Source organism: Arthrobacter cupressi (assembly GCF_900099975.1).
GTDB lineage: Bacteria > Actinomycetota > Actinomycetes > Actinomycetales > Micrococcaceae > Arthrobacter > Arthrobacter cupressi.
In genome coordinates this window covers 335,279-420,968 of sequence record NZ_FNEI01000002.1, presented here as the reverse complement: position 1 = coordinate 420,968, position 85,690 = coordinate 335,279, and the positions used below count along the sequence as shown (strand labels likewise).

At 66.5% G+C, this 85,690-nt stretch carries 67 protein-coding genes and 1 pseudogene (1 of these 68 only partly in view); 24 read left to right on the top strand and 44 right to left on the bottom strand.

The window, feature by feature from the left end; all coding sequences use genetic code 11:
* On the bottom strand, positions 1-281 hold a 281-nt coding region (locus tag BLP88_RS04280), incomplete at its 3' end, for an NmrA family NAD(P)-binding protein (RefSeq protein WP_175453483.1).
* Between the two features lie 732 nt (positions 282-1,013).
* Here BLP88_RS04280 and BLP88_RS04275 point away from each other — a divergent pair.
* A complete protein-coding gene (locus BLP88_RS04275) occupies positions 1,014-1,220 on the top strand; it encodes a hypothetical protein (RefSeq protein ID WP_074587149.1) in 207 nt (68 codons plus the stop codon).
* Between the two features lie 429 nt (positions 1,221-1,649).
* On the opposite strand, the gene BLP88_RS04270 is transcribed toward BLP88_RS04275, so the two are convergent.
* Together BLP88_RS04270 and BLP88_RS04260 are read right to left on the bottom strand one after the other, a co-directional pair.
* Entirely contained in the window at positions 1,650-3,044 is a 1,395-nt protein-coding gene (locus BLP88_RS04270) for an FAD-binding oxidoreductase (protein WP_074587148.1), read from the bottom strand.
* Between the two features lie 989 nt (positions 3,045-4,033).
* Entirely contained in the window at positions 4,034-5,029 is a 996-nt protein-coding gene (locus BLP88_RS04260; RefSeq protein ID WP_217635132.1) for an oxidoreductase, read from the bottom strand.
* Positions 5,030-5,337: 308 nt separating this feature from the next.
* On the opposite strand from BLP88_RS04260, the gene BLP88_RS04255 reads away from it, so the two are divergent.
* Together BLP88_RS04255 and BLP88_RS04250 are read left to right on the top strand one after the other, a co-directional pair.
* Positions 5,338-6,555, top strand: a complete 1,218-nt coding sequence (locus BLP88_RS04255; protein WP_084110781.1) for a metal-dependent hydrolase family protein — start codon at positions 5,338-5,340, stop codon at positions 6,553-6,555.
* 86 nt (positions 6,556-6,641) lie between these two features.
* The gene (locus tag BLP88_RS04250) at positions 6,642-7,997 is read left to right on the top strand and encodes an MFS transporter (protein WP_217635131.1); all 1,356 of its coding nucleotides are present in this window, start codon (positions 6,642-6,644) and stop codon (positions 7,995-7,997) included.
* A 470-nt stretch (positions 7,998-8,467) separates the two neighbouring features.
* Here the strand turns inward: BLP88_RS04250 and pntB are convergent, their stop codons facing one another.
* From pntB to BLP88_RS04230, 4 genes are all read right to left on the bottom strand, one after another.
* Positions 8,468-9,940: a Re/Si-specific NAD(P)(+) transhydrogenase subunit beta gene (pntB, locus tag BLP88_RS04245; protein ID WP_175453482.1), complete on the bottom strand. Its 1,473-nt coding sequence runs from the start codon at positions 9,938-9,940 to the stop codon at positions 8,468-8,470.
* Positions 9,937-11,499, bottom strand: a complete 1,563-nt coding sequence (locus BLP88_RS04240; RefSeq protein ID WP_074587145.1) for a Re/Si-specific NAD(P)(+) transhydrogenase subunit alpha — start codon at positions 11,497-11,499, stop codon at positions 9,937-9,939. Before BLP88_RS04240 ends, pntB begins: the two co-directional genes overlap by 4 nt.
* Positions 11,500-12,306: 807 nt before the next feature.
* Positions 12,307-13,896: an ATP-dependent DNA ligase gene (locus BLP88_RS04235; RefSeq protein WP_074587143.1), complete on the bottom strand. Its 1,590-nt coding sequence runs from the start codon at positions 13,894-13,896 to the stop codon at positions 12,307-12,309.
* Between the two features lie 62 nt (positions 13,897-13,958).
* Positions 13,959-14,492 carry a MarR family transcriptional regulator gene (locus tag BLP88_RS04230; RefSeq protein WP_074587142.1) on the bottom strand — a complete coding sequence of 178 codons (534 nt, stop codon included), beginning with the start codon at positions 14,490-14,492 and terminating at the stop codon, positions 13,959-13,961.
* 106 nt (positions 14,493-14,598) lie between these two features.
* Here BLP88_RS04230 and BLP88_RS04225 point away from each other — a divergent pair, with 106 nt between their 5' ends.
* Positions 14,599-15,840, top strand: coding sequence for an FAD-dependent oxidoreductase (locus tag BLP88_RS04225; protein WP_074587141.1), 1,242 nt, complete (start codon positions 14,599-14,601; stop codon positions 15,838-15,840).
* Between the two features lie 76 nt (positions 15,841-15,916).
* Complete coding sequence (locus BLP88_RS04220) at positions 15,917-16,855, top strand: 5'-3' exonuclease (RefSeq protein WP_074587139.1); 939 nt, start codon at positions 15,917-15,919, stop codon at positions 16,853-16,855.
* 16 nt (positions 16,856-16,871) lie between these two features.
* On the opposite strand, the gene BLP88_RS04215 is transcribed toward BLP88_RS04220, so the two are convergent.
* Genes BLP88_RS04215 through BLP88_RS04200 form a run of 4 tightly spaced genes read right to left on the bottom strand, consistent with a single transcriptional unit; the run spans position 16,872 to position 21,894 of the window.
* Positions 16,872-18,524 (bottom strand): ATP-binding cassette domain-containing protein, encoded by a 1,653-nt coding sequence (locus BLP88_RS04215; protein WP_084110777.1) that lies wholly within the window; start codon positions 18,522-18,524, stop codon positions 16,872-16,874.
* A complete protein-coding gene (locus tag BLP88_RS04210) occupies positions 18,517-19,335 on the bottom strand; it encodes an ABC transporter permease (RefSeq protein WP_245679758.1) in 819 nt (272 codons plus the stop codon). Before BLP88_RS04210 ends, BLP88_RS04215 begins: the two co-directional genes overlap by 8 nt.
* A gap of 19 nt (positions 19,336-19,354) precedes the next feature.
* The gene (locus tag BLP88_RS04205; protein ID WP_074587136.1) at positions 19,355-20,296 is read right to left on the bottom strand and encodes an ABC transporter permease; all 942 of its coding nucleotides are present in this window, start codon (positions 20,294-20,296) and stop codon (positions 19,355-19,357) included.
* Positions 20,297-20,337: 41 nt separating this feature from the next.
* Positions 20,338-21,894 (bottom strand): ABC transporter substrate-binding protein, encoded by a 1,557-nt coding sequence (locus BLP88_RS04200; protein WP_074587135.1) that lies wholly within the window; start codon positions 21,892-21,894, stop codon positions 20,338-20,340.
* A 250-nt stretch (positions 21,895-22,144) separates the two neighbouring features.
* Here BLP88_RS04200 and BLP88_RS04195 point away from each other — a divergent pair, with 250 nt between their 5' ends.
* Both BLP88_RS04195 and BLP88_RS04190 read left to right on the top strand, forming a co-directional pair.
* Positions 22,145-23,620 (top strand): NCS1 family nucleobase:cation symporter-1, encoded by a 1,476-nt coding sequence (locus BLP88_RS04195; protein WP_084110775.1) that lies wholly within the window; start codon positions 22,145-22,147, stop codon positions 23,618-23,620.
* Between the two features lie 706 nt (positions 23,621-24,326).
* Positions 24,327-24,875 (top strand): hypothetical protein, encoded by a 549-nt coding sequence (locus tag BLP88_RS04190; RefSeq protein WP_074587131.1) that lies wholly within the window; start codon positions 24,327-24,329, stop codon positions 24,873-24,875.
* Positions 24,876-24,891: 16 nt separating this feature from the next.
* Here the strand turns inward: BLP88_RS04190 and BLP88_RS04185 are convergent, their stop codons facing one another.
* From BLP88_RS04185 to BLP88_RS04150, 8 genes are all read right to left on the bottom strand, one after another.
* A complete protein-coding gene (locus tag BLP88_RS04185; protein WP_074587129.1) occupies positions 24,892-26,586 on the bottom strand; it encodes a SulP family inorganic anion transporter in 1,695 nt (564 codons plus the stop codon).
* Positions 26,587-26,728: 142 nt separating this feature from the next.
* Complete coding sequence (locus BLP88_RS04180; RefSeq protein WP_074587128.1) at positions 26,729-27,871, bottom strand: ABC transporter substrate-binding protein; 1,143 nt, start codon at positions 27,869-27,871, stop codon at positions 26,729-26,731.
* 342 nt (positions 27,872-28,213) lie between these two features.
* Positions 28,214-29,509 carry an alpha-L-fucosidase gene (locus tag BLP88_RS04175; RefSeq protein WP_074587126.1) on the bottom strand — a complete coding sequence of 432 codons (1,296 nt, stop codon included), beginning with the start codon at positions 29,507-29,509 and terminating at the stop codon, positions 28,214-28,216.
* 136 nt (positions 29,510-29,645) lie between these two features.
* The gene (locus BLP88_RS04170) at positions 29,646-31,046 is read right to left on the bottom strand and encodes a sulfate adenylyltransferase subunit 1 (protein WP_074587125.1); all 1,401 of its coding nucleotides are present in this window, start codon (positions 31,044-31,046) and stop codon (positions 29,646-29,648) included.
* Positions 31,046-32,110 (bottom strand): sulfate adenylyltransferase subunit CysD, encoded by a 1,065-nt coding sequence (gene cysD, locus BLP88_RS04165; protein ID WP_245679756.1) that lies wholly within the window; start codon positions 32,108-32,110, stop codon positions 31,046-31,048. Before cysD ends, BLP88_RS04170 begins: the two co-directional genes overlap by 1 nt.
* The gene (locus BLP88_RS04160) at positions 32,107-32,874 is read right to left on the bottom strand and encodes a phosphoadenylyl-sulfate reductase (protein ID WP_084110773.1); all 768 of its coding nucleotides are present in this window, start codon (positions 32,872-32,874) and stop codon (positions 32,107-32,109) included. Before BLP88_RS04160 ends, cysD begins: the two co-directional genes overlap by 4 nt.
* Positions 32,871-34,616 (bottom strand): nitrite/sulfite reductase, encoded by a 1,746-nt coding sequence (locus tag BLP88_RS04155; RefSeq protein WP_074587123.1) that lies wholly within the window; start codon positions 34,614-34,616, stop codon positions 32,871-32,873. The genes BLP88_RS04160 and BLP88_RS04155 overlap by 4 nt, the downstream gene beginning before the upstream one ends.
* Positions 34,617-34,761: 145 nt before the next feature.
* A complete protein-coding gene (locus tag BLP88_RS04150) occupies positions 34,762-35,466 on the bottom strand; it encodes a sirohydrochlorin chelatase (RefSeq protein WP_074587121.1) in 705 nt (234 codons plus the stop codon).
* Positions 35,467-35,538: 72 nt separating this feature from the next.
* Between BLP88_RS04150 and BLP88_RS04145 the strand changes: the two genes are divergently transcribed.
* Together BLP88_RS04145 and BLP88_RS04140 are read left to right on the top strand one after the other, a co-directional pair.
* Positions 35,539-36,225: a trimeric intracellular cation channel family protein gene (locus BLP88_RS04145; RefSeq protein ID WP_074587119.1), complete on the top strand. Its 687-nt coding sequence runs from the start codon at positions 35,539-35,541 to the stop codon at positions 36,223-36,225.
* Between the two features lie 18 nt (positions 36,226-36,243).
* A complete protein-coding gene (locus tag BLP88_RS04140; protein WP_074587117.1) occupies positions 36,244-36,666 on the top strand; it encodes a hypothetical protein in 423 nt (140 codons plus the stop codon).
* Positions 36,667-36,789: 123 nt separating this feature from the next.
* Here BLP88_RS04140 and BLP88_RS19260 read toward each other — a convergent pair whose 3' ends face one another.
* The 5 genes and pseudogenes from BLP88_RS19260 to BLP88_RS04120 all read right to left on the bottom strand — a co-directional run bounded on the left by BLP88_RS19260 (position 36,790) and on the right by BLP88_RS04120 (position 41,318).
* Positions 36,790-37,224, bottom strand: coding sequence for an endonuclease domain-containing protein (locus tag BLP88_RS19260; RefSeq protein WP_306459191.1), 435 nt, complete (start codon positions 37,222-37,224; stop codon positions 36,790-36,792).
* Positions 37,225-37,485: 261 nt separating this feature from the next.
* Positions 37,486-37,620 (bottom strand): annotated as a pseudogene (locus BLP88_RS19255) (type IV toxin-antitoxin system AbiEi family antitoxin domain-containing protein); the annotation flags it as partial.
* Between the two features lie 453 nt (positions 37,621-38,073).
* Positions 38,074-39,177, bottom strand: a complete 1,104-nt coding sequence (locus BLP88_RS04130; RefSeq protein WP_074587223.1) for a polyprenyl synthetase family protein — start codon at positions 39,175-39,177, stop codon at positions 38,074-38,076.
* Between the two features lie 10 nt (positions 39,178-39,187).
* Entirely contained in the window at positions 39,188-40,531 is a 1,344-nt protein-coding gene (locus BLP88_RS04125) for a geranylgeranyl reductase family protein (RefSeq protein WP_139163291.1), read from the bottom strand.
* Between the two features lie 25 nt (positions 40,532-40,556).
* Positions 40,557-41,318 carry a demethylmenaquinone methyltransferase gene (locus BLP88_RS04120; RefSeq protein ID WP_074587113.1) on the bottom strand — a complete coding sequence of 254 codons (762 nt, stop codon included), beginning with the start codon at positions 41,316-41,318 and terminating at the stop codon, positions 40,557-40,559.
* Positions 41,319-41,362: 44 nt separating this feature from the next.
* Here BLP88_RS04120 and BLP88_RS04115 point away from each other — a divergent pair, with 44 nt between their 5' ends.
* The 4 genes from BLP88_RS04115 to BLP88_RS04100 all read left to right on the top strand — a co-directional run bounded on the left by BLP88_RS04115 (position 41,363) and on the right by BLP88_RS04100 (position 45,393).
* A complete protein-coding gene (locus BLP88_RS04115) occupies positions 41,363-42,688 on the top strand; it encodes an isochorismate synthase (RefSeq protein ID WP_074587111.1) in 1,326 nt (441 codons plus the stop codon).
* A 201-nt stretch (positions 42,689-42,889) separates the two neighbouring features.
* On the top strand, positions 42,890-43,696 hold the full coding sequence (locus BLP88_RS04110) for an ABC transporter substrate-binding protein (protein WP_074587110.1): 807 nt from the start codon (positions 42,890-42,892) through the stop codon (positions 43,694-43,696).
* Positions 43,697-43,784: 88 nt separating this feature from the next.
* Entirely contained in the window at positions 43,785-44,576 is a 792-nt protein-coding gene (locus BLP88_RS04105; RefSeq protein WP_074587108.1) for an amino acid ABC transporter permease, read from the top strand.
* A gap of 10 nt (positions 44,577-44,586) precedes the next feature.
* On the top strand, positions 44,587-45,393 hold the full coding sequence (locus tag BLP88_RS04100) for an amino acid ABC transporter ATP-binding protein (protein ID WP_074587107.1): 807 nt from the start codon (positions 44,587-44,589) through the stop codon (positions 45,391-45,393).
* Between the two features lie 80 nt (positions 45,394-45,473).
* On the opposite strand, the gene BLP88_RS04095 is transcribed toward BLP88_RS04100, so the two are convergent.
* A complete protein-coding gene (locus tag BLP88_RS04095) occupies positions 45,474-47,714 on the bottom strand; it encodes an immunoglobulin-like domain-containing protein (RefSeq protein WP_074587105.1) in 2,241 nt (746 codons plus the stop codon).
* A gap of 27 nt (positions 47,715-47,741) precedes the next feature.
* The gene (locus BLP88_RS04090; protein WP_084110771.1) at positions 47,742-50,279 is read right to left on the bottom strand and encodes an alpha-L-arabinofuranosidase C-terminal domain-containing protein; all 2,538 of its coding nucleotides are present in this window, start codon (positions 50,277-50,279) and stop codon (positions 47,742-47,744) included.
* A 305-nt stretch (positions 50,280-50,584) separates the two neighbouring features.
* On the opposite strand from BLP88_RS04090, the gene BLP88_RS04085 reads away from it, so the two are divergent.
* From BLP88_RS04085 to mmsB, 8 genes are all read left to right on the top strand, one after another.
* On the top strand, positions 50,585-51,571 hold the full coding sequence (locus BLP88_RS04085; protein ID WP_245679755.1) for an ABC transporter substrate-binding protein: 987 nt from the start codon (positions 50,585-50,587) through the stop codon (positions 51,569-51,571).
* Positions 51,572-51,661: 90 nt separating this feature from the next.
* Positions 51,662-53,185 (top strand): sugar ABC transporter ATP-binding protein, encoded by a 1,524-nt coding sequence (locus BLP88_RS04080; RefSeq protein WP_074587099.1) that lies wholly within the window; start codon positions 51,662-51,664, stop codon positions 53,183-53,185.
* On the top strand, positions 53,182-54,261 hold the full coding sequence (locus tag BLP88_RS04075) for an ABC transporter permease (RefSeq protein WP_084110769.1): 1,080 nt from the start codon (positions 53,182-53,184) through the stop codon (positions 54,259-54,261). Before BLP88_RS04080 ends, BLP88_RS04075 begins: the two co-directional genes overlap by 4 nt.
* Complete coding sequence (gene yjfF, locus BLP88_RS04070) at positions 54,261-55,277, top strand: galactofuranose ABC transporter, permease protein YjfF (RefSeq protein ID WP_074587097.1); 1,017 nt, start codon at positions 54,261-54,263, stop codon at positions 55,275-55,277. The genes BLP88_RS04075 and yjfF overlap by 1 nt, the downstream gene beginning before the upstream one ends.
* Positions 55,278-55,342: 65 nt before the next feature.
* Positions 55,343-56,788, top strand: coding sequence for a family 43 glycosylhydrolase (locus tag BLP88_RS04065; RefSeq protein ID WP_074587095.1), 1,446 nt, complete (start codon positions 55,343-55,345; stop codon positions 56,786-56,788).
* Positions 56,789-57,061: 273 nt separating this feature from the next.
* Positions 57,062-58,186, top strand: a complete 1,125-nt coding sequence (gene chvE, locus BLP88_RS04060; RefSeq protein ID WP_074587094.1) for a multiple monosaccharide ABC transporter substrate-binding protein — start codon at positions 57,062-57,064, stop codon at positions 58,184-58,186.
* 30 nt (positions 58,187-58,216) lie between these two features.
* Positions 58,217-59,761 carry a multiple monosaccharide ABC transporter ATP-binding protein gene (gene mmsA / locus BLP88_RS04055; protein ID WP_074587092.1) on the top strand — a complete coding sequence of 515 codons (1,545 nt, stop codon included), beginning with the start codon at positions 58,217-58,219 and terminating at the stop codon, positions 59,759-59,761.
* A gap of 5 nt (positions 59,762-59,766) precedes the next feature.
* The gene (mmsB, locus tag BLP88_RS04050; protein ID WP_074587091.1) at positions 59,767-61,059 is read left to right on the top strand and encodes a multiple monosaccharide ABC transporter permease; all 1,293 of its coding nucleotides are present in this window, start codon (positions 59,767-59,769) and stop codon (positions 61,057-61,059) included.
* An 89-nt stretch (positions 61,060-61,148) separates the two neighbouring features.
* On the opposite strand, the gene BLP88_RS04045 is transcribed toward mmsB, so the two are convergent.
* The 10 genes from BLP88_RS04045 to BLP88_RS04000 form a co-directional block, all read right to left on the bottom strand.
* A complete protein-coding gene (locus BLP88_RS04045; protein ID WP_074587089.1) occupies positions 61,149-62,129 on the bottom strand; it encodes a LacI family DNA-binding transcriptional regulator in 981 nt (326 codons plus the stop codon).
* Positions 62,130-62,197: 68 nt separating this feature from the next.
* Positions 62,198-63,112, bottom strand: a complete 915-nt coding sequence (locus BLP88_RS04040; protein WP_084110767.1) for an aldose 1-epimerase family protein — start codon at positions 63,110-63,112, stop codon at positions 62,198-62,200.
* Positions 63,109-64,629 (bottom strand): L-arabinose isomerase, encoded by a 1,521-nt coding sequence (gene araA, locus BLP88_RS04035; RefSeq protein ID WP_074587088.1) that lies wholly within the window; start codon positions 64,627-64,629, stop codon positions 63,109-63,111. Before araA ends, BLP88_RS04040 begins: the two co-directional genes overlap by 4 nt.
* Before the next feature lie 33 nt (positions 64,630-64,662).
* The gene (locus BLP88_RS04030) at positions 64,663-65,355 is read right to left on the bottom strand and encodes an L-ribulose-5-phosphate 4-epimerase (protein WP_074587087.1); all 693 of its coding nucleotides are present in this window, start codon (positions 65,353-65,355) and stop codon (positions 64,663-64,665) included.
* A complete protein-coding gene (gene araB, locus BLP88_RS04025; RefSeq protein ID WP_074587085.1) occupies positions 65,352-67,067 on the bottom strand; it encodes a ribulokinase in 1,716 nt (571 codons plus the stop codon). Before araB ends, BLP88_RS04030 begins: the two co-directional genes overlap by 4 nt.
* 102 nt (positions 67,068-67,169) lie before the next feature.
* Positions 67,170-68,177, bottom strand: coding sequence for a LacI family DNA-binding transcriptional regulator (locus BLP88_RS04020; RefSeq protein WP_074587084.1), 1,008 nt, complete (start codon positions 68,175-68,177; stop codon positions 67,170-67,172).
* A 212-nt stretch (positions 68,178-68,389) separates the two neighbouring features.
* Positions 68,390-69,220 (bottom strand): hypothetical protein, encoded by an 831-nt coding sequence (locus BLP88_RS04015; protein WP_245679754.1) that lies wholly within the window; start codon positions 69,218-69,220, stop codon positions 68,390-68,392.
* A 308-nt stretch (positions 69,221-69,528) separates the two neighbouring features.
* Positions 69,529-71,238 carry a 2-succinyl-5-enolpyruvyl-6-hydroxy-3-cyclohexene-1-carboxylic-acid synthase gene (menD, locus tag BLP88_RS04010; protein ID WP_074587081.1) on the bottom strand — a complete coding sequence of 570 codons (1,710 nt, stop codon included), beginning with the start codon at positions 71,236-71,238 and terminating at the stop codon, positions 69,529-69,531.
* Positions 71,239-71,348: 110 nt separating this feature from the next.
* On the bottom strand, positions 71,349-73,454 hold the full coding sequence (locus BLP88_RS04005) for a PhoX family protein (RefSeq protein WP_074587080.1): 2,106 nt from the start codon (positions 73,452-73,454) through the stop codon (positions 71,349-71,351).
* Between the two features lie 72 nt (positions 73,455-73,526).
* A complete protein-coding gene (locus BLP88_RS04000) occupies positions 73,527-74,573 on the bottom strand; it encodes an o-succinylbenzoate synthase (protein ID WP_074587078.1) in 1,047 nt (348 codons plus the stop codon).
* Between the two features lie 95 nt (positions 74,574-74,668).
* Between BLP88_RS04000 and BLP88_RS19085 the strand changes: the two genes are divergently transcribed.
* Together BLP88_RS19085 and BLP88_RS03990 are read left to right on the top strand one after the other, a co-directional pair.
* A complete protein-coding gene (locus tag BLP88_RS19085; RefSeq protein WP_074587077.1) occupies positions 74,669-75,385 on the top strand; it encodes a DUF2510 domain-containing protein in 717 nt (238 codons plus the stop codon).
* Between the two features lie 80 nt (positions 75,386-75,465).
* Positions 75,466-76,524 carry a LacI family DNA-binding transcriptional regulator gene (locus BLP88_RS03990; RefSeq protein ID WP_074587076.1) on the top strand — a complete coding sequence of 353 codons (1,059 nt, stop codon included), beginning with the start codon at positions 75,466-75,468 and terminating at the stop codon, positions 76,522-76,524.
* Between the two features lie 69 nt (positions 76,525-76,593).
* Here BLP88_RS03990 and BLP88_RS03985 read toward each other — a convergent pair whose 3' ends face one another.
* Genes BLP88_RS03985 through BLP88_RS03970 form a run of 4 tightly spaced genes read right to left on the bottom strand, consistent with a single transcriptional unit; the run spans position 76,594 to position 81,282 of the window.
* Positions 76,594-77,979 (bottom strand): glycoside hydrolase family 32 protein, encoded by a 1,386-nt coding sequence (locus tag BLP88_RS03985; protein WP_074587074.1) that lies wholly within the window; start codon positions 77,977-77,979, stop codon positions 76,594-76,596.
* A gap of 32 nt (positions 77,980-78,011) precedes the next feature.
* On the bottom strand, positions 78,012-78,893 hold the full coding sequence (locus BLP88_RS03980; protein ID WP_074587073.1) for a carbohydrate ABC transporter permease: 882 nt from the start codon (positions 78,891-78,893) through the stop codon (positions 78,012-78,014).
* Positions 78,894-78,901: 8 nt separating this feature from the next.
* Entirely contained in the window at positions 78,902-79,867 is a 966-nt protein-coding gene (locus tag BLP88_RS03975) for a carbohydrate ABC transporter permease (RefSeq protein ID WP_084110765.1), read from the bottom strand.
* The gene (locus BLP88_RS03970; RefSeq protein ID WP_074587071.1) at positions 79,864-81,282 is read right to left on the bottom strand and encodes an ABC transporter substrate-binding protein; all 1,419 of its coding nucleotides are present in this window, start codon (positions 81,280-81,282) and stop codon (positions 79,864-79,866) included. The genes BLP88_RS03975 and BLP88_RS03970 overlap by 4 nt, the downstream gene beginning before the upstream one ends.
* 154 nt (positions 81,283-81,436) lie before the next feature.
* Here BLP88_RS03970 and BLP88_RS03965 point away from each other — a divergent pair, with 154 nt between their 5' ends.
* The gene (locus tag BLP88_RS03965) at positions 81,437-82,405 is read left to right on the top strand and encodes a phosphatase PAP2 family protein (RefSeq protein WP_084110763.1); all 969 of its coding nucleotides are present in this window, start codon (positions 81,437-81,439) and stop codon (positions 82,403-82,405) included.
* Positions 82,406-82,416: 11 nt separating this feature from the next.
* Here the strand turns inward: BLP88_RS03965 and BLP88_RS18680 are convergent, their stop codons facing one another.
* The 4 genes from BLP88_RS18680 to BLP88_RS03950 all read right to left on the bottom strand — a co-directional run.
* Positions 82,417-82,608: a hypothetical protein gene (locus BLP88_RS18680; RefSeq protein WP_139163290.1), complete on the bottom strand. Its 192-nt coding sequence runs from the start codon at positions 82,606-82,608 to the stop codon at positions 82,417-82,419.
* 77 nt (positions 82,609-82,685) lie between these two features.
* Entirely contained in the window at positions 82,686-83,906 is a 1,221-nt protein-coding gene (locus tag BLP88_RS03960) for an MFS transporter (protein ID WP_074587069.1), read from the bottom strand.
* Entirely contained in the window at positions 83,903-85,048 is a 1,146-nt protein-coding gene (locus BLP88_RS03955; RefSeq protein WP_074587068.1) for a GGDEF domain-containing protein, read from the bottom strand. Before BLP88_RS03955 ends, BLP88_RS03960 begins: the two co-directional genes overlap by 4 nt.
* A gap of 20 nt (positions 85,049-85,068) precedes the next feature.
* Positions 85,069-85,690: the 3' end of a MinD/ParA family ATP-binding protein gene (locus tag BLP88_RS03950; RefSeq protein ID WP_373366886.1), read on the bottom strand. 734 nt of this gene lie beyond the right edge of the window; 622 of the gene's 1,356 nt are visible here — the last part of the coding sequence; its start codon lies off the right edge, out of view — the gene reads right to left on this strand; its stop codon occupies positions 85,069-85,071.

Below are 85,690 nucleotides of genomic sequence, written 5' to 3'. Positions count from 1 at the left end.
CCTGCCGCCCCGTACACCACGTGGCGTATGCCCGCTTCAGCTGCAGTCTCCGCCACGTTGCTGCCTTGCCGGACTTCGGCGTCGATTCCACTGGTCATGGGATTCTGGACGTTGAAAAGTGCGTATGCCCCTTCGAACGGAATCCGAAGAGAGGCGGGATCCTCGGTGTTCGCCTGATGAACCTCAGCGCCGAGCGCGCGCAGGGCCTGTGAAGCGTTGCTGGACGGATTTCGGGTCAGGGCGCGCACCTGCCACCCGTCTTTGAGGAGGTGACGGACCACGGCCGATCCCTGCCGGCCGGTCGCACCGACCACTGCCACCACACCCGGAGTGCCCCTGCCCGAGGAGAAAACCATAGCTTAGTATCCCATTTGGGCCGGAAATTGGACCTGGCACGTAAGGAACGGCCCACGCCCCGTCCGGACGGATGAGAGCTCCGGTCACGAGAGTTTCTCGAGAACTGTCCGCCGCTCGGACCATGAAGGCATGAAGGAGGTGAAGTCGCTTTGAAGACGCCACAGATCATGGGCACCGCCCTTCCTGAGCGGGAGTCCCGCGGCGGGCTTGCGCATCACAGCTTGCCATTGCGCTTGGACTCCATTTGCCGGAATTTCCTCGTAAGGACAAAGAGTTGCCGCACCCCATCTATGCGGGGTGCGGCGGTTGATTGGTCGTCTTTGGCGGGGAGAAAGGCGGGGGTGGGCACTGTCCACACTTTGCCTGTCGGACTGGGCCGTACATCGGCCGGACTGGCCCGGAACGCCGATGTTTTCGGGGGAGTGGCGGAATCTAGGGGCTCGGAACCCGGTTCGGGTCCCACCTCGGGCACAGTGTTTCCGCAGGTCAGGGGCCGGTTGGCTCCTGGGTGTGGACAAAATGTTCACGAAAGGGCCCCTTCGGGGGCCCTTTTTCGTTTCCGGGGGTGCAGTTGAGTCAACAACAAGCCGACCTGCTCACCGTTTGGTGCTCACCGGACCGCCCCCGCCGCGGTACCGCTTGCGTACCATGAATCCATGGCAAAGAAGGTCCGTGCCCCGGAAGACCCCGATCGCCGGCTGGATAAGCTCGCGGCCGAGGGACACGCGTCCAAGTCCGCGCCGCAGTTGCAGGGCGCCGAAATGGTTTTGCAGCGGGATGCCCGTCGCTGGGAAATCAGTGAAGGGTTGGACTTCGTGATGAGTCACGACGCTGAGCTGCTCACCGGGCTCGAAGACGCGTGACCGCGTACTTGGACTCGAGAATGCCGCTCCTGATACTCGCTGTCCTTCTGCCCGTATCTTGAACTGCCGGCATTAGGTCTTCGCGGTGGGCGTTCTGGTCTCAGAGGGGCGTTACGGTACCTGCCACGGCATGATGTTTGGCGCGCCGTGTTCGACTTCGCCCTTACCGATGAGGAGGTGGCGCGGATCGCGGAGCTGGAGCGGCGAGTCGCAGTTCTTCGAGCACTCACCCCCAGATGGTTCACCAGCTCGGCGGCTACCGGGTCAACTGTCCACCCGGGGACGAGTGCTGCAGGGCAACTGAAGCGCAGTACTCGTCACATCGCCGTGGCGGAGGGTCGCCGGCAGCCCGGAGGGTCTGTCCTGCCACCGCAATGCGACTCAAAGCTAAGGCTCTATCCCCATGACCAACATCAGCAACGAACGCCTTCAGTCGGGTTTGATGTTCTGGTTGAGGGTGAAGAAGTTCGTCGGGTCGTACTTGCGTTTGAGTGCCTTGAGTCGGTCGTACTTAGCGGCACCGTAGGCCTGCCTGACCCGATCCTCGCCCTCTTCCATGAGGAAGTTGACGTAGACGCTAGTGTGGTGGGGCGCAAGGGCGGACCAGTAGTTGCGGGCCCATTCGCGCTCACCGTCGAAGCCCTCGGCGGTCTTGCTGTTGCCGTTGATGTTGAAGGTGAACCCGGCCTGGCGGCCATTGAACGCGGTGGCACGGTTGTCGATCCGTTCCACCGCTCCTCCCATCTGCCACAGGCCGATGCTGGTAATCGGCGAGGTGATACGTCTGCCGTGCTCGACCGTGATGTCGATGACGTCGTCGTTAAGCGCTGCGACGTCACAGGACCGGACATAGTAAGACCAGCCGTTGGGAAATGACGGGTCGAACATCTTCTGATGCTCCACGAACGGTTTCGGCCGGCAAAGATCGAGCACAGGCGAGCCGAATTCCTTGAGCGGCCGCAGGGCTCGTTCACCCTCCTCGACTGGTCCCGCGTAGCAGGCGGCGATCGCGACGACGTGCTTTCCGACCAGGTCGGGCGGGACGATCGGCAGTGCCGGCGCCCTTCTCAGTACGGCAATCGTCATGAGCTCGTCGGGGCAGTCCGCGATCCAGCCGCGATAAAACCCCAGTACTTCCGGGGCATCTTCCATCGGCCAGAAGACCGGACCTGCCATAACGTAGGGGCCCACAGGATTAAGACGGAACTCGAACTCAGTGACGATGCCGAAGTTCCCGCCACCGCCTCGCACGCCCCAGAAGGGGTCGGCGTTCCGATCCTCGCTGGCCCGGACCAGCTCGCCTTCGGCGGTGATCACGTCCACGGACAGAAGCTGATCAATCGTGAGTCCGTACTTGCGCATGACCCACCCGAGGCCGCCGCCCAGCGTGAGGCCCGCCACTCCTGTGTGGGTGACGATTCCCGAAGGAACAGCGAGACCGAACTCCTGCGTCTCGCGATCGAGCTCGCCAAGCAGTACGCCGGCCTGAACACGGGCCGTTCGAGCCTCCGGGTCCACTCGGATCCCCTTCATCAGCCCGAGATCGATGAGCATGCCGTCGTCGCACACTGACAGCCCAGGAAAGCTATGACCGCCTCCACGCACGGTGACCAGTAGATCCTGCGAACGGGCGAGCCGGAGGGCAGCACGTACATCTGCGGCGCCGGTGCAGCGGGCTATGAGAGCGGGGTGGCGGTCAATCGATCCGTTCCACACCTTGCGATGCTTGTCGTAACCAACATCTTCCGGCCGAACGAGTTCACCCCGAAAGGATGTCTGTAGTTCATAGACAGCGCCTTCGTCGATCTCCGTGCCCTTAGCCATAGACTCACGGACCTTTCTCCTCCGAGCAGATTCCCACCGTTCGAACGAACTGGCAAGAGGGCGGGAACCGGGGATTAGTAGTCTTTTCGGCGCGAGATGACGGGCAGTGAGTTTGGCGGGGAGGCGAGCATCGGAACTGATTACATCCTCACCGACGACAAACCGTCTTACTCGACCACGGCCCAAGACACCGTGGGACTGCGCCTGCTCACAGTCGGCGACCACACAGTCCCCGTGGACTGCCAGGCCCAGTCGAATCTCCGACAAAGGGCTTGAACAATCTGCACACTAGAAATGTGACTAGGTCGCGGCAAACTCAGCTGCGCTCTACGTTGGGCATTGACCGGCCCACGGCCTGATCGTGATAAGGCTCCTGCCGTTGCCTGCGCGATTTTCCATTGTCTTGTTCACCACAGCTGGAGACCAGCAACCAGATCCTGGCTCTGTAGCGGAGGCCAGTCCTCAAGGTGCCGATATGTTTGGCCTTATTGGCCCAGTTCGCGGCAGATTCAAGCCCGGTCAGCGGGGTAGCGTGTTGCTGGTTGCGGTTTTGTGTTTGCATACCTCTTCATGGTGGCTTTCAACGGCTGCTGCATGATCTTTGACGAAGTTACTTGCAGTCTTTGAATGCGAATTCTCCCTGTCCGGCGTTGCTGGTTCCTCGGTCATTACTTCCTGACGTGGCCGGAGCAGAAACTACGAGACTTGAAGCCCGCCTGCGGAATCTGAGCGCGGGAGGACGGAATCGCTCGGGACGCTGCCGCGCACCGCGGAAGGGAGCGGCTTGCTAACCCCACCTCGCTATGGATGTGTCCGATCCGATTCGTTGGCCGGGACGGGCAGTATTGGCGCCGATGACGTCGGGTCGAGGCGACCGTCGTTGGTCTCTGAAACGATCCTTCCGTTGTGTTTGCGGCCCTTCAACAAGTCACGCCGTCGGGGCCTCGAGTCGTCGTCGTTCTTGTCCGGCTCCATCGCAGGGCATGCCGTTACAGCGCTCGGTGATATTGCCGCGGCCAGTAGGCCTTGGAATGGTCCCCGAGGAGGCGGAGCGCAAAGTACGGGTCGCGAAGGAGGGCCCGGCCCACAATCACCGCGTCAACGTTGGACCGTTCGAGAACAGTGCCCACGAGTTCCGGATCCGATAACTGCCCTACGGGTGCTGCCGGAATTCCGCTCTCTGCCCGCAACGTCTGGGCGAACTCCACATTCAGGGCTTGCCTTTTGGGCGGCTGCGCGTCGGCAGCCAGCGCTCCCGACGTCACGTCCAGGAGATCGATGCCTGTCCCGGCCAGGCCTCTGGCGAAATCTCTCGCTTCATCCAGGGTTATGCCGCCGTCGATCCAGTCAGTGGCCGTTATCCGGACGAAGACAGGCTTGTGCTGCGGAAAGTTGTCCCGGACGGCCTGGGAGACCCGGAGTGGAAGCCGCATCCGATTTTCCAAGGAGCCGCCGTAGTCGTCCAGGCGGTGATTGGAGAGGGGCGAGAGGAACTGATGGAGCAGATATCCATGCGCCGCATGGATTTCGACGACGTCATAGCCCGCCTCGTGCGCATTCGAGGCTGCGTGCGCAAAGTCGTCAACGAACTCGTCGATCTCTCCCACAGTCATCTCAGCAGGTACAGTGAGGTTCCCAAACGGCTTGGGGGATGGAGCCATCGGAATCCAGCCCCCTTCATCCAAGGCAACGGGACTGTTCTGGCCTTCGCCGAGCCACGGCACTTTATGGGAACTCTTCCGGCCCGCGCTTTGCAGTTGGACGGCGGCAACGGCGCCGGCGCCCCGAATGTCTGCCGCCAGCCTGGAGCGCGCCTGCACTTGCTGCCCGTTCCAGAGCCCTAAGTCGTTGGCCGTCGTCCGGTGACGTGGACCAATGGCTGTGGATTCAACTATGACGGTTCCCGAGCCCCCAATGGCCCGGGAAACGTAGTAGACCGTGTGCCAGCTCGTTGGGACCCCATCGGGCCGGCAGAATACTGGCACATTGGCGACATCCAGATCCTGTTGGGAATTTCAAGGCCGCGAAGTGTCAGCGGCTGTCCCACTTTTCCACGATCCACCTAGGCGACCGCCGCATCCCGTGTGTTCCGGAGGATCTCCGGTGAGTGGTGCAGGGCGGCGAGCAGGCCGCTGGCCAGGCAGGTGCGCTCCAGCATGCCAGCCACGCTGATCCACTCATTCCTCGCGTGGTCGGGCTGCTCGAGAAAGCACTTACCAACGCCAACTAGTTCCTTCGCGGGGCGGCACATACTGGGGGCCGCCCCGCGAGGGACCACAGGAAGGAAACACCCGTGACCTCTCAAGGAAGCCTGACAATACGGAATGCCCTGGTCTTCGATGGTGAATCACCCGAACTGCTTGAGGGCTCCATCAGCATCCGGGATGGCCGGATCACCGCCATCGGGCGGGAGGTGGAAGAGACTGGTGCCGTGCTTGACGCCGGCGGCCGAACCGTGATTCCAGGACTTATCGATGCGCATTTCCATGCTTACGCACTCAGCCTGACTTCCGCCAGGAACGAGACGGGGCCGCTGAGCGATTCCGCACTTGCCGGGGCAAGGCGCCTCGCGGCTGCCCTGCTCCGGGGGTTCACTGCCGTCCGTGACGTGGCGGGCGGTGACGTTGGCCTTGCCAGCGCCATCGAGGAGGGCCTGTACCCCGGTCCGCGCTACTTTTTCACGGGACCGGCGTTAAGCCAGACTGGCGGCCACGGCGATATCCGGGCCGCGAACGACGGAGCATGCTTCCATGGCGGCCACATGTGCGAAGTGGTGGACGGCGCCGACGCGCTTCTGCGGGCTGTGCGTCACCGCTTCCGGACCGGTGCCTCTGCGATAAAGATCATGACCTCCGGAAGGGTCGTCTCACCGGTCGATCCGATTCGGGTTCCGCAGTACAGTGCGGAGGAAATCCGGATCGTAACGGACGAGGCGTCCCGTCGGGGCAGTTACGCGACGGCTCACGCATACTCGCCCGAGGCCATTCGCCATTCAGTACTTAACGGGGTTCGCTGCATCGAGCACGGCAATCTGCTCGATGCAGAAACTGCGCGGTTAATGGCTGACAACGACGTCTATTTGGTTCCCACCTTGGTGACCTACGAGGCGATGGAACGGCGTGGAGGGGAAGTCGGCCTCACCGTAGTGGGAGCGGCCAAGAACAGGGAAGTATTGGAAGCAGGGAGGAACGCTGTGGCGCTCGCCCGGGACGCCGGGGTCCGGATTGGGTTCGGAACAGACCTGATGGGTGAACTCGAGGATGAGCAACTGGCGGGACTACGACTGCAGTGCGAAGTGCTTGGCGTTTACGGCGCCCTTCGGTCGGCAACATCAACCAACGCCGCCTTGCTCCTGCGCGATGACCTGGGAAGGATTACGGAAGGGTCGAAGTCGTTCAGCGACCCGTTATCTCAACTTTTCACCCGTCGCCACCCGTCTCGGCGCCCGAGCCTCGAAGTGATCAAAGGCCATGCCGCTGTCTTCTTTGAACCCGTGATCCGTCGGCGGTAGCAACCCGAAGGCATCGATTTCATCTCTACGATCGTCAAAAAGAGTATATGTCGTTCTATTTACTGTCGTAAGGAAGTCGTGACATCATGGGCGTGATCCACGCCACATACCGCATCGTGAGAACAGAGGAATCCATGGAGCAGTTAATGCCAACGGCAACAAGAACCGAGGCCGCGCCGGCATGGAAGGGGCGCACGGTTCTCCTTCTTTGCTTTGTCACTATCGTCTTCGACGGCTACGACCTCGTCATTTACGGGTCCACAGTTCCCTCCATCCTGAAGTATCAGGAATGGGGGCTCACAACGGCACAGGCGGGGGTTATCGGCAGCCTCGCGCTCATCGGCATGCTCCTCGGGACGATGTCGGTCGGCGTGCTTACTGACAGGCTTGGCCGGCGCCGGATCATGCTGGCGAGCATTACGGTGTTTTCGATCTGTATGCTGGCCAGCGCTTTTTCACCGTCTGCAGAAGCGTTCGGCGCACTGCGGTTTCTTACCGGGCTCGGCCTGGGCGGCGTTGTCCCCACATGTATCGCTCTGACTGTTGAATACGCCCGCAAAGAGCGGCGGCAAATTGCCAACGCGTTGATGTTCAGTGGCTATTCGGTCGGCGGCGTCGGGGCTTCGCTTCTGGCAATCAACCTCCTGCCGCATATCGAATTCCGCTGGCTCTACGCGATCGGTTCCCTGCCGCTGGTAACCCTTCTGCCGGTGGGCTGGAAGCTGCTGCCCGAATCGGTGGCCTACCTCGCCCGCACCGGCCGCACGGCCGAAGCGGTGGAGACGGCAGGCCGCTACGGCTTGGTCTATTCGGATATCGTTTCCTCCCAGGAGCCGTCAGAAGGCCCGACTCAAAAGTCCAGCCTCCGGACAATCTTCACCCGTACGTTCTTGCTGTCGACCATCCTGTTTGCGCTGGCGAACTTCTGTGGCCTGCTTCTGGTCTACGGCCTGAACACCTGGCTGCCTCAGATCATGCGTCAGGCCGGCTTCAACCTGGGGGACTCCCTGACGTTCCTCCTCGTACTCAACGCCGGAGCCATTGTTGGTTCCGTGAGCGCTTCGGTCATCGCCGACCGGGTCGGCATCAAGAAGGTTGTCACGGCCTCTTTCGTGGTCGCCTTTGCCGCGATCCTGATGCTGACGTTCCAGCTGCCGCTTGCCATGCTCCTGGTGATCGTCGCTTTTGCCGGTCTTGGCTCGGTGGGAACCCAGATCCTCGTCGGAGGCTACTGCGCCACGCACTACCCGCAGTCCCTTAGCGCGACCGCCCTCAGCTGGTCGTTGGGGGTCGGGAGGGTCGGTGCGATCTGCGGTCCGGTTATCGGCGGAGCAGTCGCCAGCCTGGCACTCGGGTGGCAGCTGAACTTCTACATGTTCGCCGTCTTTGCGGTCATCGGCGCCGTGGTCGTGTTCGCGGTCCCGCGCAGGCTACGGCCCTGACTCAGACTTAGCGTCCCCGGAGCGGTTGGGGGAACTGCCGCGTTGTGAAATGACAGCGTTCGACGAATCCAGGTATGAGCAGGGACATGGAAGACGTCATGACGTCTTCCATGTCCCTGCCCGGAAGTTTTCGCCCACGCCTTTTTGACCTGATCCCCTCCAAAGAGGCCGAGCTACTAGGCAGACGTAGAGACCTGTTCCGCCTCCCACTCCTACACTGCGCGCCTAATCCTTCGGATGTTGATACTCCAACAATTCGTGATTGCAGTGCAGTAAGAACTCGTGTCTGTAGTGAAGGCCTATCCAAGGTGATGCACAGAAGTCGTCGATGCCGAAGGCTCGCGCATAGGCTTCCTCTTTGCCCACGATCTCATTTGGCATACGCGGAGGAAGCGCCGTCGGAACCAGGCCAGGGAATGCTATTCGATTTCTGCGCATGGTCTCTCCTCATTCTTGGAAGGTGCGTTCGGTCAGAAGGCACGGAGGATGTCTTCGACCCTCTGTTTGGCGTCGCCGAAGAGCATTTGGGAGTTTTCCCGGAAGAAGAGGGGGTTTTGGACGCCCGCGTAGCCCGCGGCCATGGAGCGTTTGAAGACGACGACGTTTTCGGCCTCCCAGACGCGGAGGACAGGCATTCCGGCGATGGGGCTGCCTGGGTCTTCTGCTGCGGCCGGGTTGACGGTGTCGTTGGCTCCGATAACGAGGACGACGGTGGTTTCGTTGAGGTCGTCGTTGATTTCGTCCATTTCCAAGACAATGTCGTAGGGGACTTTGGCTTCGGCGAGGAGGACGTTCATGTGTCCGGGCAGGCGGCCAGCTACCGGGTGGATGCCGAATTTGACGTCGACGCCGCGCTCACGGAGTTGATGTGCAAGTTCCGCGACAGGATATTGGGCCTGGGCCACGGCCATGCCGTACCCGGGGGTGATGACGACGCTGGAAGCATTGCTGAGTAGCTCTGCGGTTGCCTGGGCAGAGATCTCACGGTGCTCGCCGTAGTCTGTGTCTGCGGTTTTGGGGGCTTCGATGCCGAAGCCGCCGGCGATCACGGAGAGGAAGGACCGGTTCATGGCCTTGCACATGATGTAGGACAGGTAGGCGCCGGAGGAGCCAACCAGGGCACCCGTGATGATCAGCAGATCGTTGTTGAGCAGGAATCCTGCGGCTGCTGCCGCCCAGCCCGAGTAACTGTTGAGCATGGAGACGACGACGGGCATGTCGCCGCCGCCAATGGAGGCGACAAGGTGCCAGCCAAGCCCCAGGGCGAGGAGGGTGACAACGATCAGCAGCCACAGTTGGGTGTCGTTGACGTACCAGATGGTCAGGGCGACGAAGGCGGCAAGGGAGCCGAGGTTGATGACGTTCTTGCCCGGCAGGGTCAGCGGTGACGACTTCATCCGGGCGGAGAGCTTCAGGTACGCGACGATAGAGCCGGTGAAGGTGACGGCTCCGATGAAGACCCCGATGAACACTTCCGCGTGGTGGATGCCTTGGAGGGCTTCGGGCAGTTCGGGAGCTTCCAGGTGTCCGTTCCAGCCGACCAGCACTGCGGCCAAGCCAACGAAGCTGTGCAGCAGGGCGATGAGTTCGGGCATTCCGGTCATTTGGACTGCCCGGGCCCGCCACAGGCCGATAGCCGCGCCTACCAGGACCGCGATAAGGAGCAGGACGAGGCCCATGAGGCCGTGGCCTGAGCCCCAGGCATCCTGAAGGGTTAGCCAAATGGTGGCTGCCAGGGCAATGATCATTCCGGAAATGCCGTAGATGACCCCTGCGCGTGCTTTTTCGTGCCGGCTAAGACCGGCAAGGCTGAGGATGAACATCAGGCCCGCAACGATGTACGCTGCTCCGGCCACGGATTCTGCGGTCAACAGACCCGCGGCGGTGTCGGTCACTGTGGTGCTCCTCGTGAGAATTCCTGTTGCTTCGTAGATGGTGCTCATCCCTGCGCCTTATTTCCCTTGGAGAACATCGCGAGCATGCGCCGGGTGACTGCGAAGCCGCCGAAGATGTTGATGCTGGCAAGCAGGACGGCGACAGCGGAGAGGGCCTGCACAATGGGGTTTTCCGAGGTGATTTGCAGCAACGCGCCGACGACGATGATCCCGGAAATTGCATTGGTGACGGACATCAGGGGAGTGTGCAGGGCGTGGTGGACCTTGCCGATGACGTAGAACCCGACGACGACGGAGAGCAGCAGGACGGTAAAGTGCTGCGGCAGGGGAGCCGGTGCCACCGCGCTGATCCAGAAGAGGAGCGCAATTCCTGCAGCGATAAGACCGGCTTTGCCGGCGGGGCTCAGTCCCGTCTTCGCTGCTTCGCCGGCAGGGCTCTCCTCTGCGCGTGTGGCGTCCGCTTGGGCGGCGGGTGCTGCGGAGACTTGGACGGGGGGCGGCGGCCAGGTTTTTTCGCCGTCACGCACCACGGTCACGGAGCGCTGAACCACGTCGTCGAAGTCGATGGTGAGCTGGCCGTCTTTGTCCTTGGTGAGGAGTTTGAGGAGGTTCAGGAGATTGGTCCCGTACAGCTGGGATGCCTGGGCCGGAAGTCGGGCGGGGAGATCCGTGTAGCCGAGGATGACGACACCGTTCTCCGTAACGATGCGTTCCCCTGCCACGGAGCCTTCCACATTGCCGCCCTGCCCGGCCGCCATATCCACGATCACGCTGCCGGGTTTCATTGCGGCTACGTCGTCGGCCGTGAGGAGTTTCGGTGCGGGACGGCCCGGGATCAGGGCCGTGGTGATGACGATGTCAACGTCACGGGCCTGCTCGGTGTAGATTTCCGCCGCTCGCCGGTTATACGCTTCCGACGTTGCTTTCGCGTACCCGTCGGAGGACTTCATTTCCTCCTCCACCTCAACCTTGAGGTAGGTCCCGCCGATGGACTTCACCTGATCCGCAACCTCCGGCCGCGGATCGGTTGCCCGCACGATTGCGCCGAGGCTGCTCGCTGCTCCGATCGCCGCCAGGCCGGCGACGCCCGCACCAGCGACGAGGACTTTCGCCGGCGGCACCTTGCCCGCCGCGGTGACTTGTCCGGTGAAGAACCTGCCGAACTCGTGCGCTGCTTCGATGACAGCCCGGTAACCCGCGATATTTGCCATTGAGCTAAGGACGTCCATTGACTGCGCCCGGGAGATGCGTGGTACGGCATCCAAGGCAAGAGCGGTGATGGGTCGGGCTGCCAAGGCCTCTACCAGCTCTGGCCGCAACCCGGGGCTCAACATGCTGATGAGGGTGGCGCCATCTGCGAGGCGGTTGATTTCGTTCTCGGTGGGCGGATTGATCCTGAGCACCACGTCGCTGCCCCACGCGTCTTCGGCACCTACGATCGAAGCGCCCGCCGCAGCATATTCTTCGTTCCGGAAGGACGCAGATTCACCGGCGCCTTTTTCGACTACAACGTCGTAGCCCAAACCCAGCAATTGCTTCACAGTGGCAGGCGTTGCCGCCACCCTCGTTTCGCGACCTAGCTCGGCCACAATGCCTATACGCGTCACTATTTTCTCTCTCTAGGATGTGGTGCCTGGGAAATACTGCATCTGTTGTGTCCGCTCGATCCGCAACCGATCCGGTGCATCTGCGGTGCGGTTGAACAGGGACTGCTGCCTTGCTTCACCCAGACCGCTGGTCGAGTAGCGCTGACGGATATGGTTGCTGGAGTAGTCCCTAAGCGGTGCGCGCGATGAGTTGGACATGCTCCGCCCTCGTTGCGGACGTTCAGGGCCGGGGCAGATGACCGTGTAACAGACGGCGGTCGCCCTGCTCATGGCCCTGACACTTTGCGGTGCCGTCGAAATGTTGATGTCGCCAGGATGGCGGGAAAACGTGGTTCCTCCGAGTTTTCCGAGCGTCTCGGCCTCCGCCAGGCTGAAGGAGATCAATGCCCGGCCGTTCGAGATGGTGCGCGCGTCGGTGCATCTGGCTTACTCCTCATCGAGTCAACAATCGATCCTCCAGCGGACCCCGACCCATCATAGAATTGATATATCAATGATTGCAATAAGATATATCTGTAGTCGTTATCGCTTCCCGTGCCGTCCCACTGATCCTCCTGGCGGAGCATTTCTCTTTGATCCTTGTGAGGACATTCCGGACCGCCGGGGCCGCAAGGGCGATCCGTCATGCGGGATATGCCGGACTTGCAGATGGGCAGTGAACCCCTGACCGACAAACAATCTGCTGGACCCGATGGGAACGCCGCCACTGCCCAACCCCGCCTTAGGCGTCGTGGCCGGTTCGCTCGGACTTCCGGCGGTGGGGGCCGACCAGGTCATTGCGACTTCAGAACTGCTGAGCCATCGATATTACGAGAGTGGGGCGTCTCTTCCCGAATCTGATTCCGCCGACCGGGGCGATACCTCTCTGCCCCGTGGGGTGTGGAGCAGTGCGCGCAACGTCTGGATGGTGTCGGCCTCCGCGGCCGTCTTGTCGTCACGATAGCGCCTGACCCGCGCGAACCGAAGGGCGATTCCACCGGGATAGCGCGGAGAGTGCTGGACGCCGTCGATGGCGATCTCGACGACGGTGACCGGCTGCGTCCAGACTGTTCCTGCCGTACGCCGCACCTCCAGCTCCTGGAACCTTTTAGTCTGCCATTGCAGCAGCGAGTCGGTGAGGCCCTTGAAAGTCTTGCCCACCATCACGTAGCCGCCGGGTTCACCGAACTCGCCGTCTGGGTCCAGGGCTCCGAGGTGCAGGTTCGACAGCAGTCCGGTGCGCCGTCCTGACCCCCATTCGCAGGCGAGCACCACCAAGTCGTAAGTGAGCACCGGCTTCACCTTGATCCAGTTCGAACCCCGGCGCCCGGCGGCGTAGGTCGAGCCCACTGCCTTCACCACCACACCCTCATGGCCCGCGGCAAGCGCATCGTGCGACACTTTCTCGGCGACAGCCGCATCCCCGGTGATTTTCCCCGGGATGCGGTGACCAGGGGCGATGCGCTCGAGCACGCCGATGCGTGTGGACAGCGGCTCGTCGAGCAGGTCGCGCCCGTCGATGTGCAGCACGTCGAAAAACCACGGATGCAGCAGTGTGGTGCGCGCCGCGTCGGCCCCGAACCGGGACATGGTCTCCTGGAACGGCCGTGGACCGCCGTCCTCGTCCAGGGCCAGAGTCTCGCCGTCGAGGATCACATCGCGCACGGGCAGTCCGCGCACCACCTCCACCACCTCAGGCAGCCGATGGGTCACGTCGGCCAGGGTACGGGTGAAGATACGTACGTCGTCGTTGGCGCGGTGAACCTGGATTCGAGCGCCGTCGAGCTTGTATTCCACCGACGCTTCCCCCGTGGCCTCCAGCGCTTCGCTGGCACTGGCCGCGGTTGCGGCGAGCATGGGCTGCACGGGACGTCCTACGACGAGGCCGACGGCGCTAAGCTGGGCTGGGGTGCCCGTGATCGCCAGGAGGGCCGTCCCGCCGAGATCGCCGGAGAGCATTGCTGCGCGGCGTACGGCCTCGATCGGCCGGCCGGCGGCGCGGGCGATCGCATCCGTCAGTACGCCTTCGAGTGCACCCGTACGAAGTTCTCCGACCAGCACGCCGGCGATGAAGGCCTGCTCCCGCTCGGTGGCTTCCGCCATCAGAGTCCGAAGGGTGGCGGCGCGGTCAACGGTCGAGCCAGCGCCTGCGGCTGCAAGCAGCCGGTCCAACGCAGCGTCGAGGTCGGCAATGGTGAGGTGCGGAGCGGGAGCGGACTCTACCTTGGCTGCCCGCATACCGCTCCAGCCGATCCCGACTCGGCCTTGCCGAGGCTTAGCGGCGAGCAAGCCGACCGCCGTCGGGATGTCTTCGGGGTCGAGCCGGCGCAGCAGACCTGCCAATTCGTTGACCTTCGCGAGCCGGGAGCGCGTGGTCGCAACGGCTTCCGAGGTCCTCACGATCTCGTCGAGCAGCATGGCTTCAGTCTGTCACGGCCGCTGCGTACATGGCTGAAGCGCGGCCCTAAGCAGGGAACGGCTCAAGCGGAGCCCGGCGACGGCGCGCGGTCGCCGTCGTCGTCCTTGTCGCCAGGGGACCCGGCACCCAGCCGCCCCGCCGCGTCCTGCTGGATCCTCGCGGCTTTGGACGAATAGTCCGCGATGACACGCAGTTCTTCGTCGCTGTACCCCTCCAGGAGGCCGGCCAGTCTGCCCATGAAGTCGACAAAGTGGGGCATTGCGGCTTTGGCCTGGTCTCCGACGAGCTCGATCAGGACTTTCCGTTTGTCGCCTTCGTGCCGGACCCGGCGCGCTACACCTTTGCTCTCAAGGCGTTGCATCAATCCCGTGACCGAGGCCGGAGCCAGCCCGGATTGTTCGCAGAATTCCCCGGCCGTCATCGGTCCGAAGCGCAGCAGGATGTCGATCGCTTTCCCCTCCGTGGCGGACAGTCCGCGCAGCTCCGACAGCTTTGTGTGGAACATGACGGCCGCCGTCGAAAGCTCCCGACCTGAGGCGAGGACCGCCTCAAGCAATTCCTGGCGCTGCGTGCCGACGTTCGGTTGATTCTCCACGCTCCGAGGCTAGCAAACTATTTCGTCGCACCGAAAGGATTGACGGCACCCGGCGCCGTGCCTATATTTCTTTTAACCGAACGAAATAAATTCGAGGGAGCCCGCCGTGCTGAACTGTCTTGTCATCGGATCCGGAATCGCCGGACTCGCCACCGCCATCTCATTGCAGAAAGCCGGTCACCAAGCCACCGTGTTCGAGGCCTACGGTGCGCCCTCGGACGGCGTCGGTGGCTTCCTGACCGTGGCCGTGAATGGCTTCGCTGCCCTGGAAACCCTCGGGCTTAAGGATGCAGCCGCCGGGCTGGGCTTCAGCACCCCGAGGATGTCCATGTACCTGGGCAGTACGGGGAAACACCTCATCGACTTTGACTACGGCGGATCCCTCCCTGACCGCACCACAGCGCGCACCATGACGCGTTCCGAGCTGTATGGCATGTTCCGCAAGGCAGCCGCCCAGCGCGGGATCGGCGTCGAGTACGGCAAGCGGCTCGCTTCGGTCAAGGAAACATCCGACGGCGTCACGGCCGTTTTCGCGGACGGCACCACCGTGCGTGGAGATTTGGTGGTCGGCGCCGACGGCCTCCACTCGGCCGTGCGGCCGCTGATCGATCCCACGTCCCCGGCTCCCCGCAACATCCCCCTGCTCAACACCGGCGGGATCGTCGAAGCCGGACTGCTCCCGGCAGGGCTCCTCGACGTCGAGCCGGGGCGCATGAAGATGGTCTTCGGCAAGCGCTGCTTCTATTGCTACATGCAGGATCCGGACGGCAGGATCTGGTGGTTTGCCAACCCGCTCCAGCGTTCATCGGAGGATCCGGCCGCCCTGGACCATGCCGCCCGCAAGGCCTGGCTGACCCACCTCGTGGCCGGGGACCGTACTCCGATGGCCGAAATCATCGCCGCTACTGAAGGGATTATCCGGCCCTACACCACCTCCGACTTTCCGAGCATTCCCAGCTGGCATCGAGGCGCCCTGGTCCTGGTGGGAGATGCTGCCCACGCTGCATCGCCGTCGTCCGGCCAAGGTGCTTCCATGGCCATCGAAGACGCCGTCGCGCTCGGGCGATCGCTTCGGGACATCTCCACTGAAGACATCCCTACCGCATTGTCCCGGTATGAAAACGAACGCCGGAGCCGGGCGGAACTGGTGGTCGAATGGGGTCGCAGGAACGCCGCCCCGAAAGTCCGCGGCCAATTCAAGCGGGTCTTCGAAGACTTTGTATTGAGGGCCGTCTTCCGCTCACTCGCCAGGAAGGCCGACGACAATTTCGACTGGGTCTATCGCCACCACATCGATTGGGATGCGCCGGTAGTCCCTAGCGGGTCCGCTGCGGGCGGGGACCGGTGACTTGCCGCTGTCGGCGATGCTGCATCGGGTGGGGGAAAGCCTTGGGTCCGGCACTGCTTGGGTGTAAGGATCGCTTATGCCTGATCGTTTGATGCTCCTTGATACCGCGTCGCTGTACTTTCGCGCCTTCTTTGGCGTGCCCGATTCGATCCGCAGCCACGACGGCACGCCGGTGAATGCTGTCCGCGGCTTGGCGGAAATGATCGCGCGGCTCGTCACGGAGTACGGCGCGACGCATCTGGTGGCGTGTTGGGACGAGGATTGGCGTCCTGGGTGGCGGGTGGATCTCATCCCCTCGTACAAGTCGCACAGGATCGCCGAGGACGTGGCGGGTGCCCCGGACGTAGAGGTGGTGCCGGAGGCGCTTGTGCGGCAGGTTCCCATGATCCGCCGGGTGCTCGGCCTGGCGGGCATCGCAGTTGTCGGGGCTGCCGGGCATGAGGCCGACGACGTCATCGGCACCTACGCCAGTCAGGCCGACCTTCCGGTCGACGTCGTGACGGGGGACCGCGATCTGTTCCAGGTGGTCGATGATTCGCGCGGTGTCCGCGTCATTTACACGGCGAAGGGCATGCGGAACCTTGAGGTGGTGACCGATGCCGTGGTCGTTGGCAAGTATCGTGTGCTGCCGGAACAGTACGCCGACTTCGCGGCGCTGCGGGGAGACGCCTCCGACGGGCTACCGGGCGTCGCCGGAATCGGCGAAAAGACAGCGGCGTCACTGCTTTTGGCGTACGGCACGCTGGACGGGTTGCTCGCGGCCGCGGCGGACCCCGGCAGCGGGCTGTCCGCGCCGGTGCGTGCGAAACTCGCTGCCTCCGCCGACTACCTGACTGTTGCGCCCGCCGTCGTGAATGTTGTGCGCGACCTCGCGCTGCCCACGCTCGACGACGCCGGAGCGCGGCTGCACCCCGTCACCGGAAATGCACGCACTGAACTCGAGAGCCTCGCGAGCGACTGGAACCTCGGCGGACCGGTGCGGCGATTGCTCGATGCCCTCGACCTCCGCCCGTGAGGGCAGCGTGGAAGCTTCATGCCGTTGCAGGCGCTCCCTCGAGAATTCCCTCTTCCGTTGTACTGCCGGAACCGCGCGGGACGGTCCGCGTCAACGGCTGGACTGCCGCCACCAACTGTTTGCTGTGTTCATGCCGCGGCTCGGCAAAGAAATCCGCCACTGCGGCGAGCTCAACGACCTGACCCCGGTAGAAGACAGCCACGCGGTGGCTCATGTAGCGGATCACGTTCATGTCGTGGGAGATCATGATCAGCGACAATCCCCGGCTCCGGTGCAGCCTGAGCAGCAGGTCGAGGATCTTGCGCTGGGTGATGGCATCCAGCGCCGACGTTGCTTCGTCGCAGATAAGGACAGCCGGTTCAAGCAAGAGGGCACGCGCGATGGTCAGCCTCTGCAGCTGGCCTCCGGAGCATTGCCCAGGGCGGCGGTCCAAAATGGAGGGGTCGAGCTCAACCTCTCTCACCGCCCGGTCCACGCGGTCGGTGCGTTCCTCATCAGTCATGGCTGACCGCGGAAGCGGTGCTTCAAGGCTCCTGCGCAATATCATGCGGGGGTCGAACACGTCGTAGGGCTCTTGGAACACCAGTTGCACATTGGCGCCTTGAGCCGTGGTGATCTTTCCCGAGTCCGGCGTGCCGAGTCCCACCAGGAGCCGTGCCAATGTACTTTTACCCGAACCTGATTGCCCCAGCACGCCCAGGATTTCGCCCTGCCGCAGTGACAGGCTGACATCCTTGAGGGCCTCCGTTGTTTTGCGGAATCCGGACGGGAACGCTTTGGTGACGCCTGCGAGGTCCAGGATCGTCGCGCCGGCAGCTTCTTCCCCTGGCGACGGGCGGGGAGCCGGCCCGGCGGCCCGGGGATCCATGGTGTCGGCCCGGGGATCCAAGGCCGAAGCCTGCAGGAGTTCCCAGGTGCTGCAGTGGGTCTGGGGGGAGACCAGGACGGTCCGGGTATCTCCCTCTTCCAGGATCCGGCCGTCCTTCATGAGGATCACGCGGTCGGCAAACGCGGACACCGTGGCCAGGTCATGGGTGATGCAGAGGACACCCAGGCCGTGGTTTCTCCGCTGCTGGTCCAGCAGCTCCAGAACCTGGCGTTCAAGTACCTTGTCCAGCGCCGAGGTGGGTTCGTCGGCCAGGAGCAGTTCGGGCTTTCCGGCCATCGCGACGGCCATCATCGCGCGCTGTGCCATTCCTCCGGACAACTGATGGGGGTAGGCCCGGGCCACGTTCCTGGGCTGGTCGAATCCCGCATCCGCGAGGAGCCGGAGGACCTCGGCGCCGGCGTCCCGTCCCCGCAGACCGCGATGCAGCTTGAGGGGCTCACGGATGTGGCGCTCCACGGTCATCCGCGGGTTGAACATGCGTTTGGGCTGCTGGTGCAGCATGCCGATGCGTCCGCCGCGTACGCGGTTCAGGTCCGCCTCGCTGAGACCGCGCAGCTCGGTGCCGCCCAACCGGATGGACCCGGACTGGATGGCAACGTTCGCGGGAAGCAGCCCGGCGATGGACAGGGAAGTTATGGTCTTGCCGCTGCCGGAGGCGCCCACCAGGGCGACGAATTCGCCCGGTTCCACCCGCAGATTAACGTCGTGAAGGATGCCGGGGGATCCGGCGGCATCCCGCAGTCCTGCATTCAAGCCCTCGATTACCAGTCCGTTACGCATTGACGGGCACCGCCGCGGGCGTCAGGACCTGGGCCGGGGTCATCTTGGAGGTCCGTGAAAGGTGCTGGCCCAGGAGTGTCACGCAAAGCGCAACAGCAAAGATCACCAGGCCGGGCGCCAGGATGGTCAGCGGAGCCCGCGCCGCGTAGGGCTGGGCAGCTGCGAGCATGGAGCCCCAGTCGGACTGCGGTGGCTGGACCCCCAGGCCCAGGTAGGACAAAGCGCCCACGTTGATGAGGAAATGGCCAAAACGCAGCGTGGCCTGCCCAAGGAGCGGGCCCGCCAGGTGTGGAATTATGTGCTTCATCACGATGAACGACGGCGGACAGCGCAGCACGTGCGCCGCTTCAACGAATCCGCGGGCTGAGACGTCCATGGCCAGTGAACGTGCCAGCCGGGCAAACGGGGTCCAGCCGGTCACCGTCAGGGCCAGGAGCAGCGAGTGGTAGCCGGTCCCCAGCACTGCCACCAGAAACAGGGCCACCACCATTTCCGGCATGGCGAGCAGCACATCGTTGGTGCGCGTGAGGAACTCGTCCAGCCAGCCCCGCCGCCTGGCGCTGAGCACGCCGATGGCTGTCCCCGCGAGGGCGGTGAGCACCGTGGCAAGGGCCGCAAGCGTCAGGGAGAACTGGCCGCCGTCGAGCAGTCTGCTGAGGGTGTCCCTGCCCAGATGGTCCGTTCCCAAAAGGTGGGCACCGCCGGGCGGGGCGAGCCTGATGGCGAGGTTCTGCTCAGCCGGCGGGTACGGTGCCAGCCAGGGGGACAGGACCACGCCAAGGACGATCACGGCAAGGATGGAGCAAGCCACCCAAAGGTGAAGGGGGAGTCTACGCAACAGTGGACCTCATTCGGGGGTTGAGGAACGTGTGCACGAGGTCGGCGGTGGTGGTGAGCAGCACGGCCAGCGCCACCACAACCACCACCGCTCCCTGTGCCACGGGAATATCGCTGTTAACCACGCCGTCGAACAACAATCGACCCATGCCGGGAATGGAGAACATGACTTCGACGATCACCGAGCCGCCCAGCAGGCCGGCGAACCAGATCGCAACGGACGTGGTGAGGGGAAGCAGGCCGTTGGGAATGACGTGCCGCGCCACGGTCGCGGCCCGGGACATCCCGCGGCTGCGGGCTGCTGCCACGTGGTCGGAAGCCAGAGACTGGAGTATCCCTTCCCGGACGGCGGAAGTGAAGAAGCTGGTGGGGCGCAGCGCCAGGACTGCCACCGGGAGGACGGCGGAGGAGGGGCCGCTCCAGCCGGCCGAAGGAAGCACTGCCAACTGCAGGGAGAAGACCAGTACCAGCATCGGGGCCAGCCAGTATTCCGGGATGGCAATGAACGCCTGGGTGACGGCGCTGATGGTCCGGTCCAGCACGCGGCCTTCGTTCAATGCGGCAGCAACCCCCAGCAGCAGCGACACCGCGGCGGCCACAGCCAGGGTCAGGATGACGATGGAGACGGTGATGCCAAGCGCAGGCATCACTTGGTCGATGACCGGGGTGCGGCTGGTGTAGGACAAGCCCATGTCACCGCCGGCCAAGTGCCCCAGCCACCGCAGGTACTGCGCCCACAGGGGGTCGTGGAGGCCAAGCTCGGCGGACAGGGCCTGGACGGCGGAGTCGTCGATGATGTCCCCGGCCACCCGTGAACGGATGATCTTGCGGACGGGATCACCGGGGGTGACGTACGGGATGAGGAACACTGCGAAAGACGCAAGAAGGACAGCGGCCACCAGGGCCGCTGTCCGTCGAGCGAGGAACCGGATCACCGCTGTGGCCCATCCGGGGTCTTCAGGTCAAACATCGCGGATCAGGAAGCGGGCTTGGCGGTCTGGGCCCTGAGCACGTAGCGTGCCAGCGGATCCTGGGTGTGTCCCTGGACGCTGGAACGGACGGCGTCGATGGCCTGCTCGTTGACCAGCCACACATTGACTGCCTGGTCTTTCAGGATCTTGCCGGCCTGGGCGTAGAGGCTGTAGCGCTCCTTGGCATCGGCCGTCTTGGAAGCCTTCGAGATGATCGCGTCGTATTCCTTGTTGCAGAAGTGGCTGAGGTTGTAGGTGCCATCGCACGTGTAGTCGGCGGTCAGGAACCCGATGGGATCGGCGATGTCGATCAGGCGGTTGCGCTGGCTGAGGACCATATCGTAGTTGCCGGCCAGCAGGTCGGGCTCGACGGCGGCGTACTCCTTGGTCAGGATGCTCACCGGAACGCCCACTGCCTTGAGGTTGTCCTGGATGACTGTTGCCACGTCGGCGAACTCGGCCCGCTCGACGATTGCGATGATCTCCAGTGGACGGTCTGCGGTGTAGCCGGCGTCGGCCAGCAGCTTCTTTGCCTTATCCACGTCCCTTGTGGGGGCGCCCGGGTTCCCGCCGGCCCAAGGTTCGGACGGTGCAAACGGCCCGTTGGCCGGGATGGCGGCGCCTTCGTAGACGCTGGCGGCGAGGGCTTCAAGATCCAGGGCCGACGTGACGGCCTTGCGGAACGCAACCCTGTCGAAGGGCGCTTTGCCGTTGTTCATGTAGAGCGTGGCCGTGCGGGGGGAGTCCGCCTTGAGGACCTTGACGTTGCTGTCGGATTCCAGGGCCGCAAGGCCGGAAACCGGGATGGAAAGGGAGACGTCGGCTTCGCCGGTCTGGACCTGGGTGGCGCGGGTGGCGCCGTCGGTCACGAAGCGTACCTCGGCGCCGGCCAGTTGCACCTCGCCGCCCCAGTAGTTTTCGTTGCGGTCGAGCGTCAGGGACTGCTTGGCTTTTTCGGATACCGGAGTGAAGGGGCCCGTGCAGTGGCGGAACGGATCAACGGTAGTGCCTTGAAAGGCCGCGGGGGACAGCACACCGGTGTTCACACTGGCCAGGCGGTAAGGAACCAGGGGGCTCTCGGTGGGGGTCGTGACACGGACAGTGTGTTCGTTGAGAGCCTTGACGCTGCTGACCACCTTGGGGTTGAAAGCCCTGGCTGGCACGGCCGCTTTCAGGACCCGCTGCAAGGAGCCGACGACGGCTTCCGCAGTCAGCGGGCTGCCATCCTGGAACTTTACGCCCCCGCGGATCGTGAAGTCCCACTCCAGCGGTGACGTCTGCTTCCACTCCGTGGCGAGCGACGGGACGATCTTGCCGGCGGCCTCGTCATAGCGGGTCAGTGTTTCCAGGCAGCCCGAGAGGGAAAGGATGTAGGCGGCGTCGCTTTCAAGAGCCCAGTTCGCCACGGGTGCCCTGAAGTTGTCCACCACAATGCGCTGCTGCTTGTCCGGAGCTTGGGAGGATGAGGCGGACCCGGTGCCGGATCCGGTGAAGCCGCAACCGGTCAACGTGAGGAGAGCCGCCAGTCCCAATGAGACGGAGGCAGGCAGGGAGATGCGCATGAAACCACCTGGGTGAAGGGGGCCTGCGTGGGGAGCAGGCTGATTGAACACGGGCCATCGGCCCGCCCATTAGTTTAGGCTCACCTAAGTTCGGCGGCCAAAACGGGCGAATCGGCCCGGCTTCACGGAGTGCCTTTTTCGACGGGGCGGTGTCTATTCCGGCACCACCGCACAATGGATGCGCTGCCGGTGTGCGTCCGGCCAGCTCCGGGCCGGCGCTCCGCGTGCAGGTGCTGGAAGCGAGGACACGATGTCTCACGTCATTCCGCCGGGAGTCAGCCGGCGCCTCTACAACGAAGATCTCGCGCCGGCCGAACACCGCTCGTGGGGTTTCTATTCTTTGTTTGCGATGTGGATGTCGGATATTCACTCGCTTGGCGGTTACACGTTCGCGGCAGGACTGTTCGCGTTGGGCCTGGGTGCCTGGCAGGTGTTCCTGGCCTTGGTCGTGGGGATTGTTATCGTCTTCGTCCTCATGAATTTTTCGGGCTACGCCGGCCAGAAGACCGGGGTTCCGTACCCGGTGCTCGCACGGATCTCGTTTGGCACGTTCGGCGCGAACCTGCCCGCCCTGATTCGAGCCCTGGTCGCCATCGCTTGGTACGGCATCCAGACATGGCTGGCCTCCCGCGCCGTCATCATCATTGCCTTGGAGCTCTGGCCAGGACTCCAAGGACTGACCCGGAACGATTTCCTGGGCGAATCCCTTCTTGGCTGGCTGGCATTCCTGTTGATGTGGTCGCTGCAGCTTCTCCTGCTTCGCAACGGCATGGAGACGATCCGCAGGTTCCAGGACTGGGCCGGACCTGCCGTCTGGGCAGTGATGGGCGTGCTGGTGATCTACATCCTGATCAGTGCCGGCTGGGACATTTCACTCGACTTGCCGGGAGGCAACGCGGCCTGGGGTGTCACCCACGCCTTCTTCGCCGCCACGGCGCTGACAGTGACGTATTTCTCCACGCTGTTGCTCAACTTCTGCGACTTTTCCCGGTTCGCGCCCAGCCGCAAAGCCGTGTGGACGGCCAATCTGTGGGGGCTCCCGGTCAACTTCATCGCGTTTTCCGTGGTTTCCGTCGTCGTCACGGCCGGGACCTTCAAGGTGTATGGCGAGTACATCTATGATCCCGTTGAAATTGTCGGGCGCATCGACAGCATCTGGGCCCTGCTGCTCGGTGCCGTCACTTTCGCGGTGGCAACACTGGGGATCAATGTGGTGGCGAACTTCGTTTCGCCGGCCTACGACCTCGCCAACGCCTGGCCCGCGCGGATCGATTTCAAGCGCGGCGGCCTGATCTCGGCTTTGATCGCCCTTGTCATCACACCGTGGAACCTGTTCAACAGCCCGGTGGTCATCAACCTGTTCCTCGGGGGCCTCGGCGCGCTGCTCGGGCCGTTGTTCGGGATCATCATGGTTGACTACTATGTCCTCCGCCGGCAGCACGTGCTGGTGGCCGACCTGTTCAGGGAGCAGGGATACTACACCTATAGCCACGGCTGGAACCGGAAGGCGGTTGCCTCATTTGTCGTCTCGGCCGTCCCGGCCGTGGTGTTGGCGCTTGTTCCTGTGTTTGGGGCCTTCTCGGCGTTCTCCTGGTTCATCGGAGCGATGGTGGCTGCCGCGGTCCACTACTTCATCTCGCGGAACGACACGAGCCTGGCCGAATCAATAGCGGCAGCCGCGGCCCAGGAATCAGAACCGGGCGCCAATTGGACGCAGGTTCCCTGACGAACGGTCCGGATTCAGTCCTGGCAGTCAGGCCAGATTTCGGCTCCGTCGTCCTGGATGCGGTTACCGGCGGTCCATGCTTTTGCCGGGGTCGACGGGGTCCACCAGAGTCCGGCCGGGCAACTGATCTGGCTGGGCACATGAACGTCTGCGCCTTCGGAGGAGGGCCGGCCCAAGCGTCCGGAAGCTGATATCCGCTTCATTTCAGCCCGCCCCGCCGGCCGGTGGCGACCCGTGCCTCTTCCAAGGGTGCTCCCTGATTCATGGCTCCTCCAGGTTCCGGAGATTTGCTGATTCCCTGCCGTGCCAGCGGCCCCGGGTTCCATGGGCTGCTGGTGCTTAATCATGCCGTCCGTGGATCAAGGGCAGCCGTAGTTTTGCCCAGCCTTGGCGCAGTTTTCCGGCAGGAATGGAGGACCGGCCCTCGCCTGGCAGGGAAGAACGACGACGGCGCTGCCCACCGCGGCGGGAGGGTCGCCGCCGTCGGCTGGCAACTCGCAGGAAAAGCCAGCAAACTAGGAAAGGGGTAATCAGGGAGCGGACGACGCTCGTTCCCGCCGGATGGAAAGGCCCCGTCATTCCAAAACCAAATCGGCGATTCAATCCGTTGGTCCGCAAGTACCTCAAGCCCGGCAACCCTGCCTCTTCAAAGACGGGGAAATTCGGTGACCTCAAGCCTGCAGAGCCAGCCGCTTGGCGGGACGGCGTGCCCCTCATCGGCGACGATCAGGTCTACGTCGTGAAACACGGGACCGTGTACCACCCCGGCTGGTGCCAGGCTGTAGCCGACAAGTGGGCCACCGCTCCCAGGGGACTGCAGGTGGCGATGGCGGCCGACGTCGGGGCGCGAACCCCATGCCGGGAATGCGTCCGGCTGTTGAAGGTGGCCACGTCGCCGCCTGCGCAGATGGGCCAGGCGCCGTCACCGGAACCCAAACCGAGCGACTGGGTGGTCCCGCTCAGGGTGATCGGGCTCGCCCACGGCATCCTGTTTCTGGCAGCGGGGCCGGAGCATCGGGCCCGGCTCAGGGAAACCGCCGTCGAGCCGGCCACGCCCCTGTACGTCGGCGGCCAGCGTGACGGCATGGTGGTACGGCTGGATGCCGGCCGCGCCGAACCCCTCCTGGTGGTCCAAATGGACCCGCGCGCCACATTCCGTGACGGCCCGTACCAGGCGCGCCTTCGTGATCCGCTGCAAAGATCAGCGAGCAAACCCTTCGCTGTGGCCTGCATCGAGCCGGCACCGGAGCCGTAGGAAAAGGGGTCTGCCCCTACCCCTGCCGATCCTCCCCTTGGAACGCCCGCACGGCGGCGCTTACCGTTGGGTAGAAGTGTTCGGGGGAGAAACGGGCGCCCACCCCGTACTGCAGCAATCGGTCCTTGACCGGGCCCTTGAGTTCGGCAAAGACCAGATCCACGCCATGGCGGTCCAGCCACTCGTCCAGCTCCACCAATTCGTCCAGCGCTGTCGTGTCGATCCCGGTCACAGGCTCCGCCGCCAGGATCACGCGTTTCGTGCCGTCCGCCGCCTCGTCAAGTTCGCTGCGCACAAACGACCCCAGCAAAGCCCCATTGCCGAAGAATAGCGGCGCATCGAAGCGCAGGATCAACAGCCCGGGAATGCGCTCGCCTTCCGGGTGGCGGCTGACGTCGTGGTACCCCGGAATGCCCGGCACGTCGACCAGTTCAGCCCGGTAGGGGTCCCAGGCCCGACGCAGGAAGTCCAGGATCGCCAGCCCGACGGCGACGGCGACGCCAGGAAGGACCCCCAGTATCGTCACCCCCAGGAACGCCGCGAGCATCACCAGCGATTCGCTGCGGCTCAGGCCGATGAGCCGGCGGACTCCGGCCGGGTCGGCTATGCCTGCGGCTGCGGCGATCACAATCGCGGCAAGGGTTGCGGCGGGCAGGAACTCGGTGACGGCCGGCGCCACGAGCATGAAACCCAGCACCAGAATGGCGCCAACCGCACCCGTGAGCTGGGATTTCGCCCCGGCTTCGACCGCCACCGGCGTTCTGGACGTGCTGGCCGAGACCGCGAAGCCACCCAGCAGCCCGCTGGCAGCGTTCGCGGCGCCCAGGGCCGCCATCTCATGGTTACCGGAAACGCGGCCGTCCTTGGCGGCCGCCAGGGACTGGGAAAGGGTTCCGGTATCGACGAAGACGATGAGGGCGATTGCCGCGGCCGCGGGAAGCAGGGTCACGACGTCGGCCCATCCGATTCCTCCGAGGGCCGGCGCAGGAAGTCCTTGCGGGAGTGCACCGGTCACCTTCACCTGCTCGTGCAGTCCCAGCACGGCCACCGCGATGCAGGCCACCACCACCGCGATGAGCACGCCCGGTACCTTCCATTTCAGCCAGCGGGGAACCAGGATGAGCGCCAGCGAGACCAGACCGAGCAGCAGCGCAGTCAAATTCGTCTCGCCCGCGAGCACCTTCGGAACGGCTGCGAAGAGTTTTTCCCAGGGGGTTTCGCCTTCCACGGAGATCCCCAGGAGCGTGGGGAGCTGCGACACCGCCACCAGCAGGGCGATGCCGTTGAGATAACCGAGCCTGATGGGCTTGGACAGCAGCCCGGTGGCGATTCCCAACTTCAGTACCGAACCGAGGAGCAGGATGCCGCCAATCAACAGGGCCAGCAGGCCCGCCAGTGCCACGGATCTTTGCTCGTTGTCCGCGGCCAGGGGAACCAGGGCCGCAACAATCATTGGAGCCAGCGCAGAATCCGGTCCCAATACCAGCACGCGCGACGGCCCGACTGCCGCATAGACAAGGAGCGGCACCACCGTTGCGTAGAGGCCGGTCACCGGGGGAAGGCCGGCGGCCTGGGCGTACGCCATCCCCGCAGGGACCAGGATCGCGAAAAGCGTGGCCCCGGCCACAAGATCGTGGCGCAGCCACTCGATCCTGTAGCCGCGCAGGGCAGGCGGGACCACCCAGGATGGCGTCTTTCCGGAGCGGCGCATGTTCCGATGATGTCCGATCCTGCCTTTCGGGCCAAGGGTTTCCCTTGCCGTGATGGGGGGGAGCGTTCAGTGCAGGCGGCAAAGAGAAACCCCCGGCTTCCCGGGCCGTGGTGGCCCGGGAAGCCGGGGGTTGTGGTGTTTGTTAGTCCTGGCCGAGGCCGGCGGCGGAGGTCTTCGCGCCGGTGATCTCGTTCAGGGTGCGGAGGTCGAAGATGCCGGTGATGTCGGCCTGTTTGGTGGTGCCGGCGTCGATGCCGTCCTGCAGGAGTTTCTGGAAGGTCCCGGCCAGCGGGTCGGTGGTGAAGGTGATGTTCTTCAGGGACCGGGCGATCACGTCCGCGGCCAGCGGCTTGCCGGCGCTGTCCTTCAGGGCGGCGTTGATCACCGAGGCCTTCTCCGCCGCCGGGGCCGTGGTCAGCCACTCGACCGAGGCCACGTGGCCCTTGAGCAGGGCCTTGACGGTCCCGGGGTGTTCGTCGGCGAACTTCTTGCTCACGATCAGCACGGTGGTGACGAACTCGCCCTTGTCCCAGAGGTCCTTCTCATCGACCAGGACCTTCCCGCCGGCCTGCAGCACCAGGCGGGAGGCCCAGGGCTCGGGCACCCAGGCGCCGTCGATCTTGCCGTCCTGGAACAGCTTCAGGGTCTGGGCGTTCTCGGTGGGGTTGATGTTCACATCCCCGCTGCCGTCGGTGGAGGTCTTGTAGCCCTGCTTGCCCAGCCAGGCCCGCAGCGCCACGTCCTGGGTGCCGCCCAGCTGCGGGGAGGCCAGGGTCTTGCCCTTGAGCTGCGCCGCGGAGCTGATCCCGGGCTTGACGACCAGCTGCGCGCCGCCCGCGGCGGCGCCGGCGATGATCCGGATGGACTCGCCGCCGCTCTTGACGAAGGAGTTGATGGCCGGATTCGGGCCGATGTAGGTGGCATCGATCGCGCCGGCGTTCAGGGCCTCGATCGCGGCCGGGCCGGCGTTGAAGACCTGGGTGGTGAGCTTCGTGGCGCCCAGTTCCTTGGCGATCAGCCCCTTGCTGACGCCCACCAGGGCCGGGGCGTGCGTGACGTTGCCGAAGTAGCCCAGCCGCAGCTCCGCCGCCGGAGTGGGCGCGGCCGCGGCCGGGGCGGCGTTGTTGTTGCCGGCGACCACGGAAGCGACAGCGGCGCCGCCGCCTATCAGCAGGGCCAGGCCGACCGCGATGCCCACCTTCAGGCCACGGCCGGCCTTGGGCTTGCTGCTCTCACCGGCAACGATGCGGACGGTGCCGGGATTCTGCTCTGGGGTTTGTGACATTGGGGTTCCTTTGAAGATGTTGCGGGCGGGGCTGAAAAAATCAGGTCCCGCAACATCGCCTTGGAAGGGCGTGCAAGGACCAGTCCGTCATGGTCATGGATTCACAGTAGGGACTGGCCTGTTTGCCGTTCAACGGCGTGGAAACCCGGGGTCACGCAACTTCATCCGGCGTCACATACCGGAATGTTGGCGGTCCGACGCAAGGACGCTTCCGCGCCTGCCGAAAATGCCCGCCGAAGTGTTGGTTGCCCGCTCAAATTTGAGCGGGCAACCAACACTTGCGGGGGTGAGACCGGCGGGCACCGGAGCCGGCCCCGCTTAGCGGCGGAACCGTGCCGGGATTCAGTGGTCCTCGGGGTAGTCGGTGGGAGCCAGGTAGGCGATCTCCGGCACGCTTTCCGCGCCGGTGCGGAAACCGTCGACGGCGGCCAGCCGGGCGCCGTCGCCCTCCACCTCAACGGTGAGCCGTCGGACAGTGACGGCGGGAAAGGCGTGGATGCGCTGGGATCCGAACGTCCCGCCGGAGGCAAGAACCGTCCCGCCGGAAGCCAGCAGGCCGCCGTCGTCGGTGTTACTGATCCGATGGCTCCGCACAAGCTGGCCCCCGGACAGATCCTCGGCGAGCAGCAGGTGGTCGATGGTGACGGGCTGCCCGAAGTCCAGTTCCCAACGCCCCTCCCCCAGGTCCCGGACGGACGCAGGCAGCGGCGTTTCGAAGCGGCGGTTGATCTCGGCGCCGAACTCCCGCACGCGCGCCACGTCTTCCTCCGGGATCAGCCCCCTGGTGTCCGGCGGCAGGTTCAGGAGCAGGTTGGCGCCAAGGCCGACCGAGCGGTAGTAAATGGCCAGGAGGTGCTCGAGGGTCTTGGGTTCCTGGTCCTCGTGCCAGAACCAGCCGCGGCGGATCGAGACGTCGCATTCCGGCGGCAGGTAGAGGGCCTCCTCGAGCTTGGTGGTGACCACCGTGTAGTTGGAGAAGTCGGTCTGCTCCACCACGTACTCCACGGGATCGGCGGCCAGTCCGTCCTCGTTGCCCACCCAGCGGATGGTCGGCTGACCCATGTTGAAGACCATGGCGCCAGGCTGCAGTTCCTCGATGAGTGCGGCGATCCAGGCCCAGTCGTATTCGTGGCCTTCGGATCCGGCGCCGTCGAACCACAGTTCGTGCAGTTCACCGTAGTTGCTGCAGAGCTCGCGGAGCTGGCCGAGGTAGAACTCGTCGTAGGCCTTCGAATCGGCGTAGCACTCGGCGTTACGGTCCCAGGGCGAGAGGTAGAGGCCCAGCTTCATGCCGTATTCCCGGCACGCGGCGGCCACCTCGGCCACCACGTCACCCTTTCCGCCCTTCCACGGGGAAGATGCCACCGAGTAGTCCGTCAGAGCGGTGGGCCACAGGCAGAACCCGTCGTGGTGTTTCGCGGTGAGCACCACGTACTTCGCACCGGCCTCCCGCGCGGTGCGGACCCATTGTCCGGCGTCCAGTTGCGTGGGGTTGAAGGACGACGCCGGGAGGGTGCCGTCGCTCCATTCCTTGCCGTGGAAGGTGTTGATGCCGAAGTGGAAGAAGACGCCCATCCGGTCCGCCTGCCAGGCGAGCTGCGCCGGCGTGGGTTCGATGTGGTGCACTGTGGGACGCATTGAACGAGCATAAACATCGGATGTTTATGGGTCAAGAGCGAAAAAGCCGCAGCCTGTCCGCAGTTCCGGACCTTGTGGTTCCGGTTCCGCGGACAGGCTGCGGTTTCAGGCTGCGCCCTTCACGGGCGGACAAACCTCAGATGACGTAGCGCTCGTCTTCGTGGTCGCCCGGGTGGTCCTTCACGAGGCCGGCGGCAAGGGTGTTGCCGTCCAGCGGGTCGATCACCAGGAACGCGCCCGTGCGGCGGTGGCGCAGGTAGTTCTCCACCGGCAGCGGCGCGGCGAGGCGGAGCTGGGCGTGCCCGATGTCGTTGAGCTCCAGGGTGGAGGTTTCCTCGACATTGAAAGTCCCAAGGTCCAGCTTGCCGCTGACGTTGCGCACCAGGGCCTGGACCGTGCGGGTGCCGTGCTTCACGAGCACCTTGGCACCTTCGCGCAGCGGCTTCGGCGACAGCCAGCACAAGGAGGCGTACAGGTCCGCGGTGCTGTCCGCGACGGTGCCGGCGGCGGCGATCGTGTCACCGCGGGCGATGTCGATCTCCTCGGCCAGGCGGATCGCAACGGACTGCGGAGCCGCTGCTTCCTGCAGTTCCTTGCCGGCGAAGTCGATCCCGGTGACGGTGGTGTTCCGGGGTTCGTGGCCCGGGCTCAGCACGGTGACCTGGTCGCCGACCTTGACGGAACCTTCGGTGATCTGCCCGGCGTAGGCGCGGTAGTCTCGGTACGCCTCGGTGTCGAGCCCGCCGGCCACGGCGTCGGGTGCCAGGGCGCCCTGCGGACGGATGACCAGCTGCACCGGGAAGCGGAAGCTTTCCAGGTGGCTTTCCAGTTCATCGGCGGCCGGCAGGGTTTCCAGGACCTCGAGCAGGGCGGGGCCCGTGTACCAGGGGGTACGGTCCGAGCGGTCCACCACGTTGTCGCCGTCGAGCGCGGACACCGGGACCACCAGGACGTCGCTGATGCCGTCGGCACCGATGCCCAGGTCGCGGGCCACCTGCTGGACGTCGGCTTCGATGGCGCGGAACACGTCCTCGCTGAAGTCGACCAGGTCGATCTTGTTCACGGCCACGATCACGTGTGCGACGCGCAGCAGCTGCAGCACGGACAGGTGGCGGCGGGTCTGCTCCAGGACACCCTTGCGGGCGTCGATGAGCACGACGACGGCATCCGCGGTGGACGCGCCGGTCACCGTGTTCTTGGTGTACTGCACATGGCCCGGGCAGTCGGCCAGGATGAAGCTGCGGCGGTCCGTGGCGAAGTAGCGGTACGCGACGTCGATGGTGATGCCCTGCTCGCGCTCGGCACGCAGGCCGTCGGTCAGCAGGGCGAGGTCGATGCCGCCCTTGTCACCGCCAAAACCGCGGTCCGCGGAGGTGCGGGCGACGGCGTCGAGCTGGTCGGCGAGGATCGCCTTGGAGTCGTGCAGGAGCCGGCCCACCAGGGTGGACTTGCCGTCGTCGACGGATCCGGCGGTGGCGAAGCGGAACAGGGTGGATTCGCGCAGGCCGCTTTCAAGCAGTGCGGTTTCGGTGCTCATTAGAAGTAGCCGTCCTTCTTGCGGTCTTCCATGGCGGCCTCGGAGATGCGGTCATCTGCGCGGGTGGCGCCACGTTCGGTGAGGGTGGAGGCGGCGACTTCTACAACGACGTCGGCCACGGTGTACGCGTCGGACTCGACGGCGCCGGTGCAGGACATGTCCCCCACGGTCCGGTAGCGGACGGTCTTGGTGATGACGTCCTCGTGCGGGAGCGGCTGGGAGACCTCGCCGACTGCGCGCCACATGCCGTCGCGGGCGAAGACCTCGCGCTCGTGGGCGTAGTACAGGCTGGGCAGCTCGATGTTCTCACGCTCGATGTAGCGCCAGATGTCCAGCTCGGTCCAGTTGCTGATGGGGAACGCGCGGACGTGCTGGCCCACGGTGTGGCGGCCGTTGTAGAGGTTCCACAGTTCGGGGCGCTGGTTGCGCGGGTCCCACTGGCCGAACTCGTCGCGCAGGCTCAGGATGCGCTCCTTGGCGCGGGCCTTGTCCTCGTCGCGGCGGCCGCCGCCGAAGACGGCGTCGAACTTATTGCGCTGAATGGCGTCCAGCAGCGGCACGGTCTGCAGCGGGTTGCGGGTGCCGTCGGCGCGTTCGGCCAGTTCGCCGCGGTCGATGAACTCCTGCACCGAGCCCACCACGAGCTTCAGGCCGAGGCGCTCCACGGTGCGGTCGCGGAAGTCGATGACCTCCGGGAAGTTGTGGCCGGTGTCCACGTGCAGCACCGGGAACGGCACCTTACCGGGCCAGAAGGCCTTGGTGGCCAGGTGCAGCATGACCACGGAGTCCTTGCCGCCGGAGAACAGCAGCGCGGGGCGCTCGAACTCGGCCACGACCTCGCGGATGATGTGGATGGCCTCGGACTCGAGCGTGTCCAGGCTGCTCAGACGGCCCGAGACGCCGTCTGCCGCCCCCGCCCCTTCGCCGCGCGGCTGATCTCCGATCAGCCCAACGCGCGGCTCCGACAGGCCCGATGCCACTCCCTGGGCGGCAGTCGGCGTCTCGGCGATGTCGTTCTCCAGCACAGACAGCTCCAGTTCCTCGTTGCTTGTTTGGGTGCTCATGTGTGTAGTCCGCATTCTGTCTTGTCGGATCCTGACCAGCGGCCGGCGCGGGGGTCTTCGCCCGGGGCCACCTTGCGGGTGCAGGGCTGGCATCCGATGGACGGGTAGCCCTGGCTGAGGAGGGGGTTGACGGGAAGGATGTTGTCCTCGGAGTACTCGACCAGCTGGTCGAAGGTCCAGTCGACCATGGGGTTCACCTTGACCAGGCCGAAGGACTCGTCCCAGGTGACAACCGGGGTGTTGGTCCGGGTGGGGGCCTCGTCGCGGCGCACCCCGGTGAACCAGACCTCGTAGTTGGCCAGTGAGCGGCGCAGCGGCTGGACCTTGCGCAGGGCGCAGCACTGGGCGGCGTCGCGGGCGAACAGGTCCTTGCCCAGGAGCCGGTCCTGCTGCTCCACGGTGTTCTCCGGCAGCACGTCCACGACGTTCACCCGCAGGTTCGCGGCGACCTCGTCGCGCGTGGCGTAGGTCTCCGGGAAGTGGTAGCCGGTCTCCAGGAAAAGCACCTCGACGCCGGGAATCTGGTCCGCCACGAGGGCCGGCAGGACGGCGTCGGCCATGGAGCAGGCGACGGCGACGGCGGGCAGCTCGAAGTTCCGTGCCACCCAGGCGATGACGTCCTGCGCGGTGGGGTTCCAGCCCAGTTCCTCGGCACCGGCTTTGGCCAGCGCCTTGAGGTCCTCGACGGGTCGCAGAGAGGGCCCACGGCCGCTGGGGTCCCCGGCCGAGCTTGCGAGGTTGGGGAGCGGCTGGGGATCTGTCACTGGAGATCCCCTTCATCGGCAGAGTGTGCCCATTCGGCGAAGGTCTGGCCTTCGGCGCCCACGGCCACGAACTTCCGGACAACGCGCTCGACGTAGTCGGGCAGGTCCTCGGCGGTGACCTTCAGGCCGCGGACGGTGCGGCCGAGGCCGGCTTCGGCGCGGTCGTTGTTGGCCAGTCCGCCGCCCAGGTGCACCTGGAAACCCGGGGTGGGGTCGCCGTCGGGGGTCGGCAGCATCATGCCCTTCAGGCCGATGTCCGCCGTCTGGATGCGGGCGCAGGAGTTGGGGCAGCCGTTGATGTGCAGGGACAGGGCCTGCGGAAGCTGCTTGCTCTCCACGAGGTCCGCCAGGCGGGTCTCCAGTTCGGCGATCGCGGTGGCGGCCGTGGCCTTGGTTTCCACGATGGCCAGCTTGCAGAACTCGATGCCGGTGCAGGCGATGGTGCCGCGGCGGAACAGGGACGGGCGGGCGGACAGGCCCAGGGTGTCCAGTTCGGCCACGAGCGGTTCCACCTGGTCCTTCTCCACGTCCAGCACCACGAGCTTCTGGTGCGGGGTGGTGCGGAGGCGGCGGGAGCCGTGGGCTTCCAGGGTGTCGGCGAGCTTCACCAAGATGGAACCGGAAACGCGGCCGACCGTGGGGGTGACGCCGATGAAGAACTTGCCGTCCTTCTGTTCGTGGATGCCCACGTGGTCGCCGGGTGTGGAAGGCTTGGGCGCGGCGGGGCCGTCCGGAAGCTTGAAGCCGAGGTATTCGTCCTCGAGGACCTCGCGGAACTTGGCCGGGCCCCAGTCGTTCATGAGGAACTTCAGGCGGGCCTTGGTGCGCATGCGGCGGTAGCCGTAGTCGCGGAAGATGCTGGTGACGCCCAGCCAGACCTCGGCGGCAACGTCCGCGGAGACGAACACGCCGAGGCGCTCAGCGAGGCGCGGGTTGGTGGACAGGCCGCCGCCCACCCAGAGGTCGTAGCCGGCACCGAGCTCGGGGTGCACCACGCCCACCAGGGCGAAGTCGTTGATCTCGTGGACCACGTCCTGGGACGGGTGGCCGGTGATGGCGGTCTTGTACTTGCGCGGCAGGTTGGCCAGTTCCGGGTCGCCGATGAAGCGCTCGGAGAGCTCGTGGATCAGCGGCGTGGGGTCGATGATCTCGTCCTTGGCGATGCCGGCCACCGGGGAGCCGAGGATGACGCGGGGCACGTCGCCGCAGGCTTCGGTGGTGGACAGGCCCACGGCTTCGAGGCGGCGCCAGATTTCCGGGACGTCCTCGACCCGGATCCAGTGCAGCTGGACGTTCTGGCGGTCGGTGAGGTCCGCGGAGTCGCGGGCGAAGTCGACAGAGATTTCACCGATGACCCGCAGCTGCTCGGTGGTGAGGGCACCGCCGTCGATGCGGACGCGCAGCATGAAGTACTTGTCTTCGAGCTCGTGCGGTTCGAGGGTGGCGGTCTTGCCGCCGTCGATCCCGGGCTTGCGCTGGGTGTAGAGGCCCCACCAGCGGAAGCGGCCGTGCAGATCGGTGCCGTCGATCGAGTCGAAGCCGTTCTTGGAGTACACGGACTCGATACGCTCGCGGACGTTCAGTCCGTTGTCTTCCTGCTTCCAGGTCTCATTGGCGTTGAGCGGCGTGGTGCCGTCAACCTTCCACTGGCCATGGGGTTTTGCGGCAGGGCGGGACGGGCGGGCCGGGCGCTTCGAAGCAGCCTGGTCCGCGGACGCTCCGGCTAGAGCTGTATCAGTCATGCATCGACTGTAGGTGGGCCCGTATTTGACCAACAATGACGCGGGAAACGAAGAGTCACCTAGGGAAATATTTCGTCACGAACACGCCGTGGACCTTGCAATGGCGCGCCCGGCCTGCTGCCGCTTCGGGCCCCTGCGGATTGGTCTAGCCCCGCTTGGCGACGGCCGTGTCGTAACGTTCCAGCGCGATCTCGGCGAGCACCGGCGAGGGCAGTACCGGCGCCGTAACAATGTCCGCTTCCGCCTTGAACAGCTGGTCATGGAAGTAGCCGGTGGCGAGCAGATAGGAGGACACCACCACCCTGCCCGGTCCCCCGTCCGCGGTGACTTCACCGCGCAGGGCCGCGACGCCGTCGGGCACGTTCGGCTCGGCACTGGCACCGTACGCGACCCGCACCTTGTTCGGCAGCAGTTCGGCGAGCAGGCGCGCCTGCTCCTCGGAGTCGACCGAGCCATCCGGAAGCGAGGATCCGGCGGCGGCGAGCAGCACGCCGTCGTCGTCGCGAAGCCCGGCCTCCCGCAGCCGCTCGGCGAGCAACTCAGCCAGCCGCGGATCCGGGCCCAGCGGCGGTGCCGCGGTGACCTCGGGACGGGCCTTGATCGCCTTGGGGATGTCCACCTTCACGTGGTAGCCGGTGCCGAGCAGCAGCGGGACGACGACGGCGTCAGTCCCCTCCGGCAGGCCGGCCACCACCGCGGACAATTCGGGTTCCTGGACGTCCACGTAGGCCTCCACGACCGGCAGTCCCGGGCGCAGCGCCTCGATCTCGGCGAGGACCTGGCGGATGGCCGCCTGGCCTTCGGCGTTGCGGGTTCCGTGGGCGCAGGCGATCAGGACGGGTTTGCTCATGCCCCAAGCGTAACGTTGGGTCAGTACTTGTCCGCCTTGATGACAATCCCCGACGACTGAGGAGACCCGCGCGTGATCAGCTTCGACCTGGCCCTGGTGTGGCTGGATCTGGCAGGTGTGTTCTTCTTCGCCGTATCGGGCTCGCTGCTGGCCGCCCGCAAGCAGTTCGACATCATCGGCTCGCTCCTGCTGGCCAGCCTCGTGGCGCTTGGCGGCGGGGTGATCCGCGACATCATCATCGGCGCCGGCGTTCCCGCGGCCTTCAGCAACCCGGTGTACCTGCTGCCGCCCGTACTGGCCGCGGGGCTGGTGTATTTCCTGTTCTTCAGCGTCCAGCGGTTCACCTCTCTGCTGACCCTGTTCGACGCCGGCGGGCTCGCACTGTTCTGCATTACCGGCACGGTCAAGGCCTTGGCGGCCGGGCTGCACCCGATGGCCGCGGTGGTCCTGGGCGTGACGACGGCGGTGGGCGGCGGGGTGCTGCGGGACATCACGGCCAACGAGGTTCCCTCGCTGTTCAACGACCGCGACCTATACGCGCTCCCGGCTATCCTGGGCGCCGTCCTGACCGCGTGGCTCTGGCACAGCGGCACGTTCAACGGGGCCAGCGCCGCCCTCGTCGCGGCCGCCGTCTTCCTGTTCCGGGTGGCCGCCTGGCGCTGGAGCTGGCGGGTCCCGCTGGCGGTGCGCGGCTGGTACCGGACGGCCCACGGCACTAAGGTCAGGGTGCGCCAGCGGAAGAAATTCCGCCGCCCCTGATTGGCTAGGATGGAAGCCATGACTGACATGTTCCTCGAGAAGTTCCGCGCGCTTGTTCCGAAGTATCTCGAGGACGAATGGCAGGAAGAAGACGGCCTGACCCCGGCCGAGCTCGATGAAGCCCTCTCCGCCCACACCTTCACCATTCCCCTGGTGCTGCGCGAGTTCTACTTGGCCCTCGGCGGCTGCGAAGACCTCATGGAGGCGTACCACTACTTTTGGGACCCCGAGGAACTCGAGGTGGACGACGAAGGCTTCCTCATGTTCCTCGAGGACGAGGAGGAGCGCTTCACCTGGGGCTTCCGGGTGTCCGAGCTCAGCGTCCCGGACCCCATCGTGTGGCGCCGGAACAACGTCCGCGGCCAGTGGAAGAGCGAGGACGGAACATTCTCCGAGTTCGTCTTCGACATGTTCGACTGGGCCTTCAGCGACGAGGACTAGGGTCAGGGGCCGGCGGTTGCGGGGCCTCGTCGCAGCCGTCGCGGGGCACTTCGACACGACACACCGCCGCCTTTCGCCTCCCCTGGCCTGCCGCCGGTTCAAAGGAGCCCACGACGGCGGCACTCACTTTGCGTCGAAGCCGCCCCGGCGGCGGAACTCAAGAACCCCAAGCACGTGAGCCACCATCCGCTCCGGATGGTGCACGACGTCGTCGTAGTAAAACCGCAAAGGCAGCAACCCCGCACCGAGCGCCGCGTTGTTCCGCCGTTGGTCCTTCTTCACCTGCCGCGGCTCCATGTGGCTGCCGCCGTCAAGCTCAACGGCCAGGCAGTCCTCAATCAGGCAGTCAACCTCGCCCACGCCCGGCACCTCTGCGTGCATGCGGATCATGAGGCCCGCCCGGATGAAATGGGTGCGGGCCAGGACCTCCGTCAAGGAATCGGCCCGCGGAATCACGAGGTCCAGCACTGAGCGGGCGGCACCGTTGCGGTTCCCGGGAAGCTTACGCCGCAGGAAATCCACGGTGATGCTGCCTTGGCTGACAGCGGATTGCACCATCACGAGAGCCTCGAGCTCAGGCAGGCACCTCAAGGCATGGAGGAGCACGTCCGCCAGGCCTGCCACTGGCAAGTAGGGGTGGGCGGGGTGCCGGCATGGGCCATGCCGGATGCCCTCCACGGCTTTGTGCCCGGCCGAGACGTGAAAACCCGATGCCGGCCGGAGGGTCCACAAGGCATAGATCGGGGCCGCCGACAGGCAGGTGAGCCGAGCGTTGGCGCGGAAGGCCGCCACTAAGCCGGTGTCACCGGGAAGCCCGTACAAGCCCCTGCGCAACCGGCGGATCTGCCCGTCCTTCAATGCGTCATCGACGCTACTCCTCGAAAAGCCCGCACCGAGCAGGGCGGAAGTCCTTGCAGCGCCGCCCCTCCTGCCGAGGAAGTCCTGAATGTCCATTGTTTGAATCTGGGGTTCACGTGCCCTGAAGTTAAGCCCCAAACCCGGCTATGTGAAGAACCCGTCCGCGATCCCGGGGCCCTTCGACACGACACGCCGGTCGCTCAGCGTTTCCCCGCCCGAGGCCGGGCCCAAAGTGCCCCACTACAGCCGTCCCCACCAACCAGCCCGGCCGTGCGCGACGCTGAAAATGAGAGTTGACCGCCAAGGTTGCGTTTATGACAAAGTTGTCATAGGCTGTTTCACGGATTCACTAAATGCCTCCGGTGGGTCTGATGCGAACGGAGATTATGGCCCCGGTTTCGCGCAACGTTTGACTCGTAACGTTGCGGGAAGCCGGGGTCATTCCGTTTAACCCGTTAAGCAGGAACACCCAACTGACTGGCAGTTGTTGTCGTTTTGGGTGCTCAAAACGACAACAAGTGCGAGTCAGTTGGGTGCCACACGAAAGAGTTAGCTGCTGCGCTCCACCACGGCGTGCGCGAAGTTGCTCAGGGAATCCTTCACCACGCCCTCGGGCAGCGGCGCCAGGGCGGCCACGGCTTCGGCGGCCCACTGGCGGGCGATCACCCAGGACTCGGCGGTGACGGGGTGCTCGCGCAGCCCGGCAACGGCTTCGGCCAGCGCCTCGTCGGAGGAGAGGTCGCCGTCCACCAGCTCCAGCAGCGAGACCGCTGACTGGTCGCCGTTGGCTGCTGCCTTGCGGAGCAGCAGCACCGGCAGGGTGGGCACGCCTTCGCGGAGGTCGGTGCCCGGGGACTTGCCGGACTTGACCTTGACGCCGGTGACGTCGATGACGTCGTCGGCCAGCTGGAACGCCACGCCCACCTTCTCGCCGTACTCCACGAGCACGTCCTCGAAGGTTTCGTCTGCCCCGGCGAAGATGGCGCCGAGCTGGCCCGACGCAGCCACGAGGGAACCGGTCTTGTCCGCGATGACGGACAGGTAGTGGGCCACGGGATCTTCGTCTTCGCGCGGACCGACGGTCTCGTGCAGCTGGCCCAGGCACAGGCGCTCGAAGGTGCGGGCCTGGATGCCCAGGGCGCGGGAACCGAGCTCGGAGACCAGGATCGAGGCGCGGGCGAAGATGAGGTCGCCGGTGAGGATCGCCACGGAGTTGCCCCATACCTCGTGCGCGGTGGGTGCGCCGCGGCGGAAGGGCGCGGAGTCCATCACGTCGTCGTGGTAGAGCGTGGCCAGGTGGGTCAGTTCGACGACGACGGCGGCCTGCACCACTTCGGGGCGGGAGGCGTCACCCAGGTGGGCGCAGAGCAGGGTCAGCAGCGGCCGGATGCGCTTGCCGCCGGCTTCCACCAGGTGACGCGACGTTGCGTCAGCCAGCGGATCCGAGTTGGCGATGGCCTCGCGGAGCTTCTTTTCCACGCGGGCGAGGTTGGTGGTGATGGCAGGGCCAAGCTCGGCGTCGGCGGCAATGGCGGCGAATCCCGCGGGAAGCTGCAGTCCCGTGGCGATCGCGGTGGTGCTGGGAGCGGGTTCCGCGGTGTCGGGCAATCCGTGCCCGGCGTGCGTCCAGCTGTGTTCGGCAGAGTGAGTCACAGGCTTAACCCTAACTAGTCGTTGCGGAAACCGCGGTGTCGGAGCCGGCGGCCTTCACAGGGCCGGTCAAAGGGCCCGTGTTTGACGTGGCGGGCACCAGGGCTTCGAGCACCCTGATCACGCGGTCTTCGAGGCCCTTCGCGGAGGAATCGGTGAGGTTGGCCAGCATACGCACCACGAAGCGCATGAGCAGCGGCAGCGGCATGCCCGTACGCAGGGCCAGCTTCATGACGGCCGGCTTGCCGATCAACGCGGCGAAGGCCCGGCCCAGCGTGAAGTGCGAACCCCATTGCTCCCGCACGTAATCGGCGTACCGCGCCAGGTGCGCGTCGGCGTCGTACGCCCCGCCCGAAGCAGCCGTGCGGGCGGAAGCGTCGATGATGAATTCCGCGGCGAAGCGCGCGGACTCCATGGCGTACGAGATGCCTTCGCCGTTGAACGGGGAAACCATGCCGCCGGCGTCGCCCAGCAGCAGGAGCCCGGGCGAGTAGTGCGGGGTGCGGTTAAAGCCCATGGGCAGCGCGGCGCCGCGGATCTCCCCGACCTGGTTCTCCGGCGTGAAGCCCCATTCGGCGGGCATGGCGGCGGTCCATTCGCGCAGGACCTGCTTATAGTCCAGCTTCCCGAACTCCTTCGAGGAGTTCAGGATGCCCAGGCCCACGTTCGAGGTGCCGTCGCCGACGCCGAACACCCAGCCGTACCCGGGCAGCGGCTTGCCGGACTTGCCCGGCAGTTCCAGCCAGCCTTCCATCCAGTCGTCGTCCGTGCGCGGCGAGGTGAAGTAGGTTCGCACCGCGACGCCGAGTGGCCGGTCGTCGCGTTTGTGCATGCCGAGCGAGACCGCCGTGCGGGTGGAGTTGCCGTCCGCGGCGAGCACGACGTCGGCATGGAAGTCGCGCGTTTCACCCGTCTTGCGTCCGGACTCGTCGAGGATCGCGGCCCGGGCGCCGATCACGCGGCCGTCCTCGGCCCGCAGCGCTTCGGTGACGCTGTGCCGTTCCAGCACGATCGCTCCGGCCGACTGGGCGTGCCGGGCCAGTTCCTCGTCAAAACCGAGCCGGGTGCGGATCAGCCCGTAGGTGGGAAAGTCCGAAACCTCGGGCCAGGGCAGCTCGATGGTGCGGCCGCCGGCGATCAGGCGCAGGCCCTTGTTACGGCGCCAGCCGTCCGCCTCGGCGTGCGGCAGGCCGAGCTTTTGGATTTCGCGGACAGCGCGCGGGGTGAGGCCGTCTCCGCAGACCTTTTCCCGGGGAAAGCTGGTCTTTTCCAGCACTGTCACGTCCACGCCGGCGCGGGCAAGGTAATACGCGGCGGTGGACCCGGCGGGCCCGGCGCCAACAATCAGTACGTTCACAACGTCCTTGTGTAAAGCAGGGAAACTAGGAGGCCCGGCGCGGCTTGATCTGGCGGCGCAGCTTGGCCACCGGCACGCTGTCCGTGTGCGCTGCGCCCGGCTTCTGGGCCCGGTGCACGGCCACGATGCCGCCGCTGAGGTTGCGGTAGGTGACATCCTGCCAGCCGGCGTCCTGCAGCCAGGCGGCCAGGTGGTCCTGGTCCGGCCAGGCCCGGATGGACTCGGCGAGGTACACGTAGGCGTCCGGGTTGGAGGAGACCTTGGTGGCGATGGCCGGCAGGGCCCGCATCAGGTATTCGGTGTACATGGTGCGCCACAGGGGCACCACCGGGGCGGAGAATTCGGCGATCACCAGGCGGCCGCCCGGCTTGGTCACGCGCAGCATCTCCGCGAGGGCCTTGTGCGGCTCGTTGACGTTGCGCAGGCCGAAGGAAATGGTGGTGGCGTCGAAGCTGTTGTCCGCGAAGGGAAGGTTGGTGGCGTCTCCTGCCACGAAGTTGATGTCCGGGCGGCGGCGCTTGCCAACCTTGAGCATCCCGAGGGAAAAGTCGCAGGCGACGACGTCGACCCCGGCGTCCGCGTACGGCTCGCTGGAGGTTCCGGTTCCGGCGGCGAGATCGAGGACCCGCTGCCCGTGCCTGACATCCATGGCTTCGACCACCACGCGGCGCCACCGCCGGGTCTGCCCCATGGAGAGGACATCGTTCACGACATCGTATTTGGGGGCGACATCGTCAAACATCGTCGCAACTTCGTCCGGACGCTTTTCCAAGGATGCTCGGTTCACCCAGCAATTGTCTCAGACAATCCCCGGAGTACTGTTGTTCCATCATGACGAGCACGCTCCGCACCTTGACAGTCCCCCTCGATGAAGACGCCACCGCCGGGGGGCTGCCGTCGTTTCTGGTGCGGGACGACGCCCTCTGCTGGACCCGCCGCGAGGACGGACTGGTGGCCTTCGGCGAGCTCACCCGGTTCACCGGCAGCGGCCCCGAGCGCTTCCTTGAGGCCGACATCTGGTGGCGGCACATGGTCATCGAGGCCGACGTCGAGGACCACGTGGGCGTTCCCGGCACCGGCCCCCTGGCCTTCGGAACCTTCGCCTTCTCCAAGACTTCGCCGTTCGAGTCCCGGCTGATCCTGCCGGAAATCGTGGTGGGGATCCGCGACGGGCGCTCCTGGCTCACCCAGTTGACCCTCGACGACGTCGAACTCACCGAGGCGGGCGCCCGCGCCGCCCTCGCGGGCTGGCTGGATGTCCCGGATACCGGACTCGAGGCACCTGCCCGCGGCAGCACCGGCGTCGGGCTGTCCTTCACACTGAAAAGCGGCTCGCTGAGCGAGGAGGACTGGAAGCAGGCGGTGGCGGACGGTGTCGCCGAAATCCGCACCGGAAAGCTTGAAAAGCTCGTGCTGGCGCGCGACGTCGTGGCCACCCTGCCCGACGGCGTGCGGCCAGCGGAAGTGCTGCGGAACCTTACGCGAAACTACCGGGAGTGCTGGACCTACGGCGTGGACGGCCTGGTGGGCGCGACACCGGAAATGCTGATCCAGGTGGAAGGGCGCACCGCGCAGGCGCGGGTACTGGCCGGCACGCTGGACCGCCGCGATGCCGAGGGCGTGGCCGGCTCCCCCATGGATTATGCGGAACGCGTGCTCGCCGGATCGGAGAAGCAGCGGCACGAGCACGAGATCGCCATCCAGTCGCTCACCACCCAGCTGGCGCCGTTTTCCGAGGCAATGAATGCCCACAGTGAGCCGTTCATCCTGGAACTGCCGAACGTGTGGCACCTGGCGTCGGACGTGAAGGCCGAGCTCGCCGACATCGAAGGGCACGTGCCCACCTGCCTGGCGCTCATCAACGCCCTGCACCCCACGGCCGCCGTCTGCGGCACGCCGACCACCGTGGCGGGTGAACTGATCCGGCGCCTCGAACACATGGACCGCGGCCCGTACGCCGGACCCGTGGGCTGGCTGGACGCCGCGGGCAACGGCGAATGGGGCATCGCGCTGCGCGGGGCCGTGATCGAGTCGCCCACCTCGGTGCGGATGTTCGCAGGCTGCGGGATTGTTGAGGGCTCGGTTCCGGAAACCGAGCTCGCCGAGACGTGGGCGAAGTTCCGTCCGATGCTCGAATCCTTGGGCATTCAGCGCTGATTCTGTTTCCGTGAGGTTCTCGCTTCACGTCTGCGGGGCGAAGAATCCGGGATTACAGACGCGGGCAGTGCGGATAGGCTTGATTTTTCCGCGACTTGGTTATCCAATAGTGAAACTTAGTTTCCTGTGACGAACATCTCATGGTCGGCGCTACACTAAAGACCGATTTGCTTCGCGTCCCCCGCAACAAAAGGTAAACAAATGCATATCTCCCGTTCGTTCCTCGGCAGTTCCAAGGTGAAGGCAGCAGGTCTTCTCGCTGCCGGCGCACTCGCCCTGACCGCCTGCGGCGGCGGCGCCCCTGCACCCGCGGCCAGCAGCTCCGGCTCGGTCAGCCTGATCAACGCAGGCAAGCTCACGGTCTGCTCCGACATCCCCTACGAGCCCTTCGAATACCAGAAGGACGGCAAGATCGTCGGCTTCGACATCGACATCGCCAATGAGCTCGCCAAGGACCTGAACGCCGAACTGAACATTGTGGACAGCTCCTTCGAAGCCATCGAAACGGGCACCGCCCTGACCGGCTGCGACGTGTCCATCTCCTCCATTTCCATCACGGACACCCGCAAGAACGTCATGGACTTCTCGGACCCGTACCTGAACGACGACCTCACCCTCGTCGCCTCCGAGGCCTCCGGCATCACCAACATCGACAGCGCCAAGGGCAAGAAGGTGGGCGTGCAGCAGGCCACCACCGGCGCAGCGTACGCCAAGGACAAGGGCATCGACGCGCAGCAGTTCGAGGACACCGGCCTCCTGGTCCAGGCCCTCAAGGCAGGCACCATCGACGCCGCCCTGGGCAACCAGTCCGTGCTCGGCTACGCCATCAAGGATGACTCCAAGTTCAAGCGCGTGGAGAACTACGCAACCGGCGAGAAGCTCGGCATCTCCATCAAGAAGGGCAACACCGCCATGGCCGAGAAGGTCAACGCGACCCTCAAGCGCCTCACCGATGACGGCACCCTGAAGAAGCTCGAAACCACCTACTTCGGCGAAGCCGCCAAGTAGACCGTCCGGCCTGAGACAAACGCAACGGGGCCCCGTGTGAAGCACTCTGCACGGGGCCTCAGTTGCGCAACATGAATGTGAGAACACCATGGCAATGACCGCGCGTCAACGAGCCAAAATCAGCCTGAACGTCCAGGCAGGAATCTTTGTGGTGGCCATCGCCGCCCTGCTGCTGGCCACCGACTGGAAAGCCATCAGCGCCAACGTCTTCAACTTCGGCAAGATCGGCCCGATGTTCCCGGGCATCTTCACCACCGGGTTGGTAAACACGCTCATCTACACCGCGCTCGGCTTCGCACTGGGCCTGTCCGGCGGCCTGCTGCTGGCCCTGATGAAGCTTTCCAGCTTCCCGCTGTACCGCTGGATAGCCACCGGCTACATCGAGTTCTTCCGCGGCATCCCCGCCCTGCTGGTCTTCATCGCCTTCGGCTACGGCGTCCCGCTGGCCTTCGGGGTGCAGTGGCCCATTTTCGTGGTGGTGATGGTGTCCCTGGGCATGGTGGCTGCGGCCTACATCGCCGAAACGCTGCGCGCCGGCCTGCAGGCTGTCCCGAAGGGTCAGCTGGAAGCCGCCAGGTCCCTTGGCATGCCGCAGTGGCGGGCCATGGTAACCATCATCATCCCGCAGGCCTTCAAGATCGTGCTGCCCCCGCTGACCAACGAGATCATCCTGCTCACCAAGGATTCCTCGCTGATCTACGTGCTGGGCCTGACCGCCTCGCAGTACGAACTGACCAAGTTCGGCCGCGACGGCATCTCGAGCCTCGGCGCCGGCCTGACGCCCCTGCTGGTGGCAGGCGCTTTCTACCTGGTGGTCACCATCCCGTTGAGCCTCTTGGCCCGGAAGTTCGAAAGCCGCAGCGCGCGGACCAAGCGATAGGCAGGAAGCCATGAACGACGTCGAAACCACCAAGCCCGGCGGCGCCCAGACGGTGCACGCTGCCGGCGTGTCAATCAAGGACCTCCGCAAGTCCTACGGCAGCAATGAGGTCCTCAAGGGCATCAGCCTGGAAGTGAAGCCGGGCGAGGTGGTCTGCCTGATCGGCCCTTCCGGCTCCGGCAAGTCCACCCTCCTGCGCTGCGTGAACCTGCTCGAACAGCCCAACCAGGGCGCCATCCACGTGGGCGGCTTCGAAGCCACCGACCCCGACGTGGACATCGACAAGATGCGCCGCAAGGTGGGCATGGTCTTCCAGCAGTTCAACCTCTTCCCGCACCTGGATGTGCTGCGGAACTGCACGGTCGCCCAGACCAAGGTGCTCAAGCGGTCCCAGGCCGAGGCGGACAAGATCGCCCAGGCGAACCTGGACCGCGTGGGCCTGGGTCACCTCGCCAAGCGCTTCCCGGACCAGCTCTCCGGCGGTCAGCAGCAGCGTGTTGCGATCGCCCGTGCGCTCAGCATGAACCCCGAGCTGATGCTCTTCGACGAGCCCACCTCGGCGCTCGACCCCGAAACGGTCGGCGACGTGCTCGCCGTCATGCGCAAGCTCGCCCGCGAAGGCATGACCATGCTGGTGGTCACGCACGAAATGGCCTTCGCCCGCGAAGTGGCCGACCGTGTGGTCTTCATGGACGGCGGCGTGGTGGTTGAGGAAGGCGTCGCAGAGCGCGTCATCGGCGCCCCGCAGCAGCCGCGCACGCAGGAATTCCTGCGCCGGGTCCTGGACCCGACCCACATCGAGGTCGCAGAGGACTAAGGCGCGGCCCGCCTTCCCCGAAGCGCAGTACAACGAAAGGCTCCGGCATTTTGCCGGAGCCTTTCGTGTGTCCGCAGGCCTTAGCCGAGCTGGCTGCGCAGCCGTTCCAGCTCGGTCCTGGTGACCGGCAGGACCGTGCCGTGGCGCGGGGCCCGGGGCAGCTCATAGTTGGCCGATAGCTTCCAGTCCGGGTTTTCCAGGCTGGCGCTTTCCAGCGGAATGTAGCCGCGGCCGCCGAATTCGTCGACGAAGAGGTAGTACTTGTCCCCGGTGTTCGACTTGAAGACCGTGGGTCCCTCCACCCCGCCGGTTCCTGCGTTCCTGCCGATGCAGTTGCCCATCAGGGTCCAGTTGCGCGGGTTGGTGGCCGGGAGGTCCACCGCCAGGAGGTCGTCCGACTTCTCCTGCATGATGTCCAGGCAGCCCGAGACCTGGCCCTCGTCCTTGGTGAACCGGTAGAAGGTGCCGCCTTCCTCGATGACCGTGGAGTCGATCACCGAGTTGCCGGGATCGTTCCAGACCTTGGCCTCGGTGAAGGTGCGGAAGTCCCGCGTGGTGGCGTACATCATCTTGTTGTAGGTGCCGCCGGTGTGGCTGGGGTCGCTGGCGGCGTAGATCTTCGAGGCCCAGTACACCACGTAGGCGCCGATCTTTTCGTCATAGTGCGCTTCCGGTGCCCAGGTGTTCCCGGCGGTGTCCGGGGAAACCTTCACGTGCCGTTGAGCGGACCAGTTGACCAGGTCGGTGGATTCCCAGACCTCAATGTACCGGCTGCCCTGGCGCTGGGAAGCGTCCCAGCTGGTGCCGCTGCCGATCGAGAGATCGGTGGCGATCAGGTAGAACTTGTCGCCTTCCGGGGAGCGGATGACGAACGGGTCGCGCAGGCCCTTGGTGCCGAGGCTGGAATTGAGCACGGGCTTGCCGCCGTTGAGTTCGTCCCATTTCAGGGCGTCGTTGCCACGGCTGGCTGCCATGTAGATGTTCTCGCCGGCGAGGTCGTTGCCCGTGAAGTACGCGAAGGCGTAGCCTTCCTTGGCTTCGGCCTTGGGCAGCGGCAGCACCGTGACGCGGAACCGCTTCTGCTCCTTGGTTTTTCCGGCCGTGACGGTGGCCAGCAGCCGCAGTTCCACCGGTGCTTCGCCGTAGGCAGGCCGGGTGACTTCGCCGCTCGCGGTGATGACGGCAGGGTCCGAGGACTTCCAGTCCACCTTGGTGCCGTGCAGCCCTGCCGTGGGGAGGGTGATGTTTCCGCGGATCGCGCCGGCGTCCCAGACGGTGAGCGCAGCGGCGGCTTCGCTGGCCTTCTGCCGCTCGCTGATGTCTTCCAGCACCGTCACGGTGAAGGACTTCGACGCCGAGGCAAGGCCGGAGCTGGCCGTTGCGGTGAGGGTCACGGTGGCGTTGCCCGTCCGGTAGGCCGGCCGGGTCACCTTGCCGTCCGCGGACACCGTGGCCGGGTCGGAAGAGGTCCAGGTGAAGCTGGAGCCGTTAGGTCCGGCGGCAGGCAGCGTGAGGTCTGCCGTGACGCCCGAGGTGTCGCCGAGCGACAGTTCCTGCAGGTCCAGGGCCACGCGCTGTTCCGGGGAAACGTAGCCGAGCTCGCGCACCTCGCCTGCCGAGAGCGCGCGGTTGTAGATGCGGAAGTCGCGGACCTGGCCCTTGAGGTATTTGTCCGCGCTGTAGACGGAGCGCCCAAGGTAGTTGGCCGTCGTCGTGCCTCCGCCGATGCTGCCGGGCGTGATGGTGACACCGGTCTTCCGCGCCACTTCGGTGCCGTCCTCGTAGAGGACGGCGGTTCCGCCGCTGAGGGTGTAGGTGATGGTCTTCCACGCGCCGCGTGCCAGGTCACGGTTGGCGCTGAGGGTTTGTTCGGTGGACCAGTTGCCGGTGGCGATGGAGGTCCGGTACGAGTTGCCGGTGGTGAAGAGGTAGCCGTTGCCGGCGCCGTTGCTGGTGTTGCCCAGGCCCCAGATGAAGTAGGGCGTGCCTTGGTCCGGGGCGATCTTCACGTCCGTGGAGACCGTGATGGAGTCGAGGCCGCGCATGACGTCGTTCGGCAGTCTGACGTAGCCGTCGTTGCCGCCGAGCTGCAGGCCTTCGCCGCCCAGCGGGGTGGCGTCGCCGCTGATCACGCCATCGCGCCCGTTGCCGGAGCTGTCGGCCGCCACGGTGCCGGCGGTTTCCGTGAGGTTGTACTTGAGGACCAGTCCGTCATCGACGGCGGCATGCGCCGTGGTGCCGGCGGCAACTGAACCGAGCAGCAGCGCCGCCGCCGTCAGCAGGGCCGGGCCGCTTCGGGCCCGCAATGGAACATGGGTCATGGAAACTCCTTGAAACGAAAGGACCGGCTACTTGCCGGCTGCGGCGAGCCGGATGAAGGTCACGGACTTGGGCTCGAACTCATAGGTGAAGGCGGCGCCGGCGCCGCTGAAGGTGCTCGACGCCGGAGCCAGGTTTTGCCCGTCGGCGGTCTGCGTGAGGGTGGTAACGGCGGCCGTGGTGCCGATGCCGGCTGCGCCGGCCACCCTGATGTCCACCGGGGTCTTGTCGGCGGAGGCGTTGACCACCTTCACGATGGTGTCGCCGGAGGTTTCGTCCTTGGTGACCACGGAGTAGACGGGGTCGGCCTGCGTGTCGTCCACCGTGCCCCACAGGACGTTGTCCAGGTAGAGCTTGGCCGTGCGTCCGGTGACCTCGATCCGGATGTCGTATTCGCGGCCGGTCTGGATCACGGTGTTCTTTTCCAGGACGTTGGTCTTGCCGCCGTTGACGGCCTTTTCGACGACGGACTTCGTATTGTTCCAGCCACCCAGGTTCCACCAGTAGTAGTTCCCGGTGTCCTTGACGCCGAAGGCGACGAGGAAGCCTTCCGAGCCCGCCAGTTTGGTGGCCTTCGTACTGAACGTGTAGTTGTTCCAGTCGCCGCTTCCGGCCGTCACCATCGTGTTCTGGGCGGTGGTGCTGGACTGCACGTAGGCGCCGTCCTGGACGGACCAGGAGCCCGTCCCGTTGCCGGTCCAGGCTGCCGCCGTCCCGGAGAAGTCATCGCTGAACAGTGCGGTGCCGTCCGCGCCGGTGACCTTGACGTTGTCGTAGCGGGCGGACGTGGCCCAGGTGGAGAGGCCGATCTTGCCGGAGATCGGCACGACGGTGGAGGCCGGGTTGTCCTGGGTGCTGGGCACCACCTTGGTCCCGACGTTGTTCATGAACAGCTTCTGGACTTCGTAATTGGGGGTGGTCCGGACGGACGTGCCGTTGAAGAACAGCATGTCCGGGCTCCACTGGGTGTTGGCCTCGTTGGCGATCAGCGGCGCGTAGGACGCCATCTTGACCACGTCCGCGTTCCGCTCCAGGCCGGTCATGTAGGAGGCTTCCGCCAGCGCGTTCTCCGGCTTGTTTCCCTTGGAGGCGTATTCGCCGAGGAACACCTTGTAGCTGTCACGGCTGTACGAGTCGTAGCGGTGGTTGTTGTTCAGGAACCAGGACGGCTCGTTGTAGTAGTGCTCGTCCACCAGGTCCACGCCCGTGGTGGCGTTGAACGCGGAGAGGTCCTCGAACTCCGGACCCTGGCTGAACGGGCCGGTGTTGCCGATGATCTTGATCTCGGGGTGGGCCTTGCGCACGGCGTTGTAGAACTGGGTGAAGTAGGCCTTGAATTCGGGCTTGTACTCCTCGTTGCCCAGGCTGATGCGGTCGAGCTTGTAGGGCGCGGGGTGGCCGTAGGCGATGCGCTTGGCACCCCACTCGGTGCCGGCGTCGCCGTTCGCGAATTCGATCAGGTCCAGGGTGTCCTGGATGTAGCGGTCCAGGGTTGCCTGGTCCGGGGCCCGGTTGCTGTCGCCGCAGCCGGTCACGCCCACCGGGACCACGGGCACGGGGACGGCGCCCATGTCCTCGGCCCACTGGAAGTACTCCATGTAGCCCAGGCCGTACGTCTGGTTGTAGCCCCAGAAGTTCCGGTTGGCGGGGCGCTGCTCCACCGGGCCGATGGTGTCCTTCCACTGGTACGTGCGTGCCCGGGTGTAGTTGGGCGCCGTGTAGCTGTCGTAGCTGCCGGTGTTGACGATGCAGCCACCGGGGAAGCGCAGGAATCCGGGGTTCAGGTCATCGATCTTCTCGGCGAGGTCCTTGCGCAGGCCGTTTTCCCTGCCGTTCCAGGTGTCCTCGGGGAACAGGGACACCATGTCGAGCCGGACGGTGCCCGTTCCCTGGACCACGGTGGCCAGCCGGCCGGCGCCAGTGGAGGACTTGGGCGACAGGGTGACACCGTACTTGGCCCACCGGTCGCCCTTGACCTTGATAGTGGCCAGGGCCAGCCGGGCGCCTTCCGGCGTCTCCAGCGTCACCGCGAGCGTGGAGCCGGCGGGGTTGGAGGTCCGTGCCCACACCGAGTAGTTGTACTTCTTCTTTGCCTCGAGTTTCTGCCCGGCGTTCCATCCGCTGTTGCGCACGCCGACCCCGGCACCGCTTCCCGCGCCGGCCGCGGTGGCGTCGATCTGCAGGTAGTTCCGGTTGTTTTCGTTCAGCCGGTTGCCGTCATTGACGACGGCGACCGTTCCGTCGCTGCCGCGCCGCAGGGTTTCCCAGGCGGTCATCGGGGTAAATGCGCGGTTGTCGGCGGAGTTGAATTCGAAGGACCGGTTCTGGACGAGCTCGGCGTAGATGCCGCCGTCGGCGCCCTGGTTGATGTCCTCGAAGAACGCCCCATACATGGTCGGGTCGATCGAGGGTCCCGAGCCGGCGGCGTCGATGGTGATGGTCCGGTGCTCCGGTGGTTCGGCGCTTGCTCCGAGGGCCGGCGAGAGGGCCAGCACCGCTGCGGCCAGGGAGCCGGCAAGCACCATGGTGCAGGCCCGCCTGGCGGGACTAGTTGCTTTGCTTGACATGGGAAACAGCCTTTCTCCATTGAATGGTCCGCCGGGCTACGGGCAGGATCTGGGGAAACACTTGGTTGTGAACGCTAACAACCGTGTCGCCGGAAACGAGTATTCGCCATGGCCGCACGCCTTGTAAAGGGCTTTCCGGAAAGCCCCGACGGCGACCTTGGGCGCGCCGGATTTGTGACGCAGGCTACTTGACGACCAAATTGTTAGCGTTCACAATGTTTCGCAGAGCGCATCAGCTCACTTGCAGCAATGGCGGTGTACGAGTTTCTCCCGCCTGCATGTACCTACGCCTCCGGGAGGAAATTGTGTTCAAGAAATCCCTGCTTGCGGTGGCCGCCGCATCCATGCTGACCCTGACCGCCTGCGGCGGTTCCGCGGGTGCCGGCGCGGCGGGCGGCTCCGGCTCCGGCTCCGACAAGATCACTATGGGCTTCGCCCAGGTCGGCGCCGAAAGCGGCTGGCGCACCGCCAACACCAAGTCCGTCCAGGAGTCGGCCAAGAAGGCCGGCGTCGAGCTGAAGTTCTCCGATGCCCAGCAGAAACAGGAGAACCAGATCAAGGCCATCCGTTCCTACATCCAGCAGAAGGTCGATGTCATCGCCTTCTCGCCGGTGGTGGAATCGGGCTGGGACACCGTGCTGAAGGAAGCCAAGAACGCGAAGATCCCGGTGATCCTCACCGACCGCGCCGTGGATTCGGCAGACAAGTCCCTGTACAAGACCTTCCTGGGCTCCGACTTCGTGGAAGAAGGCAAGAAGGCCGGCGAATGGCTGGTGGCGGATTCGAAGTCCGCCACGGACACCGTGAACATCGTCGAAATCCAGGGCACCACCGGGTCCGCCCCGGCAAACGACCGCAAGGAGGGCTTCGCGGAGGCCATCAAGTCCGATCCGAAGCTGAAGGTCATCGCTTCCCAGAGCGGCGACTTCACCCGCAGCGGCGGCAAGCAGGTGATGGAGGCGTTCCTGAAGAACAACGCCGACATCGACGTGGTCTTTGCCCACAACGATGACGAAGGCCTCGGCGCGATCGAAGCCATCGAAGCCGCCGGCAAGGTCCCGGGCAAGGACATCAAGATCATCACCATCGACGCTGTCAAGGACGGCATGACCGCCCTGAGCAACGGCAAGATCAACTTCATCGTCGAATGCAGCCCGATGCTCGGCGACCAGCTCATGGAGCTGGCCAAGAAGGTCGTCGCCGGCGAGAGCGTGCCCGAGCGCGTCGTCACCGAGGAAACCACGTTCACCCAGGAGCAGGCGAAGCAGGTCCTGGCCACGCGGCCCTACTAGCCGGTTCCCGCCCGCCCCGTGCGGCGGCACATCCTGCCGCCGCACGGGTTTCCGCCCCCAAGGCAGACCCAGCACAGAAAAGACAAGAGGATGAACGAAATCGTTCCGGTCGTCGAGATGACCGATATTTCCATCGGCTTCCCGGGAGTGAAGGCGCTTGACGGCGTCGGCTTCCGGCTCTTCCAAGGCGAGGTCCACGCCCTGATGGGCGAGAACGGCGCCGGGAAGTCAACCCTGATCAAGGCCCTGACAGGGGTGTACACGATCGACTCCGGAACCATCACGGTCCTCGGGGAAACAAAGCGTTTCGCAGCCCCGGCGGAATCCCAGGCCGCTGGCATCAGCACCGTCTACCAAGAGGTCAATCTCTGCCCCAACCTCACCGTCGAGGAAAACGTCCTGCTGGGCCGGGAGCCGCGGCGCCTGGGTGCGATCGACTGGAAAGCGGTACGCACGCGGACCAGGGAGGTGCTCGCGGAACTGCACCTGGAGCATGTTGATCCCGGGTCCCTGCTCTCCAGCCACTCCATCGCGGTCCAGCAGCTGATCGCCATCGCCCGCTCCGTGGAGGTCAACGCCAAGGTCCTGATCCTGGACGAGCCCACCTCAAGCCTCGACGCGGGCGAAGTGGCGCAGCTGTTCGGCGTCATCCGCCAGCTGCGGGACCGCGGCGTCGCCATACTGTTCGTTTCCCATTTCCTGGAGCAGGTCTACGAGATTTCCGACCGGATGACGGTGCTCAGGAACGGAAAACTCGTGGGCGAATACCTCACCCGCGACCTCTCCCGCATGAGCCTGATCTCCAAGATGATCGGCAAGGAGCTCGAGGCCCTGGCCGAACTGGACGAAGCTCCGGCCCGCACCCGCGCCCGCTCCGGGGATGGCATACCCTTCCTGGAAACCCAAGGCCTGGGCCGCAAGGGCTCCGTGGCCAACGTTGACGTGTCCATCCACCCGGGCGAGGTCCTGGGCCTGGCGGGTTTGCTGGGCGCCGGCCGCACCGAGATCGCCCGGCTGCTCTTCGGAGCCGACAAGGCGGACGAAGGACTCATCAGGATCAAGGGAAGCGAACAGAAAATCCGCTCACCGCGCGCCGCGATCGACCAGCGGATCGCCTTCTGCTCGGAAGACCGCAAGAAGGAAGGGCTGATCGGGGACCTGTCCGTCCGCGACAACCTGGTCCTCGCCATGCAGGCGAGCCGGGGCTGGGCCCGCCGCATTCCCCGGCGCACCCAGGACGAACTGGTGGCCGAGTACATCGAGGCCCTGGACATCCGGCCCGCCAACCCTGATGCGCTCATCCGGAATCTCAGCGGCGGCAACCAGCAGAAGGTTCTCCTGGCCCGCTGGCTCGTGACGCACCCGGAGCTCCTCATCCTCGACGAGCCCACCCGCGGCATCGACATCGGGGCGAAGACCCAGATCCAGAAACTCGTGAACCGGCTCGCCGCCGAGGGCATGTCCGTGCTCTTCATCTCCTCCGAGCTCGAAGAAGTCCTGCGCGTCAGCGACAGGGTCGCGGTCATCAAGGACCGGGCGAAGGTAGCCGAAATCAACAACGACGGCGTCTCCGTGGAAGACGTCATGGCGGTCATCGCCGGAGGTACCCAATGACATCGCAGCAGCCCGCCAAACCGGGCCACCCGCTCAAGACCATCCTCGCGCACCGCCTCGCCTGGCCGGTGATCGCGCTGGCCGCCCTGTTGCTGCTCAACCAGCTCTTCCGCCCCGACTTCCTTGCCTTGAGGATGCAGGACGGGCACCTGTACGGCAGCCTCATCGACATCATGCGCAACGGCGCACCGACCATCCTCATCGCCCTGGGCATGACCCTGGTGATAGCCACCCGCGGCATCGACCTTTCCGTGGGAGCCGTGGTGGCGATCGCAGGGGCGGGGTCCTGCGCCTACATCGCCGCGTCCCCGGAACCGGGCTCCCCGGCGACCGCACTCACCGCGGTCCTCATCGCCGTCGTCGCCGGCCTCGCGGTGGGCGCGTGGAACGGATTCCTGGTGTCAACCATCGGCGTCCAGCCGATCATCGCCACCCTCGTGCTGATGACGGCGGGCCGCGGGATCGCGCAGCTCATCACCGGCGGACAGATCATCTCGGTCTCCAACGACAACTACAAGGCGATCGGGGCCGGATACGTTTTCACCCTGCCGGTCTCGATCCTGATCACGGCAGCCGTTTTTGCCCTAGCGGCCGTCCTGACCCGGCGCACCGCGCTGGGCACCCTCATCGAAGCCGTCGGGATCAACCCGGTCGCCAGCCGCCTCGCCGGCCTGCGGTCGCGGAACATCGTGTGGATCGTCTACGTCTTCAGCGCCGTCTGCGCCGCCTTCGCGGGCCTCATGATCAGCTCGAACGTCACGGCGGCGGACGCCAACAACGCCGGCCTGTACATCGAGATGGACGCCATCCTCGCCGTGGTGATCGGGGGCACCTCCCTGGCAGGCGGCCGGTACACGCTCACCGGCACAGTGGTGGGCGCGTTCATCATCCAGACCCTGACCACCACGGTCTACACCCTCGGGATTCCGCCGGAAGTGACCCTCGTCTTCAAGGCCCTCGTGGTCATCACCGTTTGCCTCCTCCAGGCACCGAAGGCCCGCAAGGTCTTCGCCCGCCTGAAGACCAACGCCCAATCCGCCGCAATGGAACCCGCCAAGGAAAAGGTGGCCCTCTGATGTCCCTGTCCTCAACGCTCGCACGCCGCGCAGCCGGGAAAACCGCCGCACCGCGCCGGCAGCTGCGGGGCAACGCCCGCTACGCCCCCACCCTCGCAACGCTGGGGCTCTTCCTCGCCATGTTCGCCGTGGGTGCCGGCATGTACCCGAGCTTCCTGTCCGGCCAGGTGTTCCTGAACCTGTTCATAGACAACACCTTCCTGATCGTCCTGGCCGTCGGCATGACCTTCGTGATCCTGACCGGCGGGATCGACCTTTCGGTGGGGGCCGTCGTCGCGCTCTCCATGATGGTGGCCGCGACGCTGCTGCAACAGGGCTGGAACCCGGCCGCGGTGATCATCCTGGTCCTGCTGATCGGCAGCACCCTGGGGCTCGCGATGGGCCTGATCATCCACTACTTCGACATCCAGCCCTTCATTGTCACCCTGGCCGGCATGTTCCTTGCCCGCGGCCTCTGCTACGTCATCAGCCTCGATTCGATCCCCGTGACCGAAGGCTTCTTCACCGGCATGGCGCAGGCCCAGATCCCGCTCCCGGGCGAGCTCTTCATCTCCCCCGGCGTGGTGCTGGCGCTGGCCATCGTCGCGGCAGCGTTCTTCGTGCTGCACCACACCCGCTTTGGCCGGACCGTCTATGCGATCGGCGGCAACGAGAACTCGGCCATGCTGATGGGCCTGCCCGTGCGCACCACCAAGGTCCTGGTGTACGTGCTGAGCGGCCTCTGCTCCGCGATCGCCGGCATCCTGTTCTCCTTCTACAGCCTCTCCGGCTACAGCCTCGCCGCCCAGGGAATGGAACTCGACGCGATCGCCGCGGTGGTGATCGGCGGGACCCTCCTGACCGGCGGAACCGGGTATGTCCTGGGCTCGGTGGTGGGGGTGCTGGTCCTGGGCATCGTCCAGACTTTCATCGCCTACGACGGAACCCTCAGCTCCTGGTGGACCAAGATCGTGATCGGCGCCCTCCTGCTGGCCTTCATCCTGCTGCAGCGGCTGTTCACCCGCAAAACCGGCTGACCCCGCCCGAAGCAAGCCCACATCCACAGCAAGCCCATGCCCGTCGAAAGGACCACCTCTTGGATATGAAACGCCACTTGTCCCGCCGCCTGCTGCTCGGTTCGGGGACCGCCGCTGCGGCCGCAGCCGCGCTCGCCGGCACCGGTGCGGGCAGCCTCGTGCTCGCCCCGGCCGCCGGTGCCGCCCCGGCGCAGGAAACCCCCGTGATCAACCCTGTCGTCCCCAAGCGGGCGGACCCGTGGCTGATGAAGCACACCGACGGAAAGTACTACTTCACGGGGTCCGTGCCCGAGTACGACCGGATTGTCCTGCGCTCTTCCCCCACGATCGCCGGCCTCGGCGGTGCACAGGAGACGGTGGTCTGGACGCGTCCCGCGTCCGGCACCATGGGCGGGCACATCTGGGCCCCGGAACTGCACCACTTCGACGGCCAATGGCACATCTACTTCGCGGCGGGCGACAGCAATGACGTCTTCCGGGTGCGGATCTACGTCATCTCCACGGACGCCGCCGATCCGACAAACGCCGTGTGGGGACCGCCTGTGCGCGTGTACACCCACGCGGACACCTTCTCCCTGGACGCCACCACTTTCGAGCACGGCGGCACGCGCTACCTGCTTTGGGCACAAAGCGACACCGGCGTGAACTCCAGCCTCTACATCGCGTCCATGGCGTCGCCGTCCACCCTGTCCAGCACCCCGGTCCGCATCGCCGTTCCGACGCTGGACTGGGAAATCCGCGGCTACAAGGTGAACGAGGGACCGGCCGTCCTGGAACGGAACGGACGCATCTTCGTCACTTTCTCCGCGAGCGCCACCGATGCCAACTACTGCATGGGCCTGCTCACGGCGGACGCCTCCGCCAATCTGCTCGATGCCGCCTCCTGGTCCAAGAACCCGCTGCCCGTGTTCACCACCAACGACGGTTCCAAGCAGTACGGCCCGGGGCACAACTCCTTCACCGTGGACGAAAACGGGAAGGACGTGCTCGTCTACCACGCCCGGTCCTACCGGGCCATCGTGGGTGACCCGCTCTACGACCCCAACAGGCACGCACGCGTCCAGCACCTGCACTGGCGCGCGGACGGCACTCCGGACTTCGGCGTGCCGGTGGGCGACGGCGAACTTCCGTTCCGACTGGAGCCCGCCTCCGCGCGGGGTACTTTCCTGGCACACGACGGCGTCACCGTCACCGCGGCTTCCTCCCCCGCACTGGGGGCGTCACAGTTCCGGATCGCGCCCGGCTACGCCCGGAAGAACTCGGTGGCCATCGAACCGGTCCTGGCCAAGGGCCACTACCTGCGCGTGCAGGGAACGGCGGTGACAATCGCGGCCACGGAGGGTTCGTCGTCGGCGTTCCTGCAGCGCGGGGGCCTGTCGGATGCCTCGGGCGTCTCGTTTGAGTCGGTGGACGCCCCGGGCAGCTACCTTCTCCTGCGCGGGGGCGTGCTGCTCGTCGCCAAAGCCGGCAAGGACGAGCGCGGCGCGGCCACGTTCTTCCTGCAGCGCTGAGTTTGGCGCGGCGCTGAGTTTGGCGCGGCGCTGAGTTTGGCGCGGCGCTGAGTTCGAGCCACCACCAAATACCCGCCCCCGTCGTCTTGTGAGTTGCTTCACAGGACGACGGGGGATATCATAAGCTTTGATTGTTAGCGCTAACAGCGCCAGCAGAAAGCACCAGTACTGAGACGAAATGCCGGGCGCAGATGGCCGGCCACGCGGTGAGCACCGACGCTCCCCGCGCAAGCACGATTCGCCGCCCCCAGCGGGCCGCGGAAGGAGAACAACGTGAGAATCAAGAAACTCCTGGGCGCCGTCGCCGTCGTCCTGGCCCTCGCAGCAGGCACCACGGCGTGCGGCAGCCGCCCCGGCGCCGCCAGTGGAACCAGCAGCGCCGATGCCTCCGGCGCCCTGGTGGGAATCTCCATGCCGACCCAGACTTCCGAACGGTGGATCGCGGACGGCAAGAATGTCTCGGAGTCCCTCGCGAAGCTGGGCTACAAGACGGACCTCCAGTACGCCAATGACGATATTCCCACGCAGGTCTCGCAAATCGAAAACATGCTGACCAAGGGCGCGAAATCCCTCATCGTGGCGGCGATCGACGGCACCACCCTGACCGACGTCCTGGCCAAGGCCAAGGAACAGAACGTCAAGGTCATCGCCTACGACCGCCTGATCAACGGCACCCCCAACGTGGACTACTACACCACCTTCGACAACTACGAGGTGGGCGTTCAGCAGGCAACCTCGCTGCTGACCGGACTCGGCCTGGTGGATGCTTCCGGCAAGAAGGTCGAGGGCAAGGGCCCCTTCAACGTGGAACTGTTCGCCGGCAGCCCGGACGACAACAACGCGAACTTCTTCTGGACCGGGGCGATGGACACCCTCAAGCCGTACCTCGACGCCGGAACCCTCAAGGTACCGAGCGGCCAGACCAAGTTCGAACAGGCAGCGATCCTGCGCTGGCAGGCGTCCACGGCGCAGAAGCGCATGGAAGACATCCTCACCGCCGCCTACGGTTCCGGCAAGAAGCTCGACGGCGTGCTTTCGCCCTACGACGGCCTGTCCATCGGCATCATCTCGGCCCTGACCAGCACGGGCGGCTACTCCAAGGGTGCCTTGCCGGTGGTGACCGGCCAGGACGCGGAAAAGGGTTCGGTCAAGTCCATCATCGCCGGGGAGCAGTACTCCACGATCTTCAAGGACACCCGCAAGCTCGGTGAGCAGGCCGTGAAGATGGTGGACGCCGCGCTGAAGGGCCAGGAGCCGGAAATCAACGACTCCAAGACCTACAACAACAAGGTCAAGGTGGTTCCCGCCTACCTGCTGAAGTCCGTGATCGTCACCAAGGACAATTACAAGCAGGAACTGATCGACGCCGGCTACTACACCGAAGCGGACGTCAAGTAACAGGCTCCACGGGACCAGCGGGAATTGACCATGAATGTACCCATTCTCCAGATGCGCGGGATCACCAAGACCTTCCCCGGCGTCAAGGCTCTCCAGGACGTCACCCTGGATGTGAACCGCGGCGAGGTCCATGCGATCTGCGGTGAAAACGGGGCCGGCAAATCGACCCTGATGAAGGTGCTTTCCGGCGTGTACGCGCACAACACCTTCGACGGCGAAATCCTCTTCGAAAACGAACCGTGCGCCTTCACGTCGATCAACGACAGCGAGAAGCGCGGCATCGTGATCATCCACCAGGAACTCGCCCTCAGCCCCTACCTGTCCATCGCAGAGAACATCTTCCTGGGGAACGAGATCGCTCCCCGCGGCTGGGTGGACTGGCGCAAGACCAATCTGGAGGCCGCCAAGCTGCTGGCCAGGGTGGGCCTGGACGAGAACCCCGTGACCCCCATCCAGCACATCAGCGTTGGCAAGCAGCAACTGGTGGAGATCGCCAAGGCCCTGTCCAAGGAGGTCAAGCTCCTCATCCTGGACGAGCCCACCGCGGCGCTGAACGACGAGGACTCGAACCATCTGCTGGACCTCATCCTGCACCTGAAGGGACAGGGCGTCACCAGCATCATCATCAGCCACAAACTCAACGAGATCCGCAAGGTGGCGGACGCCGTCACCATCATCCGGGACGGCAAATCGATCGAGACCCTGCGCCTGGGCGGGGGTGAAGGGGGCCAGGGCCAGATCACCCAGGAACGCATCATCCGGGGCATGGTGGGCCGGGACCTGGACAGCCTTTACCCGGACCGCACGCCCCGGATCGGCGAGGAGGTGCTGCGCATCGAAGACTGGACTGTCCAGCACCCGCAGGACCACAGCCGCATCGTGGTGCACAACGCCAGCCTCCATGTCCGCAAGGGCGAGGTGGTGGGGCTGGCCGGGCTGATGGGAGCCGGCCGTACCGAGCTGGCCATGAGTGTCTTCGGCCGCAGCTACGGCAAGGCCGTTTCCGGGAAGGTGTTCAAGTACGGCAAGGAAATCGATACGTCCACAGTCCCCGGGGCGATCGCCCACGGGATCGCCTACGCCACTGAGGACCGCAAGCACTACGGCCTGAACCTGATCGAGGACATCAAGCGGAACATCTCGATGGCCGCCCTGCCCAAGCTCGCCAAGCGGGGCTGGGTGGACAAGAACCGGGAAACCACCGTGGCCAACGGCTACCGGAGGAGCATGAACATCAAGGCTCCCGCGGTGTCGGCGATCACCGGGAAGCTCTCCGGCGGCAACCAGCAGAAGGTGGTGCTGAGCAAATGGATGTTCTCGGACCCCGATGTGCTGATCCTTGACGAGCCCACCCGCGGCATCGACGTCGGCGCCAAGTACGAGATCTACACGATCATCGCGGGCCTCGCGGCCGAGGGCAAAGCAGTCATTGTCATTTCCTCGGAGCTTCCCGAACTGCTGGGCATCTGCGACAGGATCTACACGCTGTCCGCCGGGCACGTCACTGGCGAAGTCCCCATATCCGAGGCCTCCCAGGAGACCCTCATGCACTACATGACCCAAGAGAAGGAATAGCGAGAATGTCCGCCCTACGAGAATCCCTCGGCTTCCTGGCAAGCCGCCTCCGCCAAGTCGGCATTTTCGTCGCCCTGATCCTGATCGTCCTGCTGTTCCAGCTCCTGACCGACGGCATCCTGCTCCAACCCCAGAACGTCACCAACCTCGTCGTCCAGAACAGCTACATCCTGATCCTTGCCATCGGCATGGTGATGGTCATCATCGCCGGCCACATCGACCTGTCCGTGGGCTCCATCGCCGGTTTCATCGGGGCCGTGGCGGGCGTGATGATCGTGCACTGGGGCTGGCCCTGGTGGGCCGCGATTCCCGCGTGCCTGCTGGTGGGAGCCCTGGTCGGTGCCTGGCAGGGGTACTGGATCGCCTACGTGGGCATCCCCGCCTTCATCGTGACGCTGGCCGGCATGCTCATTTTCCGCGGCCTGACCCTCATCACCCTGAAGAACCAGCAGATCACCCCGTTCCCGGACGAGCTTCGCGCCCTCGGCGGCGGCTTCCTGCCGGACATCTCCGGCGGCACCTCGGTGCTGGAGTGGCTCACCGTCCTCCTGGGCGTGGTCGGGACGGCGGCGCTGCTCTTCCAGTCCATCAAGGAACGCCGCGTCCGCCGGAAGTTCAACCTCGAGAACGAACCCCTGGCCTGGTTCGCCACCAAGACGGCGTTCATCGCCCTGCTCATGCTGGCCATCACCTTCCTGCTGGCCAGCTACCGCGGCACCCCGATCGTGCTGGTGGTCCTCGCCGCGCTGGTGATCGGCTACTCCGCGCTGATGAACAACAGCATCTTCGGCCGGCACACCTACGCCATCGGCGGGAACCTGCACGCCGCGCAGCTCTCCGGCATCAAAACCAAGGCCGTCACGTTCCGGCTCTTCGTGAACATGGGCGTCCTCGCCGCCCTGGCCGGCCTGATCTTCACCGCCCGGCTCAACTCCGCGCAGCCTGCGGGCGGCACCGGCTTCGAACTGGACTCCATTGCCGCAGCATTTATCGGCGGCGCCGCGGTCCAGGGCGGCATCGGCACCGTAGCCGGGGCCATGATCGGCGGCCTCATCATGGGTGTCCTCAACAACGGCATGTCCATCCTGGGCCTCGGCACCGATTACCAGCAGCTCATCAAGGGCCTGGTGCTCCTGCTCGCGGTAGGCTTCGACATCTTCAACAAGAACCGCGCAGGCGGCGGATCCTCCATCGCCAAGCGCTTCAGGTTCAGGACCACCCCGCCCGCTGCGGAGGACGCCACGCCCCCGGCCGAACCGGTGGCAGTCCCCGGCGACCGCACCCCGAGCAAGGTCTAAATACGGAGCAAGTACGACGGCGGCCCGGCACCTTTCGCGAAAAGGTGCGGGGCCGCCGTCGTACTGTCTGTGACGGTTGCCGGGAGTGGCTATGCGGGAGGCGCCGTCGACGCCCGGACCACAAGGCCGGGGCTGAGCACCGTGCCGGTTCCGGCGGGCCCGCCTTCCATCTCGGCCAGCAGCATGCGAATGCAGCGGGCCCCGAGTTCGGTGAAGCCCTGGTTGACGGTGGTGAGGGGCGGGACGAAATACGCGGCTTCGGGCTGGTCGTCGAAGCCGACCACGCTGATGTCCTCCGGCACGCGGAGGCCCGCCTCGCCGAAGGCGCGCAGCGCACCCAGCGCCATCTGGTCGTTGCCGGCAAACACGGCGGTGACCCGGCCCGTCGCCGCCAGCCGGAGTCCCGCGCGGTAGCCGCTTTCGGCGCTCCAGTCACCCGGGATGAGGGGGCCGCCGGCAATTCCTGCACCGTCCAGGGTGCGGCGCCAGCCCTCGGAGCGGGCGGCGGCATCGGTCCAGTCGGGCGGTCCGGAGATATGGGCAATTTCTGTGTGGCCAAGATCCAGCAGGTGCTGCACGGCGAGCGCGGCGCCGGCGCGTTGGTCCACGGCGACATCGCCCCGGCGGTCCCCCGCCCCGAAACCCACCGACACCAGCGGGACGGGAACGGCGATGGTGTGCAGGGAGGCGAGCATGGTCTGATGCGGCGCGATCACCACGATGCCGTCCGCGGGCTGGAGCATGAAGTGTTCGAGGGCGTCCCTGATGCCCGACGGCGTGACGCGGCTCAGGCTGGCCATGCTCACGGAGTAGCCGTGCCCGCGGGCGGCCTCCTGGACGCCTAGGAGGGTGTTGGCGGGTCCGTAGAAGCCCATTCCTGCGCCCAGGACGCCGGTGGCCTGGGAGCGGCGGGTGACGAGCCGGCGGGCGGCAGTGTTCCTGCGGTAGCCGAGTTCGGCGATGGCACGCTCCACCCGCATCCGTGTGGCGTCGCTGACGTGGGGATGGGCGTTGAGGACGCGGGAGACGGTCTGGTGGGACACTCCTGCCAGGCGCGCCACGTCCTCCATCACGGGAGGACGCGGCGCGGTGCCTGCGGGCGCCCCGGGCACAGCACCGGTCACACTGCGAAGACCGGTCACATTGCGAAGATGGTCCACGCCGCCTCGTGCGTGGCGCCAGCCCCGAGCCGGACCAGGTCGGTTCCGCTATTGAAGGCATCGGGCGGGCAGCTCATGGGTTCCACGGCCAGGCCCAGCCGGTTTGCCGCCGGGGGTTCTTTGTCCGCGGTGTGGATCTGCAGCCAGGCGCAACTGCTGTCCCAGGACATCCCGACGCCGGTCCCTCCCGGGTCCGTGACCAGGACGCGCGCGTGGCCGGCGTCGTCGAACGCGATGTCCGTGAAGGCGTGGTCGATCCCGGTGGCGCCGATCGGTCGCGGCGCCCGGAAGTCGAAGGGGTGGCCTTCCACGGGGCGTGTGTCCTTCGGCAGCAGGCGGTCCGGCGTCACCTCCAGGAACGTGGCGGCGGGGAGCTCGAGGGTCCACTCATCGAGGGGCGAGGCCCCTGCCACGAGGTACGGATGCGGGCACACACCGTAGGGCGCGGTGGTGCTGCCGAGGTTGGCCGCGGTGACGCGGCTGTGCAGTCCGGCGTCCGTCAGCAGGTACTCGACGGCGATGCGCAGCGCATGCGGATACCCCGCCGTTGGCTCCGGTGTGCAGGACAGGGTCACCGACGTCCCATCGTGCGACTCCAGGGTCCAGTCCAGTTCGAAGACGAGGCCGTGCAGTGCGCAGCCACGGTCGGTTTCGTTGACGGGTAGCTCAAACTCTGTGCCGTCGAAGGTGTAGCGGCCGTCGGCGACCCGGTTGGGCCAGGGCGCGGCGATGATGCCGCGGAAATCCGGGATGGGGCCGCCGGCCGGGAACGGGACCACCAGGTCCCGTTCCCGGTAGCGGAGTTCGCGCAGCGCCGCGGCGCGTGCCGTGATGGCGGCACTGTACTCCCCCGAACTGATGCGGTATTCGTTCACAGCCCGGTGCTTGGTCACAGCCCGCCGGCCAGCTTGTAGTAGGCGGCGTTCCAGGCCAGTTCCTTCTTGAACTGCTTGAGGGTGGTGCCTTCGCCGATGGTGAGCAGTTCGGTCTGGGCGATCTCGGCGAAGTCCTCGAAGACCTCCAGGCCCACCTGCGTGGACAGCACCGTGTGGTGCGCGGCACCGGCGGTGAGCCAGGCTGCGGCTGAGGTGGCGAAGTCGGGCTTCGGTTCCCAGAGGGCGCGGGCCACGGGCAGGTTGGGCAGCGGCTCGTCGAGGTCCACGACGTCCACGGCATTGGCCACCAGGCGGAATCGGTCGCGCATGTCGGACAGCGCGACCACCACGCCGGGGCCGGCGTCGGTGTCGAACACCATGCGGACCGGGTCTTCCTTGCCGCCGATGCCCAGGGGGTGGATCTCGACGCGCGGCTTCTTGGCGGTCAGGGAGGGGCAGACTTCGAGCATGTGCGCGCCGAGGATCTTTTCCGCGCCCGGTGCGAGGTGGTACGTGTAGTCCTCCATGAGGGAAGCGCCGCCGGGCAGGTCCCCGCCCATGACCTTGGCCGCGCGGACCAGGATGGCGGTCTTCCAGTCCCCCTCGGCGCCGAAGCCGTAGCCGTCGGCCATGAGCCGCTGGACGGCCATGCCCGGGAGCTGCCGCAGCGCGCCCAGGTCCTCGAAGGAGGTGGTGAAGGCCGCGGAGCCGTTGGCCTCGAGGAAGCTCCGCAGGCCCAGCTCGATCCGGGCGCTGTAGCGCAGGGACTCGTGGCGGGCACCGCCGGCCTTCAGCTCCGGCGCCACCTCATAGAGCCGCTCGTACTCGGCAACAAGGGCGTCGACGTCGGACTCCGCCGCACCGTGCACGGCCTCGGCGAGTTCGTTGACGGACCAGGTGTTGACCGAGACGCCGAAGCGCAGCTCGGCTTCGGTCTTGTCGCCCTCGGTGACGGCGACGTTGCGCATGTTGTCGCCGAAACGGGTCAGCTTCAGGGTGCGGACGGCGGCCCAGCCCGCGGCGGCGCGCTGCCAGGCCCCGAGCTGGCGGGCGACCTCCGGGTTGGAGGCATGGCCCACCACGGTCTTGCGCGGCACGCCGAGGCGGGACTGGATGTAGCCGAATTCCCGGTCGCCATGTGCTGCCTGGTTGAGGTTCATGAAGTCAAAGTCGATGTCCGCCCAGGGCAGGTCCCTGTTGGCCTGCGTGTGCAGGTGGAGCAGCGGCTTGCGGAGCAGGTCCAGGCCCTGGATCCACATCTTGGCCGGGCTGAAGGTGTGCATCCAGGCGGTCACGCCGATCACCGCATCGTTGGAGTTCGCCTCCAGGGCGGTGCGGCGGATGGCGTCCGCATCGGTGAGCACCGGCTTCCAGACCAGCTTGACCGGCACGTCGTGCGATGCATTCAGGGCGTCGGCGATGTCCCGGGACTGGGCGGCGACCTGCTTCAGGACGTCTTCCCCGTAGAGGTGCTGGCTGCCGGTGAGGAACCAGACTTCGTAGTGGTCCAGGGACGTGGTGTTGGCGGGGGGCATGGTGTCTCCTTGAAAGTCTTGGACGGCGGACGCTTAGCGGCCGTAAACGTTCTGGTAGCGCTCGTAGAGGGAATCGATCTTGGCCCGGTCGATGGGCAGGGGTTCGCCGAGTTGCCGCGCGATGTGGACCGTGCGGGCCACTTCCTCGCACATCACGGCGGCCTTGACGGCGGCCCGTGCATCCTTGCCGATGGTGAAGGGGCCGTGGTTCTGCATGAGGACCGCCGGGGAGTTGGAGGCCGTGAGGGTGTCCACGATGCCGCGGCCGATCGAGTCGTCGCCGATCAGTGCGAAGGGGCCCACCGGGATGGAGCCGCCGAACTCGTCGCCCATCATGGTCAGCACGCACGGGATTTCCTCGCCGCGCGCGGCCCAGGCGGTGGCGTAGGTGGAGTGCGTGTGGACCACGCCGCCGACGTCGGGCATGTTCCGGTACACGTAGGCGTGGGCGGCGGTGTCCGACGACGGCGACAGCCCGGGATTGCCCCATTCCACGGTTCCGTGTCCGTCCACGGGAGTCCCGTGCAGGTCGGTGACCACCATCAGCTCGGGCGTGAGTTCGTCGTAGGAGACGCCCGAGGGCTTGATGACCATCAGCTCGTGGCCGGGGATGCGGCCGGAGACGTTCCCGGCGGTCCAGACGACCAGTTCGTAGCGGGTCAGTTCGGCGTGCAATGCGCAGACCTCGCTGCGGACCCCGGCGATGGTGTCCAGGAGGGTGCTCATGCGTTGGCTCCTTCCAGGATGGTGGCGTTGCGCGTGGCACGCTGGATGGCCTTGAGCCGGTGCATGACCTCGTTGCTTCCCCGGCCGAAGTAGTCGTGCAGTGTGCGGTACTCGCGGAAGAGTTCCTCGTAGGCCGCGACGTTTTCCGGGATCGGGGTGTACACCGCGCCCGGCTCCGCACCCATGGCGGCGGCCGCGGCCCGGATGTCCGGGTATTGGCCGGCGGCGACGGCGGCATGGATGGCCGAACCCAGGGCCGGGCCCTGCGCGGAGCCGATCGTGGAGAGCTGCAGGCCGGTGACGTCAGCGTAGATCTGCATGAGGAGCCGGTTCTTCAGCAAGCCGCCGGCCACGATGAATTCCTGCACCGGAACCCCGGAGTCCCGGAACGCGTCCACGATGGTGCGGGTGCCAAACGCCGTGGCCTCGAGCAGGGCCCGGTAGATATCCTCGGGTTTCGTTGCGAGGGTCTGGCCGACGATCACGCCGGAGAGCTCGTGGTCCACCAGTACGGAGCGGTTGCCGGAGTGCCAGTCGAGCGCCACCAGTCCGTGCTCGCCGATGGCCTGCCCGGACGCGAGTTCGGTGAGGTATTCGTGGATGGCCTGACCGGCAGAGGCGGCGGCCTGGTGATATGCGGGCGGGACACCGTATTTGGTGAACCAGCCGAAGATGTCTCCGACGCCGGACTGGCCGGCTTCGTAGCCCCACAGTCCGTCCACGATGCCGCCGTCCACCACGCCGCACATGCCGGGGACTTCCCGCAGCTCGGCACCGTTCATGACATGGCAGGTTGAGGTGCCCATAATGGCCACGAGCTGGCCGGGCTCCACGGCCCGGGCCGCGGGGGCGGTGACGTGGGCGTCCACGTTGCCCACGGCCACCGCGATGCCCTCCGGCAGCCCGGTCCAGGCGGCGGCCTCGGCGGTCAGGTAGCCGGCGGCGTCGCCCAGCCGGCCGATGGTGTGGTCAAGCTTGGCGCTGACGAAGTCCTTGAACTGCGGGTTCAGGGCGGCGAGGAACTCCTCCGAGGGGTATCGCCCGTCCTGGTAAATACCCTTGTAGCCGGCGGTGCAGGCGTTACGGACGTAGTTTCCGCACAGCTGCCAGACGATCCAGTCCGCGGCCTCCACCCAGTGGTCCATCGCCGCGTAGGCTTCGGGATCTTCTTCCAACAACTGGAGGCCCTTGGCGAACTCCCATTCGGAGGAAATCAGCCCCCCATAGCGCGGAAGCCACGCTTCCCCGCGCTCTTCGGCGAGGGCGTTGATGCGGTCGGCCTGGGGCTGCGCGGCATGGTGCCGCCACAGCTTCACGTACGCGTGCGGGTGGTTCGCGAAACCGGGCACCTCGTTCAGGGGCGTGCCGTCCGCGGTGACGGGCACCATGGTGCAGGCGGTGAAGTCCGTGGCGATTCCGACGACGGCGGCCGGGTCGATCCCGGCGTCGGCGATGGCGGCGGGAACCGCGTGCCTGAGCACCCCGCGGTAGTCCTCCGGCACCTGCAGCGCCCATTCCCCGGGAAGCCGGGCCGCGCCGTCGCCTGCCACGTCCGCCGGCAGGGCGTCGGTGACCACCGCGTGCGGGTAGTCGAACACCCCGCTGCCGAGCTCTTTGCCGTCCCGGACCCGCACCACGACGGCCCGGCCGGACAGGGTGCCGTAGTCCACCCCGATGACATATTTTTCGCTGCCGTCTGCAGTGACGTCCATGAATCCTCCAAGAAATGCCGCCCGCCGCTTCGCGGACTGCCTCCATTGTGAGCGCTAACAAATTCATCCGTCAAGTGCCCCCCGTCACATGCGCTGGAGGTGTCAGGCCAGGGCTGCGGTGCTCCGGCGGATCACGAGTTCCGGCTCCACCACGGTAGTGGCGGTCTCGCCGTTCGCCAGGGCGGCGAGCATCAGGTCCATGCAACGCCGGCCCAGTTCCTCGAAGTCCTGGCGGACCGTGGTGAGCGGCGGGGTGAAATAGCCCGACTCCGGCTGGTCGTCGAAGCCCACCACGGAGACGTCCTCGGGTACCCGCACCCCGGCCTCGTTGAAGGCCCGGAGCAGGCCCAGGGACATCTGGTCGTTGCCGACGAAGATCGCAGTGGCGGCGCGCTCGGCGGCGAGGCCCCGGCCGATTTCGTAACCGCTGCCCGCGCTCCAGTCCCCTTCCACGAGGAGGTCGTCGGCGAGTCCGGCAGCCCGCAGGGCCGCGCTCCAGCCTTCGGCGCGGGCGGCGCCGTCGATCCAGTCCTGGGGCCCGGCGATATGGCCGATCCTGTCGTGGCCCTGCTCGATCAGGTGCCGGACGGCGAGCTCGGCGCCCCGTCTCTGGTCCACCATGGCTCCGCTGACAGTCTCGCTGCCGGAGGCCCCGACCGCCACCACGGGAATGCCCGGCGCCTGTTCTTCCAGGGCGAGGAGGGTTTCCGCGTGCGGCACGATCACCACGATCCCGTCCACCGACTGGTCCAGGAAGTGCTGGATGGCGTCGAAGATCGCCTCGCGGCTCACGGTCCGCACCGCCGCGATGCTGACGAAGTATCCGGCATCCCGTGCCGCTTGCTCCACGCCCAGCAGGGTGTTGGCCGGGCCGTACTGCGAGAGTTCGCTGCCCAGAACGCCGATGGTCTGCGAGCGCCTGGTCACCAGGCTCCGGGCCGCCGTGTTCCGCCGGTAGCCCAGCTCGGCGATGGCGGCCTCGACCCGTTCGCGGGTGGCTTTGCTGACGTTGGGGTGCTTGTTGATCACCCGGGAAACGGTCTGATGGGAAACTCCTGCGCGCTCCGCCACATCCTCAAGGCGGGGAAGCCGGGCATTGCTGTTGGCCATGGGGCTATTGTGCTCGATACCAGGCGTCGAGGCGAACGCCGGGCATCGACCGGTCCTGTTCGATGGGTCCCGGTTCGATGGTCCTGCAGGCATGCCGCGCTCACTTACCCACGACACGCGAGTTCCCCGGCGCCGCCCAAACTTCCTGACGACACCCGGCGTCCCGGTGCGCGAGGAGCGAAGCGCGTCGGAATCCAGGAAACGCGTCGAATTCACAGGGCCGACCGGGCAGGGCGCCGTGGCACGCCGGCCGCCAGCAGTTTCTTCTCCAAACGTGCAGGATCCATCAGCTCCCGCCATACCCAACGGCTCACGCCGCATCCGGTGGCTCGGATCCGGTCCTCCCGCTCCTTCTCCTTGACCACAGCTTCCGCAGGCGTCATCCCGTTGAGGTACTCCTCCTTTTGGTACTTCGCGAAACCATCGAATTCGCCTACGAGCCGGGCCTTTTTCCAGTAAAAATCCGTGTATCCGATCAAGCCACGCTGGTCCCTGAATTCCTGCTGCAGGATGGGTGGCTCAAATCCAGCGGCATGCATCAGGGCCCGGCTGTACGATTCACCGGCGGACCCGGACAAAGGATTCGCGAATGACACCACCGCATGGATCCTGCGCATCGCCGCCGCGCTGTACCGGCCCTCGGCCGCGGCAAGCAGTTCCTCTTTGCCAAGGGCCGGAAAACCGCGCTCCCGGTCACGCTTCAGGATATGGTCCACTGGTACAACGGCTTCGACGAACGGCGTGTGCGCGGCCAGGTCCAAGACGGTACGGAGCCGGTCAGTGACCAGCAGGCCATCCACCTTGCGGATCTCGACGCCCGCAGGATCGGCAAAGTGCCGCACCACACCGGCCCTGGAGCGGCCGCCGTCGTTCCGGAAAGTCAGGGCACACACGGAATGGCTGCCAATCGTGGGAATTCCGTGCACCGACGCCGCCGACTGCCGCGCGAACACGGTACGGCTTTCAAAGGTTTCGGCGGCCGCGCTGACCCGCAGCCGGTATTGTTCCCACGGCTTCAGCGCCGCCCACGAGGCCCGCTCCACGTATACTCCCCGCCGCACCCGGTGAAGCACACCGGACTTCGCCTGCCGGGCGAGGTCCTTCGCGCTGGCGCCATGAACGGCGGAGTCTCGGGCAAGGATGAGCCGTGGGATGTCCGTCATTGCTCGAGCCTCACATCCGGAACAGCGGCCGCGAAAGCCACTGGAACCGCTATGTGGACAACCTCGTGCCCGTTCCCGGCGACCCGGTTCACTCCCAGCGCCCCGGTTGATGCCCAGCGACGCGCGAATTCGCGGCGCGTCGGGCGGGAAGCACCTCGAACGAAGGGTAGCGCGTCGAAAGCAGGGGGTTACGCCGCCGCCAGTACTTTCGCGGCGGCCTCGCCCACAGCCGCTTTGATGCGCCCGTGGAGCGCCCGGAGTCCTGCGCGCTCCGTGCGGGCTTCAACGATGCTGCGCCCCTTCAGAGGCGAATTCAGCGCGGCGGCTAGGTCCGCCGTCGTGCCTGCCAGGGAGTACGCGACGCCGTACGCCGCGGCGAGCGCCTTGATGTCCGCACTGTGCGGGGTGGCGAAGAGCCGTTCGACGGCGGCGCCGTAGCCGCCGTCCGCTTCCACCTTGCCGTGCTCCAGGAGCCCGAAGATCGCACCGCCGGAGTCGTTGAGGACCACGATCCGCAGGTCCGGCTCCGGTTCCCCGCTGCCGAGCAGGAGGCTGCCGGCGTCGTGCAGGAAGGTGAGGTCGCCCAGCAGGAGCGTGGTTTCGCGGCCCGAGCCGAGGGCGATCCCGGTGGCGGTGGCGATGGTGCCGTCGATCCCGGAGAGTCCGCGGTTGGCGTCCACGGTGGCCAGGGGCGCCGGATGCGGCTGCCCGGCGAGGTCCACGTCGCGGATGCCGTTGGAGGAGCCCAGGACCAGCCGGCCGCGGGCGTGCTGCCACACGGTGGCGGCGATCGAGGGCCCGGTGGGTGAGGCTTCGGCGGAGAGGACGCCGTCCAGTGCGTGCTGGGCGGCGGCACCGGCGAGCAGCCAGGCATCGAGCCAGCCGGAGGCGCCGCGGCCGGCGAATTCGCCGAGGGCAGCGAGGGTTTCAAAGGGTGTCTCGCGGCGGCGGCCGTGTTCGTACCAGGCCACGGGAACGGGCTCGTACAGGGCGGTCTCCACCTCCGTCCGCGCCAGCAGGGCGGACACCGGCCGGGACAGCGTGGGACGGCCGAACACCACCACGCGTTCGATCGGCAGCGCGGACTCGGCGGAGAAGTGCTCCAGGAGCAGCCGGTACGGGCCCACTGCGTTGGGGCCGAAGCGGGCGTTGGAGGACGGTTCGGCGAGCAGCGGCAGCCCGTGGGCGCGCGCGAACGCCTCGGCGACGGCGCCGGCATCGTGTCCGGCCAGCACCACGGTGCGCCGCTCGGGCAGTTCCGCGGAGGCGGCCGGCAGTTCCAGGACCTCCGGGCCGGCGTCGTAATGGAAGATCCCGCGGCCCTCGCGGGCCGGCAGCGCCTCCCCGGGTTCCGGGACGAGGGGTTCGCGGAAGGCGAGGTTCAGCTGCACGGGCCCGGGCGGGGTCCCTTCGAGGGCGCCGCTGGCGGCGTGCAGCGCGGTGCGGACCGCCCGCTGCGGGTTGTCCCCGGCCGGAACGTCGACGGCGAAGCGGACGTGTTCGCCGAAGAGGTCCAGTTGAAGGGTGGTCTGGTTCGCCCCGGTGCCGTGGAGTTCGGCGGGCCGGTCCGCGGAGAGGACCACAAGCGGCACGGCGGCGTGGTTGGCTTCCATGACCGCGGGCAGCAGGTTCCCGACCGCGGTCCCGGAGGTGGTGAGCACGGCGGCCGGGGTGGCGGTGGACAGGGCCAGGCCCAGGGCCGTGAACCCGGCCGAGCGCTCGTCGATCCGCACCAGCAGGGTGACCCGGCCGGCAGCTTCGGCCTCCGCGAGCGCGTAGGCCATGGGTGCCGAGCGCGAACCGGGAGACACCACCACATGCCGCACGCCGGCGTCGAGCAGGGTGGCGACGGCGATCCGTGCGGCGGCGAGCGAGGTCAGGGAGTCCGGGGAAGTCACTGTCCCAGTCTATTTGGCGGGCAGATGTGGCACCGCGGGGTCACTTACGGCCCATGTTTGCTCCTCCAAACATGGGCGCGAAGTGACCCCGCGTTCCTTTTCGGGCGGCGTCAGTCCACGCGGTACACCTGGACGACCGCCGGGCGCGGGCCCTTGAACTGGCCGGGCTTTGCCTGGCTTCCGGCGGGCACATAATCCGGGAAGTAGGAGTTCGGCGCCTCGTACGAGCCTTCCTCGCCCGGGTGCTGCACGGAAACGAAGACATGGCGTTCCTCGTCGTGGACGATCGGGCCGCAAGTCTCGGCGTCGCGCGGAACCGAGAGGAACTGCTCCACCTTGCCGCGCTCCGGTCCTTCCAGCGTGACCTTGAACAGGCCGTCGTTGTAGCCAATGACGCCCGGGGCGCCGTCGGTGGAGATCCACAGGTTGCCCACGGAGTCGAACGCGAGGTTGTCCGGGCAGGAGATCGGGGACACCTTGTCCGCGGGGTAGCCGGAGAAGTATGTGCTGGTGTTCTTGGCTGGGTCGCCGGCGACGAGCAGCAGGTTCCAGGTGAAGGTGGTGGCGGTCTGGTCTCCGCCGTCCTCGATGATCTCCACCACGTGGCCGTCGCGGTTGAGGTTGCGCGGGTTGATCTCGGTGGCACCTTCCTTGCCCACCTTGCCGCGATCCGAGTTGTTGGTGCAGGCGACGTAGACCTTGCCGGTGGCCGGGTTCGGCTGGACGTCTTCGCAACGGTCCATCTTGGTGGCGCCGGCCTTGTCCGCGGCGAGGCGGGTGTAAACCAGAACCTCGGCGACGGTCATGCCCGCAACGGCGGATGCGCCGTTGACCACGAGCGGCAGCCAGCGGCCGGTGCCGTCGAAGGAGCCGTCGGAGGGCAGGGCGCCGGTTCCGGTGATTTCGGAGACCGGGGAATCGCCGGTGAACTGCGCAACGTAGAGATCGCCTTCGTGCAGCAGGGTCTTGTTGAGCTCGCGGTCGGCCACGGTGGTGCCGGTGCGGAAGGTGCCCTTGGAGACGAACTTGTAGAGGTAGTCGAAGCGCTCGTCGTCGCCGGTGTAGGCCACAGCCTTGCCGTTCGCGGCGATCTGGATGTTGGCGCCTTCGTGCTTCAGGCGGCCCAGGGACGTGTGCTTCTTGGGGGTCGACGTCGGATCCATCGGGTCCACCTCGACGATCCAGCCGAAGCGGTTGGCTTCGTTCTCGTAGCCGGGGTTGCGGGTGTCCCAGCGCGGGTCGTCAAGTTCCCAGCCGAAGGTGGACTGCTTGTCCTTCAGGCCGTAGCGCTTGTCGCCGTCGGAGGTGCCCGGGGCGCGGAAGTAGCCCTGGAAGTTCTCTTCGCCGGAGAGGATGGTGCCCCACGGGGTGGTGCCGCCGGAGCAGTTTCCGATGGTGCCCTTGGGACGGCGGCCGGACGGGTCGGCGACGGTCTTCAGCAGGGCGGAGCCGGCGGCCGGACCGGTGAGCTGGTACTCGGTTTCGGTCAGGAAGCGGCGGTTCAGCGGGGCGCCCTTGACGTAGCTCCACGGCTGGTTCTTGTTCCTGCGCTCCAGCTCGACGACGGTGAGGCCCTGGGCCGCGCGGGCCACGGCGCGAACGCGGGCGGGGTCGGCCGCGGCCTCGGCAGCCGGGAACATGAGGTTCTCGTTCGTGTACTCATGGTTGGCGAACATCACGGCACGGCGGCCCTTGCTGCCGGGCAGTTCGATGATGTCGGAGTAGTCGTTGTTGTAGCCGAACTGGCGGGCTTGTGCCTCGGCGCTCAGCGCGGCGGGGTCGAAGTCCGGGGCGTCGTTGAAGAGCGGGTCGCCCCAGCGGATGATCGGGCGCCAGGCGTAGCCTTCGGGAACGGTGAATTCGTCCACGGTGTAGTCCACCGGCGCAATCGGAGTGAAGCTGAGCTTCGACGTGGTGAGGCCCGCCGTGGCGGCGGCGGACAGCCCCGCACCGCCGTCGGCGGCCGCACCTTCAGCAGTCGCGAGGTTCCCGCCCAGGACGACGGCGAGCGCACCGGCGGCGCCGAACCCCAGGGCGGCGCGGCGGGACATGGCGGCGGAAGCAATGTCTCGGAAGTAGGAGTTGGAACTGGTGTTGCATGCGGGGCTGGCGCAGGCGTTGTCGCACTTGAGCGCACAGGTCACCGGGCTGCGCTTGCCCTTGGTGTGGCCGAGCATCGGCAGGAGCGGGAACGTACGGGCGGGCGATTCAGACATGGGTGGCCTCCGGATAGTAACTGGGTCCCGGCCACCCTTTCAGCGCAAGGGGAATCTGGGAGGACGCTCCGGTTAAGTTCCGGTGAACTCGGCCCCGGCGGCTTCCTCCGCCAGGACGCCATGGACCCTGCGCAGCCGCTCCAGCCACCAGTCCCGCCGCGGCGCGGGCGCCGCATACCGCTCCAGCAGCCCGGCGTCGGCGGCGGCGTCGCGCACGGCGATGGCGCCGCCGTCGGGCACCAGCGGGTCAGCGGTGATGTCCGACTCGAACAGCCGCACGGTTCCCAGCCCGCACGCGTACGGCAAATCCGGCAGGGATGCGGCGAGCGCCAGGCCCGCGCGGATGCCCACCGAGGTGTCCAGGGCGGAACTGACGACGGCGGGCAGCCCGGCCTGCGCCACGATCTCCAGGGCGCGCCGCACGCCGCCGAGCGGCGCCACCTTCACCACGATCAGGTCCGCCGCCCCGGCCCGGGCAACCTTCAGGGGATCGTCCTCCTTGCGCACGGATTCATCGGCGGCAATCAGCACAGGTGTGCCATTTCCGGCGAGGCGCCGGCGCACCTCGGCGAGGCCGCTGATGTCCGGCACCGGCTGCTCGGCGTATTCGAGCCCGACGGCGGCCAGCCGGCCGAGTGCCTCCACGGCCTGGAGCACGTCCCACCCGCCGTTCGCGTCCACCCGGATCGCGGCCTCCGGCAGGGCCTCCCGGACTGCGGCGACGCGCGCGATGTCCTCGGCCAGGTCCTGGCCGCGTTCGGCGACCTTGACCTTGACGGCGTCCACCCTGCCGAAGCGGGCGAGCACCTCGGGGACCCGGGCGGCGTCGACGGCGGGGATGGTGGCGTTGACGGGGACGCTGCGGCGGAGCGGTTCGGGGAAGCCTGTCCAGGCGGCTTCGATCGCCGCGGCGAGCCAGCGGGAGGCCTCGGCGTCGCCGTATTCGGGGAAGGGGCAGAACTCTCCCCAGCCGGCGGGGCCCTCGAAGAGAAGGGTTTCGCGTTCCATGATGCCGCGGAATTTCACCCGCATCGGCAGGCTCACCACACGGGCGGTGGCGAGGAGTTCTTCGAGGGCGGGCAGCGGGGTGGCTGGTCCGGCGGCGGCACGTTCAGGCATGCTGCCCACTGTATCCGGGGGTGCTTCGTGAGGGGGCGCGCGTTTGCCCCGGGAGGGCTATCCTCAGGGGACAAGCACAGTGTTGGGAGCCCACGATGACGCACCCCGGCAGCGGTTCCACCCCGCCACCAGGCTGGTACCCCGATCCCGCGGACACGCGACGGTCCCGCTGGTGGGACGGCACAGGCTGGACAAACCAGGTGGCCGGCGGTGGACCACCCCATCAAGGCTGGCCGCTCCAGGCAGGCGAGCCGCTCCAGGCCGGCCAGCCTCTCCAATCCGGCCAACCCCTCCAAACCGGCCAGCCCCTACAAACCGGCCAGCCCCTCCGGGCGGGCCCGGCCCCGCGGCCGCAAATCGACAGCCGGACCCCGGTCGACAACCCGTACATCTGGGGCGTCGTCCTCCTGCCGCTGCTGTCCGTCGTCTTCCTGCTGGCGTGGAACCCCGAGCTCCGCTTCCGGACCGTGGGCACACGGCAGGTACTGGATCCTGCTTCGCTGTTTACGCCGTGGTATTTCGCGATCGCCGTCTCGAGCTTCCTGCTCTACGGGGTTTCGGTGTTGCTGGCGTACCTCGACTGGAACAAGCTCAGCCAGGACGGCGTGGTGCGCCCGTTCCACTGGGCCTGGTGCTTCCTGAGCCCCGCCGTCTATGTCGTGGGCCGCTCGGTCATCGTGCATTCGGTCGCCGCGGGACGCGGGCTCGGCCCGGTCTGGGCCCTGATCGGGACCTTCGTGGTGAGCATGATCATTGCCATGGTCAAGGCCTCGGACATCATCACCCAGGTAATGTCCTCGATCCCCCGCTAGCTCCGTCCGGCGGTTTGCTGCTGCCTCCCCCTCACACGCGTTAGGTAGACTGCAGGAAAACGCAGTGTGAAGGAGTTGGGATGCAACGCAAGGCAACCGCGCTCGACGTCGCCAAGCGCGCGGGCGTGTCCCGCAGCGCCGTGTCCTTGGTCCTCAACGGCCGGGGCGACGGCAACGTGGCCAAGGAAAGCCAGGACCGGATCCGGCAGGCCGCCGCCGAGCTGAACTACTCCCCCAACCCCATCGCCCTGAGCCTGCGGAACCAGCGGACACGGGTGATCGGCATCGTCTCGGACGAGGTGGTGACCAGCCCCTTCGACGGCAACATCATCGGCGGCGCGGACGACGTCGCCCGCAGCCGCGGCTTCGTCACAGTGGTGATGGACACCGAACTGGACGCCTCCCGGGATGCCAGCGCCGTGGAAACCCTGCTCGACCGGCAGGTGGACGGGCTGATGTACGTCACCGTGGGCCTCAAACCCCTCGACGTGCCCCAGGGCATGCTCCGGGTGCCGTCCGTCCTGGCCAACTGCATCGACAACGCCCCCGTCCCGCGCCTGCACCACGTCATCCCGGACGAGGTGTCCGGCGGCCGCGAAGCCACCCACCACCTGCTGGGCCTGGGGCACCGCGACATCGCGTTCCTCGCCGGCGCGCAAACCTCCCCGGCGGCCCCACTGCGCGTGCAGGGTTTCCGCGCGGCGTTTGAGGGCGCCGGCTTGCCCGTGCGCGCGGACCGCGTCTTCCTGGCGGGCTGGGACATCGACACCGGCTTCAACGGGGCCATGAAACTGCTCGACGGCGTGTCCCCGGCCGAACGCCCGACGGCGATCATGTGCGCTAACGACCGCCTCGCCGTCGGCGTCGTGCTGGCCGCCGCCCGGCTGGGGCTCAGCGTTCCGCGGGACCTGTCGATCATGGGTTACGACGACGAATTCCGGATCGCGAACACGATGGTCCCCGCCCTGACCACCATGGCCCTGCCGTTGCGCGAGATGGGTGCCGCGGCGATGACGCGGCTGCTGGACCAGGTCGAAGGGGCGGGCAACTCAGACGGGGACACCCTCGAAACGATGGTGCCCTGCCGCCTGGTGGTCCGGGAGTCCACGGGTCCGGTCCCGTCCGGCGCCCCCAACTAGCTCGCAATTGTTGTCGTTTTGAGGGCTCAAAACGACGTTAACTGCGAGTCAGTTGGGTGAGCGCACCGCCTACCGCGCCTCCAGCTCCCACACTTCCGCGGTCGCGCCGCCAGGAAGCTCCAGCCGCCACTCCTCGCCCGGCGCGGGGTAGGCCCTGAGCGTGGTGGCCACGGCGCTGCTGCGGTACACCTCCACCAGGGACCCGTCGATGAAGACCCGCAGTTCCTCGCCCGCGGCCACAGCGCCGGCGAAGACGGTCTGGCCCGCACCCAACACGAGCCGCACGTCGCCGCCGGCAAAGCCAGAGGAAGTGGTAATCCGCGCCTCCGCCAGCGCGGGCAGGGCCACGCTCCCGACGGCGGCCTCCGCCAGTCGCGCATGCCGGTAACCGTCGATCTCGGGCACCGGAGCCACGGCGAGGGAGCCGTCGACGACGGACAGCATCCGGGGGTGCGTGAGCACGCCGGCCCAGCCCGCGGCGTCGATCTCAGCCTGCGAACGGCCGCGCCGCCCGTCCCGGCCCGGCCCTTCGTTTGCCCAGCCCCAGAGCAGGGCCCGCGGAGTTCCGTCCGGGGCGTCGTCGAGCTGGGTGATCTGCGGGGCGTAGAAGTCACGGCCCAAGTCCGACTTGCCGGCGGTTCGCGGCACGAACACGGGCAGGCCGGTTGCCGGGTCGGCGGCCATGGTGCCGAGCAGGTGCCCGACGCCAAGGGCGTGTTCGTGGTCGTCGTCCTTCTGCCAGAGCGAGAACATGGCCAGCCAGGCGGTGCCGCCCTCGCCGTCCGGGATGCGCACCAGCTGCGGGCACTCCCAGATCTCCGCACGGTTCACGTCCTGGTCCGCACCGGCCGCATTGTCCGTGGTCAGCCAGATGCCCTGGTACTCCCAGGCATTCAGGTCATCAACCCGGTACAGCAGCAGCGCGGCGCGGCCGTCGGCCAGTCCCGCGCCTTGGACGGCATACCGCCGGCCCCCGAAGCGGAAGAGGAACGGATCCCGCACGGCCGTGACCTGCGGATCCTCCGGCATGGACGCCGCCACATGCCCGTCCTGGGCCCAGTCCACCAGGTCCGCCGAGCCGCGGGCGATGACGACCTGGGACGCGCCTTCACCGGAACGGACACCCGAGTACGCGGCGGTCGGCACGCCGTCGTCGTCCGTCACCACGCCGGTCCAGCAGCCGAAGTCGTCCGGCCCGCCGTCCTGGGGACGCAGCGCCACGGGGTGTTCGTCCCAGTGCAGCAGGTCCGCGGAGCTGACGTGCCCCCAGCAGATCCGGTGGTGCCGGGCGGAGTCCGGGTTGTACTGGAAGAAGACGTGGTAGCGGCCGTTGAGGTAGCTGACGCCGTTGGGGTCGTTGATCCAGCCCTGCGCCGGGCGCGGGTGCAGGCGGGTGAAGGCGGGATCGGCGTGGCCGGCCGCGGTGGCGGGTGCGGCCAGGTCCGTGTTGCTCATGGGAAGGTGTTTTCCTTTGTCGAAAGAGTGGGTTATTTGCCGGTGCCGGCGGTGAGGCCGTCCCGGAGGGCGCGCTGGCCGAACATGAAGACCACCAGGGCGGGAATCATGGAGAGCACCACGCCGGCCAGCACCACGGAGATGCTTCCGGTGCCGAGGTTGCCCTGGAGGGAGACCAGGCCCAGCGGGAGCGTGAAGTTCTGCTCCGAGATGGTCATGATGAGCGGCCTGAAGAACTCGTTCCAGTGGAAGTTGAACGCCAGGATGCCCACGATCGACAGGCCCGGCATCGCCAGCGGCGCGTACACCGAACGGAAGGTCCGCCACGGCGAGGCGCCGTCGATCGCGGCGGCTTCCGCGAGGTCGGCCGGCAGTCCCAGGAAGTACTGGCGCATCAGGAAGGTGCCGAACGCCGTCGGGATCGCCGGAAGGATCAGGGCAAGCAGGGTGTCGGAGAGCCCCACGCCGCGGATCAGCATGAACACCGGGACGATCGTGACCTGGGCGGGCACCATCATGGTGGCCAGCACCACCGAGAACAGGGCGCCGCGGCCGCGGAATTTCAGGTTCGCGAAGGCGTAGCCTGCCAGTGCGGCGGTGATCATCTGCCCGACGGCGATCAGCCCGGTGACGAGCGCGCTGTTGATGACGAGCCCGATGATGTTCAGCTGCTTGAAGACCTGCCCGTAAGAGACGAAGTCCGGGTCCAGCGGCAGGAACGACGGCGGCAGCTGGAACGATTCCGCCGGCGGCCGCAGGGAGGTGGACAGGGTCCACAGCACGGGTCCGAGAACCAGGACCGCGGCAATGGAGAGCAGCACGATCCGGCCGGCGACAGACCAGTCGCGCTTCCTGCGGCGGACAACCCGGCCGGCAGCATTAAGACCGGCGGTGCGCTCGGTGGTAGTAGTCATGGCGGGCCTCACTGGTAGAAGACGAATCGTTTGCTGAGCCGGAACTGGGCGGCCGTGATGGCCATGATGATCAGGGTGAGGATCACGCCGATCGCCGAGGCCTGGCCGAATTCGAGCCGCTGGAAAGCGGACTCGAAGATCACCATCACGGCCGTGCGGGTGGAGTCGCCGGGGCCGCCGCGGGTGAGCACGAACGGCTGGTCAAAGACCTGGAGGGCGTTGATGATCGCCATCACGGAGGCCACCAGGGTTGTGGGGCTGAGCAGCGGCAGGGTCACGTGGAGGTGCTTGCGCCAGCCCGTGGCGCCGTCCAGCGACGCGGCTTCATAAGTCTCCACCGGGATGGACGCCAGCCCGCCGATGAACAGCAGGAACGAGAAGCCGAAGTTCTGCCACACGTACACCAGGATCACGACGGCGGCCGAACCGCCCGGCGTCGTCAGCCAGGGAACGGCGGGGATGCCCACGAGGGACAGCAGCCAGTTGACCACGCCGAACTGTTCGTTGAAGAGGTACCGCATAAAGATCGACACCGAGGCGGCGGAGAGGATCAGCGGGAAGAAGAAGGCGCTGCGGAAGAAGACCCGCAGCCACGCCGGGAGCTTTTCCTGGACCATGATGGCCAGCCCGAGCGCCAGGCCCAACTGCAGGGCCACGGCCACCACCACGAAGAGGATGGTGTTCAGGAAGGACACCCGGACCGTGGGGTCCTGGACCACTTCGGCGAAGTTGTCGAAGCCCACGAAGCTGGGGGCCGAGATGATGTCCCAGCGGAAGAAGGCCAGGGCCACGGAGGCGATGATCGGCAGCACCGTGAAGATGCCCATGCCCACGATGGTCGGGGCCAGGAAGACCCAGGGCAGCCAGGGCTGGCGTTCGCGGCCGGAACGGCCGTCCCGGCCCGGGCGCTCGGCTTTTCCGGCGGCGCCGCGCACGGCCTTGCTGCGCACGCGCGTCTCGCTTGCGGTGCTCATGGCTGCCTCCTCAGGGCAAATTCGAGGTCCCTCTGCAGCGAGTCGAGCGCCGACTTCAGCTGGCGTTCGTCACCGCTGACGGCCAGGGACACGTTCTTCATCAAGGCCGTCTCGACGGCGGCCTGCTGGGGCGGGGCGGGAATGGGACCGGTGCTGGGGAAACGGTCCAGGGTGTCGTAGAAGACCTTCCAGTGCCGCGGACCCTTGCCCGCGTACAGCCGTTCGTTGACCATGGAGCGCCGGGCCGGGGTGGTGTTCGGCGTGGGGAAGACAATCTGCATGGCTTCGAGGCTGGAACTGAACTTCACCCATTCCCAGGCGGCGTCCTTGTCCTTGGCGGTCTTCATGATCGCGTAGCCAGCCGTGCCGAACTGGTGCCGCTGGGTGCGCCACTTCGGGAAGAACTGGACATCGTAGTCGTCCTGCTTCATGCCGGCCTCGCTCAGGCCCTGCACCCAGTAGCCGCCGGCCGGGGTGGTGCCGATCCGGTTGGAGGCGAAGAGGCCCACCAGGGAGTTGCCGCCGCCTTCTTCGGGGCGGACCCCCAAGCCGTCCTTGACCAGTCCGCGCAGGAAGTCGAAGGATTCAAAGACTTTGGGATCGTTGGCGTTGGGTTCGAGCCACTGGTAGCCGCCCGAGCGCATTCCGCGGGTGGGATCGTTGGCGTAGAAACCGTCCCACAGCCACCTGCCGCCGGCGGACTTCGTTTCCTTCAGGAAGCTGGTGTCGTTGGCGTAGAGCCAGGGCACCACGCCGCCGAAGAGCCGGTTGGTCCAGTAATACGGCGTGAAGTCAGAGGGCCGGGCCTTGCGCATGGCGGCCAGGGTGTTGCGGAAGTCCAGGTACGTCCAGTCGTCCGCCGGCCGCTCCAGTCCCGCCTGTTTCAGAGCCGTGGTGTTGTAGTACATGTTGGCTGCGTTCCAGTCGATGGGGAGCTGGAACAGGCTGCCCTTGTACATGAAGGCTTCCACCAGGCTGGGGTGGACGTCCGCGAAATACTCCCTCATGTGGTCGGCGTCCCGGCGCAGGTAATCATCCAGCGGGTGCGCCAGCTTCTCTGCGAACAGCTGGGCGCCTTCCGTGGCCACGTACACCACGTCCGGCGGGGTCCCGGCGGCCACCATGGTGAGGATCTTGGTGAAGAAGTCCTTCCAGTCCACGGCCTGGATGGCCTGGACCTTCACCTTGATGTCCGGGTGGACCTTGGCGAATGCGTCGACCACTTTCTGGCGGGCAGCGGCGTCCGCGGCGGTACCCATGATGGCGATGCTGAGGCTGTTGTCGCCGCGGCCGGGGATGTCGGTACCGGTCAGCCGCGGCCACGACGCCACGGTTGCCCCGACGATTCCCACGCCCAAGGCGCCAAGGGCAGTCCTGCGTGAGATATCACGCAGGGTCCCATTGCTTCCTTGCATGTCTAATTCCTTCCTAACACGTGTTAGGAACTGTAGAACGTCGACCTAACACGTGTCAAGAGTCACATCGTGGTTGCCGTTTCCTCACCGCGGCCAAGCTGAAGCTGCGCCGGGTAATGTGTCCTGCCGGGCCGGGTGTGGCACCCTGAAAGGGATGATCTTTCGAGGAGACAGCAGCCCCCGGACCGCCCAGTTGGACGCCGGCGGGCAACGGGACGCACGCGGGACGCAGGAACCCGCGGGACAGCCGGCTGCCAAGGGCAGCGGCCTGCTCTTCGCGCTGGCCACGCTGGCGTGCGTCGCCGGAATCGCGGCAAGCTACTACTTCTTCGTCCGGACCACTACCGGCCAGTACATCGACGAATCGGCCCTCGTCGAAGCCGGGGAACTGCACGGTCCGGCCGGCCGGGCCACCACGCGCTTCCTGGACCTGCTTCCGGGGATCTCCCTGGCGATTGCCGCCGTCGTGGTCCTCTTCGTCACGCTGGCCCGGCGCCGCTGGACGGCGGCGGGCATCACGGTGGCGGCCTGCGCTGCCGCGAACCTCGCCACGCAGTTGCTCAAGGACTGGTTCCCGGACCGGCCCTTCACGGGCATCCAAACCCTGGAACTGAATTCCCTACCCTCGGGACACACCACGCTGGCAGCCTCGGCCGCCGCGGCGGTGTTCCTGGTGGCGTCTCCGCGGTGGCGGCCGCTGGCAGGATTCCTGGGCGGCAGCTTCGCCGTCGCCGCCGGCGTGTCCACCCTGGTCAACCAGTGGCACCGCCCCGCGGACGTCGTCGCCGGCTTCCTGGTGACTGGCGCCGTGATGCTGCCCGCGGGCTGGCTGATCATGCGCACCGGAAACCGCTGGAACGTGTGGGGTGGCCACCGCGAGCACTGGGCATCCTCGCGGCTCTGGCTGATGCTTTCCGTGCTGGCGGGGCTGATTTCCGCGGGCGTGGCTGTCTACTCGCTGCTCAGGATCGCGCCCTTCGGCCTCGGAATTCCCGGCCTCTCGCAGGAGGAAAGCACTACCAACTACTTCTGGGCCGGGGTCTCGCTGATCGTCATCACGGGGTATCTGGGGACAGTGACCGCCACGTGGCTGTTCGGCCATGCCGCACGCCGCCGCAACTGAACAGCGGCTCCCTAGCCCATACCTGCCGGACCAGCCCAGGTGCCGGGTGCACCGGTCCCGCCGCCGCCGCGGTCATCGTCCTTGCCGCAACGCCTGCAACGCTTGTACAGGCCGCCGTCCTCGGCGTGTTCGATGTGCCAATCGTGCTGGATGTTCAGCTTGCACAGCAGGACCTTGAGCATGACCTTCTCCGATCGATCCAAGGCCGGCAGATGTCGGCACTCCAATCATCCCGGTCCCGCCGCCGCCGCAGAAGACCCCCGGCTGAGTTCCGCCGCGGCTAGTAGTTCCGGCGGTGCTTCAGCTTGGGCAGGGCGACGGCGAACACTGCCGCCGCGGCCAGGCCCAGCACCCCGCATGACCAGATCCCGGCGGCAAGCGAGACAGCGGCGGTCATCGCGGACAGCAGCATCGGCCCGCCGGTGCTGCCGGCGTCGGCGATGAACCGCCACAGGCCCAGGAACTGGCCGCGGCCCCGTTCCGGGGAGAAATCCGCGCCCAGCGTCATGACCAGCCCGGAACTGATGCCGTTGCCGAAGCCGATCAGCATGGCCGACAGGAGCAGGCCGAGGAACCCGGAGGACAGCGGGATCAGGAACAGTGACACGCCCATGATCACCGTGGATGGCAGGGCCACCCACAAGCGGCCCTTGCGGTCCATGAGCTTGCCTGCCGGGTAGAAGACCAGCATGTCGATCGCGCCGGAAACGCCGTAGATCAGTGCGGCGTGGGTGGCATCCAGGCCCAGGTGGTCCGCCCAGAGCGGGATGACCACCTGCCGCGAAGCACGCAGTGCCGCCAGCAGCAGCACGCCGCTGCCCAGCGCGAACAGCACCATTGCATGGGCGGACGCGACGTTCCGCAGGGTCGGTTCCGGGCCCGCGGCGGCGTCCGGCGTTCCGGGCCCCTTCGCCACGAGGTCCGGGATAGTGAGGGAAAGGCCCGCGGCAGCCGCCATGGCCACGGCGCCCACCCAGAACGCGCCGGCGATGCCCAGGAACTGCATGGCCGCAGCCCCCACGAAGGGTCCGATGAACACCCCGATCCGGGTGCTCCCGCCCAGCGTGGACAGCGCCCTCGCTCGGAATTCCACCGGCACGGCCTCGGTGAGGTATTTCTGCCGGGCCAGGTTGAAGACACTTGTGGCCATTCCGACGACGGTCATCGCCACCGCCAGCAGCCACAGGCCCTGCGGGAGCTGCGGAGCGAGGGCGGCCGCCAGCAGCGCCAGCGCACCGATGGTGCCCGCGCCGGTGATGGCCCAGCGCTCCCCGAATCGGATGGTGATGAGCGAGGCCGGGATGTTGAAGAACCAGGACCCCACCCCGATGAGCGTGACCAGCAGTGCCGCCAGGGCCGCGCTGGCGCCGAGTTCGCGGGCGGACAGCGCCGCCACGGGCAGGACCGCGCCTTCGCCGAGGCAGAACAGCACGGTGGGCCCGAAGGCCGGAAGGGCGATGCTGCGCAGGGAGAAGGGAGGGGACGTCCTGGTGGCGCTCATTGGCTTTGCGATCCGACGCAGACCACGCGGTTCCTGCCAAGCGCCTTGGCTTCGTAGAGCGCGGCGTCGGCCGCGGAGATCATGCCGGCCAGGTCGGCGTGGGCGCTGGTGCTGACGGCGACGCCGTAACTCACCGTGGGAAGCGCGAGCCCGGTGTCCGTGTCCATAAGCTTGCGGCTGATTGCGCCGGCGATGATTTTCGCGCTCTCCTGGTTGGCGCCGGGCAGCAGGATGATGAACTCCTCGCCGCCGTAGCGCGCCACAAGGTCGGTGGAGCGGACGGACGCAGCGCAGGCCGAGGCGAAGGCCTTGATCGCGGCATCGCCAGCGGTGTGGCCGTGGAGGTCGTTGAGGGCCTTGAAATGGTCAAGGTCCGCCAGAATCAGGGCGCCTGCAGACCCGGTGGCTTTGAGGCGGTAAACCTCCTCGGTGGCGAGTTCCATGAAGGCAGAGCGGTTGAGGAGGCCCGTGAGGCCATCCCGGGTGGCGCGTTCGCTGAGACCGTTGATGAGCTGTTCGTTGCTCAGCGCGGTCATGCTGTACGAAACCGAGACCAGCAGCACCAGGGTGATCAGGCTGGTCATGGCGGGGTTGAAGTACGTCCGGAAAACGGGTCCGAGCGGCCCGTCCGCGAGGTACACCACCCAGCGGCAGAGGTAGTACGCGGCCATGAATCCCGCGGCCACTGCGATGGTCCTGTGGACCTGGGACGCTCCCGGCTTCAGGAGCCACAGCTCACGCGATGCAAGCGCGATCCCCACCGTCATCATGCCGAGGTAGGCCAGCCCGCCGGACCAGGTGTTCGACGCCGGACTGTCCAGCAGGGACGCCACGGCAGTGAAGGCCGGTCCTGCCAGGAATAGCCACCGGGGCGTGCCCAGCAAGCGCAGGGAACGGGAGCCCGCCCAGACGCTGAAGGCACCGGTCACCAGCAGCACGTTCCCGGCGGGATTGGCCCAGGCCTGGTGCGGGGTGCCGTGCAGCAGCAGGGCCAGGTTGCCCGTCAGGAAGAACAGGAGGGCAAGGGACCACCAGCCGCTGTAGCGGGAGCGTGTGCGGCGGAACGAGGAATAGAACAGGAGAAACAACGTGAGGGTGACTACGCCAAGGGCCACCCTCAGGGTCACCGTATCGAGCACCATGGTTTGCCTGCCATCGCCTGTTAGACGTAGCCGTCAACGATCGCGGCGGCGATCTCCTTGTAGGCGCGGCGGGTCTCGGGACGCAGCACATCCAGGGTGACCAGGTCGCCGTCGGCCACTCCCCTGTCATGGGGCACGGCGATCAGCTGGCGGCAGATCCCGGAGAGATGTTCCTCGATGGCGCTCTTGTCCACCCGGGAGGAGACCTCGTCCTTGTCCGTGATGACCACGATCGCGTTGCGGGCCAACTCCTCGTAGCCGTGGCTGGCCAGCCAGTGCAGGGTACTGCGGGCCCGCTTGGCGCCGCTGACGGCGTACCCAGCGGCGATGATCAGGTTGTCCGCGGACTGCAGGATGCCCTTCATGGCGTTGTGGGTGACCCCGGTGCCGCAGTCGGTCAGGGCCACGGAATAGTAGCTCGAAATCAGCTGGCGGATCTTCAGGTACTCCGCCGCGGTGAGGGAATCCGAGACTTCCGGGTCCTGCTCCCCCGCGATCAGGTGCAGGCGCCCCGCATGGTGCATGTAGCGGGAGAGCCCCGTCAGCGAGTCGATGCTTTCCAGGTTGCCCAGCAGGTCCGTGATGGTGCGCGGGGTGGAGCGCTGGTAGATGCCCTCGCCGAGCGCCCGTTCCACGAGGTCG

Coding starts and splice junctions, on each gene's coding strand:
- BLP88_RS04215 (WP_084110777.1), bottom strand. CDS start 18,524: ATGCGTAACGGACTGGTAATCGAGGGCTTGAATGCAGGACTGCGGGAT.
- yjfF (WP_074587097.1), top strand. CDS start 54,261: ATGTCCCTGTCCTCAACGCTCGCACGCCGCGCAGCCGGGAAAACCGCC.
- BLP88_RS04045 (WP_074587089.1), bottom strand. CDS start 62,129: ATGGAGGACGTGGCGCGCCTGGCAGGAGTGTCCCACCAGACCGTCTCC.
- BLP88_RS03960 (WP_074587069.1), bottom strand. CDS start 83,906: ATGAGCGCCACCAGGACGTCCCCTCCCTTCTCCCTGCGCAGCATCGCC.
- BLP88_RS04195 (WP_084110775.1), top strand. CDS start 22,145: ATGTCTCACGTCATTCCGCCGGGAGTCAGCCGGCGCCTCTACAACGAA.
- mmsB (WP_074587091.1), top strand. CDS start 59,767: ATGTCCGCCCTACGAGAATCCCTCGGCTTCCTGGCAAGCCGCCTCCGC.
- BLP88_RS04220 (WP_074587139.1), top strand. CDS start 15,917: ATGCCTGATCGTTTGATGCTCCTTGATACCGCGTCGCTGTACTTTCGC.
- BLP88_RS03985 (WP_074587074.1), bottom strand. CDS start 77,979: ATGAGCAACACGGACCTGGCCGCACCCGCCACCGCGGCCGGCCACGCC.
- BLP88_RS19085 (WP_074587077.1), top strand. CDS start 74,669: ATGACGCACCCCGGCAGCGGTTCCACCCCGCCACCAGGCTGGTACCCC.
- BLP88_RS04065 (WP_074587095.1), top strand. CDS start 55,343: ATGAAACGCCACTTGTCCCGCCGCCTGCTGCTCGGTTCGGGGACCGCC.
- BLP88_RS04080 (WP_074587099.1), top strand. CDS start 51,662: ATGAACGAAATCGTTCCGGTCGTCGAGATGACCGATATTTCCATCGGC.
- BLP88_RS04100 (WP_074587107.1), top strand. CDS start 44,587: ATGAACGACGTCGAAACCACCAAGCCCGGCGGCGCCCAGACGGTGCAC.
- BLP88_RS03980 (WP_074587073.1), bottom strand. CDS start 78,893: ATGACTACTACCACCGAGCGCACCGCCGGTCTTAATGCTGCCGGCCGG.
- BLP88_RS03970 (WP_074587071.1), bottom strand. CDS start 81,282: ATGCAAGGAAGCAATGGGACCCTGCGTGATATCTCACGCAGGACTGCC.
- BLP88_RS03990 (WP_074587076.1), top strand. CDS start 75,466: ATGCAACGCAAGGCAACCGCGCTCGACGTCGCCAAGCGCGCGGGCGTG.
- BLP88_RS04105 (WP_074587108.1), top strand. CDS start 43,785: ATGGCAATGACCGCGCGTCAACGAGCCAAAATCAGCCTGAACGTCCAG.
- BLP88_RS04275 (WP_074587149.1), top strand. CDS start 1,014: ATGGCAAAGAAGGTCCGTGCCCCGGAAGACCCCGATCGCCGGCTGGAT.
- BLP88_RS04170 (WP_074587125.1), bottom strand. CDS start 31,046: ATGAGCACCGAAACCGCACTGCTTGAAAGCGGCCTGCGCGAATCCACC.
- BLP88_RS03965 (WP_084110763.1), top strand. CDS start 81,437: ATGATCTTTCGAGGAGACAGCAGCCCCCGGACCGCCCAGTTGGACGCC.
- BLP88_RS19260 (WP_306459191.1), bottom strand. CDS start 37,224: ATGGTGCAATCCGCTGTCAGCCAAGGCAGCATCACCGTGGATTTCCTG.
- BLP88_RS04235 (WP_074587143.1), bottom strand. CDS start 13,896: ATGCTGCTCGACGAGATCGTGAGGACCTCGGAAGCCGTTGCGACCACG.
- BLP88_RS04250 (WP_217635131.1), top strand. CDS start 6,642: ATGGGCGTGATCCACGCCACATACCGCATCGTGAGAACAGAGGAATCC.
- BLP88_RS04140 (WP_074587117.1), top strand. CDS start 36,244: ATGACTGACATGTTCCTCGAGAAGTTCCGCGCGCTTGTTCCGAAGTAT.
- BLP88_RS04175 (WP_074587126.1), bottom strand. CDS start 29,509: ATGCGTCCCACAGTGCACCACATCGAACCCACGCCGGCGCAGCTCGCC.
- BLP88_RS04115 (WP_074587111.1), top strand. CDS start 41,363: ATGACGAGCACGCTCCGCACCTTGACAGTCCCCCTCGATGAAGACGCC.
- BLP88_RS04095 (WP_074587105.1), bottom strand. CDS start 47,714: ATGACCCATGTTCCATTGCGGGCCCGAAGCGGCCCGGCCCTGCTGACG.
- BLP88_RS04030 (WP_074587087.1), bottom strand. CDS start 65,355: ATGAGCACCCTCCTGGACACCATCGCCGGGGTCCGCAGCGAGGTCTGC.
- BLP88_RS04000 (WP_074587078.1), bottom strand. CDS start 74,573: ATGCCTGAACGTGCCGCCGCCGGACCAGCCACCCCGCTGCCCGCCCTC.
- BLP88_RS04075 (WP_084110769.1), top strand. CDS start 53,182: ATGACATCGCAGCAGCCCGCCAAACCGGGCCACCCGCTCAAGACCATC.
- BLP88_RS04150 (WP_074587121.1), bottom strand. CDS start 35,466: ATGAGCAAACCCGTCCTGATCGCCTGCGCCCACGGAACCCGCAACGCC.
- mmsA (WP_074587092.1), top strand. CDS start 58,217: ATGAATGTACCCATTCTCCAGATGCGCGGGATCACCAAGACCTTCCCC.
- BLP88_RS04090 (WP_084110771.1), bottom strand. CDS start 50,279: ATGTCAAGCAAAGCAACTAGTCCCGCCAGGCGGGCCTGCACCATGGTG.
- BLP88_RS04180 (WP_074587128.1), bottom strand. CDS start 27,871: ATGTCACAAACCCCAGAGCAGAATCCCGGCACCGTCCGCATCGTTGCC.
- BLP88_RS04155 (WP_074587123.1), bottom strand. CDS start 34,616: ATGACTGATACAGCTCTAGCCGGAGCGTCCGCGGACCAGGCTGCTTCG.
- BLP88_RS04005 (WP_074587080.1), bottom strand. CDS start 73,454: ATGTCTGAATCGCCCGCCCGTACGTTCCCGCTCCTGCCGATGCTCGGC.
- pntB (WP_175453482.1), bottom strand. CDS start 9,940: ATGAGCACCATCTACGAAGCAACAGGAATTCTCACGAGGAGCACCACA.
- BLP88_RS04110 (WP_074587110.1), top strand. CDS start 42,890: ATGCATATCTCCCGTTCGTTCCTCGGCAGTTCCAAGGTGAAGGCAGCA.
- cysD (WP_245679756.1), bottom strand. CDS start 32,110: ATGAGCACCCAAACAAGCAACGAGGAACTGGAGCTGTCTGTGCTGGAG.
- BLP88_RS04185 (WP_074587129.1), bottom strand. CDS start 26,586: ATGCGCCGCTCCGGAAAGACGCCATCCTGGGTGGTCCCGCCTGCCCTG.
- BLP88_RS03955 (WP_074587068.1), bottom strand. CDS start 85,048: ATGGTGCTCGATACGGTGACCCTGAGGGTGGCCCTTGGCGTAGTCACC.
- araA (WP_074587088.1), bottom strand. CDS start 64,629: ATGCCCCCCGCCAACACCACGTCCCTGGACCACTACGAAGTCTGGTTC.
- BLP88_RS03975 (WP_084110765.1), bottom strand. CDS start 79,867: ATGAGCACCGCAAGCGAGACGCGCGTGCGCAGCAAGGCCGTGCGCGGC.
- araB (WP_074587085.1), bottom strand. CDS start 67,067: ATGGACGTCACTGCAGACGGCAGCGAAAAATATGTCATCGGGGTGGAC.
- BLP88_RS04270 (WP_074587148.1), bottom strand. CDS start 3,044: ATGGCTAAGGGCACGGAGATCGACGAAGGCGCTGTCTATGAACTACAG.
- BLP88_RS04200 (WP_074587135.1), bottom strand. CDS start 21,894: ATGCGCATCTCCCTGCCTGCCTCCGTCTCATTGGGACTGGCGGCTCTC.
- BLP88_RS04020 (WP_074587084.1), bottom strand. CDS start 68,177: ATGGCCAACAGCAATGCCCGGCTTCCCCGCCTTGAGGATGTGGCGGAG.